Genomic DNA, 108,527 nt, shown 5'->3' with positions numbered 1-108,527 from the left:
CGGCGGGGCCGCGGGGATCGTCGGCCAAGTGGTTCAGCGCCACCGTGGCGCCGTTGCGCGCGAACATCTCCACCGTCGCGAGCCCGATGCCAGACGAGGCCCCGGTGACGAGGACGCGCCGTCCGGTCAGATCCGCCCCGATCATGTCCCCTCCATCCGGCCGATCCCGGCCATCGCGGCCTTGAGCGCCAGGAGCTTGCGGTCGCGCTCGCGGAACAGGTCTTCCGGAGGGCGCCCGCCCCAGTCGAAATAGCCCCTGCCGGCCATCACCCCGGTCCGGCCTTCGGCGCACAGACCGTCCAGCGTCTCGGAGCGCGTGCGCGGGGGCGGCGGCGCGTAGCTGGCGTTGGCCAGCGCACGCTGCGTCAGCTCCAGGCCGGTGAAGTCGGCCTTGGCGAGGTGGCCGAGGATCGGGATGCGCAACGAGAGCCCGTGGATGATCGCGTCGTCGATGTCCTTCGGCGAAGCGACCCCCGCGTCGAGGAGTTCGAAGACCTCGGCGCTGATCGCCTGCTGGATGCGGTTGGCGATGTAGCCGGGGATGAAGCGCTTGAGCACGATCGGAACCTGGCCCAGGCCCCGCACGAGATCGGCCATCGCGCTGACCACGGCCGGGTCTGTGCCGGGGCCGGGCACCACGTCGACGAGATCGACGATGTAGGGCGGCGTGTACCAGTGCAGGATCAGCGCCCGAGCTTGGCGCGCCTTCGGGATCAGCGGGAAGACGTCGAGATAGCTGGTGTTGCTGGCCAGGATCGTGTCGGCTGAGCAGAGCCGGTCGAGTTCGGTGAACAGGGCGCGCTTGGCCTCCGGGTTCTCGGTGATCGCCTCGATGACCAGCCCGGCGCCCGCCACCGCCGGCTCGAGCGCAGCCTCGACCCGGACCGCTCGGCTGAGCCTGTCGGCATCCCAGCCCTCCGGGGCGGCGCCCGCCTCCCGCAGGGTCGCGAGCGCCGATCCCATGAGCGCCGGTATGCGGGCGCGGGTCTCGGGCAACGTGTCGGTGATGCGGACCGCGTGCCCGTGGAGCGCCAGCACCAGGGCGATGCCGTGCCCCATCAGGCCTCCGCCGACGATTGCGATCTCGGTCATGGGGGGCCTTCTCTGCGGGATGTCGGTTCGAAGGACGGAGCGCTGCTCACATGATCGATGGCGCTGAAGGCTTGGCGGTCCAGGCCTGCCACGCGCCCTCCCTCCCCCGCAAAGGGGGGAGGGAGACGCGTTTGCGACGGCGCGTTCAGGGGCTTGGGCGCATGAGCTTCCATGCGGCCCTCACACCGTCGCGATCGGCGTCGTCGGTGAGCCGACCGCCCCGGGCAGGCGCAGGGGCGGCGCCGTCAGCAGGAAGCGGCTCCGGCCCCGCGCGCGCAGCCACTCGGCGAGCGGCGTCAGGTGCCACAGCTCGCCGAGATTGACCCCGAGCTTGAACAGGCAATGCTCGTGCAGCGGCAGCGTCGCGCAGCAGGCGGGGCCGGGCCCGGCCGGATAGGCCTCGACGGCGTAGTTGTCGGCGATCAGCGCGCAGAGGCCGGTGCGGGTGATCCAGTCGAGGAGCCGCGGGTCCCGCCCGTCGAGCCCGGCGCAGAGGTTGTGGACCAGCTTCGGATCGGGTGCGCCGCCCATGGCGATCAGCCGCTCGGCGAAGCCCGTGTGCAGGCAGACCATGTCGCCCGGCTCCACCACGACGCCGTCGGCCTCCAGGATCCGCGCGAGCTGCTCGTAGCCGACCTTCACCTTCGCGTCGCCGAGATGGGCGCGCAGATCGATCATCACGGCGCGGCCCTGCATGCCGGTCTCGGCCAGCCGCTCGATCCCGAGATGCTTCGCCCGGGAGGGCTGATCGGCGGCCGCGGCGGTCTCCGGCCCGACGATGTCCCGGCCGCCGCGGAAGCCGTTGTAGAAGGTCGGGCCCGTGCCCGTGCCGTCCGCGTCGAACAGCGACCCGACATGGGCGAGCGAATCCCACTGCGTCGAGTATTGCAGATGGATCAGCGCCCGGTCGTCGCAGATCACGTCGGTGGCGCCGTCGACCTCCTCGCAGACCGGGAAGTTCATGTTCGGCCGGCCGTTGGCCCGCCGGGTCGGGGTGATCTGCGGCGGGTGGCGGCGCGGGTTCAGGACGTTGCCGCCGGGCAGATCGAGCGGCAGGCTGAGGCAGAAGGTGAGGCCCTCGCGCACCTCGGCGACGCCCTGGAGCACCTTCTCGGGCGTCAGCAGGTTCAGGCGGCCGCGCTCGTCGTCGGGGCCGAAATCGCCCCAGGTCGAGCCCTCCGGCCGCCGCGTCCAGCGCAGGCTCATGGGGTGGGCACCCGGCCTGGCCGGGCGCCGCGGCCCGGACTGGTTCCGGGCCCGAAAGCGCGTGCGTTCCTCACCTGTCGTGCGCCTTTCTTCGAGGCCATCGAGCCCGCTTCAGCGGGTCCCGACGCGAGCCTATGCTGAGGCCGCCGGACCCGAAAGCCCGCGGCCCGAACGAAGCGCCGGAAACGTCACCCGCCCCGCGCCGCCCGCCCCTTGTGATCCGTCGAGCCCCGGCTACAGTCGGTCCCAAGCCCGCGAATAAAAAATTCGGGCGCTCAATTTGAGGAAACGCCGATGACCGAGACCGCGCGTGCCGTCGTCCGGCCCGCTCAGATCCGGCGCGTGCTGCCTGCTTTGCTGGCGGCGGGCTCGATGCTCGCTGGGCCGGCGCGGGCCGCCGAGCCGATCAAGATCGGCGTGATCGCCGAGGCGCAGTCGGTGGCCGGGGCCTCGATCCCGCAGGCGGTGCAGCTCGCCGCCGACGAGATCAACGCCAAGGGTGGGATCGACGGGCGTCAGATCCAGGTCGTCACCTACGACGACAAGTCCTCCGCCTCCGACGCGGTGCGCGCGTTCCAGCGGGCCGTGTCCGAGGACCAGGTCAATCTCGTCATCGCCAGCTACATCTCGGAGGTCGTGCTGGCCCTGATGCCCTGGGCGGCCCGGCTCAAGACGCCGATGATCACGCCCGGCGCGGCCTCGAACGAGATCAGCGTGAACGTCCACAAGGACTACGCGCGCAACAAGTACACCTTCCACGGCTACCTGACCTCGCACGCCTTGGCGCAGGCGGTCTGTGATTCCGCCAAGGATGTGCTGGTCGATAAGCTCAAGGCCAAGACCGCCGCGATCATGAGCGAGGACGCGGCCTGGACCCGCCCGCTCGACGCCGCCTACGAGGAATGCCTGCCGAGATCCGGATTGAAGGTGGTGGAGCATGTCCGCTTCTCGCCGGACACGGGCGACTTCACGCCGATCTACAACAAGATCGAGGCGGCCAAGCCCGACCTGATCGTCACCGGCATCGCCCATGTCGGCGTGCAGCCGACCGTGCAGTGGCAGAACCAGCAGGTGCCGATCGCCATGACGGGGATCAGCGGCCAGGCGACCTCCTCGACCTTCTGGGCCAACACCAACGGCGGCACGCAGGGCGTGCTGTTCGACAGCGTGGCGCTGCCGGGCGTGGCGCTCACCGAGAAGACGATTCCCTTCTCGGAGGCCTTCACCAAGCGCTTCGGCGGGGCGCCGTCCTACGCGGGCTTCATGGCGTATGACGCCGTCCACTACACCGCCGAGGCGATCAAGCGGGCGGGCTCCACGGAGGCCGACAAGCTCGTCGAGGCCCTGGAGCAGACCGACTATGTCGGCACGGTCGGGCACCTGAAGTTCTACGGCAAGGACCAGCCGTTCACCCACTCGATCCAGTACGGCCCGGGCCTGATGACCAGCGTGCTCGGCCAGTGGCAGAACGGCAAGCAGGTGTCGATCTGGCCGGCGGCGACGGCCAACGGGACTTTGGTCCTGCCGCCCGCCGTCAAGCCGGCGGTCCAGTAAGTCGGGCGGGGAGAGCGCTGTGATCGGCCTCCAGATCCTCGTCGACGGCTTCGCGATCTCGGCCCTCTACGCGCTCGGCGCGATGGGCTTCACCCTGATCTTCGGGGTCTCGGGCGTCCTTAATCTGACCCACGGCGCCCTGATGGTGATGGCCGCGGTGGCGGCCTGGGCGGCCTCGGCTCTGTTCGGGCTCGGCTCCTACGCGGGGGCGGCGATCGGCGTGCTGTGCGGGCTGGCCGGTGCCCTCGTCACCTACTTCGCGGTCGTGGCGCCGATCGAGCGGAGCAAGGCGATCCCGCGGGAAGAAAAAGAGATCTTCGTGCTGACCGGCACGCTGCTCTGGGGGATCATGATCCAGGAGCTGGTCGCCTACTTCTTCACCGACAATCCGAAGACCGTGCTGCCGCTCATCGAGGGCGTGGTCGAGATCGCGGGCGTCCGTACGCCGAAGAACGAGCTGTTCACCGCGCTGATCTGCTGGGTGGTGATCGGCCTGCTCTGGCTGTTCGTGAACCGGGCGCGGGCCGGCAAGGTCCTGCTCGCCGCCTCCATGAACCCGCGGGGCGTCACCCTGCTCGGCCACGACATGGGCAAGATCTACGTGGCGGTCTGGGCGATCTACGGTCTGCTCGCCGGCATCGCCGGAGTGTTGCTCGGAATGTTTCTGGGGGTGTCCTCGTATTCGGTCGGGCCGCTCACCGCGAGCGCCTTCTCGATCGTGGTGCTGGGGGGGCTGGGGAGCGTCACCGGCTCGCTGATCGCCGCCTACGTGGTCGGGTATCTTGAGACCGCCACCGCCTACCTGATCTCGCCCGCCTACCGGGTGATCCCGGCGCTGCTGTTGCTGGTGGCCGTGATGTACCTGCGCCCGCAGGGTCTGCTGGGGCGGCGGTGATGGTTTGTCTGGGATTTTCCGATCGAAGCAAGCCGATCCCGCGCGATCTCCACGGCATCCCCTCCCCCCTCTGCGGGGGAGGGTGGCCCCCGCGTCAGCGGGGGTCGGGAAAGGGGAACCCGGCTTCAGGAAACGGCGCGCCCTTCACGCGACACGGAGCTTTATTCTGCGCCGTCGCTCCCCTCTTGCGGGACTACGTCCCGGCCCGACCCCCTTCGGGGGCCACCCTCCCCCGCAGAGGGGGGAGGGATCAGCGCGGAGCCCTTGTATCCCGATGAAGCTCCTCACCACCCCCGGCTTCTGGATCGCGATCCTCGCCGTCGCGCTCGCCGCCACCCTCCCCTGGTATGTCTCCGGCTACATCCTCGGCCTCCTGACCATCGCCTATTATTTCGGCGTGTTCTCCATGGCCTGGGACCTGCTCTTCGGTTTCGCCGGCGAGGTGAATTTCGGCCCGACCTTCCTGATCGGGCTCGGGGCCTACGGGGCCGGCATCCTCAACAACCGCTACGAACTGCCGATCCCCTACTGCCTCGCGGTCGGGACGGTGCTCGCCGTGGTCGGCGGCCTCGCCCTGGCGCTGCCTGCGCTGAAGGTGCGCGGGCCGTATTTCGGATTGATCACCCTGGTGGCGGTGCTGCTCCTGCAGAACATGATCGTGGTGTTCTCCGATCTCACCGGCGGCGAGATCGGCCTGACCGTGCCCGACGTCATCTCGATCGACGCCGACACCAATTACTGGCTGGCGCTCGGCTTCATGGCGGTCTCGGGGCTCATCCTCACCGTCATCGCGCGCTCGCCCGTGGGCCTGATCCTCCAGGCCGCCGGTCAGGACCCGGTGGTGACCGGGGCGCTCGGCTTCAACGTCGCCAAGCACAAGCTCGCGGCCTTCGCGGTCAGCGCCGCCTTCTCGGGCCTCGCGGGCGGGCTGGTGGTCTTCTACATGGGCACCGCCTCGGTCGGCACGCTGATCAACACGTCGGTCGGCGTGCAGGTGATCATCGCGGCGGTGCTCGGCGGCCGGCGCACCATCGTGGGCGCGGCTGTGGGCGCCGTGTTCCTGATCGCGGCCGGCGAGCTGCTGCGCCCGCTCGGTGGCCTCTCGACCTTCGTGGTCTCGGCGGTGGCGCTGCTGGTGATCCTGTTCGTACCCTCGGGGCTGCTCGGCCTCGGATCGCTCCGGAGAGCTCGATGACCGTCGCCGTCGCGCCCCCGCTGGCCGTGTCCCCCGTCCTGGCCGAGCCCTGCCTCAGCGTGCGCGGCCTGACCAAGCGCTACGGCGGCCTCGTCGCCGTCAAGAATATCGACCTCGACCTGCGGCCCGGCGAGATCCTGGGCCTGATCGGCCCGAACGGCTCGGGCAAGTCCACCGTGATGAAGCTGATCATGGGGCTGGAGCGCCCGAGCGCCGGCTCGATCCGCCTCGACGGCGCCGAGATCGGCGGGATGCCGGCCCACCGGGTGGCGCGTTCCGGGATCGGCCTCGTGTTCCAGCATGCCCGGCCGCTCCAGCGGCAGACCGTGCTGGAGAATATCAGCCTCGCGCTCCTGCCCGACAGCCTGATCCGGCTGGCGGCCGACCCCCATGTGGCGCGCCGTGCCAAGGAGATTGCCGAGCGCGTCGGCCTTGGCGCGGTCATCGACCGGCGGCCCGGGACCCTGCCCTTCGCGGATCTGCGCCGGCTGGAGCTCGCCAAGGCCATCGCCCGCGACCCCCGGGTGGTGCTGGTCGACGAGCCCTTCGCCGGGCTGACCGGCGGCGAGGTCGCGGCCTTCTCCGAGCTGATCCGGGGCTTTCGCGACGAGGGCAAGGCCGTGCTCCTCGTCGACCACAACGTGAAGAGCGTCGCGGCCCTCGTGGACCGGGTGTTCGCCATGTATCTCGGCGAGCGCATCGCCGAGGGCTCGGCCGAATCCGTGATGGCCGACCCGACCGTGCGCCGGGTCTATCTCGGCGGCAGCATCGAGACGGCGGCCCGGCCGGAAGCGGCGTTCAAGCCGGATTCACTGCTGACCGTCGAGGGCGTCGACGTGCTCTACGGCAAGGCGCAGGCCCTGCGCTCCGCCTCGATCCACGTCCACGAGGGCGAATTCGTCTCGGTGGTCGGCCTGAACGGGGCCGGCAAGACCACGCTGTTCAACGCCATCTCGGGCCTCGTGCCGCATGGGGGCACGATCCGGTTCGGCGGCCAGGACCTCGCCCGGATGAAGCCCGCTGCCATCGCACGCGCCGGCATCGTCCAGGTGCCGGAGACCCGCGAACTGTTCGGCGACCTCAGCGTGCGCGAGAACCTCGATCTCGGCGGCCAGCATTTCCCGAAGGCCGAGAGCGCCAAGCAGCGCGACTGGCTCTACGAGCTGTTCCCGATCCTCAAGGCCCGCGAGGGCCAGACCGCCCGCACGCTCTCGGGCGGCGAGCAGCAGATGCTGACCATCGCCCGGGCGCTGATGATGCGCCCGCGCCTGCTGATCCTCGACGAGCCGACGCTGGGGCTCGCCCCGGTGATCCTGGAATTGCTCTCGAAGGCGCTGGAGAAGCTGCGTCAGACCACGCCGATCACGGTGCTGCTCGGCGAGCAGAACGTCACCTTCGCGCTTCCGCATGCCGACCGGGTCTACGTGCTGGAGCAGGCCCGGATCGTCTGGGAGGGCCCGCCGCAGCGTTTCGCCAGCGAGATGGGGGCGAAGTATCTGTGAGGGCTATTTCCCCTCCCCCTTGTGGGGAGGGGCCAGGGGTGGGGGTGGTGCAGAAGGCACCGGAACGACCCGTCCTGCGCCACCCCCACCTCCAACTCCTCCCCGCAAGGGGGAGGAGAGAAGCCCGCAGCGACGGATGTGAGCGGAGCGGACACCGTGGATTTCACCCTCTCGCAATCCCAGACGCACTGGCTGACCCGCGTCCGCGCCTTCATCGCCGATGTGATCCTGCCGGCCGCCGCCGCGGTGGCGGCGGAGCGTTCCGAGAGCCGCGAACCCTCCCCGACCATGGAGCGGCTGAAGGACAAGGCGCGGGCCGAGGGCCTGTGGAACCTGTTCCTGCCGCCCGCCCCCGAGCACGACACCGACGCGTATCGCGGCGCCGGTCTGACCAACCTCGATTACGCGCTCTGCGCCGAGGCGATGGGCCGGGTCGGGATCGCCTCGGAGGTGTTCAACTGCGCGGCGCCCGATACCGGCAACATGGAGGTGCTGCACCGCTACGGCAGCCCCGCCCAGAAGGACCGGTGGCTGAAGCCCCTGATGGCGGGGGAGATCCGCTCGGCCTTCCTGATGACCGAGCCGGAGGTCGCCTCCTCGGACGCCACCAACATCGCGACGTCGATCCGCCGCGATGGCGACCAGTACGTCGTCGACGGCCGCAAATGGTGGTCCACCGGCGTCGGCGATCCGCGCTGCAAGATCGCGATCCTGATGGGCAAGACCGACCCGGAGGCGCCCCGCCACCGCCAGCAATCGCAGATCCTGGTGCCCATGGACACGCCGGGCGTGCGCGTCGCGCGCCTGCTGCCGGTCTTCGGCTACGAGGACGCCCCCAAGGGCCATGGCGAGGTGGTGCTGGAGAACGTCCGGGTGCCGGCCGAGAACCTGATCCTCGGCGAGGGGCGCGGTTTCGAGATCGCGCAAGGGCGCCTGGGTCCGGGCCGGATCCACCATTGCATGCGCACCATCGGGGCGGCCGAGGTGGCGCTGGAGGCCATGGCCCGCCGGCTGGTCTCGCGGGTCGCCTTCGGCAAGCGGATCAGCGAGCAGTCGGTCTGGGAGCAGCGGGTCGCGGAGGCGCGGATCGACATCGAGATGACCCGCCTCCTCTGCCTGAAGGCCGCCGACATGATGGACAAGGTCGGCGCCAAGGGCGCCAAGCTCGAGATCGCCATGATCAAGGTCGCGGCGCCCCGGGTGGCGCTGAAGGTGATCGACGACGCGATCCAGGCCCATGGCGGGGCCGGCGTCTCGGAGGATTTCGGGCTCGCCAAGATGTACGCCCACATCCGCACCCTGCGGCTCGCCGACGGGCCCGACGAGGTCCACAACCGCTCGATCGCCCGGCTGGAATTCGGGCGCTACACCAATGCCCGGCCAGGAGCCCCGGAGGCGGAGCGGGCATGAGCGAGGCCGATGTCTTCTCCGGCGTGAAGGCGATCGAGCCGCGCCACCGGATCGACGAGGCGAAGCTCGCCGCCTGGATGGACGTGCATGTCCGCGGCTTTGCCGGCCCGCTCACCGTGCGGCAGTTCCGCGGCGGCCAGTCGAACCCGACCTACCGGCTCGACACGCCCGCCCAGGCCTATGTGCTGCGCCGGAAACCCTTCGGCCCGCTTCTGCCCTCCGCGCACGCCGTGGAGCGCGAGTTCCGTGTGATCGGCGCCCTCTACGGCGAGGGCTTTCCGGTGCCGCGCCCCTTCGCGCTGTGCGAGGACCCGGAGATCATCGGCGCGGCCTTCTACGTGATGGAGGCGGTCGACGGCGCCGTACACTGGGACGGTGCCCTGCCGGGCCTCGATCCCCACGCCCGCCACCGGCACTACGCCGGCATGATCGCCACGCTGGCGCGCCTCCACGCCATCGACCCGGAGGCGGCCGGGCTGTCCGATTACGGCCGGCCCGGCAACTACTTCGCCCGGCAGGTCGACCGCTGGACCCGCCAGTACCGCGCCGCCGAGGACGGGCGGCTGGAGGATGTCGAGCGGCTGATCGCGTGGCTGCCCAAGACGGTGCCCGAGCAGCAGGGCGCCTGTGTGGTCCACGGCGATTACCGGCTCGACAACCTGATCTTTTCCCGGGACGGCGGCGTCAGCGCGGTGCTCGACTGGGAATTGTCGACGCTCGGCGATCCGCTGGCCGATTTCAGCTACCTGCTGATGCAGTGGGAGCTGCCGGCAGACGGGCGCAGCGGGCTCGGCGGCCTCGACCTGCCGGCTCTGGGCATCCCCACCCGGGACGAGGCGTTGGCGCTCTACTGCCGGGCGGCGGATCGGACAAACCTGCCCGATCTCGACTGGTACTTCGCCTACAACCTGTTCCGGCTGGTCGGCATCCTGCAGGGCGTGGCGGCCCGCGCCAAGGCCGGCAACGCCGCCAGCGAACACGCCGCCGCGATGGCGGCGCGGGTGCCGAAGCTCGCTGCCGCGGCCTGGGGCTTCGCCGAGCGGGCGGGGGCGTGAGCGTGTCCCTGTTCGACCTGACCGGCAAGGTCGCCCTCATCACCGGCTCGTCCCGGGGCATCGGGCGGGCCATCGCCCTGCGGATGGCCGAGCATGGCGCCCGGGTGGTGATCTCGTCGCGCAAGCGCGAGGCTTGTGACGCGGTGGTCGCCGAGATCGAGGCCGCCCACGGCGCTGGCCGGGCGGTGGCGATCCCCGCCAGCATCTCGGTGAAGGCCGAGCTGGAACATCTCGTCGCCGAGACCGAGAAGCGGCTGGGTCCGGTGGACGTGCTGGTCGGCAACGCCGCCAGCAACCCCTATTACGGACCGCTTGCCGACATCACCGACGCGCAGTTCCGAAAGATCCTCGAGAACAACGTCCTGTCGAACCACTGGCTGATCCAGATGGTCGCCTCCGGCATGGTGGCGCGGCGGGACGGGGCGATCATCCTCGTCTCCTCGATCGGGGCACTGAAGGGCTCGCCGGTGATCGGCGGCTACAACGTCTCGAAGGCCGCCGATCTCCAGCTCGCGCGCAACTACGCGGTGGAATACGGCCCCGCCAATGTCCGGGTGAACTGCCTGTGCCCGGGGCTGATCCGCACCGATTTCGCCCGGGCCCTGTGGGAAGATCCTGCCATGCTGGCCGCCACCACCGACGCCGCGCCCCTGCGCCGGATCGGCGAGCCGGATGAGATCGCCGGTGCGGCCGTATTCCTGGCTTCTGCGGCCGGCCGGTTCGTCACCGGCCAGGCGCTCGTGATCGACGGCGGCGTGACCATCGCGCGATGAGCCCCGATCCCCGCATCCCCGCCGGTTGGCCGGCCCTGCCGTTTCACGATGCCGAGGCGCGGCTCACCGCCCCGGGGGCGCCCTTCGCGATCGCCACGGTGCCGATCCGGGGCGTGCCGACCCGGATCTGGGAGAAGGCTCCGCCGACGCTGGACGACCTGTTCCGGATCGCCCGGGGGCACGGTGACAAGACCTTCGTGGTCTACCGCGACGAGCGCGTGACCTTCACGGGCTTCGCCCGCGCCTCCACTGCCCTGGCGCAGGCGCTGGTGGCGTCCGGCGTGCGCAAGGGCGACCGGGTCGCCATCGCGATGCGCAACCTGCCCGAATGGCCGGTCGCCTATTTCGGTGCGCTGCTCGCGGGGGCGATCGCGACGCCGCTCAACGCGTGGTGGACCGGGCCCGAACTCGCCTACGGGCTGCAGCATTCCGGGGCGCGGGTGTTGATCGCCGACGGCGAGCGCTTCGCCCGGTTGGCGCCGCACCTGGCAGAGTGCCCAGCCTTGGAGCGGGTCTTCACAACCCGGATGGAGCCCGATCCTCGGGGGACGCCGCTCGCCGACATCCTCGGCCCGGTGGCGGACTGGGGCGCCCTCCCCGATCTTCACCTGCCGGACGTCGCCCTCGACCCGGAGGACGACGCGACCCTGTTCTACACTTCGGGCACCACGGGCAAGCCGAAAGGAGCCGTCGGCACCCACCGGGCGGCCGCCACGACCGTGATGGCCTATCCCTACTCGGCCTCGCGCAGCGCCCTCCGCCGGGGCGAGAGCCCGCCGAAGCCCGACCCAGCCGCGCCGCAGCGGGTGGCGCTGCTGGTCATCCCGCTGTTCCACGTCACCGGCTGCCACGCGAGCCTCGGGGCGGCGCTCTATGGCGGCCACCGGCTGGTGATGATGCATCGCTGGGACGCGCACGCGGCCCTCGACCTGATCGAGCAGGAGGGCTGCACCAGCGCGGGCGGCGTGCCGACCATCGCGTGGCAGCTCGCCACCACGGCCCGGGAGGCCGGGCGGACGCTGCCGAGCCTCGATGCCATCACGTATGGCGGCGCGCCCGCCGCCGGCGATCTCGTGCGGGTTCTGGGCGATGTCCTGCCGAAGGTTGTCCCCGGGACCGGCTGGGGCATGACCGAGACTTCCGCGACCTTCACCCACCACCAGGCCGAGGATTATTGGGCGCATCCCGATTCCTGCGGGCCGCCGCTCCCGGTCTGCGAGGTGCGGATCCGCGATCCCCTGGGACAGGACCTTCCGCCGGGCCGCGTCGGCGAACTCTGCGTGAAGGGGCCGAACATCGTCCGCGGCTACTGGAACGACCCGGAGGCCACCAGCGAGGTCCTGTCCGAGGGCTGGCTGCGCACCGGCGATCTCGCCCGGGTGGACGACGAGGGCTTCCTGACCATCGTCGACCGGATCAAGGACATGCTGATCCGCGGCGGCGAGAACATCTATTGCTGCGAGGTCGAGAACGTCCTCTACGAACATCCGGACGTGATCGACGCGGTCGTGCTGCCCGTGCCGCATCCGACACTGGGCGAGGAGCCCGGCGCCATCGTGGCGCTGGAACAGGGCGCCGAGACCAGCCCGGAGGCGATCCGCGCCTTCGCGGCGGAACGGCTGGCGGCCTTCAAGGTGCCGGTGCGGATCGTGATCTGGGACGGGCTCCTGCCCCGCAACCCCGCGGGGAAGATTTTACGCGCCGCGCTGCGGACGGTGTTCGCGTCGTCGCCCGGTCAGAACGGCTCGCCGTCGTCCGGCCGGTAGACGCGCAGCGTCCGGCCATCGGGGAACTGAACCGTCCGCCGACGCACCACAAGGTAGCCGGCGGCCGCGGCGCTGTGCAGGCTGTCGAGGCGCTCGTCGGCATAGCCGGGGCCGTAGCCCGGGCCATAGCCATAGGGCCGGTAGCGGGCATAGCCCTCCTGCGGCGGCACCAGGGCGACGGCCCGTGGGCCGACGATCACCCGGGGCGGTGCCGCGGCGACGCGTGCCCTGCGGACCGAGGCCGCGAGACGCTCGGGCGCCGCGCGCCGCGCCGCAATCCGGGCCGGCGCGCTTCGCGTGGCTGTGGTCCGGGCCGGCACATGGCGCGCGGCCGTCTTGCGCTTCGCGGGCGCGGGCCGGGCCTCTGCGGCGACGGCGGCGGGTGTCGATGCTGTCGGCGCCGCGGCCGGAGCGGGCGCCGCCGCCTTCCGGTCCGAGGCCGGCGCGTCGGCGGCGGGCTTGTGGGTCGGTGGGTCGGTCCAGGTCGTGCCCGCGGCGGGCTCGGCGGTGGCGGCGCCGACGCCGATCAGCAGGATGAGGGCGGCAAGGCTCGTGCGTGCACCCTGCGGCATGGTGCGCTCCTGGATTCGCGGCGCATCGGGCGGGCCCGCGGCGGTCGAACACTAGTCCGAACTGCGCAGAAAGGGAATTCCGGCGTACCGATTCTACGGGGACCGACGCGACCAGATCGACCCCTCTGACGCACCGATCCCGCAGCGCGGAACCCGGGGCGTCCCGCGTGGTTGCCCCGCCATGTCCACCCCCGCCGATGCGTCATCCGGATCCCCGCCCGGCCTGAGGGTGAGTGTCGATCTCAACCTGTGCCAGGCCTATGCCCAGTGCTGCTATGCGGCGCCGCAGCATTTCCGCATCGAGGGGCACGAGGCCCTGTTCTACGATCCGGCGCCCGCCGCGCAGCATCGGGACGATATCGAGCGGGCCCGCGTCGCCTGCCCGGTCCAGGCGATCCGCGTCGAGGATTCGGGGCGGGGCGCCTGATGGCGGCTTCCGAGCGTGCGGTCGTGGTCGGCGCCGGCCTCGCGGGCCTGCGCGGCGCCGAGGCCCTGCGGGAGGCGGGTTTTTCCGGATCTCTGACGATCGTCGGCGGCGAACCTCACCTCCCCTACGACCGTCCGCCCCTGTCCAAGCACGTCCTGGCCGGCGCGATCCCCGCGCATGCCACCACGCTGCCGCACGGCCTCGAGGCCGATGTGGACTGGCAGCTCGGCACCCCGGCCGCCGGCCTCGACCGGCGGGCTGGCACGGTGAGGCTGGCTGACGGACGCACCCTTCCCTACGACCGCCTGCTGATCGCCACCGGGACCCGCGCCCGCCCCTGGCCGAACCCGCATGAGGGGCGCCTGTCCGGCGTCTTCACCCTGCGTGGGCGGGACGACGCCGCCGCCCTGCGGCAGGCGCTGGAGGCCGGCCCCCGGCGCGTCCTGGTGATCGGCGGCGGCTTCATCGGCTGCGAGGTCGCGAGCCTGTGCCGGAGCCTCGGCCTGCCCGTGACCCTGGTGGAGCCGGGGCCGACCCTGCTGGCCCGGGTCCTCGGCAGCAGGATCGGGGCGTTCATCGGGGCGATCCACGAGGGACGCGGGGTCGATCTGCGCTGCGGCAGCGAGGTCGAGTGGCTGGAGGGCGAAGGCGGCCGGCTGGTCCGCGCACATTGCACCGACGGCAGCCGCATCGAGGCCGACGTCGCGGTCATCGCGCTGGGTGCCGTGCGCAACACCGAATGGCTCGACGGGGCCGGCCTGTCGGCGGATCCGGGCGGGGTCGATTGCGATGGCGCCGGCTACGTCCTCGATGCGGAGGGCCACGCCGACCCGCGGATCGCGGCGGCCGGCGATGTGGCGCGCTTCCCGCACCCGCTCTACGACGGACGCCGTGTCGCCCTGGAGCACTGGAGCCACGCCGTGGCGCAGGCCGTCCATGCCGGACGCCTGCTCGCTGGCGCGCCCCCCGACGCGGCCTACGGCGCCCTGCCGACCTTCTGGTCGACGCAAGGCAATCTCGTGGTGAAATCCGCCGGGTTGACCGAGGGCGCCGACGCGGTGGCGATCACGCAGGGCAATCCGGCGTCGGGCCGCTTCATCGCCCTCTACGGCCGGGCCGGGCGTTGTATCGCGGCGGTCTCGGTGGATTCCGCCCGGTGGCTGCCTGCCCATGCCGAGCTGGTCGCCACCGGTGCGCCCTTCCCGCCGGAGGGGGCCGCGACCGACCGGCCGAAGGGTGTCGAGCTCTTCGAGCCGGGCTTTTCCTGAGGTCACCCCCATGCCCGATTCCAGCCTCCTCGATCAGGTCAAGGACTTCGCCAACCGGCCGAATCCCTATCCGATCTACGCCAAGCTGCGGCAGAACCCGGTCTCGCGCCAGGATGACGGCACCGAGGCGGGCACCTGGGTGGCGTCGACCCACGGCACGATCGCGCGCCTGCTGCAGGACCCGCGGATCAGTTCCGAGACTCTCCCCCCGGCCGACCGGCCGCGCACCGGCAACCCGCTCACCGACCTGATCGTGAAGCCGCTCAAGGATTGGATGATGGACCGGCACCGGGTCTTCATCTTCCGCGATCCGCCGGACCACGACGCCCTGCGCTCGGCCGTGATGCACCAGTTCAGCCAGGAGCGCGTGCAGGCGATGCGCGCCCGCTCCGACAAGCTGGTGGCCGATCTGCTCGACGAGAAGCGCGACGCCCGGGAGATCGACGCGGTCGACGACCTCGCCTACCCGCTGCCCGTGACGGTGATCTGCGAGTTGTTCGGCGTGCCCCGGGAGGACGAGCCGAAATTCCACGGCTGGGCGACGCAGCTCGCCACCGCGCTGGAGCCCGACAGCCTGTTCGATCCCGAGATTCGCGCCAAGAACAGCCGGACCTTCGACGCGATCGGCGGCTACATGGGCGACCTGATCAAGGAGAAGCGTAGGCATCCGCAGGACGACATGCTTTCGGGGCTCGCCAACCACGCCACCCCGGCGGGGGTGAAGATGGGCGATTACGACCTGATCGCCACCTCGATCCTGATGCTGGTGGCCGGCCACGAGACCACCGTGAACCTGATCACCAACGGCCTGCTGACCCTGCTGCGCCATCCCGACGAGCTGGAGCGGCTGCGCCAGGACCCGATGCGGGCCCCGCGGCTGATCGAGGAATTGCTGCGGTACGAGCCGCCGGTGCAGTTCCGGACCCGCCGGACGCTCGCGGCGATCGACATCGCGGGGGTGACGATCCCCGAGGGCGCCGATCTCGTGCTGCTGCTCGCCGCCGGCAACCGGGACGAATCCGTGTTCCCGGACCCGGACCGGTTCGATCCGGACCGGACTGGCACCCGCCATCTCGGCTTCGGTGGCAGCCTGCATTACTGCGTCGGCGCACCGCTCGCCCGGTTCGAGGCCGAGGCGGCACTCACCGCCCTCGCCCGCCGGCTGAAGGCGCCGCGCCTGATCGCGGATCCGCCGCCTTACCGGCAGGGCGCCGCCTTGCGCGGTCCGGAGAACCTGCGGGTGGCGATCGACGGGATCGCGTGAGGGTCGCGCAGCCGGATCGGGCTCAGGCTTGGCTCAGACCGTGATCTCCACCGGCGTCCCGTCCGGCATGGCGACGATGGCCTCGTAGAAGCCGTCGCCGGTCCGGCGGGGCGGCGACACGAGGCATCCCCCCGCCGCACAGCGCTCGGCCAACGCGTCCACCGCTGCGATGCAGCCCAGCGAGACGGCCACGTGCCCCCAGCCGACGCGCTCCGGTGCCGCCGCGTCCTCGACCCAGGGGCCGGTCATCAGCTCGATATGGGCGCCCGGTCCGGGCAGCGTCACGAACCGCGACACGAAGCCCGCGCGGCGCCGGCTGTGGTACTCCGCGCCGACCTCCGCCCCGAAATAGACCCGCCAGAACGCGGCGGCCGCGTCGAGGTCCCGCGTCCACAAGGCCACATGGGCGAAGCGCATCGATCGATCTCTCAGGGGACGGGGCCTATCCGCCCCGTCCAGGGCCAGGCTGATTCGAAGCGTCTCCGGTCCGACTCGCGCTGTCCACCACTCCTGGGTTGAGGCCCCTCAGGCGGCCCTGACGGCGGCCAGGAAGGTCGAGACCTCCCGGCCGAGGCTCTCCGAGTAGCGCGCCAGTTCCTGGGCGGCGCTCAGCACCTGCCCGGAGGCCGCTCCGGTCTCGCCCGCGGCCTGGTGCACCTCGGCGATGTCTTCGCTCACCGCCTGAGTGCCCTGCGCGGCCTGCGAGACGTTCCGGACGATTTCGCTGGTCGCCGCGCCCTGCTCCTCCATGGCGGCGGCCACGCTCAGCGCGACCATGCGCATCTCGTCGATCGTGCCGCCGATCGCCCGCATGGAGTCGACCGCGTGCCGGGTCTCGCCCTGGATCGCGGCGATCTGGCTGGCGATCGTCTCGGTCGCCTTGGCGGTCTGGCTGGCCAGCGCCTTCACCTCGCCCGCCACCACGGCAAAACCCTTGCCGGCCTCGCCGGCCCGGGCCGCCTCGATGGTCGCGTTGAGGGCGAGCAGGTTGGTCTGGCCGGCGATTCCCGCGATCAGACCCATCACGGTGCTGATCTGTTCGGTCCCCTGAGCCAGGACCTGCATCAATTCGTTGGTCCGGGCGACGTCGGTGCTGGCCCGGTCGGCCATCAGCGAGGACTGGGCGACCCGGGCCGCAATCTCTTGGATCGAGGCCGACATCTCCTCGCTGGCGGCCGCCACGGTCTGGACGTTGCTCGACGTCTGCTCCGAGGCCGCGCTCACGCGCACCGACTGCTCGGTGGTGCGGGCGGCGGTGCGGGTCATCTCCCGGGCGGTGGCCTCCATCTCCACCGCGGCCGAGCCCAGGCCCTGCGTGAGCGCGCTCACCTGCGCGTCGAACCGGGCGGTGACCGCGTCCAGCACCTGCGCGCGGCGCATCTTGGCCTCGTTCTCCGCCACCGCGGCGGCGTCGGCCGCGCGCTTGGCGATCAGCGCGTCCTTGAACACCTGTACGGCGCGGGCCATCGCGCCCACCTCGTCGCCGCGCTGCTGGTCCGCGACCGGGGCGGCGAGATCGCCCTCCGCAAGGCCGCGCATGGCGGCGGTCAGGCGCAGGATCGGGCGCGACAGGCCGTTGCCGATGAGCAGGAGCACCACCACCACCGGCAGGGCGAGGCCGGCGGACCAGAGCGCGATCGTGGTCGCGCGGGCGCGCACGTCCGCGTAGACGTCGTCGCGGTAGAGGCCGGTGGCGACGATCCAGCCCCAGGGCTTGAACATCTGCACGCTCGCGACCTTCTCGACCGGCTCGGCCCCGCCGGGCCGCGGCTTCATGTAATTCACGATGCCCGACCCGTCGCGCGTGGCGGTCTCGATCATCTCGGCGAAGTAGCGCTTGCCGCCGGGGATGTCGGTCTGATCGAGCACCGGCTTGCCGACGTTCTTGGCGTTGAAGGCGTTGGCGATCAGTTTTCCGTCGGAGGAGAGGACGAAGAAGTAATCCTCCTTGCCGAAGCGCAGGGCGCTGATCGCCGTCAGCGCGGCCTGCTGGGCCGCCTCGGTGGGCATCTGGCCCGACTTCGCCAGCGCCTCGTAATGGACGACGAGGCTCTGGGCCACCTCGGAGAGACGGCGCGTCATCAGCTCACGGTCCTCAAGCGCCGAGGACCGGATGTCAAGGAAGCTCAGGGCGCTGAGCGCGCCCATGGCCACGACGACCAGGGCCATCACCGCCGCGAGCTTGTGGCGCAGCTTGAGGTTCGCGAGGCGCTGCCAGGGCGCGATGCGGCCGGCGGAATGCGGGTCTGTCTGCGTGGAGGTCATCCGGGCACCGAAACGAGGACGGCGATGGCCGTCGAAACGCCCGCATCGTATCGGACCAGGGCTGCCGATGCGCTGAGCCAGGCCAGGTTCGGTTAATCGAGTTAGTAAATAGCAAACATTCGTGCTGGATCGATGCGGCTCTGGAGGGTGAAGCGCCGCGACGATCGATCGATCAGGTTGCGCTCCACGTACTCCGGGTCATCCAGGTTCCTAATCCAAATCAAATACGCGACGTGTAGGCATCGTGTGCTTGTCGTCCGCCCGCGCTGCCTGCCATGTCCTGTGTCGTTCAGTACGGTGTTCAGTCCTCCACCCGGTAATCGATCGGCTTGAAGCTGCCGTTGTTCGATTGCAGGGCCGAGCAGGCGGTCAGCCCGATGATCAGGTCGGTCTCGGCCACGAACACGATTCGGTCTCCGGACCGGCTGAGCGGCGGCGCCACGGTCAGCGCTCCGGTCGCGCCGTCGATCGGCACGTTCATGAAGCAGTTGAACGCCACCGGGATTGCGTCCGGCGCGATGCCGTAGGGCGCGAGCGCCGCCGCGAGGTTGCCGAAGCAGCCGCGATGCGGGTCGGTGTCGCCGTAGATGATCCGGAAGGTGTCGGCCGAGCACGGGGTCAGCAGGAAGTCGTGCCGCCCCACCGTGTCCTCGACGATGCGCAGGAGCACGTTCGAGCGGTTCGAGTAGAGCGGGTCGCCGGTGGTGAGATAGATCCGGCTGGCATAGTCGAGAGTCCGCCCGGACGAGATCACCTCGCCCGTGTCGTGGCGGTTATAGGCCACGAGGTCGGCCACCTGCTCGCCGTTCGGATCGATCACCGTGAGGCGCTGGCCCCGGTCCAGGGTGAAGGCGACGCCCGAGCGCGGCGCGATCCGCTGCACCGCCGCCTGATCCATGCTGGCTCCGCTCACGCCGTGATCTCCCGCCCGTTCATCTTCGCGGCAAAGTGCTCGCCCGCGCCAAGCGCCCGGCTTACGCCCCGGTTCCCGGCAGGGACCGGTCCGGGGGCAGGGCCAGCGGATGCCAAGCCGTGTCGGGCTGTGCCGCATCGGGCTTCTGCTCCGGACGGGCCTGGAGCGGGCAGCGCCAGTCGGGCCCGACCACGCGGCCGCTGTACTGCCGGGCCTCCGAGGTCTCGCCGTGGCGCGCCAGCATCGGGTTCAGGCTTCCAGCCAGAGCTTCGTCGCGCTCCAGGATTGAGGCACGCAACTTCTCATAGCGGCCCTCCGCGCGCAGACGCTCGAACTGCGCGTGCAGGTTGAAGACCAGCACCGGCGACGAGAAGCGTCGCGCCGGGCGGCTCGCATTCGGGTGGAGACCGACCACGAAGAACGCCTCGCCGCCGAAGCTCAGGGAGAAATGCGGGTTGTCGGGATCATCCGCGACGCGGGCGTCGTGTGGCTGGCCGAGCCACGCATCCTTGTCGGTGAGCGATTGCGCCCGGGCCCAGAGGTTCCGCTCGAACTCCTCCTCGGAGAGTTCGCGGGGCCCCTCGAACACCACGGCGAAGCTCTGGAACAGGTCCGGGTTCAGCCGGTAGCGCGCCACGAAGGCGAGCAAGGCGGGATAGATCCGCATGTCGTCCCAGCCGGAGGCGATGTCCCGGGCCACCACGATCGTCATCCGGCCGCGCGACAGCGCCGACTTGGCGCCGACGCAGGGAAAGGGCGGGTTGCGGATGAAATCGCGAAAGGCCTCGGCACGGGGGTGCTCTCGGTCGTCGCGGGGAAATTGCATGCGGTCCGTGCCCGTGTTGTGCGCACGCCCGCCTCACGCGGAGGCAGCTTCAGTGCGGGACTCGGGCAACTCGGTCGTTCAGGTCGTGTTCCAACCTGCGACAGGTCGTCCACAGATTAGGATGAATCGGACGACGTTGCCGCAAGCATTAATCGCGGTCGGGAAAGTTCTTCGCCGGCTCGGCAAAATCGAACATACCTATGTTAAGCCAATGGACAACATATGTTGTTCCGTGCGGTGCTTCGGTGTGGTGCGCAGCCGGTCCGTCCCACTGGCGCGCCGTGTCGGAATGCGAGCCTTCAGCCGCGGCCTGAGATCCGCATCGCGCGGCGCTCCGCCGCCGCATCCCCAAACGCCGTGAACAGCGCCCGGTTGATCGGGTTGGTGGCGGGGTCGTGCTCGGCGTGCCATTGCACCCCGAGGGCGAAGCCCGCCGCGTCGCGGATCCGGATCGCCTCGATCGTCTCGTCTTCGGCCACGCCCTCGATCACCACCCGTGCGCCGGGCTCGAGGATGCCCTGCCCGTGCAGGGAGTTCACCCGGATCGTCTCGCGCTCCAACAACCGCGCGAAGGCGCCGCCGGGCGTCAGACTGACCTCGTGGCGGTCGGCGAAGACCACCTCCAGATCCGGGTGGATCTCGCCATTCTCCAGGCGCGGCATCCGGTGGTTGAGGCGGCCGGGGATGTTGCGGATCTCGGGATGCAGGCTGCCGCCGAAGGCGACGTTCATCTCCTGGAAGCCGCGGCAGATGCCGAACACCGGCACGCCGCGGGCCACGCAGGCCTCGATCAGCGGCAGCGCCACGGCATCGCGGGCCTCGTCGTAGGGCTCGTGCGCCGCGCAGGGCTCGGCCCCGAACCGGGTCGGGTGGACGTTGGCCCGGCCGCCCGTGAGCAGGATGCCGTCCACCGTGTCGAGGAGATCGCCGAGATCGGTCATCGCCGGGGCGGCGGCGAACATCAGCGGCAGGGCGCCCGCCACATTGGCCAGCGCGCGCATGTTGTTCTCGCCGACGATCTGCGCCGGGAACCGGTTGTCGATCAGACGCGCATTGCCGATGACGCCGATTACGGGTCTCGCCATCGTTCCGGCTGCTCCTCACTTCGTATCCAGCGGGCTATGGGCCGCGGCAGGCTCTACGGCTCAGGCAAGGCCGGCGCCAGTCCCGCGTTGCTGCCCGGAGTACTCCTTCGGGGCCCGTTATGCGTGTGCCTCAGAGCGTGCGATCAATCCGGCCCTGTGCGGCGACGAAGAGCGGCCGGATGGCAGACCGGATGCGGTTCATGAACCCGGGACCGAATGCACCGCGCGGCGCTTGATTGGGATCGACGTGAAACGATCGCTCCGCCACGTCGTAATTGTACTCGCTGACCGTGATCCACCCACGCTTCAGCGTGGAGAGGCCGGCCCGGCGCAGTTCGAGCATCGGGATTTCGAGTGCGGTCTGCTCCGGGTTCGGCGGCGTCCCCGAGAGGGCGAGGAGAACCAAGTGCGTGAGGTCCTGAGCCGGATCGGACACGGCAATGGCGAGGCAGACGGGACGGTCCTTCTCGGCATTGTCCCGGCCGGCCGCGTGCTGCCAGCGCCATAGGTACGGGTAGGTGATGACCGACCCCGAGGGAAAGGGGTAGACCACCCTCAGTCCTGCGGGTGCTCGGCCGATTGGCGATCCAGCTCGGCGACGATCAGAGACGAGAGATCGGGCGGGGTTTCGCCGGCGGCATAGGCCCGACGCGGATCGCCCTGTGTCGTGAGGCGTCGATACGTGTCGGCCGACAACACGACCAGGGACGGCCGGCCATGCTTGGTCAGGGTCAGGGGTGCTTGACGGGCCTCGTCATGGTAGCGCCCGAAGTGGCGGATGAACTCGGCAGTGGTGACGGAGCGGTCGGCCATGGTCTGAGCGTCCTGATTGATCTGAATTATACAGAAAATCGGCCGCGAAGTCATCCGCCGCGCTGCAACGCTCACGGAGGTTCAGAGGGCGCCTGCGCCCAAATCACAGGACTCCGAGCGTCCGCGCCTCCGCACAAAACACCTCCGCCACCTTCTCCGGCGCCTCCTCGTGGGCGAGGTGGCCGAGGCCGCGGATCAGCGCCACCCGGGCGTCGGGCAGGCGGTCGCGTACCCCGAAGGCGGTGTCGGGCCGGATCGCCCGGTCGTCGCCGCCGACGATCAGCAGGGTGCGGGTCTTCAGGTCCGGCAGGGCCCGGTGCAGGCTCTCGAGGTCCCAGTTCGCCATCATGCCCAGCGCCCCGCGGACATGGCCGGACCGGGCGAACAGCCGCCGGTAGAGCTCGACCCCCTGCGGATCGAGGCGCGAGCCGGTCCCCTCGATCAGCCGCTTGGCCGCCGAGCGGTCCGCCGTCCAGGCGAAGATCTTCGGGGTGAACGGATTGAGGAACAGCAGCCGCGCCATGCTGGGAAACAGCAGGCTTGCCGCCCCCGGCAGCGGCGCCAGGGCGCCGTTGAAGGCCGCGAGCAGCCGGGGCGCGATGGCGCCGTCGAGGCACATCCGCGCCAGCACGGCCGCACCCGCGGAATGGCCGGCCGCGATCACCGGCGGCCGGCCGAGCGCCGCCACCAGCCCCGCCACCGCCCGCGCCATCCCGGGCAGCGACAGGTCGGCATCGGGCAGCGGGTCCGTGAAGCCATGGCCCGGCAGGTCCGGGGCGATCACGTAGAAATCTTCGGCGAGCAGGGGCGCCAGACCGCGCCAGGAATGGGTGGCCGCCCCGGTCCCGTGCAGCAGCAGCAGGGTGGGCGCCTCGGGCCGGCCGAATTCCTGGACGTGCCAGCGCAGGCCCGCCGCCTCGACGAAGCGGCTGGCCGCCCGGTGCGGCCAGTCCCGGCCCTCGACCTCCCAGTCGGGACGATCCGCATCGAAGGGATTCAGCACGCTCACGTCTCCCGCACCGCATCAAACCGCGCCGCGCTCTGACAGCGGCGTGCGCTATCGTGCAGCCGCGGAAGTATTTCGTAAACCATTGAAATTGCATGCAGTCGCCGCATGCCACCGCTGACCGAAACGCGTTTGTTGCGCTGCGGTAGAGCGCGCATAGTCTGGTTACACAAGAACAAAAGACATCCCCCAACTGCGGAGCAGGCCATGATCCTCTTCACCTCCTCGACCCAGAACATCGCGGCCCCGGCCTCCGGCGGCTGGAACCTCCGCGCCATCGTGCGCGACATGCTGAACGCGTGGCTCGCCCACCACCAGCGCGTGGCCGATATCGGCGGCGCCGGTCACCTCTGAGATCACCGGCTGCGGCGCTCAGAGCGCCGCCCGCACCGCCGCGCTGAGCTGTCCGGCTTCGATGCGCGGCAATTTCAGATAGCGGGCGCCCATCGCGTCCGCGACCGCCCGGCTCTCCTCGCCGCGGCTTCCGGTATCGACCACGAGGGCCGGCAGATTGGCCGCCCGCAGGGCTCGGGCCGCCTGCAGCGCCTCCGCGCTGGCCCGGGCACGGCCGCCCTCCCCCGAGCGCGCGACATTGGCCCGCCCGTCGGTGAGCAGCACGATCGCCGGGCGGCTTCCGCCTCGGCGCACGCCCAGAGCCACCGCGACCGCCGCGTCGATGCCCGCGGCCAGCGGCGTTCCGCCCCCGCCGGGCAGCCCCGAGAGGCCGCGCTTGGCCCGGGTCAGCGAGCGGGTCGGCGGCAGGACCAGCTCTGCGCCGGTCCCGCGGAACGCCACCAGCGCCACCCGGTCGCGCCGCACATAGGCCTCCGCCAGCAGCAGTTCGACCGCGCCCTTGGCCTCGGCCAAGCGCTCCAGGGCGGCCGAGCCCGAGGCATCGACGCAGAACACCGTGGTGGTCTCGGTCCGCTGCCGCAGGATCCGGATCCGCAGGTCGTCGCGCCGGACCACGATGCGGCGCGTCTCCCCCCGCGCCTCGCCCTCGGCCCGGCGGACGGCCTGCCAGGGCGCCGCCGCCCGGAGGGTGCCGAGCAGATCGAGGCGCCCCCGCCGCGGATCGCCCCGCCGGCTGCCGACCGGCCTGCCGGTCCGGGACGCGGCCGCCTGACCGACCCGGCCCGCCTTCGCGGCGGCGAGCGGGTGTCGACCGGCCAGCAACTGATCGAGCAGGTTCGGCGGGATGGCGGCCCGCACCGCCTCCAGCACGACGTCGTCCGGCGTGTCCGCAGCGGCGGGTTCGACCGCATCGTCCGGCGGGGGCTCCGCGCGCGGCTCCTCCGGTGGCGCTTCGCTCTCCGGGGCCGGCTGCTCCGGGGCCGGCAGGCGCGTGGCGCGGGGCGCCAGGACGAGGCGCGCGGCCGTGACGATGTCCGACCGGCCGATCGGCCTGTCTCCCGCGAGCCTGCGCGCTACGCGCGCCGCCAGGATCGGGCCGCGCAGCGACGTCACGCCGAAGGCCTCGGCCAGCGCGCACAGGTCGCCGACCGGATCGGGGGCCTCGGGGCCGGGCTCCGGATCCGGGGGATCGGTCTGTAGGGCCGCAAGCCCGATCCCGCTCATGTCGATCCGGAAGGCGAGGCGGTCGGCCAGGGGCTCGGCGACGGTTTCGTCGCCCTCGCCCTCGTCGAGCAGGATCAGGCCGAACCGGGCGGGCCGGTCCGAGGCCGTCCCGGTGTCGAGGGCGGTCGCGAGGCGCGACGCCGTGCCGGGTGGCAGGCGCTCGGCCATCGGCACCACGACGATCCCGCCATCGGCCTCCGCCAGCAGACCGGCCCGTGCGACCGGGCGCCCCGCCGCCAGGGTCGCGGCGAGGTCGAGTCCGCCGAGCAGGGCATCGTCGCCGATCCCGGGCGGCAGGCGGCGCCAGGGTGTTCCGGCGGGGAGCGCGGCGCGCACGGCATCGAGCCAGCGCTCGCGGACCGGGCCGGGGGCCGCGCGCAGGATCGCGCCGCCGAAGGCGGCCGGGTCTGCGGCGAGCAGACGGGCGGCGCAGTGGGCATCGGCCCAAGGATCGGGCGCTGTCCTTCCCCCCTCTGCGGAGACGCGATGGTCACGCATTGGCTTGAGCAGGGTGTAGCAGGAGGCCTCCCCCGAGCCGGCTACGAAGGTCACAGGTGTCTATCGGACCGCAACGCAGGCGGCGGAGCGCCGCAGGCCCCCTCTCCCGTGCGGGAGAGGGTTGGGGTGAGGGATGAGAAGTCTCAGGATCGAGCACGCCATCGAAGGGTCGGTAGGCCGAGCCATTGTTTGAAAGTTCTCGTCCCTCACCCAGCTTTCTGCGAAAGCAGACCTCTCCCGCACGGGAGAAAGGACCCGCGCTCCGTCCTGAGACGACTCGGCTCAAGCCGCCCGATAGGTTCACGCGCGCTTCAAAGACGCGCCGCGCACCCATCACGAAAACACCTCTGCCAGCGCCCGCTCCACCCGGGCGGTAGACCCGGATTCATCGAGCGGGTTGCGCCGCAGCCTGTGGCGCAGGGCGGCCGGGGCGATGCGGCGGAGGTGATCGTCCGTGACCGTCTCGGCACCGTCGAGGGCGGCCAGCGCACGGGCGGTGCGCATCAGGGTCAGCTCGCCGCGCAATCCATCCGTCCCCAGCGCGAGGCAGAGCCGCGCCGTGCGCTCCAGGGCGGCATCCGGCACGGTCACGGACGGCAGGCGCTCCCGCGCCAGCAGAATTTTTTTCTGAATTTTCCGCTCCTCGCCTGCATGGGCCGTGCAGAACCCCGCCGGGTCGCGCTCGTAGGCGTCGCGGGCGCGCACCACCGAAACGCGGGTCGGGATGTCCTTCGGGGTCACGACCTCGCAGGCGAGCCCGAACCGGTCGAGGAGCTGCGGGCGCAACTCGCCCTCCTCCGGGTTGCCGGAGCCGACCAGCACGAACCGTGCCGGGTGACGCAGGGACAGGCCTTCGCGCTCGACGGTGTTGATGCCGGAGGCCGCCACGTCGAGCAGAAGATCGACGAGGTGATCCTCAAGGAGGTTCACCTCGTCGATGTAGAGGAACCCGCGGTTGGCCCGGGCGAGCAGCCCCGGCTCGAACGCCTTCACGCCGGCGCCGAGCGCCCGCTCCAGATCGAGGGTGCCGACCACCCGGTCCTCGGTGGCGCCGAGCGGCAGGTCCACGACGGGGACCGGTTTTTTTTCGGATTTCTTTCGTGCGCCCGGGCTGCCCACGCAGTGGGGGCAGGACTCCGCAGGGCTGTCGGGGTCACAATTATAGGGGCAGCCGACCACCGCCCGCATCGGCGGCAGCAGGGCGGCGAGCGCCCGGATCGCCGTGGACTTGCCGGTGCCGCGGTCGCCGAAGACCAGCACGCCGCCGATGGACGGATCGACCGCCGCAATCAGCAGCGCTTGGCGCATCTCGTCCTGGCCGACGATGGCCGAGAAGGGGAAGGTGGGCACGGGGGGACTCGATGCTGCGGGGGACATCCAACCCACCCCCCTCATCCTGGGGTGCTGCAGCGCAGCGGAGGCCTCGAAGGAGACCTCCAGCGATCGCGCGGCCGGCTGGAGGGCTCCTTCGAGGCCCGCTGGCGCGGGCACCTCAGGATGAGGGCGCGGGTGGGAGAAGGAAACCCCTACTCTGCCGCCTTCTGGCGCAGCCCGATCCGCCCCCAGATCGTGGAGAGCGCCTCGACCAGCAGGGCGATGTCGGCATCCGTGTGCAGCGGCGACGGGGTGATCCGCAGGCGCTCGGTGCCGCGGGCGACCGTCGGGTAGTTGATCGGCTGCACGTAGATGCCGAACTCGTCGAGCAGGGTGTCGGAGATCCCCTTGCACAGCACGGGATCGCAGACCATCACCGGCACGATGTGGCTGTCGTTCGGCATGGTCGGGATGTCGGCGGCCTCCAGCGCCTGCCGGACCTTCGCCACGCGCTCCTGATGCCGGGCGCGCTCGTCGCCGCTCGTCTTCAGGTGCCGGATCGACGCTGCCGCGCCCGCCGCCACCGCGGGGGGCAGCGAGGTGGTGAAGATGAAGCCCGAGGCGAAGCTGCGCACGAAGTCGCAGAGCTTCTCGGACGCCGTGATGTAGCCGCCATGGACCGCGAACGCCTTGCCGAGCGTGCCCTCGATCACGTCGAGCCGGTGGGCGACCCCGTCCCGCTCCGAGATGCCGCCGCCGCGCGCGCCGTAGAGGCCGACCGCGTGGACCTCGTCCAGATAGGTGAGCGCCCCGTGGGCCTCGGCCACGTCGCAGATCTCCGCGATGGGGGCGATATCGCCGTCCATCGAGTAGACCGACTCGAAGGCCACCAGCTTCGGCCGGGCCGGATCAACCAGGGCGAGCTTGCGGTTCAGATCCTCCGGGTCGTTGTGGCGGAAGATGTGGCGCTCGGCGCGGGAGAACCGGATGCCCTCGATCATCGAGGCGTGGTTCTCGGAATCGGAGAAGACCGCGCAGTTCGGCAGGCGCGACGCCAGGGTGCCCAGAGCCGCCCAGTTCGACACGTAGCCGGAGGTGAACAGCAGGGCCGCCTCCTTGCCGTGGAGATCGGCGAGTTCCTGCTCGAGGAGCACGTGGTAGTGGTTGGTGCCCGAGATGTTGCGGGTGCCGCCGGCGCCGGCGCCGCAGCGGTCGATCGCCTCGTGCATCGCCCCGGTGACGGAGGGGTGCTGGCCCATCCCGAGATAATCGTTGGAGCACCAGACCGTCACGGGCCGGGTGCCGCCGGTGTGGTGATGGGTGGCGTGCGGGAAGTTGCCGGCGTGGCGCTCGAGATCGGTGAAGACCCGGTAGCGGCCCTCGCGGTGGAGACCGGCGATCTCAGCCCCGAAGAACGTGTCGTAGTCCATGTCGCCTCTCCCCGAATTCCCGCTGCGGGTTGATCCCGCCTGTGGCACCGGATTTCGCACCAGACCAGTTCCAGATTGGTGGACGTGCGACGCCCGGCCGTGATCTCCGAGGGCGTCATTCCCTAGGTCGGAACGACGCTCCCTGTTCTTTGTCTCCGCATCATCCTGTTCCGAAAGCCGGAGGCCACCTTTCGGGATGATGCGCGGTGCTACACCCGGTCCCGCGGACGGACCGTCTCCTCCGACGCCCGCGTCGGCAGGCTCCAGCGCCACAGCTCCGCCGAGGGCAGCGGCAGCATCAGGAACCAGTGTTCCAGGGTGGCGAGCGCGGTGAGCGTCGCCAGCACGGTGAAGCCGATGAGTTCATGCTCCAGAAGGTCGGCGCCGAGCGCCGCGCGGCCGAGGAGCGCCGCCGCGATGGTCCCGAGGCTCACCGAGACCGGGAACAGCAGGTTCATCGGCTTTCGCGACAGGTAGCAGGCGAGGTAGCCGAGATGCTCCGGCAGGAACTCGGCGTGGAGGTTGCGCACGCCGAGGAACAGGTTGAGCCGCGCCGAGAGGTTCATCACCACGAGCGTGCCGTAGGTCCACAGGGCGAAGCGGTTGGGGCTGCCCCAGACCAGAGCCAGGATCGCGAGACCGCCGATCACGATGGCGAATTCGTGCCAGAGGCTGGTGGCGAGCGCTGCCAGGAACCGGTCGAACCCCCGCACGCCCGGCGCGCAGGCGACCGGCCGCGGGCCCGACAGGAAGCCCATATAGTAGCTCATCTCCTGCCAGCCCCAGATTGCCAGGGCCGCCGTGAAGGCCGTGTAGGCGCCCGTCGCGCTCGTATCCGCGGCGCTGGAGCGGATCGCCACCAGGGCTGCCGCGAGCAGCAGGGTCGCCCCGGCCATGCTCCACGGATGCGTCCGCCGCGGGGCGTGATCGAGTAGCAGGATCAGCCCGGTGGAGAACCACCAGAGCAGAACCGCGTAGAGCACCGGGGCGGCGTAGGTCCCCATTCTACCAGACCGGCTGGAGGCGGATATCGGCCGGCAGGGCGTTGGCCTTGACGGGCAGGAGATACAGCCGGACGAAGGTCGCGGCCGCGCGCAGCACCTGCACGCCGTGCTGCACCTTGCCGAAGAGCCCGCCCCGGGCCTTCGCGTCGGCGATCGCCCGGGAGCAGGCGAGCAGCCGGTCGAGACCCGCCTTGAACTTCGGATTGTCGAGGTCGAGTTCCAGCGGGAAGGTCTGGCGGGAGATCTCCGAGGTGATCCGGAAGACCTTGAAGTCGTAGTCGCTCGGATCGACGCCCAGAGCCTTGTGGAAGGCCGGCCGGTGATGGTCGCGCACATACATCGTGGCGAACACGGCGAGCAGGAAGAACCGGATCCAGTAGCGGTTGATGCCGCTGGTCAGCTTCGGATTCGCCCGCATCAGGAGCGCGAAGGCCTCGCCGTGGCGGAACTCGTCGTTGCACCACAGCTCGAACCACTTGAAGATCGGGTGGATGCGCCGCTCCGGATGCCGCTCCAGCTCGCGGAAGATCGTGATGTAGCGGGCGTAGCCGATCTTCTCCGATAGATAAGTCGCGTAGAAGATGAACTTCGGCCGGAAGAACGTGTATTTCTTGGACTTGGTGAGGAAGCCCAGATCCACGCCGATGCCGAAATCCTTGAGCGTGTCGTTGATGAAGCCGGCGTGGCGGGCCTCGTCCCGGCTCATGAAGCCGAACAGCTCCTTGATGTCCTTGTTCTTGGCGCGCTTGCGCATCTCGGCGTAGAGCACGCAGCCCGAGAACTCGGCGGTGATCGACGACACCAAGAAGTCCAAGAACTCCTTCCGCAGTTCGGGCTCCATCTGCGACAGGTCGCAGTCGAACTCCTCGTTGCGAGTGAAGTGGCGCTTGTTCGGGTCGGCGCGCAATTCGGCGATGAGCACGTCCCAGTCACGCCGCACCGGCTCGACGTTCGTGCGGTCGAGCTCGACGAAATCGGTCGTATAGAACCGGGGCGACAGGAAGGTCGTCTCCTGGGCCGCCTTGGTCGATTCGTTGACCGGCGACTTCGGGATCGGCTGGCCGGTGGGGGGCGCGACGGGAGCGTTCACAGCTTCCTCCTTTCGGAGAAGCTGACCTCGTAGAGTTCGGTCAGCTCGAGATGGGCGATGAGCTTGGTCCAGACCCGCTCCAGCGGGCCGGCCCGGGTGATGGTGGCGGTGCGGCGCACGCTGAGGCGCTCGCCGTAGGGCACCGCGGTCGGCGCATCATGGACTTGGACCTCGTCGCCGGGCTCGATCTCGAAGCCGGCATCGAGAGTCACATGCGCGTGCAGGCTCTCGGGGGTCTGCTCGATCTCGACCGTGCAGGGCACGGTGACGGTGCGGCTGCCGAACAGGCCCATCACCGGGTCTCCGTGGCGGGCGAGCCCGGCGCGCCCGGCGCGGGCATCAGCCGGGCGAAGGCCCCGGCATTGGTCGGCCCGAAGGCTTCGAGCGGCACCCGGCGGCCGGTGGCCTCGTCGGCGAGCGCCAAACGGCCGTCGTCGAAGCGGGTCAGGCTGAAGGGCTTTTCCGGCCCGAGGCCATCGCGCTGCCGGGCCTGGGCGAGGCCCCGCAACGTCCCGCGCAGGAAGCCGTCCTCGCCGGGGCGGATCCAGGCGAGGATCTTCTGGTCGGCGACGTTGCGCAGGGCGATCGAGCCGTCGACCTGATCCTCGGCGTGGAATTCGACCTGCGCCACCGGCTTGGCGGGCGGCAGGGCGACGAGGCCGACCCCCTCGCTGCGGCCGATCAGGACCGCCAGCATGGTGAAGCCCATCAGCGCCCCGGCGCCGATCATCAGCAGCGCCGGCGCCGGTCCCGCGGCAACCCGAACCGGTGATCGGCCGGCGTTCTCCGCCCGCTCGCCCATCGTCCCCTCCCTACTCGGCCGCGACGAGGCGGCCGGCATTTTCGTTCGCCTGACCCAGACGGGCCACCCGCACCGGCGGCGCAGCGCCGTCGGCATGGGCCGCCAGCGCCTGCGCCAGCAGGGCCGCCGCCCCATCGGCATCCGGCACGGAGCGCAGCATGGGCTCAGTCCGCGACAGATGCCAGGGCCGGGCGTGCGGCCAGAGCTGAAGGTAGGCGATCCGCAGGCCCGGCCGCAACCGCAGCGGGACGTCTCCGGTGCCATCCGTGAAGGCGCGCAACGCCGCAGTGTCGATCTGGGCGAACGGCAGGTTGTGGGTCACCTGCAGGGCGATGCCGGCCTGCAGCACGACCCGGCGATTGGTGATCGTGTAGAGCGTCGTCCGGTGGGTCAGCCACGCGAGCAGCCAGAGCAGGGCCATCCCGCCCGCGCCGATCACCAGGGTCGGCAGCACCACCTTCAGCGCCCCCGTGGCTGAGCCCGCCGCCAGGCCGAAGGCCAGGCCGGAGAGTCCGAACCACGCGATCACCAAGCGGGCGTGGAACACCCGCACCAGCAGACCCGTGGTGGTGGGCGCGCCCTGCCACAGGATCCGCTCACCCGCCGGCAGCGGGCCGGGCAGTCCCCGCAGGGTGCCCTCGGGAATGAAGTCGCCGCTCATATCAGGGGCTCCGCCCGGGCCGGCGTGGCGTAGAGCGTGCCGGCGCCGAAGTAGGACATGACCCGCTCCTCCTCCAGGAAGGTGACGCTGTCGGGGTCGCGGGTCTCGGGGATGTCGGCGAACTGGCTGGCGAGCAGCGCCTCGGTCTTCACCGTCTTGGTGAAGCCGCCGGCCCGGCAGAACGTCACCGGCATCAGGCGGCGGCCGCCCGTGGGCAGCTCGACCTCGTAGTAGCGCAGCAGCGACTCGCCGCGGTCGACCCAGACGTCGCAGACGACGCCCGCCACCGCGTTGTCGGTGCCGAACACGGTCATGCCGATCGGGTTCGGGCCGTCCTCGTGGACGACGAAGTTGGTCGCCACCCGCAGGGGCACGATCCGGATCTCGTTGTCCCAGGTCCGGTCGTGAACGTCGTGCCGGAGCACCCAGGAGCCGGGGCCGACGCCGGCCTGGAGCGAGGACTCGGTCCGCTCGTAGGGTGCGCCCGGCCAGGGCTCGACCTTGCGGGCCGGGATGCCGGTCTCGATGTCGCCGCTGCCATGCACCGCCTGGGGGGCGTAGGTGGTCTCGCCGCCGGGCAGGTGGAACGCCTTGGAGCGGGGGATCAGGAACGGATCGACCGACTTGCGGCGCCCGACCGCCTCGTTCTCCAGGGGGTAGCCCTCGCGCCGGTCCTCCCGGCGCAGCCAGAACACCAGGCCGGCGAAGAAGAGGAAGAACGCGTAGAGCACGACCTGGGCGACGTCGACGTAACCTGTAAGTGCGCCGGTTGGCATGGCTGACCTCCCCCGTGTCTCAGGCTGTCCGGCCGGCGAGAGTGCCGGTCATCCGATCGCGTGTCTGCGCACGCGCGTCCTCACGCACCAGCGGCCCGAGCGCGAGGAGCGCGGCGAACAGCAGGGCGATCTCGATGTGGTAGACGATGAGGTAGCCGATGGCGGGCTCGTTCATGCCCTCGCCGAGCACCCCCGACTGGGCGATGGCGCCGCCGACATCGCGCACGAGGCCGCTGGCCGCGATCGACAGGCCCGCCGCGGTCGCCTGCACGGCGCCCCAGGCGCCGAGCGCCAGTCCGGTATCCTCGGGGCCGGCCCGGTTCATCGAGGCGGTGAGCGTTCCGTGGGCGAACAGGCCGCCGCCGAGGCCGATCAGGCTGACGCCCGCGGCGAACAGGTCGGCCGAGGCCAAGGGCGCCGCGAACACCACCGCCGAGAAGGCCAGGATGCCGATCCCGACGCCCACTGCCGACACCCGGAACGGGTCGCCGCCCCGGCCGAGCCAGCGGGCCGCGATCAGCAGGCCGAGGCCGCCGCCTGCGGCCAGCAGCGCGGTGAGCGCCGTGGTCGCCCCCACGGAGAGGTGCAGGATCTGGCCGCCATAGGGTTCCAGCAGGATGTCCTGCATGGAGAAGCCCGCCGTGCCGAGGCCGATCGCCACGAGGCGGCGCCGGGCGGTGCCCTCCCCCGCATAGGCCCGCCAGGAGGCGCGGAAGTCGCGCTGCGGCGCGTCCCGGTTCCGGGTGGTGTCGCGGGGCTCCTGCTTCCACAGCGCGAAGCCGTTGAGGATGATGGTGACGAGCGCCGCGCCCTGGATCACCTGGATCAGGCGCACCGCGGAGAAATGCGCCAGGAACAGCCCGAACAGCACCGCGCTCGCCATCATGCCGAACAGGAGCGCGGCGCAGAGCAGCGCCACGACCTTCGGGCGGGCATGCGCGGGGGCGAGGTCGGTGGCGAGCGCAAGGCCCACCGTCTGGGTGGTGTGGAGGCCGGCGCCGACCAGCAGGAAGGCGAGCGCCGCCGCGAGGTCGCCGACCCAGAGCGGTCCGGTCGTGTCGCCCGACAGGATCAGAAGGGCGAAGGGCATGATCGCCAGCCCGCCGAACTGCAGCAGCGTGCCGAACCAGATATAGGGGACCCGCCGCCAGCCCAGGACCGAGCGGTGCGTGTCCGACCGGAAGCCGACCAGCGCCCGCAACGGGGCGAAGACCAGCGGCAGCGCCAGCATCATGGCGACGATCCAGGCCGGGACGCCGAGCTCGACGATCATCACCCGGTTCAGGGTGCCGATCAGCAGCACCGCCGCCATGCCGACCGTGACCTGGAACAGGGCTAGGCGCAGCAGCCGGCCCAGCGGCAGCTCGACCGTGGCGGCATCCGCGAACGGCAGGATCGCCGGACCGAGGCGCATCAGGGCCGCGGTGAGTTTTTGCGAGGCGCTGCTCATGGGCGCACCCCGGGCGCCGCGTGGCTCCCTCCCCCCTGTGCGGGGGTCGTAAGCGTACGCGTCAGCGCGATCGCGTTCGACAGGTAGAAGCCGCTGTTGATCCGGTGCGACCGCGCCCAGGCGAAGCCGTCGAGGGCGCGTTCCGAAGAAATCCGCCGCCGCAGCCCACGCTCGGTCACCGGCACGATGGCCGGCGAACGGTCGCCCCGCGGAAAGAACTGTCCGGCCGCGTGCATCACGGTCAGCAGCGCCGTACGCGGCGCCACGGTGAACAGAATCGAGCCGTCCGTGCGCGCGCCCAAAGCCGCCAGCGCCCGGGCGATGTCGGCGGCGCGGTAATGGATCAGCGAATCCATCGCCACCACGTGGTCGAACCGGCCGAGACCGGGATCGAGCATGTCGCCGACGCGGAACTCGATGCGCCCCGCGCCGGACATTTCCGGCAGGCGCTCCTGCGCCAGCCCGATCAGCGTGGGCGAGACGTCGATGGCCACCACCTCGGCGCCGCGCCGTGCCGCCTCGACGCTCAGCGCCCCGGTGCCGCAGCCGGCATCGAGCAGGCGCAGGCCGGTCATGTCGGCGGGCAGCCAGGCGAGCAGTGTCGCCCGCATGGCGTCGCGCCCGGCCCGCACCGTGGCGCGAATCCGGCTCACCGGGGCGTCCGAGGTCAGGCGCGACCACGCATCGACCGCGGTGCGGTCGAAATAGGTGGTCAGTTCACCCCGGCGGGCATCGTAGCTGGCGCTGGCCATCAGTCGAACCCCAAACTCAATCGAAACCGAGGAACTCGAACAGGTCGCGGTCCTTCATGGGGATCGCCTCGCAGGGTTCGCCCCCGGCCCAGAGGATCTCGGCGAGCCGCATGTACTCGGCGGTCACCGCGTCGAGTTCCGGGGAGGATTCCATCTCGAACAGGGTCGACTTCTTCAGCCGCGAGCGGCGGACGATATCGAGGTCGGGGAAGTGGGCGAGCCGCTTCAGGCCGACCGCGTCGTTGAACCGGTCGATCTCGTCGGTCTTGGCCGAGCGGTTGGCGATGACACCGCCGAGCCGCACCGGATAGTTCTTCGCCTTGGCGTGGATCGCCGCCACGATCCGGTTCATCGCGAAGATCGAGTCGAAGTCGTTGGCGGTGACGATCAGCGCCCGGTCGGCGTGCTGGAGCGGCGAGGCGAAGCCGCCGCAGACCACGTCGCCCAGCACGTCGAACACCACGACGTCGGTGTCTTCCAGGAGGTGGTGCTCCTTCAGGAGCTTCACGGTCTGGCCGACCACGTAGCCGCCGCAGCCGGTGCCGGCGGGCGGGCCGCCGGCCTCGACGCACATCACGCCGTTATAGCCCTCGACCACGAAATCCTCGACGCGCAGCTCCTCCGAGTGGAAGTTCACCGCCTCGAGCGCGTCGATCACCGTGGGGGCGAGGCGCTTGGTCAGCGTGAAGGTCGAGTCGTGCTTCGGATCGCAGCCGATCTGCAGCACCCGCTTGCCGAGCTTCGAGAACGCCACCGACAGGTTCGACGAGGTGGTCGACTTGCCGATCCCGCCCTTGCCGTAGACCGCGAACACCTTGGCGGTGTCGATCTTCAGGTCCGGATCGAGTTCGACCTGAACGCTCCCCTCTTCTTTCCGGGCGATGACGGGATTGCGGATCGCGATGTTCATGCGGCCACTCCTGTGGTGACGCCTTCCAGACGGTCTTCCAGTTCCTCCTCGGCCCGGTCGAGGGCGTCGCGCATCTCTGCATCGGGGGTCCAGAAGCCGCGGCGGTGCGCCTCGATCAGCCTTTGGGCGACCTTGGCGGAGGCGGTGGGGTTCAAGGCGGCCATGCGCTCGCGCATGTCCTTGTCGAGGACGTAGGTCTCGGTGATCCGCTGGTAGATCCAGGGCTGGACCGCGTTGGCGGTGGCCGACCAGCCGACCGTGTTGGTGAGGTGCGTCTCGATCTGGCGGACGCCCTCGTAGCCGTGGCCGAGCAGGCTTTCGTACCATTTCGGGTTGAGCATCCGGGTGCGCGTCTCAAGCGCCACCTGCTCCTCCAGGGAGCGGACGCGCCCCTCCCCGCGGGTCTGGTCGCTGATGTAGATCGGCACCGACTCGCCCTTGGCCCGGGCCACCGCCCGGCCCATGCCGCCGAGCCCGTCGAAGTAATGGTCGACGGAGGTGACGCCGACCTCGACCGAGTCGAGGTTCTGGTAGGCCATGTCGACGGAGGCGAGCACCGCCTGCATCAGGGCGCGCTGCGGCGCCGGGCGGCCGTTGCGGCCATACGCGAAGCTCTTGCGGCGCGAGAAGGTCTCGCAGAGTTCCGCGTCGTCGTCCCAATTGCCCGAATCGACCAGGTGGTTGACGTTGGCCCCGTAGGCGCCCTCGGCGTTGGAGAAGACGCGGAGCGCCGCGGTCTCCAGATCGCAGCCGTGCTCGGCCTGGATCGCCAGGGCGTGCTTGCGGACGTAGTTTTTCTCGAGGGGCTCGTCGGCAGTGGCGGCCAGGAAGGACGCTTCCGCCAGGAGCTTGGTCTGAAGCGGTAGCAGGTCCCGGAAGATGCCCGAGAGGGTGACCACCGCGTCGATGCGGGGGCGGCCGAGGGTTTCCAGCGGGATCAGCTCCGCGCCGCTCAAGCGGCCGTAGCCGTCGAAGCGGGGCTTCGCGCCGATCAGCGCCAGCGCCTGAGCGATCGGGCCGCCCTCGCTCTTGAGGTTGTCGGTGCCCCACAGGACCAGGGCGACGCTCTCCGGGCAGGGTTTTCCGTCCGCCGCGAAGCGTTCGAGGATGCGGGCCACCTGCCGGGCGCCGTCGGCCACCGCGAAGGCGGAGGGCAGGCGGTAGGGGTCGAACCCGTGGATGTTGCGGCCGGTCGGCAAGATCGCGGGGTTGCGCAGCAGGTCGCCGCCCGCCACCGGCGGCACGAAGCGTCCGTCCAGCGCCCGCAGCAGGGCCGGAACCTCGTGGTCGCGGGCCAGCAGCCGGTCGGTCTCGGCGAGGCTCGCGAACGCGGCCCGGGTCTCGGCATCCGCCGGCAGCCCGGAGGCCGCGATGACCGCCTCGATCCCTGCGCCGGAGACCAGCGCGGCGATCCCGGCCCGCTCCGGCACCAGGCCGTGCGAGGCCTCCGCCAAAGCAAGCAGCATGTCGATCCGCTCTTCCGCCGGCATGCCGTCGCCGACCACGTGCAGCCCGTGCGGGATCAGGGTCTGTTCCAGCTCCTGCACGGCCGACCAGAGGTCGCCGACCCGGGCGCCGAGGTCGCCGGTCCAGGCCGGCGTGGCGGCCACGAGATCGAGGGCCGCGCCCTGCTCCTGGATCAGGCCGGCCAGGGTGCCGCGCTCGGCCATCGCGGCGATGTCGAGGCCGCGCCAGCGCTCGATCGAGCTCTTGAGGTCGATCAACCCACGATAGAGCCCGGCCGCCGCGAGGCTCGGGGTCAGGTAGGACACCAGCGTCGCGGCCGAGCGGCGCTTGGCCAGCGTCCCCTCGGAGGGGTTGTTGGCGGCGTAGAGATAGACGTTGGGCAGGGCCCCGATCAGCCGCTCCGGCCAGCAGGCCTCGGACAGGCCGGTCTGCTTGCCGGGCATGAATTCGAGCGCCCCGTGCGTGCCGAAATGCAGCACCGCGTCGGCGGCAAAATCCTCGCGCAGGTAGCGGTAGAAGGCCGAGAACGCGTGGGTCGGCGCGAAGCCGCGCTCGAACAGGAGCCGCATCGGGTCGCCCTCGTAGCCGAAGGCGGGCTGGACCCCGACGAAGACGTTGCCGAACTGGGCGCCGAGCACGAACAGGTCGGCGCCGTTGGTCTGGTGGCGGCCGGGCGCCGGGCCCCACTGGGCCTCGATCTCGGCGAGGTAGGTCTCGCGGCGCAGGTGGTCCTCGGCCGGGATGCGGGCGTGGACGTTGGCCTGGGTGCCATAGCGCTTGGCATTGCCCTCCAGGATCGCCGTGCGCAGGGCATCGACGCTCTCGGGCACCGCCACGGCGTAGCCGTCGGCCGCCAGACCCTTCAGGGTGTTGAGCAGCGAGGCGTAGACCGACAGGAACGCGGCCGTGCCGGTGGCGCCGGCATTGGGCGGGAAGTTGAACAGCACCACGGCGAGCTTGCGCGCGGCCTTCGGGGTCCGGCGCAGCGACACCATTTGCGCGACCCGCTCGGCGAGGCGCGCGGCCCGCTCCGGGTGAACCCGCATGTCCCGGGCGTTGTCGCTGCCCGAGGCCGAGGAGCGGCCGCCGAACACCATCGGGGCGGTGGCGCCGTCGAGTTCGGGGATCGCGACCATCATGGTCGCCTCGACCGGCGACAGGCCGCGGTCGCCCGATTCCCACTGCTCCAGGGTCTGGAATTCCAGCGCCTGGGCGGCGAGGTAGGGCACGTCGAGCTGGGTCAGCATCGCCTCGGCGGCGGCGGCGTCGTTGTAGGCGGGGCCGCCGATCAGCGAGAAGCCGGTGAGCGAAACCAGCGCGTCGATGCCGGTACGCCCGTCCTTCATGAAGAAGGAATCCACGGCCGGGCGGTTGTCGAGGCCGCTGGCGAAGGCCGGCACCACGTCGAGGCCCTGGGCCTCCAGCGCCGCGATGACGCCGTCGTAATGGGCGGTGTTGCCGGCCAGCACGTAGCTGCGCATCACCAGCAGTCCGACGCGGCCCCTTGTGCCGGCTTGGCGCGGGAGGCGCGCCAGGTCGGCGCCGATCCGGCCCGGCAGGCGCGGATGGTAGAGGCCGGTCTCGGGATAATCGAGGGGCGCCGGCGCCGCCGGGCCCTCGCGCCACGCCGCCCGCTCGCCCGCCGCGTAGCGATGGACCAGGAAGCGCACCAGGGCGGAGACGTTCTCGTCCGAGCCGGCGAGCCAGTATTGCAGGGTCAGGAAATAGGCGCGCACGTCCTGGGCCGAGCCCGGGATGAAGCGCAGGATCTTCGGCAGCTTGCGCACCAGGGCCATCTGCCGGCCGGCATTGCCCTGCTGGCCCGGCTTGCCGCGCAGCTTCTTCAGGAAGTCGAGGGCGCTGCGCTTGTTGCCGCTCATGTCGAAGCGGCCGAGCTTCGTGGTCTTCACGACGTCGCCGGCCGAGAGGCAGCCGACCATCGCGTCGCAGGCGTCGCGCCGCGCCGCCAGTGCCGGTAGGATCGCCCGGACATGCTCGTCCATGAACAGCATGGCCGAGAGCACGATGTCGGCGCTGGCGATATCGGCCCGGCAATCGTCGAGGGCGGCGGGGTTGTTGTCCCACTCGGCCGCCGCGTGGAAGCCCAGGACCAGCCCCGGCATCTCGGTGCGGAGCCGCAGACGCGCCCGCTCGACCGCGCTCGCAAGGTGATTGTCGAGGGTGACGATCACGACGCGGATCGGCGGCCGGCGCTGAGACGCGCCTGCCTTGGCCGGGCCGGCACCGGGGCCGGCGGAGTGCGCTCTAGCGGCCATAATGCGCCTTGGCGTCGTAGAGGGTTTCAAGGGTGATGAGCGGCAATTGCCGCTCACGGGCGAATCGCTCCGTGTTGGTGCGCGCCTTGCCGCGCACGAAGAACGGGATCTTTTTCAGCTCTTTCTCGGCCTCGGGCGCCCAGGGGGCGACCGCCACCGAGACCGGATGGTCGAGATGGATCGGCGCCGGTGCAGCTTCAGGCGCAGGAGCGGCCTGGGGGGGCGGCGCGGCGACCGGCGTGCCGCCGAGATGCGAGGGGCCGACGCCGTCGTGGAATTCCGGATCCTCCCGGAACATGCCCAGCAGGTGCTCTTCCAGGCCCATCATCAGCGGGTGGACCAGGGTGTCGAACAGGACGTTGGCGCCCTCGAACCCCATCTGCGGGGCGTAGCGGGCCGGGAAGTCCTGGACATGGATCGGCGCGGAGATCACCGCGCAGGGGATGCCGAGCCGCTTGGCGACGTGGCGCTCCATCTGCGTGCCGAGCACCAGTTCGGGCGCGGCGGCGCGGATCGCCGCTTCGACATCGAGGTAATCGTCGGTGATCAGCGCCTCGAGACCGAGTTCGGCCGCCTCGGCGCGGACCTCCCGGGCGAATTCGCGGCTGTAGGTGCCGAGCCCGACGACCTTGAAGCCGAGTTCCCGGGCGGCGATCCGGGCGAGGCCGATCGCGTGCGTGGCGTCCCCGAACACGAAGACGCGCTTACCGGTCAGGTAGGTCGAATCGACCGAGCGGCTGTACCAGGGCAGGCGCGAGCCGGGGCCATCCAGAACCGGCGCCGGATCGAGGCCGGCCAGCGCCGCCACCTCCTCGACGAACCGGCGCGTGCCGCCGACGCCGATCGGCACGACTTGCGTGAACGGCTGCCCAAAACTCTTCTTCAGGTACTCCGCTGCGGAGCGCGCGGTCTCGGGATAGAGCACGACGTTGAAGTCGGCGTCCTTGAGCCGGCCGAGATCGGCGGGCGCGGCGCCGAGCGGCGCGACCACATTCACGTCGATCCCGAGCGAATCGAGCAGCCGGCGGATCTCGATCAGGTCGTCCCGGTGGCGGAACCCGAGCGCCGTGGGTCCCAAAATGTTGCAGAGCGGGCGCCGCCCGGGCTCGCGCGCGGCGCGCGCACCGGGAGCTCCGGCGAGCGCCCGGACCAGCCGATAGAAGGTCTCGGACGCGCCCCAGTTTTCCTTCTTCTGGTAGGCCGGCAGCTCCAGGGGAATCACCGGGATCGGCAGGTTCAGCGCCTTGGCGAGCCCGCCCGGATCGTCCTGGATCAGCTCGGCGGTGCAGGAGGCGCCGACGATCATCGCCTGCGGCTGGAACCGCGCATAGGCGGCGGCCACCGAGGTCTTGAACAGCTCGGCGGTGTCGCGGCCGAGATCCTGTGCCCGGAAGGTCGTGTAGGTGACGGGCGGGCGGGCATCGCGCCGCTCGATCATGGTGAACAGCAGGTCGGCGTAGGTGTCGCCCTGCGGCGCGTGCAGCACGTAGTGCAGGCCGGTCATCGCCGTGGCGATGCGCATCGCGCCGATATGGGGCGGGCCTTCGTAGGTCCAGAGGGTCAGCTGCATGGCGCTACACCTCCAGCAGGGCGCGGCGCCGGAGCGGGCGCGCGAACAATTCGGCGAGGTCGCCGGCCTGCTCGTAGCCCTGCACGGGCGTGAACAGCAGCTCGATCGACCACTTGGTCGACAGCCCCTCGGCCTCCAGCGGGTTGGCGAGGCCGAGACCACAGACCGTGAGGTCCGGCCGGGCCGCGCGGCAGCGGTCCATCTGGTCGTCGAGGCTCTGGCCTTCCGTCACCCGTGTGCCGGCGGGGAGCCACTCGATCTCGGCGGCCAGATGCCCCCGGTGCAGGTAGGGGGTCCCGACCTCCACGAGTTCCGCGCCGAGTTCCCGGGCCAGAAAGCGGGCGAGCGGCACTTCAAGCTGCGAATCGGGGAAGAAGAACACCCGCTTGCCGCCGAGTTCTCCGCGCAGCGGCGCCAGCGCGGTCTCGGCCCGGGCGCGGCCCGGCGCGGTCGCGGCCTCGAAGGTGTCGTCGGAGATTCCGAACGCCTCGGCGGCGGCCCGGAGCCACCCGGTGGTGCCCTCGGCGCCGAGCGGGAACGGCGCGGGAAGCCGGCGGGCGCCGCGCTCCTCGAGGGCGCGGGCGGTGTCGGCCAGGAACGGCTGGGCCAGCAGATAGCGGGTACCACGGCCGACCGCCGGCATCGCGCCGGCCCGGCGGGCGGGCAGGAACCGGACATCGGCGATGCCCATCGCGGCGAAGATCCGAAGGAACTGGTCCTCGACCACGTCGGCCAGGGCGCCGACCACGAGGAGCGACGGCGCGGCCGTGTCGCTCTCGCGAGGCAGATCCGGCACGAGGGCGGCGAGGCAGGCATCCTCACCCTGCGTAAACGTCGTCTCGATGCCGGAACCGGAATAGTTCAGCACCCGCACGGGGTTCAGGCGTCCCGACAGGCGCTGGGCGGCCCGGGACAGGTCGAGCTTGATCACCTCGGACGGGCAGGAGCCCACGAGGAACAGCAGCTTGATGTCCGGCCGGCGCTCGATCAGCCGGGTCACGACCCGGTCGAGTTCCTCGTTGGCGTCGGCGATGCCGGCGAGGTCGCGCTCGTTGATGATCGCGGTGGCGAATCGCGGCTCGGCGAAGATCATCACCCCGGCGGCCGACTGGATCAGGTGCGCGCAGGTGCGCGACCCGACCACGAGGAAGAACGCGTCCTGGATCTTCCGGTGCAGCCAGACGATGCCGGTGAGCCCGCAGAACACCGCGCGCTGGCCGTGCTCCTGATGCAGGTCGATGCCGCCGCAGGCGGTCGGGGGCGGGACCGGCGCGTTCACGACAGCGCCTCCGCGAGGTGCTTCGGCTGGCGGCCGGGATTGCCCTGCAGCCGGGCGGCCCGCAGCTTCAGCACGAACTGGCCGGCATTGATCACGTAGGTGGCGTAGGCGGCGAGCGCCAGAATCAGCAGCGCTTGCCCCCCGAGGGCGCCCGTGGCGAGCGCGGCGAGGTAGGCCGTGTGGAGCGCCAGCACCAGCATGCTGACCACGTCCTCCCAGAAGAAGGCCGGCGCGAACAGGAAGCGGCCGAACACGGCCTTCTCCCAGATCGAGCCGGTGATCATGATCGCGTAGAGCGCCAGGGTCTTCACCACGACCGAGATCTCGGCGGCCGCGATGGTCTCGCCGGTCGCCAGCGCGCGCAGCACCAGCACGAGGCTCGCCAGGAAGATCACGAATTGGAGGGGTGCCAGCACGCCCTGCACCAGGGTCCAGGGGGATGCGTCGCGCCGGTGCCGCTCGGCAGGCGTGTAGAGCGGTCGTGCCGGTCGGGCCTCGGGACCCATGCATCCGCTCCCCTGATCTCGGCGGTGCCTAGGGCTCCGTCGTTGTCAGAGGCTAGGGCGGGGCCCCCCAAAGTGTCAAGTGCGCTTGACGTTCGCCGAGCATGACATAGGCCGGCGACGTTTTTCTTGGTCTTAGATCATTGCCAAGTTCGTCAAGATGCGTATCGTTTGGACGCACGGCGACGCGCCGGTGACTTGGCCTATCGAGTTCCGCGCTAGACAAAGACGAAGAATAGACGGGCGAGTAACCCCGCACCCGAAGACGCGAGCGGAGCTGCCGGTTCCTCGAGCCGGGGCCGTTTCAGGGAGGGTGCCGATGGGACACTGGAGGCATTTCGGCGAGCGTTTGGAACTGGGACCGATCGCGGCCGGCTGCGGCACGGTCAGCGACGCTTCGCCGGTCTTCCGCGATAAGCCCCGCGTGCGGCCTGATTCGCCACGGTCGCGGCCGGATGCCCTCACCCGGGTGATCGAGGGCGAGATCCTCCCCCGGCTGATGCTGGCCCACCGGCCGAGCGCCGGCCGCCGCCCGCCGGCCGACCGGGCGGTGACGCCGCAGGAAATCGCCGCCTTCAGTGCCCTCCTCCTTGGTCCCGGCCCGGTGGATCTCGATGCCGAGATCGCGGTCCTGCGGGATGGCGGCCTGCCGCTGGCGCGTCTGCTCCTCGATCTGCTCGCCCCGGCGGCCCGGCATCTCGGCGCCCTGTGGGAGGAGGATGCCTGCGATTTCCTGGCCGTGACCGAGGGCCTCGGGCGGCTGCAGGCGATCAGCCGGCACCTCTGCCTGGAACTCGAGATCGAATCGGCTCCGATCGGCGGCCGCAGCGTGCTGCTCCTGCCCTGCCCCGGCGAGACACACCGATTCGGCCTGTCGATCGTCGCGAGCTTCTTCCGGGAGGCCGGCTGGTACGTGACCACGGCTGTGCCGGCGCCCGGCCTCGATCCCCTCGCGCTCCTGGCGAGCGACTGGTTCGAGGTGGTTGGCCTGTCGCTCTCCTCCGACGTGCTCCTGCCCGTCCTGGCGGCCACGGTGGCCGAGGTGCGGCGCGCCTCGCGGAACCCGGGGGTGCGCGTGCTGGTCGGGGGCCCCTATTTCACGCGCCACGGCGGTGAGGCCGGCCTCGTGGGGGCCGACGCCTGCGCGCTCGATGGGTGTTCGGCGCCTGCCGCCGCGGAAGCTTTGCTGGACAGGCAGGCATTGGCCTGTTGAAAGGGTTTTCATCCACTCCATCACATAACGGTGAACGTGACGCTTCAGCCGCACCTCATCTCCTCGGGATCACCCGCGGTGCTGGACCAGGTCGCCGGCCACCTCGACGGCGAGGCGGTCGGGCGCATCGTCGCGGCATCCTCCGATGTCTCGCTCGTGATCGACGCCGAGGGCGTGATTCGCGACGCGTCGATCGGGACTGATCTCGAGGCAGAGAATATCCCTGGCTGGCTGGGCCGGCGCTGGGTCGACACCGTGACGGTCGAGAGCCGGCCCAAGGTCGACGCCCTGCTGCGCGACGCCCGGCCCGACGGCATCACCCGCTGGCGCCAGATCAATCACCCCTCCCCCAGCGGCATCGACCTGCCGATCCGCTACGCCTCGATCCGCCCGGCCGAGGGCGGCCCGATCCTGGTGCTCGGGCGCGACATGCGGGCGGTGGCCGGCCTCCAGCGCCGCCTGATGGAGACCCAGCAGGCGCTGGAGCGGGATTACGAGCGTCTGCGCGCGGTCGAGACCCGCTACCGGCTCCTGTTCCAGATCTCCGGTGAGCCGGTGCTGGTGGTCGATGCCGGGACAAGGCGGGTCGCCGAGGCGAACCCGTCCGCCGCGCGGCTGCTCGGTCGCCCGGCCAAGCGCGTCGCCGGCCAGGACGTGGTCGAACTGTTCGATACCAGCAGCACGAGGGCCCTGGAGGCGCAGTTCGCCGCCCTGCGGGCGACCGGGCAGGCCGGGGAGATCCGGGCCGCCCTGCCGCACGGGCGCGGCGAGGTCTCGGTCTCGGTCTCGCTGTTCCGGGGTGAGGGCGGTGCCAGTGCCCTGATGCGGTTCGTGGCCGATCCGGCAGCCGCCGAGGCCGGCTCCGGTCAGGAGGTGCCGACCCAGGCGGTGATCGAGGCGATGCCCGAGGGCTTCGTGGTCACCGACCCGAGCCGGCGGATTCTGACCGCCAATGCCGCCTTCCTGGAGCTGACCCAGCTCGCCACCGAGGGGCAGGTTCGCGGGCGCACCGTGGATCATTGGCTCGGCCGCGACGAGACCGAGGCGCAGGCCCTGTTCGCGACCCTGGGCGATCACGGCGTGGTGCGGCGCTTCGCGACGGTCATCCGCGGCGCCTATGGCGGTCTGGAGGATGTGGAGGTCGCGGCCGTTTCGGTGGCGGGCGCCCGCCCCTGCCTGGGCTTCGCGATCCGCCCGGCCCCGCGCCGGATCCCCGAAGGGCGATTCGGCGGTGGGCGGGAGGTGCCGCGCTCGGTGGAGCAGATGGCCGAGCTGGTCGGCCGGGTCTCGATGAAGACGCTGGTGCGCGAGACCACGGACCTGATCGAGAAGCTCTGCATCGAGGCGGCCCTGCGCATCACCCGGGACAACCGGGCTTCGGCCGCGGAGATGCTGGGCCTCAGCCGGCAGGGCCTCTACGCCAAGATGCGCCGCTACGGCGTCGGGGATCTCGACGGGCCTGTCGAGGCGGACTGATCTGGGCCGACACGTTTTCGCGATGACGCGGCACTACGCCGGATCGGGCCGGAACACGGTTCGGAGCGTCCGCGGCCGTGCTCCGAGGCTGAGTCATTGCTGCCTAAGCGGGGATGAACCGCGTTCCCGGGGCGGATTGCGTGCCTCGGGTGCACACGCGCCGGTCCAATGTCGCAGCGTGTATTATCACCCTACGGATGTATTCACCCGACAAACGCCCCGCACATTTCGCCGTCAAATGTAAATCTGGCTTGACACTTTGGCGCGCCCCGGTAGCCTCCCGTCATGAGCGCTACGCCCGCCCCGAGCGCAGTCATCGAGCTGCTGAAGCCGCTGACGTGGTTCGCACCGATGTGGGCGTTCGCCTGCGGGGTGATCTCGTCCGGCCAGCCGGCCAGCGGCCAATGGCCGGTGATCGCCGCCGGGGTGCTGCTCGCCGGGCCTTTGGTCTGCGCGACCAGCCAGGCCACGAACGACTGGTTCGACCGCCATGTCGATGCGATCAACGAACCGAACCGGCCGATTCCCTCCGGTCGGATCCCGGGCCGCTGGGGGCTCTACCTCGCGGTGGCCTGGACCGGGCTGTCGCTGGTGGTGGCCGCCGCGCTCGGGCCCTGGATCCTCGGGGCCGCTCTGTTCGGGCTGGTGCTCGCCTGGATCTACTCGGCGCCGCCCGTCCGGCTCAAGCGCAACGGCTGGTGGGGCAACGCCGCGGTGGCGCTCTGCTATGAGGGGCTGCCCTGGTTCACCGGCGCCGCCGTGATGGCCGCCGCCCTGCCGGACCGGCGGGTTCTGCTGGTGGCACTCCTCTACGCAGCCGGCGCCCACGGCATCATGACGCTCAACGATTTCAAGTCGGTCGAGGGCGACCGGCGCATGGGCCTGCTGTCGCTGCCGGTGCAGATGGGCACCGAGCGGGCCGCCCGCTTCGCCTGCCTGGTCATGGCCCTGCCGCAGGTCGCCGTCATCGCGCTGCTCGTCGGCTGGGAGCGGTACTGGCATGCCGGCCTCGTGGCGGCGCTGCTCGCCGGCCAGCTCGCCCTGATGGTCCGGTTCCTCGACAATCCCCGGGAGCGGGCGATCTGGTACAACGGCACAGGTACCACCCTCTACGTCCTCGGCATGCTGGTCGCCGCCTTCGCGCTGCGCCCGCTGGTGGGAGGGGCGTGATGGGCACTTCGGATCGGATCGCGCCTGAGGCGACCCTCGGCTGGCCCCAGATCGTCCGCCTCGGCCTCGTCCAGACCGCGCTCGGCAGTGTCGTCGTGCTGATGACCGCCACGCTCAACCGGGTGATGGTGGTGGAACTGGCCCTGCCCGCCTTCGTGCCCGGTCTGCTGGTCGCCCTGCACTACGCCGTGCAGGTGCTGCGCCCGCGCTGGGGCTACGGTTCCGACCGCAGCGGCCGGCGCACCCATTGGATCGTCGGCGGCATGGCTGCCCTCTGCCTCGGCGGGTTCGGGGCCGCCTGCGGAACCGCGCTGGCCGCCGACCACCTCGCCCTGGGGCTGGCCCTCGCCGCCCTCTCGTTCCTGTGCGTCGGGATGGGGGTCGGCGCCGCCGGAACCTCGCTCCTCGTCCTGCTGTCGGGGGGCGTCGCGCCGGCCCGGCGGGGGGCGGCCGCCACCATCGTCTGGGTGATGATGATCGTCGGCTTCGCGCTCACGGCGCCGCTCGCCGGCCATTTCCTCGATCCGTTCTCCGGCCTGCGGCTTGTCGCCGTGTCGGGCACGGTCTCGCTCATCGCCTTCTGCATCGCCGCCCTGGCGGTCGCCGGTGTCGAGCGCCGCCTGCCGCTCCGTGCGCCGGAGCCCGCGGAGGCGCGCCGGCCGTTCTTCACCGTGCTCGCCCAGGTGCTGGCCGATCCGGTGGCCCGGACCTTCACGATCTTCGTCTTCGTCTCGATGCTGGCCTACAGCGCCCAGGAGTTGATCCTGGAGCCCTATGCCGGGCTCGTCTTCGCCATGAGCCCCGGCGCCACCACCAAGCTCGCCGGACTCCAGCATGGCGGCGTGCTCGCCGGGATGCTGCTGGTGGCGGGGGTGACGCTCGCCGCGCGTGGCACCCCCCTCGCCTCCTTGAGGCTCTGGATCGCGCTGGGTTGCGCCGGCTCGGCCGCCGCCCTGTTCGCCCTGGCGAGCGGCGCGGCTTCGGGGGCGGATTTCCCCCTGCGCGAGACGGTGTTCGCCCTCGGCGTCGGCAACGGCGCCTACGCGGTCGCCGCGATCGGCTCGATGATGGCGCTGGCCGGCCGCGGCGACGCGCGGGAGCGCGGCACCCGGATGGGCGTCTGGGGCGCCGCGCAGGGCGTCGCCTTCGGGGCCGGCGGTTTTCTCGGTGCGGTCTCGGTCGATGCGGTGCGGCTCGTCACGGCCGAGCCGGTCCAGGCCTACGCGGCGGTGTTCGCCGCGGAAGGATTGCTGTTCCTCGTCGCTGTCGTCCTGGCGGTGCGGCTCGAATCCACTCCGGCACCGGGCGCGGTTTCGCTCGATCCTGCCTTCAGCGCGCGGTGAGGCCATGGCACAGTTGGATGATGGCGGCCATCTTTCCCCTCCCCCCTCTGCAGGGGAGGGTACCCTGCGCAGCAGGGGGGGAGAGGGGCAGCGCGACGCTGCGGGTTTCAACTCGCGGAGTGACTTTTCCGGCACCGGCGCTCCCCTCCCCCGACCCGGCCTGACGGCCGGCCCACCCTCCCCCGCAGAGGGGGGAGGGAGAAGCGGCGGTGGTGACGCAGCCTACGACGTCGTCGTGGTCGGCGGCGGCCCGGCCGGAGCCACGGCGGCGACCGATCTCGCCCGGGCCGGCCACACGGTGCTGCTCCTCGACAAGCCCGGACGGATCAAGCCCTGCGGCGGCGCGATCCCGCCCCGGCTGATCCGCGACTTCGCGATCCCCGATTCGCTGCTCGTCGCGAAGATCCGCGCCGCCCGCATGGTGGCGCCGAGCGGCAAGGCCGTCGACATGCCGGTCGGCGAGGGCTTCGTCGGCATGGTCGACCGCGAGCAGTTCGATCCCTGGCTGCGCGCCCGCGCGGAACAGGCTGGCGCCGCGTTGCGCGAGGCCGCCTACGAGAAGATCACCCGGTCGGACGATGGGGCGACCCGCGTCCATTTCAGCACCGGCGCCGGCGAGTCCCTCGCCCGCCACACCGTCCGGGCGCGGCTCGTCATCGGGGCCGACGGGGCCTGCTCGCCGGTCGGCCGGGCCGAGGTTCCGGGGCACGCCAAGATGCGGCAGGTCTTCGCCTATCACGAGATCCTCCGGGTGCCGGAGGCCGGCGCCCCCGGGGCCGATTCTGTCGATGCCGCCCGCTGCGATGTCTACTATCAGGGCCGCCACTCGCCCGACTTCTACAGCTGGATCTTTCCGCACGGGGACAGGCTGAGCATCGGCACCGGCAGCGCCAAGAAGGGTTTTTCCCTGCGCTCCTCGATCCGGGCCCTGCGCGTGGCAACCAACCTCGATGGCGCCGAGACGATCCGCCGGGAGGGCGCGCCCCTGCCGCTCAAGCCCCTGAAGCGTTGGGACAACGGCCGTGACGTGCTGCTGGCGGGCGATGCCGCCGGCGTGGTCGCGCCCGCCTCCGGCGAGGGGATCTACTACGCCATGCTGGGCGGCCGGCTTTCGGCCGATGCCGCCGCCGCCTTCCTCAAGACCGGCGACGCCAAGGCCCTCGCGGGCGCGCGCAAGGCTTTCATGAAGCTGCACGGGCGCGTGTTCTGGATCCTCGGGATGATGCAGTGGGTCTGGTACCGCAGCGACGGCCTGCGCGAGCGCTTCGTCTCGATCTGCCGGGACAAGGATGTCCAGCAGCTCACCTGGGACAGCTACATGAACAAGGAGCTGGTCCGGGCCAAGCCCGCCGCCCATGCGCGGATCTTCTTCAAGGACCTCGCGCATCTGTTCCGCTGGGTCTCGCCATGACGGTTTTGGGACTCGACGCCAGCTGGGGGCCGGCTGCCGTCGCGGCCGTCGCCGCAATACTGGTGGCGCTCGCCGGCGGCCTCGCGACCCGGACGGATGCGTGGTACCGGCATCTCCAGGTCCCAGCCTGGAAGCCGCCGGACTGGGCCTTCGGGCCGGTCTGGACCGTGATCTTCCTGCTCACGACCATCGCCGCCGTGATGGTCTGGAACGCCGATCCCGACCCGGTCGCCCGGGGCGTGTTGCTCGCCGCCTACGCGGTGAACGGGCTGCTCAACATCGCCTGGAGCGTGCTGTTCTTCCGGTTCCGCCGGCCGGACTGGGCGCTCGCCGAGGTCGCGGCCCTGTGGCTGTCCATCGCCGTTCTGGTTCTGGTCACCGGCCGGATCTCGGTCGCGGCTGGGCTCATGAACCTGCCGTATCTCGCCTGGGTCAGCGTCGCCGCCTGCCTGAACCTGCGGATCGTGCGCCTCAACGCACCCTTCGGCCACGCTGCGTAATGGAGGCGTTGCTGGCCTCTTGGTTCGCGTCTGGCCGGATCATCGACGGCATCCTGCTGCTCGTCGGGGCCGAGGCGCTCCTCCTCGTGTGGCTCAGCCGCCGGGGTGGGCCGCCGCTGCCGGCGTTGCTGGCCAATCTCGCCTCCGGGGCCGCCCTGATGCTGGCCCTGCGGTCGGCCCTGGTGGGAGCCGGCTGGATCGTGGTCGCCGGGTGGATGCTCGCCGGGCTTGTGGCTCACCTCGCCGATCTCGGCCTGCGCTTCCGGGCGCCCACGGCACAACGCCGCAGTCCGGGTCACACGCCGGCCGAGGCCGGAACAACGCAGCAAACGGCCGCGTTCACGCGCGTCACCCGCTTGTAAGAACTCTAAAGTCCGCCCGGGAGAGGATGCCATGAAGCGCACGAATGCCCTCTCCCCCGGCTGGGCTTCCGCCCCGATCCTGGCGGGCCTGATCCTCGCGACGCCCGCTCTGGCGCAGGACGGGTCGTCCGACCCGGTCGAGCGCGGCAAGTACCTCGTCACCATGGGCGATTGCGCGGCCTGCCACACGGCGCCCGGCGGCAAGTATCTCGCCGGCAACTACGCGCTGAACATGCCCTTCGGCGTGCTCATGACGCCCAACCTGACCCCCGACAAGGATACTGGGCTCGGCAACTGGAGCTACGACGACTTCGAGAAGGCCTTCCGGCACGGCTACAGCAAGAATGTCGGCTACCTCTACCCGGCCTTCCCGTTCGGCTGGTTCACCAAGGTCACCGACGACGACACCAAGGCGATCTGGGCCTATCTGCAATCGGTCCCGGCGGTAAACGAGAAGCGCCAGGACAGCCAGATCCCGTTCCCGTTCAACGTCCGCACCGCTCTGGTGACGTGGCGGACGGCCTTCTTCACCGAGGAGCGCTTCAAGCCCGATCCGAATGCCAGCGCCGAGGTCAACCGCGGCGGCTATCTCGTCGAGGGGCTCGGCCACTGCGCGATGTGCCACAACGAGAACAAGCTCGTCGGCAATTCGAGCTTTGCGGGCCGGTTCGGCGGCGGCGTGATCGACGGCTGGTACGCCCCCAACATCACGCCGGACGGCCACCAGGGCATCGGCGCCTGGACCGACGAGCAGGTGGTGACCTACCTCAAGACCGGTACCGCCCCGGGCGACCGGCCGGGCGTCGCCGCCGGCCCGATGCGCCAGACCATCATGGAATCCCTCTCCAAGGTGAAGGAGGAGGATCTGAAGGCCATGGTGGCTTATCTGCGCACCGTGCCCGCCAAGCAGACCTACAAGCCCAAGGACCTCGCGGCGTTCGACACGGCCGGGGCTCCGGGCGCCTCGACCTATCTGACCTACTGCTCCTCCTGCCACCAGCCCGACGGCAAGGGCCTTCAGGGCGCGGTGCCGGCGCTGGCCGGCAACACCTCGGTGATGTCGGACGGCCCCGAGACGGTGCTGCGGGTGATCTATGGCGGCCTCGCCGCCCAGAGCGGCCTCGCCCCGATGGTGGCGATCGGCCAGCAGATGACCGATGTCGAGGTGCGGAACGTCACCGACTACATCCGCAATTCCTGGGGCAACAAGGCCCCGGTCGTGACCGGCGAGAAGGCCTCCGAGGCGCGCGCCGCCACCCGGACCATGCTGTCCGGCACGGCGCCCTGCGCGGAGATCGAGCAGGATCAGCTGAAGTCCGCCTTCGACCAGATCGGTGTGCAGAACACCCTCAAGGGCCTGAAGCAGCAGGACTTCGTGCCGACGCTGGTCCGACTGGTGCCGCAGATCAAGGGTGCCGCGGCGGGGGCCAACGACGATGACGTGGTCAACGCCCTGACGACGGCGTTCTGCAAGGTCGGGCGCGACGATCCGCAATATGCCAACCCGAGCTGGCCGGCGGTGATCGGCACCTTCGCCAACGTCGCCTACAGCCAGGTGAAGAACCCGGAGAAGCAGGCTGTGAACGTGCCGGCCGCCACCACGCCGCCGACCAGCAAGCCGTGAGGCCGAATTCGGCGCCGGTCAGATCTGTGTGACCTGGCCGATGCTGGCCACGGGCCTAACCGCGACCGGCAGGCTCTGCGTCATGACCAGGGCGAGTCGGACCGCGTCCCGGACGGCTTCGTGCTTCAGCATCGAGACCGGGGGGGCGCTGGGGTCGTCGGCGTTCATCAGGCTCGGCAACCCGCTCTCGCACATCCATCCCAGAAGGTTTTCAATCCGAGCCTCGACGGTCAGGTCCGCATCGACCTCGGCGTCGAGGAGACCACGGCGCTCGAGCTCGCCGTTGACCTGCTCCGCGAGCCGCAGGAAATGCTGGCCGATATCCTCCAGGGTCGTCGCCAACTGGAACGGGAGATACGGCGAGCCACAGAGCTCATCGACCATGCCGCTGTAGATCGGAAGCGCCGCCTCTCGATAGGTGCGAAGGAACAGCACGGTATGCGCGGGAGATGAGGGCATCGGTTCTGCCTTTTGCGTGCGGGGAATCGGTTATCAGGAGACCAGACCAGTTCTTTCAGCCGGCGTGTCGTTCAGGGTGGCCTGTGGAACGCCAGCCGCGAGCCGGGCCAAGCCGCGAAGGCCGCATCGGCCGCCTCCAGGGTGCGGGCTGTGATCCGGGCGTAGACCGGCACGAGGAGGGCACCGGCGTACAGCGTCGGCAAAGCCAGCGTTTCGACGTCCCAGCCGGTGTCGAGCAGCCGTCCGACGAGTGCGGGGTGGGTCTGGACGAGAAGGCCTTCGAGATCGAGCGCCTCGGCGACGCGGGCGACGGCGCCCATGAAGGCGTTCGAGAAGGCGTTCGCTGCGCCGTGCTCCCGCTTCCGGGGCAGGACCGATTGGCGCGTCCACTCGTAGATCCGGTGCCCCGTTGGGGCTTTCGCGCCCTGCATGAGCTCGGGATAGAGGTGGGACAGCAGGTGGGGCCGCGTCGTCGGCAGGAGGCGCGCATACGATACGATATGGCCTTCGTCCCTGCCGACGACGTGGATACTACCGGGACCGTCGAACTGATCGCGTTCCCGATTGTCCGGCCTGCGGCACGCCTCCCATCCCAGTGTCTCGACGAAATATGAATGACGAAATCTATAAATATGATCCAATACTGAAGGATAGTTCCGTTCGATATCCCCATGAACCATCGAGAACATCGTTTTTCTCCGTGTAGACACACGAATAATTTGCCTGGCAACTCGTTACTCGGATATGGGAAACATTACCGACCCCAACGCTACGTGAATTTAAGCGATTATTCTCCTTCTTATGGCCTCGGCGACACAATGTGTGCGGCCGACCGCGTGTAATTTGGTGCAGGCGTTGGCGAGGTGATGTTCAACAGTTCTTCTTGATATGGATAGAATAACAGAGATGTCCCAGGCTGTTTTTCCGGCAGCCGACCATTTCAGGCATTCCACTTCGCGGGCCGTCAGGTCACCCCGCGTCCGCGCATCCGGCTCGACCTGTGCGTGGCGATGCATGATCGCCTTCGCCGTGGAGGCAGCGTAGATCGCGATCATGTGCAGGGCGGCCTGCTCGTCCGTCGAGAGTTCGAGACGCGCGCCGCCGAAGCTGATGCAGGCCTCGCTGCCGTCGTGCTGATGGAAGGGGACGCAGAAGCCCTCGCGCAGCCCGAACACGCGTGCTTCGTCCATGACGACGCGGCCCTCGGTCTGGCCGGTGGCCGCCTCATGCCAGAAGAAGGGATCGATAACGCCCTTCAGGTGCCTCAGAACGGGATCGACGTGGATGAAGCCTCGGGCTTGGTAACGCTGCTCCCACTCGCGAGGCCAACCTGAGAGCACAGTGCAATCCGGAAGGATTTGCCTCTGTGATCGTGGTAGAAACCCAACTACGAATGCGTCGTATCCGAATGTCGTTTTATGAAAACTGAGCTCTTTTTGGATATCACCCAAGTATTGTGATTGGCGTATCTTGTCGAGAATGTCGAACGTGGTTTGACGAAGGCTCGTCATTGGCGCATGATTTCATAGTTTGAATCGCAAGTATGTCTGATTTGATACATATCGGGCAGATTGATGGCATTCATAAAAATGTAGGGGAGATATTTCCAAAAAAATCAAATTCTTTAGACGGAGAATCGATATGTATACGGATCGATTGACCTTAAGTTTACTTCAGAAGATCGCGGCGGCGAACGGGACTGATATCGATGCTTTCCTCGGGCCCCGTCGAAGGCCGGATTGGGACGGCACTGCGCAGCGCCGCGGCATCTATGAGCGCGTCGCGATGCTGCTTCGCGTCGTCCGGGCCTATCGGGCTCTTCCGGGCTTCGAGAGTCGCCGTCGCGCCCTCTGGATGATGGAGGCGATGGCAGCGCGTGCGAAGGGTATGCATGGCGAAAGCCCGTAATTGCGGGCAGCGGCCACTGCCCTTCACCGCGGAGGGCGCTCCGTCCAGCGGCTGCAGCGGCCCCGGGAGCAGAAAGCGCTTTCCCCGAAGTGTTCCTGGAACGGACACGATCGCGCTTCGTTTGAGCGTGACTCCCTCAGGACCCCAACCCGGAGTGCCCGTGTCCAGTCTGATTCGCATCCTTCTCGCCATCTTCATCCCGCCGGTTGCGGTCCTCGTCACCAACGGCTTCGGGCTGCAATTCCTACTGAATATCGTGCTCTGGATCCTCGGCTGGCTTCCGGGCACCATCCACGCCCTGTGGTTGATGAATCGCGACCGGCCGCTGCTCTGAAACGACAAGGGCCGAGGCAGCGGTGCTTAGGCTGGCGGCGTACGGCGCAGAGCGCTTGGCCTCGTCGATCTGAGGCGAATCGCGATCGAACTGTTCGTAGACGTAACACCGTCGCGGCGGACATCGCGGATGTCCGGCCCGGGAGCACCTGATGCCGACCGAACGCGTCACGATCCGAACGCGCGACGGCGATTGCCGATCGCACATCGTCACGCCGGACGGCGTAGGCCCGTGGCCGGCGGTGATCCTCTACATGGATGCCGGCGGCATCCGCCCGGCGATGCGCGACATGGCCGAGCAACTCGCCGCGGCCGGCAGCGTCGTCCTGCTGCCGGATCTCTTCTACCGCTACGGTCCGTACGGCCCGTTCGTGCCCAAGGAGGTGTTCAAGGGCGACTTCCGCGCCATCCTCGGCCCGTTGATGGCAACGACCGGGAACGACAAGGCCGCAGCGGATACGGAGGCCTTCCTCGCCTACCTCGACACGCGCAGCGACATCACGGGCCGCGGGATCGGTGCGGTCGGCTTCTGCATGGGAGGCGGCATGGCGCTGGCTTCGGCCGGAACCTACCCCGACCGGTTCGCGGCCGTCGCGAGCTTTCACGGCGGCAATCTCGCGACCGACGCGCCGACGAGCCCTCACCTGTTCGCGCCGAAGCTGAAGGCGGAGATCTACATCGGCGCGGCGGAGAACGACGGCAGCTACCCGCCCGCGATGGCCGAGCGCCTGGAAAAGGCGCTGACGGAGGCCGGCGTTCGATTCACCGCCGAGACGTATCCCGCAGCGCATGGCTGGATGATGCCGGACTTCCCGGTCTACGACCCCGCCGCGGCCGAGCGGGGTTGGGGCGCGCTGCGCGAGCTGTTCCGCCGGACCCTGCGCGCCGGCCCGTGACGGTGAGTTCCGGTGAGGCCGGATTCGCCTCGCCGCAGGTCGTCCTCCGTGGCGCTTCGATCAGGGCTTGGCCTTGTCGGCCTCGCCCTTCCTGAGAACCGGCTTGGCCTCGACCTTACCCGCTACCTTGGCTTCAACCTTGGCGGTCTTGACCGCGTGCGCCTTGGCGATCGGCTTCGGGGCAACCTTCTCGGCGGCGTGAGCGAGCTTGACCGGCTCAGGCATCAAAGTGGCGTCGACCGCCGGGGTCGGCGGAGTGACCGAGGCCGGGTCGTCCTTGGCGAACAGCTTGCCGAATACCTTCTGGTAGCTGCTCGGATCGCCGTCCGCGTCCGCCACGGTGATCCGGGCGGGCTTCTCGGGGAGCGCTGCGGTCGTCTCGACCTTGGCTTCGGGATCGGCGCGGTTCGCCATGAGTGTCGTGGCGGCGGGCCTCTGCAGCGGCTCCTTGCCGGGGGGGCGCCCCGCCTTGGCGGCCTTGAGGGGGGCCGCCGGCTCGGCGCCGGCCAGCATCACCGGCTGGCCCTTCGGGCTGACCTCGATCTCCTGCGGCCCGGCCGCCAGGGTCTCGGGCCGGCTCACGTCGCCGAGATTGTGCCGCCCGTATTCCTTGGCGTCGTACGGCAACACCGTCTCGGTGCCGCCGAGGCTCGCGAAGGCGCTGGTATTGGCCGGCGGCCGGAAGACCGGGTTCTGTCCGCCATCCTGGTAGACGACCCGCACCGCCGGCGTGCCCTTGGAGACCAGTTCGGCCACCGCGCGCGCGTCGCGCTCTCTCTTGTCCGCCACCTGCGGATCGACCTTCGGCTTGCACGAACCGGCAGCTGCGTCGGCGCCGCCGAACACGTATTTGGTCCCGCACTGACCGATCTTCGGCTCCTCGCGCAGGGCCTCGAAATAATCCGAGCCCTCCTTGAGGTTCTGCCAGAACCCGATGTTCGGGTCGTTGCGGAACTTGGCCATGTTCTCGGCGGTCATCCGGAACGGGTAGGACTGGAACTGGAAGCTGCGCTGACCGCCGATGAACGCCTCGCGGGCGATGGCGTAGATCTCCGCGATGGTGGCGTCGGTCATGGCGAAGCAGCCCGCCGACGAGCAGGTGCCGTGCACCATCAGATACTTGCCGGTCCGGTTGTTGGCCCGGTCGACGGCATTCGGGAAGCCGGTATCGAACGAGAGATAGTACGAGGAATTCGGGTTCATCAGGCCCGGGGTGATCGTATAGAACCCCTCCGGCGCCTGCCGGTCGCCCTCACGGGTCTTGGGGCCGAGCTGGCCGGACCAGCGGCAGATCGGGTAGATCTTCAGGAGGGCGTAGCGGCCGTCGCTGCCCTTCTTCCAGACCTCCATCTCCGCTTCCTTCTTGAAGGTGCGGATCAGGACAGGGTCGGATTGCTGCATCCCCTTGGACTGCATCAGCGCGACGGTCTGTGGGGCGATCGGCGCGATGCTGCGCGCACTCGGGCCATTGATGCCGGACCCGTCCTGGCAGGCAGCGAGGGACAGGGCCAGCAGGGAAGCGGCCGCCAACATCCGCGCAGTCGCGAGACGCGCCGTCATGGGGAACCTCAATCGTCCTACGTGCGCCCGCGGACCTTTTCGGCAACCGTCGAGCGCCACTCCCCAACCCAATAGGCTCGTTAAGCTTGCGCCTTTCTTACCGCAAGGACGCTGGCGCAACACTGCACCGCTCTCTGGCAGGGCATCAGACCGATCCGCGGATCGCCGCGGCTCCGGCGGACCGTGGCCGGCTGCCGCGGCGGAGCCACAGGATCAGGAGCAGGGGCATCGCCGCCAGGGCGGCCCCGGCGAGCGGCAAGGCCGGGAGTCCGAACCCGGCATCGATCACGCCGCTCCCCACGGCCGCCCCAATGGCGTTGCCGAGGTTGAAGGCGCCGATATTCATGGCCGAGGCGAGATTCGGAGCCGCGCCGGCCTTCTCCATCACCCGCATCTGGAGCGGCGGGACGATGGCGAAGCTCGCCACGCCCCACAGCACCATCAGGATTGCAACCGACGCTGGGCTGCGCATCAGCCCGGCGAACAGCACGAGGATGGCGATATGGGCCGCCAGCGCGGCCAGGATCGTCCCGTCGATGGAGCGGTCGGCGAGGCGCCCGCCGAGCCAGTTGCCCGCAGCGAGGCCGATCCCGTTGAGGACCAGCATCGCTGTCACGAGGGATGTCGTGGCCCCGGTCTCTGTATGCAGGATCGGCACGATGTAGGTGAACAGCGTGAACATCGCGCTGAAGCCGATCGTGGTGAGGGCGAGGGCGGCGAGCACCGGCCCGCGGCCGAGCACGCGCAGCTCGGCCCGCAGGTCGGCGCCGGGCTCCGCCCTCAGCTCCGGCAGTGCGAGGCGCAGCGCCAGCATGGACGCGGCGCCGACGCCCGCGATGCCCCAGAATGCCAAGCGCCAGCCGAATTCCACCCCGATCCAGGCGGCAAGGGGCACGCCGCCGATCAGCGCGACGGTGAGCCCCGAGAACATGGCGGCCACCGCGGCGGCCCGACGCTCGGGCGGCACGATCCCGGCGGCCACGACGGCTCCGACCCCGAAGAACGCGCCGTGATTCAGGGACGTCACCAGCCGGGCGACGACCACCATGGCATGGCTGTCGGCGAGCGCCGCCATCAGGTTGCCGAGGGTGAAGATCGCCATCAGCCCGACCAGCAGACGCCGCCGGGGCATGCGGGCGGTGGCGAGCGTCACCAGCGGCGCGCCGACCTGGAGCCCGAGCGCGTAGGCGCTGACCACGAGGCCCATGGCGGGGATCGAGACGCCGAGATCCCCGGCCATGAGGGGCAGCATCCCCATCGGGGTGAACTCGGTGACGCCGATGCCGAAGGCGCCGATGGCGAGCGCCAGAAGGGGTGGGTTGAGCGCCACGAATCCGGTCTCCGGTTGTTCCGGAGATGCAGGTGGCCGATTCGGCTTCGGGGCAGTAGCCCGCTGTGCGGATCAGGATCTGTGCGCGCACGGCACGAATGTCGTCGGTGGGGGATTTCAAGGACTGCGAAAACGCAGACCGAGCCGACTTGGGCTGCGCACCATGAGGTCTATCCGAGAGATCGCGGCCGCGAAGAGGATCCTGAGACGAGAGCCTTGACGGAGGGCTTCGCGCGAGACCAGATGTTGCACTCACTGCAACGCACTGTCCGATGATCCTCAGCTTCCACGACAGGTACACGGAGGCGGTTTTCGCAGGACGCTGTCCGAAGGGTTTCCCCGCCGATCTGTTCAGGCGGCACGGAGCAAGCTGATCCTGCTCGATGCCGCGGCGTCCTTGGACGATCTCAAGCGGCCGCCGGGAAACAAGCTTCACGCCTTGAGCCAGGATCGGGCCGGGCAGCACGCCATCGCTGTCAACAAGCAGTTCCGGATCTGCTTCATCTGGACAGAAGGCGGGCCGAGGCGCGTGGAAGTCACGGATTATCACTGAGGAGACACCTCGGATGTCAAATACCATCGAGACCATCGCGGATCTCCACTGGGCCTTCGATGCCGCGGACGCCTTCGACAGTGTCCCGCCGGTTCATCCCGGGGACATCCTGCGCGTCGAGTTCATGGAGCCGTTCGACCTCTCGGCCGGCGCGGTCGCGCGCGCCATTGGCCTGCCGCGCTCGCGGATCGAGCGGATCGTGAAGCGGGAAATCGGGATCAGTACCGATACGGCGCTGCGGTTGGCGCGGCTGTTCCGGACTTCGCATCAGTTCTGGCTCAACCTGCAGAGCCAGTTCGAGAGTGCGACGCTCCTGCCCCGGATCGGCGATGAACTCGCACGTATCACGCCTATGCCGGAGGCCGCCTGATCGATCCGGGCCGGAAGCCCTCCGGGATTGCCGCGCATGCCACACGACAAGGTCGACCGCGCCGGGGAGATGGCGGTGTTCCTGGCGGTGGTGGAGGCCGGCAGCCTGTCCAAGGCAGCGCGCCGGCTCGGGCTGACGCCATGGGCGGTCAGCCGGATCATCGTCCGGATCGAGGGACGGCTCGGCGTTCAGCTCCTCGTGCGGACCACCCGGAATCTGCGCCTTACCGCCGAGGGCGAGACTTACGGGCGGGCCGCGCGCCGCATCCTGGCAGATCTCGACGAGACTGAAGCTACGCTCGCCGACCGCGGCTGCCCGCGCGGATGGGTCCGGGTCAGCGCCGCCACCGCGCATGGGCGCCTCGTGATCGTGCCGCTGCTGGCGGACTTCGTCGCGCGCATCCCGGTATCACGGTCGAGATCGACCTCAGCGACCAACTCGCCGACGTTCTGGGCGGCCGGGCCGACGTGGCGATCCGGTTCGGGCCGTTGGCCGACACTCCGCTCACCGCCCGTCGGCTCGGCGAGACCGGCCGGACCGTGGTGGCATCGCCCGACTACCTCGCCCGGGCCGGAACGCCGTGCCGGCCGGCGATCTGGCGCGGCACAACGGCCTGGATTTCAGCTTCCGCCGGGCCGAGCCGGGCTGGCCATTCCGGGAGGACGGGCGGGATTTCGTCCAGCCGGTGACCGGTACGGTCGCGGCCAACAACGGCGAGACCCTGGTGCAGCTCGCTCTGCGGGGCGTCGGCATCACGCGAGTCGGCAACTTCCACATCGCGGACGACCTCGCCACCGGCCGGTTGGTCGCACAGCTGGAGCCGTTCAATCCGCGGGACCGTGAGGCGATCCACGCGGTGTTCGTGGGCGGCCCCGCCATGCCGGCCCGCGTGCGGGTGCTGGTGGATTTCCTGGTCGAGCGGATGCGCGGGGGCAGCGCAGGGCCGTGACGGGTTTGCGGCCCCCTTCAGGGATAGCTGTTGTCTCGGACGCGAAGGGGTGGCGGCCGGACCGCATTCAGAGCGGGCGCTTGTAGCCCAGATGCGACGGCTCGAAGCCGAGCCGTTCATAGAACCGGTGCGCGTCCACCCGCCTCTTATCCGTCGTCAACTGGACCAGCGTGCAGTCGCGGGCGCGACACGTGTCGATCGCCCAGGCCAACAGGGCTTCGCCGAGCCGTTCGCCGCGTCGTTCGCGGGCGATGCGGACGCCCTCGATCAGTCCCCGCTTCGATCCGTTGCGGGAGAGGCCCGCGATGAACGTGAGTTGCAGGGTTCCGACGATGTGCCCGTCGATCTCCGCGATGCATAGCAGCTGATGCGGGTCGGCATCGATCTCGGCGAACGCATCGCGGTAGCGGTGCGATGCCGTCTCCCACGGCGCCTCGCGGGCCGATCCGAGTTCGTCGTCGGCCAGCAATGCGACGATCGCGGGGAGGTCCGACAGGACGGCCCGGCGGAATTTCAGGTCGGAACGGATCATCGTCCATCGGCCTCCGTATCGTCGGCGCGATCATCGCCCCGTCGCGCCTCACATGGATGGCCGCCGCAGTCGCTCAGCCGAACAGCGCCGGCTGACGTCCCGCCTCCGCGCGGATGATCTCCACGAGCGCCGCATCGTCCGCGGGGTCGGCCAGGCGCAGGCCGACCGGCTCCGAGGGGGTCTGCACGGTGAGCCAGCGGAGCGTCGGCCGCAGGTCCACGGCCTCGACGATCTCCATCCGCGGATGCCCGGTCTCGAGCTGCAGGAAGGTCAGGTGGTTGCGGCTCGCCCGCTGACCCAGGAGGTCGTCGATCGCCTCGACCACGGCCCGGGGCGTGTGCAGGTGGCTCATCATCCAGAGCCGGTTATCCGTGCCCGGCGTGTCCAGCGCCGTCCGGACCCGGCGCACGCCCTCGGCGAGGAAGGCGTAGTCCGCCGCGTTCGCCGCCGGGTCGTGGTGGTTGAACACGCATTCAAGCCCGTGCCGCTCCCGGTAGAGCCGGTGGCGCCCGCGCCAGATGTCGGGGCCGCGCCGCTCCGCCTCCGGAATGCTCTCCAGCTGGTCCCGGTCGAGGAGGGCGGAGAAATCGTCCGTGAGGCAGTCCCGGGCCATGCCGGGCATCGAGAAGATCCAGTCGAGCGGGCCCGACCACTGGCGCAGGTCCAGGGTCTTGAGCACGTGCGCCATCTGGCAGTTGCAGCCCAGCGAGATGTGGTTGTGCGGGCCCGGCTCCCGCGCGTCGCGCCGGCCGAGCAGCCGCCCGATCGCACCGAACAGGCCCCCCGTCGCCCCGGGTTCGCTCACAGGGCTCGGCCGATCGCCAGGAACTTTTCCGCGCGCCGGTCGCGGATCTCGTCGGGTGCGAGGCCGTCGAACTGGGCGAGCGATTCGGCGATTGCGTCGCCCGCCACGCGGATCGCCCCCTCCCGGTCGCGATGCGCCCCGCCGGTGGCCTCCGGGATGATGCCGTCGATGACGCCGAGCCGCAGCAGGTCCTGGGCGGTGATCTTCATCGCGGTGGCGGCGTCCGAGGCGCGGCCCTGGTCGCGCCACAGGATCGAGGCGGCGCCCTCGGGCGAGATCACCCCGTAGATCGCGTGTTCCAGCATCAACACCCGGTTGGCGGTGGCGAGCGCGATCGCGCCACCCGAGCCGCCCTCCCCGATCACCACGGCGACGTTGGGCACGCCCAGCGCGAGGCAGGCTTCGGTGGAGCGGGCGATGGCCTCGGCCTGCCCGCGCTCCTCCGCCTCGATGCCCGGATAGGCGCCGGCGGTGTCGACGAAGGCGATCACCGGCAGGCCGAACCGATCGGCGGTCTCCATCAGGCGGACCGCCTTGCGGTAGCCCTCGGGCCGGGCCATGCCGAAGTTGTGCCGGAGCCGCGCCTCCGTGGTGGCGCCCTTCTCCTGACCGAGGACCAGGACGGGGCGGCCGCGGAACCGGCCGAAACCGCCGAGAATCGCCTCGTCCTCGCCGAAGCTGCGGTCGCCGGCGAGCGGGGTGAACTCGCTGATGAGCCCGCCGCAATAATCGACGAAATGCGGGCGCTGCGGGTGGCGGGCCACCTGGGTCTTCTGCCAGGGCGTCAGAGCCGCGTAGATCTCGGCGAGCGCCTGGCCGGCCTTGGCCTCCAGCCGGCCGACTTCCTCGGCGATCGAGACCGCGCCGTCGCGCGCGCTCACGGCGCGCAGTTCCTCGAGCTTGGCCTCCAGCTCGGCCACGGGCTTCTCGAAGTCGAGGTAGGTGCGCGTCACCGCCATCGTGTCACAGGTCTTCCCGGGATCCGCCGCAGCGAGGCGGCGGGCGCGAGGTGTTGGCGATGGCGGGGGTGGTGTCAACCGGCCTGTGGCCCGAGCCTGGTCCGACTCAGCCGTGCGACAGGTCCTCGCGGGCGATCCGGTAGCAATGCTCCAGATAGCCGCGCTGGTGTGCGCCCATCAGGTCGGTGACCACGGACCACAGCCAGCCGGGGGCGTCGGGGCCCGGGCCGGGGGCGCGCACCGTATCGATCCAGGTCCGGCGGGTGGCCTCGTCCATCTGCCGGCCGTGCGACCGGCCGAGGATCGCGGCGAGGTGCCCGGCGACGCGGACCGCTTCCTGCCGGGAGAACTGCTCGGCGTCGATCTTGAGATCCTGCGGCATCAGCTCACGGACCGTGACGGGTTTGCCCAGGACATGGCCCGACACCATCCGGTCGCCGAGCTGCGGCGACAGCGCCCGGGCGCCCGCCACCACGCGCGCCGCGTGGTCGGCCGGCATGGCGGCATCGCGGGCGGCCGGGGCGAGGTAAGGGACCGCTTCCTTCACGTCGAGGAGCGCGCGGTGCGGGTGCGCGCCGCCGCGAATTTCCACGAGGCCGGCATAGCGCAGGCGGCCGAGCGAGCTGCAGCCCTTGATCCAGTAGGCGGCGTCGAGCAACCGGATCTCGGCCTCCGTCGCGCCGCCGCCGAGCGTCAGGACGAGCCGGTGCACCGCCGGATCGTGGATGAGCGCCGTGAGGGAATCCCGCTCGTCGGGCTCGAGGTCGAAGAACCGGCGCCCCCGCGGCAGGCGGTCGGTCCTGCCCTTCAGGCGTTCGCGGGACAGGTGGCGCCAGCGCCGGCCGAGCGCCCGGCGCTTCGTGGTGGCGACGATCTCGGATTCGGCGAGGTCGCGCTCGGCGCCCTCGGGGTCGGCGGTCCCCTCGGCGTAGCCGATGGCCATGGCGTCCATCATCCGGGCGGTGACGATGCCGGGGAGCGTCGCGTTCAGCGCCGCGGTGACCAGGGAGAGCGCCAGCCGCACGAGGTCGAAGGCCGGGTTCGCCACCACGGTCTGATCGAGGTCACGGATCGCGATGCCGATCCGCCCGTCGGCATCGGCCACCGCGCCGAGATTGCCGAGATGCGCGTCGCCGCAGATCCAGATCGGCGGCCCCTCGGGCAGGGTGCCGGCCGGCATCCGGGCGATCAGGTCGTAGAAGCGCGCCGTGGTGCCGCGGACATAGGCGTGCGGCGAGGAGGCGATCTTGCACAGGCGGCGCTGCTCCAGCACGCTCGCGTCACGGCCGGGCCGCGCCGGCACCTGCATGTCCATCCGGTCGTCCGCTCCGCAACAGGCCGGCCGGGCGCGGGGCCCGGCACGGGGATCCGATGATACGGCCATCCTAGGGTTTTCATCCCTAAGCGGGGGTAAGCGTTTTGACGCGGCGGGCGTTTTCCACCGCGCCGATCCTTGGGGCACTGTGGTTGGCACCTGCCGCCCGACGTGCGTCCCTCCGATCCCGATCCCGTGACCCACGGTACACGACAAGCGTCGGCCGACAGGATCGGCGAGCGCGACCGGGCCCCTCGCTCGCACGGGAGCGGGGACCCACGCCTCGTTCGGGGACAATGGCGGCCCTGTCGCGGACCGTGCGCGGTACAATCCTGCGCAGCCCTGAGCGCGTGCCCGGAAACGCTGTCTTGTGCCGAACCGGTATCCGTGTCGGCGGAGGGCGCTCAGGCCGCCTGGAGCTCCACCCGGTTCCGCCCCGCCGCCTTGGCCCGGTAGAGGGCGAGATCGGCCCGCCGGAGCATGTCACCGGGATCGGCGTCGTCCGCATGCCGCACGGCGACGCCGATCGAGACCGTCACGCCGATGGAGCGGGTCGCCCGCTGCACCGGGAAGGGCACGGCCTCGACCCGCTCGCGGATGCGCTCCGCGATCGCCTGCGCCTCGGCGAGGCCGGATTCCGGCAGGATCACAACCACTTCCTCGCCGCCGTAGCGCGCCACGATGTCGACCGGCCGCGTGTGCTGGCGGACCCGGTCGGCGAAGCCGCGCAGCACCTCGTCCCCGGCCTCGTGGCCGTAGCCGTCGTTGATCCGCTTGAAGTGGTCGATGTCGAGGATGAGGGCGGCCAGCGCCGCCCGCCGGGGGCCCGGCTCCGAAAACACCGCGCCGAGATGGTTGTCGAGGTAGCGCCGGTTGTGCAGCCCGGTCAGCGCATCGGTCACGGCCATCTGCAGCGACGCCTGCATCGCGCCCCGGAGCGCGTCGGTGAAGCGCCTGCGCTTCACCTGGGTGCGGGCGCGGGCCATCAGCTCGTTGCGGTCGACCGGGCGCATCAGGAAGTCGTGCACGCCGAAATCGAGGCCGCGCACCACCCGGGCGCGATCATGCTCCTCCGCCAGCATGATCAGCGGCATGGCGCGGGTCCGGTCCAGCGACCGGAGCTGGCTGCACAGGCGCAGGCCGTCGAATCCGTCGAGGTCGAGGCTGACCAACGCGAGGTCGAACCCCCCTTCGGCGGCCAGCACCAGCGCCGCCTGCGGATCGGGCTCGATCGTCACCGTATGGTGCTGGCGCAGGGCGCCGGCGAGGCGCTCGGCCGAGCCGGGCCGATCCTCGATCAGCAGGATCCGGGCATCGAGTCCGGTCTCGGCGGCGGCGAGCGCCAGGGGATCGCCGATCCCGAATTCAGCGGATGCCAGCGCCCGCTGGCGCAGCTCGTCGGTCACCGCCTTGAGGCGGACGAGGCTGCGCACCCGGGTGAACAGGGCGGTGTCGTCCACGGGCTTCGTCAGGAAATCGTCGGCGCCCGCGTCGAGGCCGCGCAGGCGGTCCGAGGGCTGATCGAGGGCCGTGACCATCACCACCGGGATATGGGCGGTGACCGGATTGCTCTTGAGGTGACGGCAAACCTCGAACCCGTCCATGCCGGGCATCATCACGTCGAGCAGGACGAGGTCGCACAGGCCCTTCTCGCAGATCGCGATGGCGTCCGGGCCGTTCATGGCGACGATTGTGTCGAAATATTCCAGGCCGAGCTTCGTCTCCAGAAGCTTCACGTTCGGGAACAGGTCGTCGACGATCAGGACGCGGGCCGACATGGTTCCTCGCTGACGCGTGGCAGGGCGGCCCGGGACGGGCGGGTCGGGAGACGGCCGCGCATCGAGACAGACGGTTGAGGTTGCCCCCCGCTCGGTCGGGGGGCAACCTCAACGGTGCGCCCCGTCCGGGGTCACCGCGGCTCAAGATACGCGCGAACCGTTGCCAAAAACTTCGCGACCGAGATGGGCTTGGACAGGTACGCCTCGCATCCGCCCTCGCGGATCCGCTCCTCGTCGCCCTTCATGGCGAAGGCCGTGATGGCGATGACCGGGATGGACTTGAGATCGTCGTCCTCCTTGAGCCACTTGGTGACTTCGAGGCCCGAGACCTCCGGGAGCTGGATGTCCATCAGGATCAGGTCGGGGTGATGGGCGCGCGCCAGCTCGATCGCCTCGATGCCGTGGGCGGTCTTGAGCGTCGCGTAGCCGTTCGCCTCCAGGAGGTCGTTGAACAGCTTCATGTTCAACTCGTTGTCCTCGACGATCAGCACCGTCTTCTTCATGATCCGTTGTCCCGGTGCTCGCCGATCATGATTAGCGGGCGGTGAAGCCCCTCCATCACCTTTGTAGCGTTCACATGTTGATGAATGGCAAACCTCTTCAAGGGGATGAAGCTGCCGAGCAGCTCGCCCTCGACGTTCTGCTGTGGATCACGGGGGAGGAGGACCGCCTCCTGCCGTTCCTGGCGGCGACGGGACTCGGCCTCGATACGCTGCGCGAAAGCGTCCGGGAGCCGGCCTTTCTGGTGGGCGTCCTCGACCACGTGATGGGCGACGAGAACGTGCTCCTCGCCTGTGCACAGGCGCTCGAGGTGAAGCCCGAACGCATCGCCGCGGCGTGGCAGCGGCTGTCGCCAAGGCCGGATGACGAATGGGCGTGAGGCGGACGTCGCGCTCCTCGCCCTTGCGGGGAGGAGTTTGGGGATCGCAGATCTGGCGTGGGGGTGGCGCTTGTTTCTCGAACCTTTGGCGTCCGGCAGTGAAGCGTGAATCCGGTCGCCCGCAGAGGGGGGAGGGAGAGCCGCGCGTCTGCCTTTGATCGTTCCTCAGGGCGTGCAGCCCTTCCCCGCGTCCTTGTCGCCCTTCCCTGCGGCGGCGTCGATATCGAGGGTGGTCATGTCGCCCAGGATGGCGAAGTCGCCGTAATCGAGCTTGAGCGCGCCGCTCACGCCGTTCTCGTAGAGGTCGAAGCCGAGGGTGTAGATCGGCGTGCGCTCGCCGGCGCCCTCCGTGTAGTAGCTCAGGCGCACCGGCCAGTGCGGCATGCTGGCGATCGCCCCCTGGCGCAGAGGTTTGTCCCGGGTGGAGCCCGAGGCCGGCGCCGGACCCGTCCCCGTGTGGCCGATTACCGCGAAGGTGTCGTAGATCTTCTTCCCGTCGTCGGACCCGTCGAAGACCTTGACCGACAGGGTCGACTGGCCCGCCCGCGCGGCCTCGATCAGGCGGCGCATGTGCTCGCTCGGGAACAGGACCGGCCCCTCGACGGTGAAGGGCTTGGCGCCGCCCTTCAGCTTCACCGTGACGGCGTTGCCTTGGTCGGTGGCGGTCCCGTCCACCGGGGCGGCGGGCTGATTGTTGGTCAGCGTCGTCGTCTTGAACCGGAACTCCCGACCTTGCCCGCCCTCGAAGGTGGTGCTGCGCATGTCGGACAGGCGTGCGCCGGTCTCGCCAGAGGACAGTTCCGTCACCTGCCGGGTCAGCATCGTGTAGCCGCGGCAGGAATCCCCCCGGAAGTCGATGACGATGCGCCCGCGGGCACTCTCCACCGAGCGGCTGTTGCCGCCTTCGTCGAGCGTGAGGTCGTAGACGGCCCGGTGATTGGCGAGCACGATCCCGGGAGCCGGGACCGGAGGCTGCGGCGAAGCCTGAGCCGGCGCCCCGGGCTCGGGGGCAGGCGGCTCGGAGACGACGGGGGCCGCCTGCGCGCTCCAGGCGGAGACGAGAAGGCCGGCCGTCAGCAGGCGATGGAGGCGCAGGCGCATGGGTGACCTCGGTTCAGAGCCTGTCGCAAAACGCCCGGGCACCGGGCGTTCTCCCTCTGATCGCGACAGCGCAGCGGGAGTTTCGTGAGAGGCTCTCAGTCCGCGGCAGATAGCAGGCTCCGCGAATCGGGCAATCCCAGGGCTACCGGTAGCCCTCGGCCTGGAGGGTGAACAATTCGGCGTAGCGGCCGCCCCGGGCCATCAGGACGGCGTGGCTCCCCTCCTCCAGCACCCGGCCGCCCTCCAGCACCAGGATGCGGTCGGCCATGCGGACGGTGGAGAAGCGGTGCGAGATCAGCACGGCGGCGCGCCCCGCCGAGAGCTCCCGGAACCGCGCGAAGACGTCGTGCTCCGCCTGAGCATCGAGGGCGGCGGTCGGCTCGTCGAGGATCAGGATCTCGGCCGCGCGCATGTACGCCCGGGACAGGGCGATCTTCTGCCACTCGCCCCCCGAGAGGTCGAGGCCGCCCGCGAAGCGCTTGCCGAGCGGCTGGGCGTAGCGCTCCGGCAGGCGCTCGATCACCGGGGCGGCGAGGCCCCGGGCCGCCGCGTCCGCGATGCGATCGGCGTCGGCGGCGGCCTCGATGCGGCCGACCGCGACGTTCTCGCCGGCGGTGAGATCGAAGCGAACGAAGTCCTGGAAGATCGCCCCGATCCGCGCCCGCAGCTCGTCGAGGTCGTAGGCGGGCAGCGGGATCCCGTCGAGGAGCACGCGGCCCTCGTGCGGGTCGTACAGCCGGGTCATCAGCTTGACGATGGTGGTCTTGCCGGCACCGTTGCCGCCGACCAGCGCCACCGTCTCGCCGGCCCGCACCGCGAAGGACAGGCCGCGCAGCGCCCAGGTCTGCGTGCCGGGATAGCGGTAGCCGACATTCTCGAAGACCAGCCCGTCCCGGATCGGGCTCGGCACCGGAGCCGGATCGGCAGACGTGCGGATCTGCGGCCGGATCTCGAAAAAGGCGTAGAAATCATCGAGATACTGGGCTTGGCTCGTGATCTGGGTGAAGCCGAGGAGCATCTCCTTGATGCCGCTGTGCAGGCGCTGGAAGGCACCCGCCAGGAAGGCGAGGTCGCCCACCGAGAACGATCCCGCCACGGTCCGCCAGACGATCACCGCGTAGGCGACGTAATAGGCGAGCGTCCCCAGGCTCGCGAAGGCGAAGCCCCAGCGGGCACGGGCCTTGGCGAGGCTCCGGTTCTCGGCGAGCAGCCGCCCGGCCACCTCGGCATAGAGGTCCGTGACGTAGCGGGAGAGGCCGAACAGCTTGACCTCCTTGGCGGTCTCGACGCTGGCGCCCACGTAGCGCAGGTAATCGAGGCGGCGCCGTTCCGGGCTGCGGAACCACGCGAGGCGGTAGCCGGCCTTGGTGAAGTGCCACTCGTTGAGTACGGCCGGCACCAGGGCGGCGGCGATCAGGACCATCAGCCACGGCGTGAAGGCCGCCACGCCCACCGCCAGGGAGGCCAGGGTCACCACCGACTGGAACTGCCCGAGCACCGTTCCGATCAGGCCGGTGCGGCCGCTGACTTGCCGGCGCGCCCGCTCCAGCCGGTCCTGCTGGGCGCTGTCCTCAAACTGCGCGAGGTCGAGCGCCGCGGCATGGGCCATCAGCCGCAGGGAGGCCGCGTTGGCGTAGAGGTCGCCGATCAGGGTCTCGGTCAGGTTGGTGAGGCGGCCGGTCAGGTCCGAGGCCAGGGCGAGCCCGAACTCGGCCGCCACCAGACCGGCAAGCCGCGCCCGTGCCGGATCGGCGAGCCAATCGGCGATTCCGCCAATCGGCGCCGGCCGGGCGTGCTCGGCCACGATCCCGTCGAGGATCAGCTTGGCAATGTACAGGGACAGGACCGGCAGGCAGGCCGCCACGAGACGCAGGGCAAGGCTTGCGGCCAGCATCCGCGGGCTCGCTGCGGCGATCTCCCGGACCAGGGTCGGCAGATGGCGCAGGGCGCCGAGACGCGAGCCCGGGTTGGCCGCCCGATCCGTCATCGGGGTGTAATCCAGCGCGGAAGAGCGCCGGCTGGTTGGCCGATACGCGACAAAAGCATAAACTGTAGCATTATAGTGGCTTAGACCTCGTCGAGTGATGCGTGCTCAGCGGACCTGCGATCCTCAGAATTTCACTTCTCCTCATCATCGCCGGCCTGCTCGCCGCGGTGGTGCAGTTCCTGTTGCCGAGCCCGGGGCCCGCGCCGGTATCGCCGCCCGCGCGCGCACCCGCTCAAGTGGTCGAGTCACCGACGATCGTCCAGCCGGCACCGCCGACGCCCGCCCCGGTCCCGGCGGCCGGGCCTGATCGGCGGCCGGGCGCTCCCGCGCAGACCGCGACCCCGCCCCAGGCCGCCGTGGCGCCCGCTGCCCCCGGCCAGATGCCGTCCGACGCCCTCGCCTTCCCGTCCGATCCGGTCGCGCCAGCTCAGCCGCAGGGGCAGGAGGCGGCCGGGCAGGCCGAGGTCGAGAAGGCCGAGGACAGCGCCGGCCCCCGGGCCCTGGCGGTGGTCGATCTGAACACCGCGTCGATCGCCGATCTCAACCGTCTCCGGGGCGGCGGTGCCATCGGCCGGGCGATCGTCACCAAGCGCCCGTACGCGTCGGTGGATCAGCTGCTGTCGAAGCGGGTGCTCAGCCGGGGGGTGTACGAGCGGATCAAGGATCAGGTCACGGTGCGGTAGGCGGCCGAGGATCCACCGTATCAAAGCTTCGGCGCTCCGCCACACCGCCTTGCAGCGACCATGGACTGACCATGGGCATATCCCGGATGTTTCAGGGGTATATGCGTGCCGCTCTACGTCAAGGACCCGCAGGTCGATGCCCTGGCGACGCAACTTATGACGTTGCTGGGCACGAGCAAGACGGACGCTGTCCGCCGCGCACTCCAGAACGAGATCGTGCGCCAAACCAGCCAACGGGATCTGGTTGGGTGGACGTCGGATTTCGTCCGTGCGCTCCATCTACGAGCCGGACCAAATCCGAAGCCAGTCGACAAGGCGTTCATCGACAGCCTCTACGCGCGCGGATGAGGCCGCTCCCAATGTTCGTGGACGTCTCGGCCCTCACAGCCATTCTGATCGACGAGCCTGAGGCCCACAGTCTTGTGGCCCGTCTGCAGCAGGCACGCCGCCGTATGACCTCACCCTGGCCGTGTGGGAGACCGCTGTGGCAGTGGCGCGCCACCTCGACCTCACGGTCCCGGATGCCCGCGACGCCGTGCGCGCCAATCTCGACCACGCCGGCATTCGGATCCTGGCCGTTCCGTCTGAAGCGGCCGACGGGGCCCTCGACGCCTACGATCGTTTCGGCAAGGGCCGACATCCCGCGGGCCTCACCTTTTCGGCGACTGTTTCGCCTACGCGTGTGCCCGGGCCTACCAAGTCCCTCTGCTCTACAAAAGCAACGATTTCCCCCTCACCGATATCGAGGCTGGGTGAGGCCTGGGCTTCGATCGCGCAAACGAGCAGGCCGAGGGCTGAGAACCCTCAGAGCGTCGTCCCAAAAATCTCCGCGACCTGCGGGATGTCCTTGTCGCCGCGGCCCGACATGTTGAGCACCATCAGGTGATCGGCCGGGCGCTGCGGGGCGATGTCCAGCACCTTGGACAGGGCGTGGGCCGGTTCCAGGGCCGGGATGATCCCCTCCAGCATCGAGCAAAGCTTGAACGCCTCCAGGGTCTCGGAATCGGTGGCCGAGAGGTATTTCACCCGGCCCATCTCGTGGAGCCACGCGTGCTCGGGGCCGATGCCCGGATAGTCGAGGCCCGCCGAGATCGAGTGCGCGTCGGCGATCTGGCCGTCGCCATCCATCAGCAGGTAGGTGCGGTTGCCGTGCAGCACGCCCGGCTTGCCGCCGGTGAGCGAGGCCGCGTGCAGGCCCGACTGGACGCCATGGCCCGCCGCCTCGACGCCGAAGATCTCGACCTCGCGGTCGTCGAGGAACGGGTGGAACAGGCCCATCGCGTTCGAGCCGCCTCCGATGCAGGCGATCAGCGAATCCGGGAGCCGGCCCTCCTGGGCGATCATCTGCTCGCGGGTCTCCCGGCCGATCACCGACTGGAAGTCGCGCACCATCGCGGGGTACGGGTGCGGGCCCGCCACCGTGCCGATGCAGTAGAACGTGTCGGCGACGTTGGTGACCCAGTCGCGCAGGGCCTCGTTCATCGCGTCCTTGAGGGTCTTGGTTCCGGATTCGACCGGGATCACCTCGGCGCCGAGCATCTTCATGCGGAAGACGTTGGGCGCCTGCCGGGCGACATCGACCGCGCCCATGTAGACGATGCACTTGAGGCCGAAGCGCGCGCAGAGCGTCGCGGTGGCGACGCCGTGCTGGCCGGCGCCAGTCTCGGCGATGATCCGCGGCTTGCCCATCCGGCGGGCCAGCAGGATCTGGCCCAGCACGTTGTTCACCTTGTGCGAGCCGGTATGGTTCAGCTCCTCGCGCTTGAAATAGACCTTGGCGCCCTGCCCCGCCGGCGCCTTGGCGCGCAGATGCTCGGTGAGGCGCTCGGCGTAGTAGAGCGGGCTCGGCCGGCCGATGTAATGGGTGCCGTAGCTCGCCATGTCGGCCGCGAAGGCGGGATCCTGCTTGGCCGCCTCGTAGGCCGCCTCCAGCTCGAGGATCAGCGGCATCAGCGTCTCGGCGACGAAGCGGCCGCCGAAGATGCCGAAGCGGCCGCGCTCGTCGGGGCCGGTGCGGAAGGAGTTGGGCTCGGGGGCGATGGTCACGGGACGGATCCTGCGCGCGAGGGTCGATCTGTTGCCGGGTGCCTAGACCCATGTCGCCGCCGCCGCAATGCGGCCTGCTGTGCGCGACGGTTGCGGACCCGGATCGGTTGTCACAGGATGGCGTCGATGCCCTTCCGGCTGGCCAGGGCCAGCAGCTTCAGTGACGGGCCGCCGGGTTTCTTCTCGCCCCGCTCCCATTTGCTGACCAGAGACGGGGTCACGTTGAGGGCCCGTGCGAAGATCGCTTGGCTCATCTGAGCGGTCTCGCGGATGGCGCGGATCGCCGCCGGCTCCAGGGGCGCGACGGGCGTCAGGCACGACAGGTCGAAGCGGCGCAGGGTCGCTTTGTCGATCGCTCCGCCCGCATGCAGGTCCTGAGCGATCAGATGGGCCGACCGGAGCGCATCACTACGGTAGGTTTTCTTCGTGCTCTCCATCGTCGATCCGCCTCCAACTTTGCGCCGCCGCGACACGCATTAAGGCCTCATCGCTGAGGCTGATCAGGGTCGCCGCGAGGTCGCGGTAGACCTGCGTTTCCGCCTTGGTCAGGTTCGCTTTGGTGTTCTTGGCAAACAGATGCAGGAAGATCGCAGTCTCCCCGCGTCTGTACGCGATGATGCTTCGGAAGCCGCCGGAGTGCCCCTGCCCGTCGCGGGGGATGCGCTGCTTGATCAGCGCCAGGCCGAGTTGCGCATCGATCAGGTCTCGTTCGGCGCGGCTGATAGCCTCAATCAGGTTACCGTCAGTCACATTCAGCTTCGCAGCGCGTTTCGCGAAGTCGCGCGGCAGGAAGATGCGCATGCCGATTCCTCACGGAACCGATCCTGATCAAGAATGCGCGCGTACTCTGCTCCTGGCAGCTTGCCCCTGGATCGGCGATCCCGGGATGGGGGCATCTGGCTTGGCCGCTGCCACCCTGTCGGCGCAAAGTATGGTCCCTAGTGCTAGGATGCAAGCGCCGCAGCCGGACGTGGCTGTCAGTGTGCTCGGAAGGCCGCGTTCGCGGCCGCCAGACCGTTTCCCGCACTATGCAAGGCACCAGCGCATGATGAGCCGGCTCGGGTAACCGCATGGTGCGCGCCGGCGAACCCGTGCATGTGCCGCATCCGGCAGGAGGTCAGCATGGCTCTTCGCGACTCGCTTCGTCCCCTCCTCGGGGCAGTCCTCGGGCTCGGCCTCGCGGGAGCGCTCCTGCTGCCGCGCCTGCCGGCCCTGGCCGAGGAGGCGCCCCGGCGGCTGCCGGAGTCCGCGATCCAGGCCACTGAGGCACCGGGCTCACACGTCGCAGTGTTCGCAGGCGGCTGCTTCTGGGGCGTGCAGGGGCTGTTCCAGCATGTCCGCGGCGTGACGCGCGCGGTCTCGGGCTATGCCGGCGGCATCCGCGCCGACGCCGATTACCGGACGGTGAGCGGTGGTGGGACCGGCCATGCCGAGGCGGTGGCGGTCACTTACGATCCCGCGGTGATCCGCTACGACGAACTGCTGCGGATCTTCTTCTCGGTGGCGCTCGACCCGACGCAGGTGGACCGCCAGGGTCCCGATAGCGGGCGGCAGTACCGGTCGGCCGTGTTCCCGCAGGATGCCGGGCAGGCCCGAATCGCCAAGGCCTACATCGCTCAGCTCGATGCGGCGAAGTCCTATGCGCGCCCGGTGGCCACCCGGATCGAGCCCGGGGCGGCGTTCTATCCGGCGGAGGGCTACCACCAGGACTTCATGGCCCTGCACCCCGGGCACCCGTACATCGCCGCCAACGACGCGCCGAAGCTGGAGGCGTTGCGGGCCCTGTTCCCGGAGCGGACGGCGACGGAGCCGGTACTGGTCAACCGTCCGCCGGCGTGAGCGACGGCGCGTCCTATTCGTCCGGCGGCCGCGGCCGTCCGAAATCCGGCGCCGCAGTCTCCTGGCCCTGGGCCACGATGCTGCGCCGGATCGCCCGGGTGCGGGTGAACATCGCGTGCAGCGCCTCGCCGTCGCCCCAGCGCACCGCCTTGGCGAGCGCCGAGAGGTCCTCGTTGAACCGCCCGAGCATCTCCAGAACCGCCTCGCGGTTGTTGAGGAAGATGTCGCGCCACATGGTCGGGTCCGAGGCGGCGATGCGGGTGAAGTCGCGGAACCCGCTCGCCGAGAACTTGATCACCTCGGATTGCGTCGCCTCCTCCAGCTCCGCCGCGGTACCCACGATGTTGTAGGCGATCAGGTGCGGCAGATGGCTGGTGATGGCCAGCACATGGTCGTGGTGCTCGGCGCTCATCGTCTCGACATTGGCACCCATCCCGGCCCACAGGGCGTGGACGGCCTCGATCGCCGCCGGGTCGGTGCCCTCGGGCGGGGTCAGGATGCACCAGCGGCCCTGGAACAGGGTGGCGAAGCCCGCATCCGGCCCCGAGAACTCGGTTCCGGCGATCGGGTGGCCGGGGACCAGGGCGACGCCGTGGGGCAGATGCGGCTGAATCGCCGCCACCACGGCGCCCTTCACCGAGCCGACATCCGACACGATCGCGCCGGGCTTGAGATGTGGCGCCAACTCGGCCGCCGCCGCGCCGATGGCGCCGACCGGTACGCACAGGATCACGAGGTCGGTCTCGGCCGCACCCTCCGCCGGGTCGCCGGTGACGACATCGGCGATGCCGAGTTCTCGGACCCGTGCGCGCACGGCCGGATCGCGGTCCAAAGCCACGATCGTGCGGGCGAGACCGTAGCGCCGCGCCGCCCGGGCGATCGAGGAGCCGATCAGGCCCAGGCCGACGATGGCGAGGCGGCCGAGAGGGGGCTCGGCCGTGGAGGTCTCAGGCATGCGCGCCCCGCACGAAGTCGCCGAGCGCCGCCAGGAAGGCCGTGTTCGCCTCCGCGCTCGCCACCGTCACCCGCAGGGCGTTCGGCAGCCCGTAGGCGGTGACGCGCCGGGTGATCAGCCCACGTTCGGTCAGGAACGCGTCCGCATCCGCGGCCGAGCGGCCCGGTTCGTCGGGGAAGTGGATCAGCACGAAATTCGCCACGCTCGGCGTGACCGTGAGGCCGAGCGCCCGGGCGCCCTCCGTGAGCTTGGGCAGCCACTCGGCGTTGTGGGCGGCGGCAGAGGCCATATGCGCCTCGTCCGCGATGGCGGCCGAGCCGGCGGCGATGGCCAGCCCCGAGAGGTTGAACGGACCCCGGATCCGGTTGACCGCGTCCACGACATGGGCCGGCGCCACCATCCAGCCGATCCGCACCGCGGCCAGCCCGTGGATCTTCGAGAAGGTCCGGGTCATCACGACGTTCTCGGATTCCAGCGCGAGTTCGAGCCCGGCCGAGTAGTCATTCGCCCGCACGTACTCGGCATAGGCGCCGTCGATCACCAGCAGCACCTGCGGCGGCAGACTGGCGTGCAGGCGGCGGATCTCGTCGAACGGCAGGTAGGTGCCGGTCGGGTTGCTGGGATTCGTGACGTAGACGATCCGGGTCCGCTCCGTGACCCGGGCCAGGATCGCGTCGACATCGGTGGTGAAGTCGCGCTCGGGCGCCACCACGGGCTCGGCGCCCGAGGCCAGGATGGCGATCCGGTAGACCAGGAATCCGTGCTCCGAGTAGATCCCCTCGGTCCCCGGCCCGCCATACGCGTAGGCCAGAAGCGAGAGCAATTCATCCGATCCCGAGCCGCAGACGATCCGCTCGGGATCGAGTCCGTAGCGCCTGGCGATCGCGGAGCGCAGGGCCGTGGCGCGCCCGTCCGGATAGGTCTCCAGCTTGGCGGTCGCCGCGTGGAGCGCGGCCAGCGCCGCGGGGCTCGGGCCGAGCGGCGTCTCGTTGGACGAGAGCTTGTAGACCGTGCCGCCGCCGGGCCGCCCGCTCTTGCCGGGCACGTAGGTGTCGATCGCCAGGACTCCGGGGCGCGGTTCCGGGCGAGCGGATTGGGGGGCGGACATTGCGGTGCGACTCGGGATGCGCGGTGCGGATGGCGGTTCGCGCCCGTCTACAACATTTCCTTTGCCGGTGAACCCAGGCCGTTTCTCGGTCGCGATCGCAGGACGTCGATGGGAAACGCCCAGGCCTGGGCTCCATCCCCGTACGACCGCGCCGCCCTACCTGTCTCGATCTCAACCCGATCGCGAAGGACGGAAGCCATGCCCCTCACACGCTACCTGGACGGCGGCGCCCACATCCTGCCCGCCGACGGCACCCTGATTCGCTTCGCCATGACCGACGGCGCGCGGGTGATCGGCATCGATGTGCCGATCCCGGTGCTGCGTCAGCAGTTCGGCGCGGGTGCCGATGGGGCGCCCCTCGACCTGTTCGCCCGCAATCAGGCGGCAATCGAGGCGGCCGCCAGCCGCGCCTACGACCGGACCGACACGCCCAACGACCTGCTGGATATGGGGCCGGAGGATTTCGACACGGGGCCAGCGCAAGCCAAGCTCTGACGGCGATAGTCCCTCCGCGCCCGCCGCGGCAAAACCGGCGACGCGCAAATGCCGCGGGGCACGCGCCACGTTTCGGCCTGTTGAACCCGGAGACAGGGCGCAACGGGCGTGCCGCGCCCGGCATATGCGTGGATGGATCGAGAATGCCCGGTGACCTGATCCCCTGCAGCCTGTTCCTGATCGGGATCCTCACCTCGGTCGCTGCGGATTTCCGCCTCCGGCGCGTGGACGCGGCGCCCTGGGCCAACGGCTGTATCACCGTGGCCGGCGCAGCCCTGGTCTTCGCCGCCTGCGCGGCGGCGATCCGCTGAGGAACCCTCGGCCATCGGATCGACTTCACCCGTGGGTTCGACGGCTGGGTGAGGGCCGGCGGCGGGATGAGGTCTTCATGGTTTCGCTACAGGCTCTGGCCGGTTGTGCCCTCGTGCTGGCCGGGATCCTGATCGAGAGCGCGGCGAGCCGGCACTGGTGGGCCGGGGTCGGCGCCGACCGTCTCGACGCCAGGGCCGCCCTTGCGGTCGCGCTGCCGGCCCTGGGGCTCGCGCTGATGGCGGCCCCGATCGCCTGAGCCGGAGGCAGCGCCCGCGGGCCCGCACGTGCTCGACCACACTGCGACGCTTGGCTTCCCGATCGAGACCTTCGCCATCAGAGGACGGAGGGGAAGATGAGCCAGTTTTTCGACATCGTCCGGGACGGCGGGTCTGCATGGTCGAGCCCGCCTGGATGAGGGCCCGGCAGACCCTGACATCGGCCATGGCCGACCGGTCGGTCGAGGGCCGTTGGACGGCGGGTGTCTCCGACTGGCGCGGCGGTCGGTAAAGCCGCACCGGCGGGGCGCGTTGACGCTGGCCGCCCCGCGCATTACCTCCGGAGCCTCGCTGGCCGCATCGGGCGAGGGCGGCGCGTCAGGCGAAACCGTGCTCTCCCGGTCCGGACCCGCTCAGAGACACGGTCGTCAAGACCCGCCATGGACACCCAACCGGACACGGCCCTGCGGCCGGACCCGATCGACGAGCCGACCCAGCGCGCCTCCGAGCGCTCGCAGGCGCTCGACCCGAAGAGCCCGGTCGCGTGCTTCGGTACGGACCGGCCACTCCTCACCGATGCGGGGGTCGAACTCGCGCCGTTCCAGATCGCCTACCAGACCGCCGGCACGCTCAACGCCGCGCGTTCGAACGCGGTGCTGATCTGCCACGCGCTCACGGGCGATCAGTATTTCGCCCACACCCATCCGGTGACCGGCAAGGGCGGCTGGTGGGAGACGCTGGTCGGCCCCGGCAAGCCGATCGACACGGATCGCTACTTCGTGGTCTGCTCGAACGTCATCGGCTCCTGCATGGGCTCCACCGGCCCGGCTTCGATCGACCCGGCGACGGGCCGTCCCTACGGGCTGAACTTCCCGCTGGTGACGATCCGCGACATGGTCCGCGCGCAACAGATGTTGTTGGAGCATCTCGGCGTGCAGGACCTGTTCCTGTGCATCGGCGGCTCGATGGGTGGGATGCAGGTGCTGCAATGGGCGGCCCTCTATCCCGATCGCGTCTTCGCCGCGATGCCGATCGCCACCGGCCCCCGCCATTCGGCGCAGAACATCGCGTTCCACGAGGTCGGCCGGCAGGCGATCATGGCCGACCCGGCCTGGGCCGACGGGCGCTATCTCGAAGCCGGCACCCGGCCCGCCAAGGGGCTCGGCGTCGCCCGGATGGGCGCGCACATCACCTATCTCTCCGAGCCGGCCCTGCACCGGAAGTTCGGCCGCCGCTTCCAGGGCGGCTCGGCGCCGACCTTCTCGTTCAACGCCGATTTCCAGATCGAGAGCTACCTGCGCCACCAGGGCCTGAGCTTCGTCGAGCGGTTCGACGCCAATGCCTATCTCTACCTCACCCGGGCGATGGATTATTTCGACCTCGCCGAAGACCATGGCGGCGTGCTGGCCAACGCGTTCCGGGGCACGAAGACCCGCTTCTGCGTGATCTCCTTCACCTCGGACTGGCTGTTCCCGACCCGGGAATCCCGTGCGATCGTCCATGCGCTCAACGCCGCGGCGGCGCCGGTCGCCTTCGTGGAGGTCGAGAGCGACAAGGGCCACGACGCCTTCCTGCTCGACGAGCCGGCGATGTTCTCGGCCGCCCGCGGCTTCATCGACGCCGCCGCCCGGGCGCGCGGCCTGTGACCGGGTCCGGCAGGATGATGTTCGGCAAGCTGCCGCTGGGCAAGGCTCGTCACGGCGCCCCCTGGGAGAGCGCGGATGCCCTCCCCCACGCGGCCGAGAACAACGGCGCGCGGGTCGATCACCTCGTGGTGCTCGGCCTCGTCCCGGCGGGCGCCCGGGTCCTCGACATCGGCTGCGGCGACGGCTCGTTGCTGGCGCTCCTGCGCGACCGCCGGGGCATCGACGGGCGCGGGATCGAGCTGACCCGGGAGGGGGTGAATGCCTGCCTCGCCCGAGGCCTCTCGGTGATCCAGGGCGACGCCGACACCGACCTCGCCAACTATCCCGACGGCGCCTTCGACGTGGTGGTCCTGTCCCAGACCATCCAGGCGACCCGCAACCCGCGGGTGGTGCTGGAGCACCTGCTGCGGATCGGGCGGCAGGTGATCATCTCGTTCCCGAATTTCGGGCATTGGCGGGTCCGGTCGGAACTCGCCCTGCGCGGGCGCATGCCGGTCACCGAGATCATGCCCGACGCGTGGTGGGAGACCCCCAACATCCACCATTGCACGATCCGCGATTTCGTCGGGCTCTGCCGGCTGATCGGCGCCCGGATCGAGCACGCAACCGCGCTCAACGCCCGCGGCCGGCCGATGCGGTTCTCGATGCCCTGGTGGGTGTGGAACCTGTTCGGCGCGCAAGGCGTGTTCCTGCTCCGCCGCGACGTCGCCGAGGGCGGGCGCTAGGGCGCGGCTCGGGGAAGCGGCCGGCCTACCCGCCCGGCCAGCGCAGCGCGGCCCGCAGGCCCCCGAACTCCGAGCGCCCGAAATCGAGCTGCGCCCCTGCGGCCTCGGCCACGTCTCGGGCGATGGCGATGCCGAAGCCGGTCCCTGGCCGGGTCTCGTCCCAGCGCTGACCACGGCCGATCCCCGCGATCGCCGCCGCGCTCATGCCGGGGCCGTCATCGTCCACGGCGAGGCTCGGGCCCCCGGGTCCGGTCTCCCCGGTGATCCGCACGCGGCGATGGGCCCATTTCCGCCCGTTGTCGAGGAGGTTGCCCAGCACCTCCATCAGCTCCCCCTCCTCCCCCGGATAGGCGAGAGCCTCCGGAACCGACACCGCCCAGTCGAGGGAATCCCCCTCCGGCAGCCGGCGCATCGTCGCGACGAGCCGCTCCGCCACCGGGGCCACCCGGCAGGAGCGCCGCCGCAGGTCGCCGGCGGCGGCGATCCGCGCCCGGGCGAGCGCCCGTTCGACCTGCCCGCCCATCGCCCGCGCCTGCTCGGCGATCTCGGCCGAGAGGGCCGGATCCGCGGGGCCGGTCCGGCGCGCCAGGGCGTCGAGCACGGCAAGCGGCGTCTTGAGGCCGTGGGCCATGTCGGCGGCCGCGTCCCGGGCGCGGATCAGAGCCCGCTCCTGCGCGTCGAGCAGCCGGTTGAGGTCGGCGACCAGCGGCCGGACCTCGTCGGGGAAATGCTCCGGCAGCCGTGTCCGCGTCCCGGCATGGACCGCCAGGAGATCCGATTGCAGCAGCCGGAACGGTGCCAGCGCCCGGCGCACGAACAGCGCCATCGCCAGCGTCAGCACGACGAACAGGGCGACGAGCGCCGGGACGAGCAGGCGCAGGAAGGTCGTCCGGCTCGCCGCGAGGTTGCGCCGATCCTCGGCCACGATCACCCGCAGATCGGTCTCGGCGCCGCTCGGCCCGATCGTGAGGGGCTGGATCACCGCGATGAGCCGGCCGCCGTCCGGCCCGGTCGCGTCGACGGTGCCGGCCGCGTTCGCCTTGCCCAATTCCAGGCTCTTGTCCCAGAGCGAGCGCGACCGCAGGACGTGGGATCCCGCCTCCACCTGCCAGTACAGGCCGCCATAGGGCGTGGCGAAGCGTGGGTCCGGGGGCTCCCGGGAGAGCGTCGGGTTGCCGTCCGGGGCGAGGGTGACCCGGCCGGCGATCAGCTTGGCGGTCCGGTCGAGGCCGTCGGCGGTGCGCGCGTCGAGCACCCGGTCGAGGATCACAGTCAGCCCGATCCCGGCGAGCAGGAGCGCCAGGGCGATCAAGGCCGCCGCCGCGAGGCCGAGCCGGAGGCGGAGCGAATCCCGGCTCATGGGCCGTCCGCGGCCGGGACACTGTAGCCCTGGCCGCGCCGGGTCTCGATCACCCCCGGCCCGAGCTTGCGGCGCAGGCGGGTGAGCAGCGCCTCCAGGGCATTCGCCTCGCGCTCGGTGCCGACCCCGTGGAGGTGGTCGAGCAACTCGCCTGCCGGCACCACCTGCCCCGGCCGGTGCAGCAGGAACGCCAGGAGCCGGTATTCCAGGGCGGTCAACTCGGTCGGGCGGCCATCGACGCTGACCGCCCGGGTCCGGGTGTCGAGCTCTACGGCGCCCGCGCGCAGGATCGGCGAGGCATGGCCGGCGGTGCGCCGGAGGATCGCCCTGAGTCGCGCCACCAGTTCTTCCATGCGGAACGGCTTGACGAGATAGTCGTCGGCCCCGGCATCGATGCCCTCGACGCGCTCGCGCCAGCCGTCCCGGGCGGTGAGGATCAGCACTGGCAGCGCGACGTCGGCGGCGCGCAGCCGCCGCAGCACCCCGAGCCCATCCAGGCGCGGCAGGCCGAGATCGAGCACCATTGCGTCGTAGGCCTCGGTCTCGCCGCGGAACCACGCGGCCTCCCCGTCCGCCACCACGTCGGCGACGTAGCCGGCCCGCTCCAGGCCCTGGCGGATATCGGCGGCGATGCGGGGCTCGTCCTCGACGATCAGGACGCGCACGGATGACCCTGTTCCTCAATCATCGTCGTCGTCGTCCAGGATCTTGGCCGAGCCGGCATCGACCTTGACGGTCCGGCGCTTCCCGTCGGCGCCGAGGATGCGCAGCTTGTAGCGCCAACGCCCGTCGTCGCGCTTCAGATCGACCGACACGACATCGCCCGGCACCGCTTCGCGGGCGGCGTGCAGGATCTCGTCGAGGGGGCGGATCTCGCCCTTCTCCAGGGCCTGGCGGGCGCGGTCGGCGTCCTCGGACGCGGATGCGGGTGCGCCGGCGAGGACGGCGAACAGGCAGAGCAAGGCGGCGCGGCGGGCATTCATGCGGGGACGCGGTAGCGCGCTTTGCCTGACGGGAGGCTGACAGGCGCCGTCAGGATCGCGGGGCTGGGCTTCGGCACAAGGGGGCCATACCCCGTCCGGAGACCTGAAACCATGTCGCTGATCCTCGGTGCCCTCCTCGCCTGCGCGGCCGGTCTTGCCGGCACCCTCCTCTGCCCGGACGACAAAGCCGGCCGGTCGCGCCTGCCGCTGCTGGCGGTGCTCCTGGCCGGCGGCCTCGCAGGGCATACACCTGCCCGGGCCGGCGAGGTCCTTCAGGGCCCCGCCCAGGTGATCGACGGCGGCACCCTCCGTGTCGGCGCGCGTCAGGTCAGCCTGGCCGGCATCGTCGCGCCGGATGCCGACCAGACCTGCTCGGACGCGCAAGACCGGACCTATGCCTGCGGCCGGGACGCCGCCCGGGCGCTCACCGACCGTATCGGCGAGGCGGTGGTCGCCTGCGAGCCGCGGGGCGGTGGGGAGACGCTCGTGGCGCTGTGCCGGATCGGCGATGAGGATCTCGGCGCCTGGATGGTGGCCCACGGTCTCGCCGTGCCCGAGCGCGACGCCGCGCCCGCCTATGCGGCGGCCGCCGACCGGGCCTGGGGGCGGCGCCTTGGCCTGTGGTCAGGGGTGTTCCAGGACCCGACCGAGCGTCGCCGCCGGCACGCCGCAGCGGGGCTGCACATCGCCGGCTAAGGTCATCGAGGCTCGCAGATCCGGGACGATCGGGGTTTCGAAAGGGCGAGCCCTTTCGCGGGTGCAGGGCGGAGCCTTGCTGGGTTCGGGCGGAGCCCGACCTCGGGGCCCTGCCCCGACGCCCCGCCAAAGGGCATGGCCCTTTGGGATCCATGACTTCAGAGCGCCCGCGCGAGGAACGCTCCCGGGTGCGGCCCGGCAAGCCCGTCTCACCCAGGAACCGCGGAGGTCCCGCGGCACCACCCGCTGATCCGGTCGGTTACTGCGAGCGCCGGCTGAACGAGACCGCGTAGGCCTGCACCCGGGCGTCGATCAGCGGATCGTCCGAGACCTCGATGCCATCAGTGAGGTTGTTCGGCATGAACAACAGCGCCTTCTCGGCCTCGGCGCTGTTCGGCACCGCCTGCGAGACCGTCAGTGTGCCGAGATCGACCGTCTTGCGGTCGTCCGGCCAGGGCTTGGAGGCGTCGTTGGTCGGGTCGCCGGCGTCAGCCAGCTGGGCCAGGACACGGAACTTCGCCGGCTCCTTGGCGATCCGGGGCCTGATCTCCGCCATCAAAAAATTCGGATCGCGCTTGGCCGCCTCCTCCGGCGGCAGGATCTCCTCGCCCTGCACCGGCTCGATGCGGAAGCGGAACGGCTGGCGCTTGCCGTCCTTGTCCACGAAGATGAAGGCGTTGACGCCGTTATAGGTCTGCCGGGCGAAGCTCGATGGCGTCTTGGCGGTTTTGCCTGACGTAGCGGCGGCCGGGTGGGTCGCGGCGAAACGCTCCAGCGCGGTCGGATGAGCCGCCTTCGGCCCGCTCTCGGCGACCGCTCTCAGGAGGTCGCGGAAGTCTTCTCCGGTGGCGACCGGGAAGTACTTCAAGGAGTTGGTGACGACGTCCATGTCCGAGCCGTCGCTGAGCTTGAACTTGAGCGACAGGCCGTGCGGATTGGCGTCGGCTGCGCCGTCCGGGATGGTCGGCACGCCGGTGGAGTCGGAGAAGCGGAACGTCACCGGTACCGTCGGCCCCTGGAACAGGGACGCCTTGCTGATTGTCGCGGCCTGCGCCGACGGGGTGAAGCTGCCCTCGGCGACCACGCCCTTGGCGTGGTTGGCCCGCGCGCCCGGATGCTTGCCGAACAGCGTGTTCATCGCATCGACCGTTTGCTCGGCCGTGGAGGCGTCCTGAGCCAGGGCCGGTGCAGCGGTCGCGAGCGCGGTGCTCAGCAGGAGGGCGAAACCCAATCTCGAATGCAGCATGAGGATCCTCTCGGCAGCGATGGCCCGCCCGGGCCCGGTCAACAGGGACCGGACCATCTTCTAGGGAGCCACGCGCTGGAGGCACAACCAAAAGCTATGCCGCTGCGGCGTGCGGGTTACGTCCTGGCGGCACTCATCCGTTCGCAGAGGCGTCGACGCTACCGCGCCCCGCGATGCAGGTCGCCGTCGATCAGGAGCGCGCTGCGGCTGTCGAGCCGGGAGCGGTAAACCTGCAGGTTCTCCATCACCCGCTGCACGTAATTGCGGGTCTCGGTGAAGGGGATGCGCTCCACCCAGTCGATCACGTCGACGCCCGGCTTGCGCGGGTCGCCATAGGCGTCGATCCACTTCTTCACGTTGCCGCCGCCCGCATTGTAGGACGCGAAGGCCAGCACGTAGGAGCCGCGCCAATCCTCCATCAGCTCGCCGAGATGGGCCTGACCCAGCTTGGCGCAATAGGCGGGGTCGCTGGTCAGGCGATCGACGTCGAACGATGCGGCGACCCGGCGGGCGGTGCGCTGGGCGGTGGCCGGCATCATCTGCATCAGGCCCCGGGCGCCGACGCCCGATTGGGCCCGGGGATCGAACTGGCTCTCCTGCCGGGCGATCGCGTAGACCATGGCCCGCTCCACCTGCGGCACCGCCGTGTAGGTCTCGTAGGCCGGGATCCCGATCGTCGGGTAGGCGTGGGCGTCGAGCGGCAGGCCGCGTTGGACCGCGAGCTTGCCGATCGCCACCAGGGCGCGCGGATCCTTCATGTCGGTGGCGAGGTCGCCGAGCGCCTGGATCTCGCGCGGGTCGGAGAGTTCCCGCGCGGCGTCGATGTAGAGCGGGAGGGCGAGATCCTTGATGCCGGCCTCGCCCAGCATCCGGAGGGCTCGGATGTAGAGCCGCCCCTCGAAGGCCTGCCGCTCAGGCCCTTCGAGATCCGCGGGCGCCCGCAGGGGCAGGCTGGTCTGGCCCAGCTGCGCCCGCGCGACCTGCCCGTAATAGGCGATCGGCTGCAGGGCAGCACGCTCGTAGTCGCGCCTCGCCTCGTCCGACCGGCCGAGCGCCTCGGCCGTGCGCCCCTGCCAGTAGGCGGCCCGCGCCACCGAGATCGGGCTTTCCGCGATGGTGGCCATCCGGGCGAAGTGCTGTGCGGCGGCGGCTGGATCGCTGGTGAAGCGCAGCGCGATCCAGCCGGCGTGGAACTCGGCCTCAATCCGCTTCTCCGGCGAGCGTGCCGCTGAGGCGCTCGCGACCCTGTAGGCCGTCTTCGCGTCGCCGAGGTCGAGGAGCTTGCGCGCCACGATCCGGCGCTCGACCCACCACTCGTCGCCGTCGACCAGCACGTCCGGGTTGGTCGGGGCTGCGGCCAGCACGGCGGCGGCCTCCTCGGGCTTGTCGGCCCGGCGGAGATATTGCGCCCGGGAGAAGATGTAGGAGGCATCCCCGCGCAGCGACGGCGGCACCGCGGCGAGCGCCGATGCGGCCCCGGACGACTTGTCCTCCACGGCCCGCCGGGCGCGCACGAGGCTGGCATAGCCGCCGCCGGCGTAACCGGCCGCTCGGCCGGCGCTCTCCCAATCGTCCTTCAGGAGCGCCCGCTCCATCCGGAAGCGGTGATCGACCCGGGTGAGCGCTTCCGGGAAGGCATCGAGCACCTTGGCCTCGAGGCTGCGCCCGAAACTCTCGGCGCGCCAGAGGTCGCGGACCATCTCGGCCGCATCCGCCTCGTAGCCGTCGGCGCGGAGCGCCAGCGCCAGGGCGAACTTGCCCGGCGCGCTTGCCGGCTTCGCCGTGGCGAAGAAGGCGCGGACCGTCGTGGGGGGTTTCCGCTCGGAGAGCAGCGCCTCCTCGGCCCGCCGGCGCAGCAGGGGGCCGGCCGGCCAATCCGGATTGGCCCGGGCGAACGCGATCGTGCGGTTGAACCCGATGCCCGCGCCCGCCCGGATCGCCACCCATTCGAGCAGCGCCTTCGCGGCCGGATCGGTGAAGCCGTCGCGCATCCGGTCTCCGTCGGCGACCCGGCCCTTGCGGTAGAGGTCGATGGCGCCGCGCAGCAGCGTCGGATCGGTGTCGCCGGAGATTTTTGGACGCGCGGGGTCAGGCACTTCGGGGACCGGGGCCGCCGGGGCGACGGCCGCGTCGGGCATCGGGAAGGCCACCGGGGCGTCCGGGTCGGCCGACGCGTAGGCCGAGGCTGCGGCCGGCAGCGGCCGGGCGGGTTCCTCGCCCTTCTCGTCGCCGGAGGCGTGGATCGGATCGAGCTTCAGGGCGTCGGCCGCGACGGGGTCGGCGGCCTTCCCGGCTTCCGCACCGCGAATCTGCGCAGCCGAGAGGGCAGCGTCGCTGGCGGGGGGCGTCGGCTGCGTCGCGGGGGCGTCCGGGACCGCCAGCGCCACGCCGACGGTGGCGATGAGCGCGGCCACAGCCAGGGACGTGCGCTTCGGGGCCAGAGTCGCGGCGGCGGATCGGATCACGATGTCCCCCTGCTGATCACCGGGGCGGGAAAGAGTGAGGATCGAACGGCGACCATAAAGATCGCGTTAACCGTCGCGACGATCTGTTTGCGCGCCGTGGCCCGACCGCCTATGTCTGCCCGTCCGCGCCCGTACGGTGCGGACAACGCGCGGCGCCGAGACCGCCGAGAAGATCCCCGTTGGGACCCTTTGGGACGCCTGAGATGACCGAGATGACCGGGAGCCGCCTGCGGGGCTCGCTCACCGCGCTGGTGACGCCCTTCCGCGACGGGGCCTTCGACGAGGCCGCCTTCCGCAAATTCGTGCGCTGGCAGATCGAGCAGGGCAGCCACGGTCTCGTGCCCACCGGCACCACCGGCGAGAGCCCGACCCTGACCCATGCCGAGCACGACCGGGTGGTCGAATCCTGCATCGACGAAGCGGGCGGGCGCGTGCCCGTGGTTGCGGGCGCAGGCTCCAACTCCACAGCGGAAGCCGTCGCGCGGGCACGGCACGCCGAGCGCGCCGGGGCCGACGCCGTCCTGGTGGTGACGCCGTACTACAACAAGCCGACGCAAGAGGGCCTCTATGCCCACTTCAAGGCCGTCAACGATGCGGTCGGTATTCCGATCATCATCTACAATATCCCGCCGCGCTCCGTCGTCGACATGAGCGTCGAGACGATGGCCCGGCTCTTCGAGCTGAAGAACATCGCCGGCGTGAAGGACGCGACCGCAAAGATCGACCGCGTCAGCCAGCAGCGTCAGGCCATGGGGCCGAACTTCCTCCAGCTTTCAGGCGAAGATGCGACGGCGCTCGGCTACAACGCCCAGGGCGGCCACGGCTGCATCTCGGTGGTGGCGAATGTCGCCCCCCGGCTCTGCGCCGACCTGCAGGAGGCGACGCTTTCGGGGGATTACGCCAAGGCGCTGACCATCCAGGACCGGCTGTTCCCGCTGCAGACCGGCCTGTTCGCCGAGGCCAACCCGGCGCCGGCGAAGTACGCGCTGGCCCGGCTCGGCCACATGACCGAGGAGCTGCGCCTGCCCCTGGTGCCGGTTACGGAGCCCACGAAGCGCATCGTGGACGCCGCCCTGCGGCATGCCGGCCTGCTCGAAGGCTGATCCGCAAGGCTTAAGAGAGTCACACAACAATGGCCCCGAAACCGGAGCCCGGCCGGCGCATCGTCGCCGACAACCGTGCCGCGCGTTACCATTATACGATCGAGGACACCCTCGAGGCCGGCATCGCCCTGACCGGCACCGAGGTGAAATCCTTGCGCGGCGGCAAGGCCACGATCGGCGAATCCTATGCCGGCCCCTCCGGCAACGACCTGATGCTGTTCAACGCCTATATCCCGGAATACCTGGAGGCGAACCGCTTCAACCACGAACCCAAGCGCCCGCGTCGCCTGCTGCTGCATCGCCGCCAGATCAACAAGCTGATCGGCGCGACCCAGCGCCAGGGCTACACAGTGGTGCCGCTGAAGATCTACTTCAACGACCAGGGGCGGGCGAAGGTCGAGCTGGGGCTCGGCAAGGGCAAGCAGGCGCACGACAAGCGCGAGGCTGCCAAGGAGCGGGATTGGCAGCGCGACCGGGCGCGGCTGCTGCGGGATCGGGGGTAGCCAACGGACAGTTCTTCTGCCCGCCCCGAGATCAGGATAGGCTTACGGTCTCCGAGCGGAGCGACCCATGCCATCCAACCACAATGCCCTGCCCGCCGACCTCCCCGTCCCCGAGGATGACGGCGCGGCCGATCACCTGCGCGGGATGCGGCTGCCCGACGTGGCACTGACCGCCACGGATGGGCGCACGATCTCCCTGGCCAAGCTCTCCGGCCGCACCATCGCCTACGCCTATCCCCGAACCGGCGAGCCGGGACGGCCGGGCCTGACGCCCGATTGGGACGCGATCCCCGGTGCCCGGGGCTGCACGCCACAGGCCTGCGACTTTCGCGATCACCATGATGAACTGAAAGCCCGCGGCGTCGCCCAGATCTACGGCCTGTCGACCCAGACCAGCGCCTACCAGCGGGAGGCCGCTGAGCGGCTGCGCCTGCCGTTCTCGATGCTCTCCGATCCGCACCGCGCCTTCGCGATGGCGGCGCGTCTGCCGGTCTTCGAGGTCGGCGGTCAGGTGCTGCTGCGCCGTCTCACCCTGGTGATCGACGACGGCGTGGTCACGCGCCTGTTCTACCCGGTCTTCCCGCCGGACCAGAGCGCCCGGCAGGTTCTCGATTGGTTCGGCGGAACAGGCGCCTGAAGCGCTATTCCTCCTCGGAATCCGGCTGGCGGATGCCGTAGCGGTTCTCCAGGCTCGGGCTCGGACGTCCCTCGCCGCGGTAGCGGCTCGACGAGTCGCCCGCGGTCCGCGCCGGCCGCTCGCTCGGCTCGCGTCCGATCCGCCCCGCGAGGCTCGCCAGATCGACGAACTCGTCGGCCTGCCGCCGCAACTCGTCGGAGATCATCGACGGCTGGGTCTGGATCGTGGAGATCACCGTCACCTTGACGCCGCGCCGTTGCATCGCCTCGACCAGCGAGCGGAAATCGCCGTCACCGGAGAACAGGATCATGTGATCGATATGGGCGCTGAGCTCGAGGGCGTCGATCGCCAGCTCGATGTCCATATTGCCCTTGTACTTCCGCCGCCCCATGGAATCCGTAAATTCCTTCACCGGCTTGGTCACGACGCGGTAGCCGTTATAGTCCAGCCAGTCGATCAGCGGTCGAATGGAGGAATATTCTTGATCCTCGATCATCGCAGTATAATAGAACGCGCGAAGAAGATTTTCTCGTGACTGAAATTCCTTGAGCAGTTTTTTATAGTCAATGTCGAAGCCGAGGGCCTTAGTGGTCGCATAGAGATTGGCACCGTCGATAAAGACTGCGCTGCGCTGATTTGCTGTCATGAACAGTTCAGTTCCTGAAACATTTGGGTGACGGGAAATCATATTTAGAAACGGTCATGCTCCGACCGCGACCTTGGGCCGGGGATGTATTGGCGCGATCGACCGTCGCTATGCTCTGCAATCCGGGGCGAAAAGCGCGGTCGTTATCCGGTAACCGTCGCCCAGGCAATTCGACCATTCGTCTCAAATGCGTCCGTGTCAAGCTTAACGGCGGCCTTGTTGCGGTAAACATCGGCGATAATGGGCAGTACAGTCGCGGCGATCCATCTTTGTCAGATGGCCGACCGTTTTCGCAAGACTTACTGACGTTGAGAACGCCAACTTGAGATGTGCAACCCAGCGGGTGGGCCTAACCGTTCACTCGCTCCACGCTGTTCACGGCGCGCTTGCCGCGTAGTTCTGCGATGATTGCATTCAGGTGCTGGAGATCCCAGACCGACAGATCGATGGTGATGTCGGTAAAGTCCTGGGTGCGCCGCTTCATTGAAATGTTATCGATGTTTCCGTCATGATCGGCGATCACCTGAGCGATCTGCGCGAACACCCCCGGCTCGTTGATCGACTTGAGCGCCAGCCGGGCGGGGAAGCGCTCACCGCCGAGCGCCTCGGTGTCCCAACGGACGTCGAGCCAGCGCTCCGGCTCGTTGTCGAAAGCGGCGAGCGCCGCGGACTGAATCGGATAGACGGTGACGCCGACCTCGGGGGTCAGGATGCCGACGATCCGGTCCCCCGGGACGGCGCCGCCATTCGGCGCGAACGTCACCGGCAGATCGCCGGCAAGGCCGCGGATCGGGATCGCGTCGCTGCGCCCCTCGGCCTCGCCGTCCTTGCCGTCGGCGCCCGGGAAGGTCAGCCGCATCGTCTGATCGGCGGAGCGCACCAGGCGGCCGGCACCGCCGGTCGGCCCCGGTGCGGCGGCCGGACGGCGCTCGTCGCGGTGGTCCGGATAGACGGCCCGGACCACGTCGCCCGAGAACATCTCGCCGCGCCCGACAGCGGCGAACACGTCCTCGGTGGTGGCGCGGGCGAGCCGTGGCAGGGCGCCGCGCAGCTTGTCCTCCGAGAAGGTCTTGGCGGCGCGCTCGAAGGCCCGATCCAGGATCTGACGGCCGAGACCGGCATATTGCCGGCGCACCGCAGCCCGGGTCGCCCGCCGGATCGCCGCCCGGGCCTTGCCGGTCACCACCAGGGATTCCCAGGCGGCCGGGGGCGAGGCGCCGTCCGAGCGCATGATCTCGACCTCGTCGCCGTTGGCGAGTTCGTGCAGCAGCGGCGCCATCCGGCCGTTGATCTTGGCCCCGACCGCGGTGTTGCCGACATCGGTGTGGACCGCGTACGCGAAATCGATCGGCGTCGCGCCCCGCGGAAGGGCGATCAGACGGCCCTTGGGGGTGAAGCAGAACACTTGGTCCTGGAACAGCTCCAGCTTGGTGTGCTCTAGGAACTCCTCCGGGCTGTCGCCCTCGGCGAGCAGCTCGATGGTCCGGCGCAGCCACTGGTAGGCGCCGCTCTCGGCCGCCAGCTTCGGGTGGACGCTGCCTTCACCCTCGCGGCGCACCGTTTCCTTCCCGAATTCCTGGCCGAGTTCCTTGTAATGGGCATGCGCGGCGATGCCGTACTCGGCGATGTCGTCCATGGCGCGGGTGCGAATCTGCAACTCGACGCGCTGGCTCTTCGGCCCGATCACCGTGGTGTGGATCGAACGGTAATCGTTCTGCTTCGGGGTCGAGATGTAGTCCTTGTACCGCCCCGGGACCATCGGCCAGCTGGTGTGGACGATGCCGAGCGCCGCGTAGCACGCCTGCACCGTATCGACGACGACCCGGAAGCCGAAGATGTCGGAGAGCTGCTCGAAGGCGACCGACTTGCGCTCCATCTTCGACCAGATCGAGAACGGCCGCTTCTGCCGGCCGTTGACCTCTGCGGTGATGCCCTGTGCGCCGAGCTTCTCGGTTAGCACCTGCGCGATGGTCTCGACCACGCTCTCGGATTTGGCGGTGAGCCGGGCGAGCCGCTGCGTGATGGTGGCGTAGACCTCCGGCTCGATGTTGCGGAAGGCCAGATCTTCCAACTCCTCGCGCAGCTCCTGCATGCCCATGCGGCCGGCGAGCGGCGCGTAGATGTCCAGCGTCTCCTGCGCGATGCGATGGCGCTTGTCCTCCCGCATGTGCTGGAGGGTGCGCATGTTGTGGAGGCGGTCGGCGAGCTTGACCAGCAGAACGCGCACGTCCGCGGCGACCGCCAGCAGCAGCTTGCGGAAGTTCTCGCCCTGGGCGGCCTGCTTGGAGACGAGATCGAGCCGCTTGAGCTTGGTCAGGCCGTCGACCAGCGCGCCGATCTCCGGCCCGAACAGGCGGCGGATCTCTTCGAGCGTCGCCTCGGTGTCCTCCACGGTGTCGTGCAGGACCGCGGCCACGATGGTGGCGTCGTCGAGGTGGAGATCCGTGAGGATCGCGGCGACTTCGAGCGGGTGGGCGAAGAACGGGTCGCCCGAGGCGCGCTTCTGCGTGCCGTGCGCCTGCATGGCGTACACGTAGGCGCGGTTCAGCAGCGCTTCGTCGGCGGTCGGGTTGTAGCGCTTGACCCGCTCGACGAGCTCGTACTGGCGCATCATCCGCCGGGACGGGGCGGGCTCCTGGGAGGTACGCGGGGTCGGGATCACGCGCGATTGTTCCGCAACCGCCGTCTCGGCGCCAGCCCCCTGTGGCGGGGACGTGCCGTTCGTCGCCGGGGCGGCCTCGGAACGAGAGAACCCGGCGTCTCCGCCGGGCTCGGTCGTGGTCAGGTCGTGCGCGTCCAGGCCCACGTCTCCCGGCTCACTCGCCCTCGTCGTCGGTCTCGACCGGCGGGGCGAGGTTCTCGAGGCCGCGCAGCAGATCTTCCTCGCTCATGCGGTCGAATTGGGGAGCCGCATCGTCGCTGGAGGATTGCGGCGCCACCGCGGCGGCGGCCGGCGAGCTCGACAGCAGCGGCACGGTCTCGGCCTCCGGCTCGTCCACCTCGACGTATTTCTGCATCGAGTGGATCAGCTGCTCCTTGAGATCATCGGCCGTGATGGTCTCGTCGCCGATCTCGCGCAGGGCCACGACGGGGTTCTTGTCGCGGTCGCGGTCGATGGTCAGCGGGGCGCCGGCGGCCAGGAGGCGGGCGCGGTGGCTCGCCAGCAGAACGAGCTCGAACCGGTTCTCGACCTTCTCGATGCAATCTTCGACGGTGACGCGCGCCATGCGGGGCGGCTCCTTGGGCTTGAGCGACGGGTGATGTCGGGTATGGGCGCACCGTACACCGGATGCCGTTCTGCAACAAGCACAGCGGCTTGCGCAGGGCGCACGCCCGCCCGCGGGGCCACGGCATGGTGCGGCGCATTGTTGACACCTGCGGCAACGGGTGCGAGTCCGCCCGCCATTCCAGAGGTTCAGCCGACACGGGCGGCGCTCGCGCGCCGCGGAGCGATCAAGACCGATATGCGCGCACTCATCTTCCCCGGCCAGGGCAGCCAGGCGGTCGGCATGGCGCGGGACCTCGCGGCGGCCTTCCCGCAGGCGAAGGCCGTGCTCGACGAGGTCGATGCCGCCTTGGGCCAGAACCTGTCGCGCCTGATGTTCGAGGGTCCGGCCGAGGAATTGACCCTCACGACCAACGCCCAGCCGGCCCTGATGGCGGCGAGCCTCGCGGTGCTGCGGGTGCTGGAGGCCGAGCGCGGCCTGGACCTGACCCGCGACGTCGCGTGCGTGGCCGGCCATTCGCTGGGCGAATACGCGGCTCTGGCGGCCGCCGGCAGCCTGACGATCGCCGATGCCGCGAAACTCCTGCGGCTGCGCGGCGCGGCCATGCAGGAGGCGGTGGCGCCCGGTGTCGGAGCGATGGCGGCTTTGATCGGAACCGATCTCGAAGCAACTCGCGCTCTGGCCGAAGCGGCCGCCCGGGAAGCCGGCGGTGGCGCGGTCTGCGACGTGGCCAACGACAATGGCGGCGGACAGGTGGTTCTGTCGGGTGATCGGGCGGCGGTGGAGCGGGCCATCGGCCTCGCCGCCGGCCGCGGGATCAAGCGCGCCGTGCTGCTCAACGTCTCGGCCCCGTTCCATTGCCGGCTGATGGCCCCCGCCGCCGAGGCCATGGCCAGGGCGCTCGCCGCCGTGACGCTGAACGCCCCGCGGGTCACCCTCTATGCCAACGTGACGGCCGCGCCGGTCGCCGAGCCGGAGGCGATCCGCAAGGCCCTGGTGCAGCAGGTCACTGGCACGGTGCGCTGGCGCGAGAGCATCGCCGCCATGGCGGAAGCGGGCGTCGACGAATTCTATGAGCTGGGCGCCGGCAAGGTGCTCACCGGCCTCGTCAAGCGCATCGCCCCGCAAGCCACGGCCACCGCGATCGGCACGCCCACAGACGTCGCGGCCTTCGCGCTGTAACGGGTTTCCAAAGGGCCGAGCCCTTTGGCGGGGTGTCGGGGCGGAGCCCCGATATCGGGCTTTGCCCGGACCCAGCAGGGCTTGGCCCTGCACTTGGCCCTGCACCCGCAAAAGGCCACGGCCTTTCGAAACCGGACACCTATAGAGGAGCCCTGCATGTTCGATCTCACCGGCCGCAAGGCCCTCGTCACGGGGGCCACCGGCGGCCTCGGGCAGGCGATCGCCCGGTCGCTGCACGCGCAGGGCGCGCATGTCGCGCTCTCGGGCACCCGGCAGGCGGCCCTGGAGGCGCTGGCGGCCGAACTCGGCGAGCGCGCGAGCCCGGTGGTCGCCGACCTCGCCGACAAGGAGTCGGTCGAGGGCCTCGTCCCGGCCGCCGAGGCCGCGATCGGCCCCCTCGACATCCTCGTGAACAATGCCGGCATCACCCGGGACAACCTGTTCATGCGGATGAAGGACGAGGAGTGGGAGCAGGTGCTCGCCGTCAACCTCACCGCCGCCTTCCGCCTGTCGCGGGCGGCCGTGAAGGGCATGATGCGCCGCCGCTTCGGACGGATCGTCAATATCGGCTCGGTGGTGGGCTCGACCGGCAATCCCGGCCAGGGCAACTACGCCGCCGCCAAGGCCGGGCTCGTGGGCCTGACCAAGGCGCTCGCCGCCGAGGTCGCCTCGCGCGGGATCACGGTCAACTGCATCGCCCCCGGCTTCATCACCTCGCCGATGACCGATGCGCTGAACGAGAAGCAGCGCGAGGGCATCCTGACCCGGGTGCCGGCCGGGCGACTCGGCGAGGGCGCCGAGGTGGCGGCGGCCTGCCTCTATCTCGCCTCCGCGGAAGCCGGCTACGTCACCGGCCACACGCTGCACGTGAACGGCGGTATGGCGATGTACTAAGACCTTTATACTGGTCCTGGCCGCCTCCAAACCAAGGCGAATCAAGTGCTCCGGCACGCAAACGCCACACCGGTGAAGGGTTTCTGAACGGCCCCTCGCCAGGGCGGGAGCCCTGTGCTACCAACCCCCCGCAGCCGCGCAGGGGGTTGACGGTTCAGCGGGTTTTCAGTCCAAGGGCCTCCCGGTGGGGGCATCTCGGTGCACCTTGCCGGTTCACCGTCAGAAGCACGCGCAATCGGACACTGGCCGCTCAACAAGCCCGCAGGGGCGCGACGCGGCCAAGCACCACCCCGAGAAGACTGACAGACCTAAAAGGACGAGGACGGAAGACCGATGAGCGATATCGCTGAGCGCGTGAAGAAGATCGTGGTCGAGCATCTGGGCGTCGAGCCCGAGAAGGTGGTCGAGAGCGCCAACTTCATCGACGACCTCGGTGCCGACAGCCTCGACACGGTCGAGCTGGTGATGGCCTTCGAGGAAGAGTTCAACGTCGAGATCCCGGACGATGCGGCCGAGACCATCCAGACGGTCGGCGACGCCGTGAAGTTCCTGGAGAAGAACTCCGCCGCCTAAGGGCTGCTCACGAAACTCCCGGGCACCGGGAGTTCTCCCTCTGATCGCGACAGCGCAGCGGGCATTTCGTGAGAGACTCTCGGGCGCCGGGATTTTTCGGTTCACGCGGCGCGGGTGAGGCGAAACAGCCCCCGCGCCGTCATGCGTTTCAAGGCGCGCAGGCGTGATGCGTCCCATTGGGACCGAATCCGCCTCCGGCAGTTATAGACGATGCGCTCCGGCGGCGGCCCGGATGCGCCTCAAGACGGGACGAGTGCGATGCGGCGGGTGGTGGTCACGGGTCTGGGGATGGTCACGCCGCTGGGCAGCGGGGTGGCGCACACCTGGAGCCGGCTGATCGCGGGCGACAGCGGCGCCGGCCCGATCCGCGGCTTCGAATCCGCCGACCTGCCCTGCCGGATCGCCGCGCAGGTTCCGTTCGGCGACGGCACCGACGGCACCTTCAACCCCGACGCGGTGATGGAGCCCAAGGAGCAGCGCAAGGTCGATCCGTTCATCGTCTTCGCGATGGCGGCGGCCGACGAGGCGCTGAAGGATGCTGGCTGGGCGCCCAAGAGCCATGAGGACCAGTGCGCCACCGGCGTGCTGATCGGCTCCGGCATCGGCGGCATCGGCGGCATCTACGACGCCTCCGTGACCCTGCACGAGAAGGGCCCGCGCCGGATCTCGCCGTTCTTCATCCCGGGCCGGATCATCAATCTCGCCTCCGGCCAGGTCTCGATCGCCCACGGCCTCAAGGGCCCGAACAATGCCGTGGTGACGGCCTGCTCGACGGGCGCCCACGCCATCGGCGACGCGAGCCGCCTGATCGGGCTGGGCGATGCCGACGTGATGGTGGCGGGCGGCGCCGAATCGCCGGTGAACCGCCTCTCGATCGCGGGCTTCTCCGCCTGCCGGGCGCTGACCACGGGCTTCAACGACACGCCCGAGAAGGCCTCCCGCCCCTACGACCGCGACCGCGACGGCTTCCTCATGGGCGAGGGCGCCGGCATCGTGGTGCTGGAGGAGTACGAGCACGCCAAGGCCCGCGGCGCGCGGATCTACGCCGAGGTCGTGGGCTACGGCCTGTCGGGCGACGCCTACCACATCACCTCCCCGTCCCCGGACGGCGACGGCGCCTTCCGCTGCATGAGCGCGGCGGTGAAGCGGGCCGGGATCTCCCCCGCCGAGATCGGCTACATCAACGCCCACGGCACCTCGACGCCCATGGGCGACGAGTTGGAGCTGAAGGCCGTGGAGCGCCTCCTGGGCGATGCCGCCGCCAACGCCACCATGTCGTCCACCAAGAGCTCGGTCGGCCACCTTCTGGGCGCCGCCGGCTCGGTCGAGGCGATCTTCTCGATCCTCGTCCTGCGCGACGGCGTGATCCCGCCGACCCTCAACCTCGACAACCCCTCGGTGCAGACCAAGATCGATCTGGTGCCGTTCGAGGCGAAGCGGAAGCAGGTGGATGTGGTGCTGTCGAATTCTTTCGGATTCGGTGGGACCAATGCGTCGCTGGTGATGCGGCGGGTCGCCTGAAAAAGCTTCCTGCAGAAGTCTAAAACTTAAAGGGCTCGATACAGCACCGGACTATTGTCTTCATGGTCCTTCATGGATGGTGGGAGAGGCCCGTGCACATTAGCTCTGTCCTTATCTATGCCTGCTTGCAGAGGCCCTCAGATCGCGTCACTACATGGGCGAGGTTTTTGAGAGAAGACGTGGGGCGCGTGGGATAGCGTTCTCCCACGCGCCTTCTCAACCTGGGGGCCTGTGAAGCAGCCACGAAAGTGTACTTTGGAACGCCCTGCTATATCTCAGTTTTACATAATATAAAGTGACATGTTGTTTGAATAGCAGGATGAGGTGATTCTTCGTTGAAGATAAGGGCAGTATTTGTCTGTTCTTTACCATCCCCGCCGCTCCGCCTCCCCCGGCACCCGCCCCTGAGGCGTGAGCGTGTGCACCACCTCCGGCAGCGCCTGGGCGAGTTGCGACAGCAGCGTTTCGCGGTCCAGCCCGGTCTGGCTCTGGAGGGTGTCCACCATGTCGGAGCCGAGCGCCCGGGCGAGCTGGTCGGGGGCCACCGGGCGGTTGGTGCCGTGGCCGATCCAGGACTCCATCACGTCGCCGAGGCCCCCCTGGCGGAACCGATCCACCAGCCCGTCCAGACCGCCGGTACCTCGTGACCGCAGTCGCACTCATCAAAAGGTTCGGTGTTCCAGGGCCACGCCCGCTTGCAAAGCCGAGACCGGCACGTATCCTCGCGCCATGGTGCTGGCCCGCGCATATCAGTTCCGCCAGGACGACCCGCGATCGGACCTTCGGGATCTGGATCGCGTCGCGCTGACGGCTGCCGTGGTCAGCGACGACGGGGACGCGCTGCCACCCGGGACGGAGGGCACCATCGTCAGCGTCTACCGCGACGGAGAGGCCTACGTCGTGGAGTTTCCCACGCCGCGCGGTGCCCTGGCCACGGTTCGGCCCAACGATCTGAAGCTCATCGAACGCGCGCCGATGTGACGACGGACGTCGCCGCCGTCGTCTGGACCGTCGAACGGCCCAAGATCGTCGGCTATCTGCTCAATGCCGCGCACACGGACGGCGCCTCCAAGGCGAAGTATCTTCTCGCGCTCGGCTATAAGGTCGAGACACCGGAGCAACTGGCCGACGATCTGGTGAGCCACGCCGTCGCCCATTGGCCGGGGCGCCGGGTGCTGCCCGCAATCGGGCGAGCGCGGTTGATCTTCGAAGGCCCTGTGCAGGCACCGGACGGCCGCTGCGCATCGCTGCGCAGCGTCTGGGAGGAGACCGCGCCCGGGCAGATGCGCTTTCTCACCGCCTATCCGTGGAAGCCCTGAGGGCTACCACCCCCGCCGCTCCGCCTCCCCCGGCACCCGCCCCTGCGGCGTGAGCGTGTGCACCACCTCCGGCAGCGCCTGGGCGAGTTGCGACAGCAGCGTCTCGCGGTCCAGCCCGGTCTGGCTCTGGAGGGTGTCCACCGTGTCGGAGCCGAGCGCCCGGGCGAGCTGGTCCGGGGCCACCGGGCGGTTGGTGCCGTGGCCGATCCAGGACTCCATCACGTCGCCGAGGCCCCCCTGGCGGAACCGGTCCACCAGCCCGTCGAGGCCGCCGAGATCCCCCTGCCCCGCCGGAGCGGCGCGGCTCGGGGCCGGTGCGCCGCCGGGGCCGTCGAGCATGCCGGACAAATCCGAAAAATCGCCGGGCGGCAGGGACGGGTCGGCGTCGCGCTCCGGGCCGCTGTCGCGGCGGCCGCCATACTGGTCCCAGCCGCCGATATCGCCGCTGTCGTCGGGCCGGCGTCCGCCGGCATCGGCGGGGTGCTGGCCGGGATCGCGTCCGTAGGGTCCGGCGCCGCCGGAGCGGTCGGCCTCGGGGCCGGGCTCACCCTGGCGCCCGCCCCCAAAGATGTCGCCGAAGCCGCCGCTCGCGCCCTTGGCCAGCAGCAGCATCAGCAGAGCCTTCACCAGGGGCGACATCCCGCCGGCGCCGCCCTTCTGGCCGCCGAACACCTGTCCGAGCACGCCGCCGATCGCCGATTCGAGCAGTCCCATGTGCCCCTCCCCCGGAGCCCGCTGCGGGCCCGGGCGAACAACCGCTCAGGGGCGGGGTCGGTTGCCTGGCGCGGGCCGCATCGGAGGGATTCGAAGTCTGTCGGGCAACGCCGCCGCTCGGACTCGCGCGGCTCGTCGGCCGCCTCGATGGCCGACGATGGGCACACATCGATGTCTGCGAGGCGGGACGGGCCCCCTCTCCCGTGCGGGAGAGAATTGGGGTGCGGGAGGAGAACGGTCAGGATCGGGCGCAACATCGATGCGTGTGCCGATCGCGCATCGTTCGGACGGACCTGATCCCTCACCCTGTCCCTCTCCCGCTCGGGAGAGGGGACCCGCGCCTTAGCCCGCGGTCGCGTCGCCGCCCGCCGCATGTGAACACGCAAACCTCAATGGCGGAGGTGCGGAGAAGGGCGGACGTGCTCTCGTTAGCGGGTCGGGCTGGTCAGGGACGCCTGCGCGGTGCCGTGGGCGGTGGTGGCGTCGGCGGGCTCGGACAGCGGCATCGTCGCGGCGGCGAGCGCCAGGGCGGTCAGGAACAGGCCGGTGGCGGCGGCGCCCGCCCGGGGGCGCGGCAGACGGAGGGCGGCGCGGCGCGGACGGCGATCGGTCATCGACATGGTGGCCTCGTCGAAAGGGTGGGCCCCGGGCCCGTATGACCATGCAACGCCGGTCGGGGGCGGACCGGTTCCCGAGGCTTTCAGCGCCGAGCGACGAGGCGGCGTCCGAGCGCCCCGAGGGCGCATCCGGCGCAGTAGGGCGGCAGGATCAGGGCGGCGCCCTCCAGCCAAAGCCCCGGCAGACCGGGCACGAGGGCGGCCAGCGCCGCCGCCGCCATCAGGCCCGCGGCCACGAACAGGCCGAGCGGCACGGCGGTGCGGTCCGGCCAGCCCGCGAGCGCCCCGACCACGAGGCCGAGCGCCCCCGCCCCGGCGAGTCCGGGCCAGAATCCGGCAAGCAGCAACATCACGGCCGGTGGGCCTCCCAATGAGCGCGGCACGCGTCGGGGCGCGTCCCGGCCGGCGGGCACGCGGCGGAGCGACGGGGCCTCACGGCAGCAGCGCGAAGGTGACGGGGCCGGCGGGCGTATCCGGCCCGGCGCTCACCTGATCCGGCCGGGCGCCGGCCTGAAGCAGATACTCGACCACGGCCTGGGCGCGCAGCCGGGGCAGGTCCGGCGGCGGCTCGTCGGCGGTCGCCTCGGGCTTTTTGGGACTCGGCTTGGAATTCGGCTTGGGACTTGGCTTGCCGCTTTTGGCGGCCTCCTTGATCGCGTCCTTGCCGGATCCCTTGGCATCGGGCTTGGCCTGCGCCCCGGCATCGTGCGCTTTGGCGTCGTGCTTGGCCTCCGGCTTCGGATCCGCCTTCGCGTCCGCCTTGCCGGGGACCTCCGCCTTGGCCGCGCTGGCGACGCGGGTCGGCTCGGCTTCGGGCGGCGCGGCCGGAGGGGCGCCCTCCCCCGGGCCCGCGGCCGGTGTCGGCGCGGCCTTCGCCGGATCGGCGGGGCCCGAGACGGTCATGCGCACGCTGGGACAGGCCTTGGCCAGGGCCGCCAGGGCGTCGAGGGTCGGATAGAAGGTCGGGCCCGGCGCGGCGCTGCCCGCCGGGAAGCGCAGATCCGCCCCGGTGGTGGCGGCGGCGAAATCGGCGCGGCAGGTCGCCGGGTCGCGCCGCTCCGCCGGCTGCCGGGCCGAGACCGTGGCCTTCCCGGTCCAGCCCGGGGGCAGCGCCTCGGCGAGCCGGTCGGGCGCGCGGGCCGCGACCTCGCGGTAGAGGCTCTCGCCGGTCAGGGTCAGCGTCCGGTCCGAGACGCTGGCCTCCCCGGCGGCGAGGCTCACCACCAGCGGCGCCGCGGCGGCCAGCGCCGCCCCGAGATTCGGTGGCGCGCCGTCGGCGAGGCGCGTGCGGTCGAGGATCGGCTCGCGGAACAGGCGCGGCCGCAGGACATCGAGCACCCGATCCCGGGTGGCGGCATCCGGGACATGCCCGGTGAGCGTCACCGCCTCCGGCGTCCGGCGGATCGCCACCCGGTAGGGCGAGAGCGGCCGCGCCGTCAGGGTGACCCGCCCGGCCGAGACGCCGGCGGGGCGGGCATCGCGCATCAGCGCCTCGGCGTCGGGGATCGCCTGCGCGTCCATGGCGTCGCCGCTGACCGAGATCGCGCCGTCCGTGAAGGTGACGCGGCCGGTCTGGATCAGCGCGGCGAGCCGGAACATGAAGCCGATCAGGGTTTTCGAATCGATCGCCGGGTCGAGCCCCCGGGCGGTCACCAGCCGGTCGTCCACGGCCGCGCCGGGGGTCTCCTGAGCCACCTCCTGGGCGGCGCGCCGGGCGGCCTCGCGATCGGCCGTGGAGGGGATGAAGCCGTCGAGCGCGATCCCGCCCGTGGCCTTCTCGACCGTGAAGCGATACTGCGCCACCCGCGGCGGCAGGATCTCGACGCGGCCGATGCTGAACCCCGCCGGCGGTTCCGACAGGGCGGCCCGCAGCGCCTCGTAGGCCGGCACGTCGAGGGCTTCGCCCGAGAGGCTGAGCACGGTGTCGCTGAGCGCGGCCCGTCCGCCCGCCGCCAACCCGGAGAGCCGCGCCGCCAGGAAGGCCGCCGCGCTCGGAAAATCCGGCGGCGCCCCCCGGGCGGCCCGGGCGGTATCGTCGAGGCTGGTGCCGGGGCCGAGCATCCCGGTGACCCGCGCCTCCAGCGCCCGCCGCCCGACCTCCACCGGGCGGCTGCCCTCCAGGGCGACCCGGTCCGGGCCCAGGCGGATCGCCGCCCACTGGAACGGTGCGGCGGTCTCGACCAAGCCGACGCCCGAGACGATGCGCCGGGGCCCGTCCAGGACGGCGAGGCGGAACAGGGTGGCGGCGCGGGCGCCCGCGTCCGGCGCCTCGCCGGCCGCCACGAGGTCGCGGCCCTCGACGGCGAGCCGCAGCCAGGGCTCGCCCGTGTCGGTGGCCGTATTGGCCGCCACGGCTGCCCCCTCGGCTTCGAGCCGCTCGGCGATGCGCGGGCCGGCATAGAGCGTCGCGCTCGCCCAGATCAGCGCGAGCGCCGGCAGGCCGGCGAGCCAGCCGGTGCGGCGCAAGCCTCGGGCGAAAGGATGGGGCACGGGCACGCAGGGGAGTTGATCGGATCCTGGGCCGAAACGACACCGCCTTTCCGGCAGCATGAAGGCTGCGCCGCGGCAGCAGGTCGCCGGAACGGCCCGGGCCGGGTCCGGTTGGCTCTGGCATCCGCTGCGCGGAGCCCACCCTGGAGACTGCCTTGCGCGTCCTGCTCGCCGCTGCTCTGCTGAGTTCGATCGCCGCCCCGGCTTCGGCGCAGAGCCTGTCGGCCACCGCGACGGCGCCTGCCGCGGCCTCCCTGGAGCCGGTCACCGCCATCTCCAATCCGGGGCAGCTCAGCCTCGGCGGTGGGTCCACGACCGGACCGTTCCCGACCCTCTCGGCCCAGACCGGCGGTCTGCTGAACGCCGGTCAGCTCAGCTTCGGCGGTGGCGGAGGCGGCGGTGGCTCGATCGGGGCGCCCGGCAGCGCGGCGTCCGGTGCCGGCCGGCTCGGCACCTCCTCCGGCACCGGAAGCACGGGGGGCGCCGGAGTCACCGGGTCGACGCTCGGCTCGGGTCGAACCGGCAGCACGGCCGGGGCCATCGGAACACTGGGCGGTTTCGGCACCACGCTGGGCTCGACATCGAACGCGGCCCTCGGCTCGCTTTCGGGAAGCGCCCTCTCGACGACCTTCGGGACGGCCAGCCTGGGGAGCAACGCGGCGTTCACGACGAATGCGACCGGCCTGACAACAGGTCTGACGACGGGCTTCAACACCGGCACGGGCGTGGGGCGGACGTCCGGTCTGGGGACATCCGCGTTCGGCACGTCGACCTTCGGTACATCCGCCACCGGGACCGGCAGCCCATCACGCACCACGACGAGCCTGGGCACCGACGCCACGACCGCATCGAACTTCGCTTCGGCCGGAACCGCCAACGCCGCCGACGCGGCCACCCTCGGCACCACGACCTCCGGGCTCGCGGCCTTCACGACCGGAGGCGGTACGGGGGCCGTCACGGGTCTCGTCCCAGGTGCGGTCTCGACCGGGACAACGGGGGGAGCGGCTTCGGGCGGCGCCGGGATCGCGGCCGCGCCATCCGTGGTGGCGGCTCGGGATCTCGACCGCGTTCAAACGGCGCCGGCCGGCGGAGGGGCGTCCGGCGGTGCCGGTATCGGCGGTGCGGCTGCCGCGCCCGGCCGGCTCAACGATCCCTGCGGGGGCGCCCTCGCGGCGGCCTGCCTCGGCGGTGACGGCGCATTCTGAGCGGCGTGTTCCGGAACCGCAATTCCAGCGCCGCCGTTCTGTCCGCACCGGCGTCTCGGCCGGGACAGGAGACGGAGATGAGCGTCATTCTGAGCCGCGCTTCGTGGGCGGCCGTTCTCGTTCTGGGTCTGTCGAGCGCAGCGCTCGCGCGCGAGGCGGGCTCTCAGCCGCGTGGGGCCGGGAAGGCTCCGATCCATCAGGGGCTGGGTTTCAACCAGCCGACGTTCCGAGCCGATATGCGCACGGTCAAGGACCAGCCCTACACCTGGCCGGTGAGCAACCGGTACCGGCCGGTCTCGCAGCCGTATTACGGCCGGGCCTTTTGAGGATATCCCGAACGGCACCGGCGCGAATGCGCCGGTCGCTGCCGTCCCTGACGGTGACCGCGCTGCGTGTGCGGTGCCGACGTGTCGTCGTACGCCTGTCCCTTGGCATCCTGCCCCTCGCCTCCTTGTCCATCGCCGTGTTGGCGCCCGCCCAGGCGGGCGAGTTCGCCCAAGGGCTCCCGGCGCCAGGCATGGCCCTGACGCTGCCCGAGCCCGGCATGGCGAACAGCACGGTCGCGGAGCCGTCCGTGACCCCGGCCCCGCCCCAGATCGACCCTGACGCGGGCAGGCGCCGGCCCCGGATGCTCGGAACCGGGTTTCCGTCCATCGGCGGGCAGCTTCCGAACCAGCGCACCGGCGCCCGGCACGAGCACGTCGTGCGCGACATCTGCATCGGCTGTTGAGCCGCCGATTCCGCGCGGCGGCCGGTAATCCTACTGCAGCGCGCGCGACTGGCTGTTGGCGCGGATCCAGCCCGGCGAAAGGATGTCGCCCGCCTCTGTGATGATCCAGGGCTGCGCATCCTCTGCCTCGATCGCCTGCACGGCGACGGCCAGCGCTTCGCGCAGGGTCGCGAACGGACGGCCCCTCGCCGATCGGCCGGGGGCACGTTTCGGCCAGACGGTCAGCTCTGCGCGCTTGTCGAGATCGGCGGGCGTCATACCATCGCTCCGGCTTCTTCGCAGTTCGACCCCTGGGTAGCGCCTTGATGTGACGGGGCTCTGGCGGAGGTGTTGCTGATTCGTATCGTCCCGATCACAGCACCGCGAACGCCAATGCCGGGGCAGTCGACGCCACGCGCGGCCCCAGGCGAGAAATTATATCTTCTCACGTCTCAACATAAATTTGAGCCTGCAGGGGAGGAAGTTTATTTCATTTGCGCTGAATGCATGGCGATCCGGACGATCGATTGGACGCCACGCCTGATGCGGCGCGTTCATCCTTGCACGACAGTGCCAACGTAGCTGTATGTTGCAATGCACGATGAACATGCCGCAGCGCACAAAAGTGTGGTTCTATGCGGCGTCGGTCGCTCTTCGCGATCCGACCTGCGATCGAAACGGAGACGCACCATGCGCACGATCTTCATCCTCGCGTCGGCGGCGCTCATCTCGGCCGCCACCTTCGCCGGCTCGGCCTCGGCCGAGGAAAACCTTCATCTGACCCCGCCGCTCTATCGCGATCAGGCTGTGATCGCTCAACAGGGCCGCCGTCTCGCGCATCTGACGACCACGCCGCAGCTGGTGCCCGCGACGGGTGATCTTCGGATCGCTTCGACGACCAGACGGACCCTGGTCCAGGCGTCCGCCGAGGCGAGCCGCTGAGCTGAGCATCGAATCCGGGGGCGATCAACCGGATCGCCCCCAAATCCGAAGTCGCCGCAGTCGGGCATGTCCGACCCCGGGACTCAGACGATGTGCAACGCCCGGGCGGCCTCCGCTGCCGGGACGCCGCGCTGGATGAGTCGGCGGGTCCGTTCGCGCTGGTCCGATCCGGCGTTCAGAACGGATGTCAGCGTCCGGTACCCTTCGAGACACAGATCCAGCCAAGCATAGTGAACCGCCGTCGTCAGGCGTACGGCCAGTTCGGCTTGCCGGATGCTCAGACGCAGACTTTCATCGGCCAGCCGGCCAATCTCCCGCTCGATCATCTCCGTCCCTGCCCAGATGTGGCCAGCGGCGTATCGAGCCGCCGGTTCAAGCCCTTGATGCGCTCACACTGCAGTCGCTCCGAAACCTGTTCCGTCGTCTGTCGGGTCATGTCTCCGCCGTACTGGAGCATCGCGTGGATGCACGCGGCGCTCTGGTGGAACGCATCCGGGACGAGGTCGCCGGTTCCGTTGCGCCATGAACCGTGTCGTTGGTGCGACGCACCACTTCAATGAAGCTTGCGAACGCCCTGGGCGGCTTTGCCAAACGACGCTCGGCGAAGTCGCGCCTGTGCGGCGGGAGCTCGAAGCGGGGACCGTCGGCCATGCTCGGGCTCCTCAGGTCCGCCCGGCCGCAGCCGTCGTAAGCCGGGTGTGTCGGATAACCATCGTCGGGCGTGCCCGCTCAAGATCCCAGGCTCAGATCTCAGTCTCACGCCGGAACACGGCGTCCGCGCCGGTACCCTTCTGAGACAGGCCGACATCCGGTTCCGCATCGGTTATCGGCAGCGGCTTGTTCGAGATGTCCTGCTCGAGATCCATGCGTCCGTCCGTGGCCGATTCGATCGGGTCGGGGGCGCGTTCCGGGATCGGAATGTCGCGGGCGTTCGTCATCGGGTGCCTCTCCCCGGATAACGCGATGGCAGCCTCTCGGGTCCATGCCATCTCGCCTCGCGACAGGATCGAGACTGCGGCGCTATATAAGCGCAAACGAGCGAGGAGAATGGTGTGTTCACCGTCAAGGGGATCGACCCGTCCGGGCGTATCATGACGTTCGCCTGCGGGACCGACGAGCAGGCCATGGAGAAGACCTGGGAGCTGACCCGACGGGGTTTTCGCGAGATCACGGTCGCCGACCCGAAGGGCAAGGAGATGTCGGCGGCCGCTTTCGAGCGATCCCTGAACATTGATTGGGACTAGAGCCGTGCCCGATCGCGTTGCAATCGTGCGCGGCTCTAAGCCTTTGTCTTGACGCGCTCTCTTGCGCCGAACCGGCGTCCACTTCGGCGGAGAGCGCTCTAAGAGGTCTCGATGCGCGCTGCCGCGACGGGGCCGCCTGTGCGGCGCGCCTCAGTGCAACTCATAGCAGTTCGTGACGACGCGGGGGTTGCGCGTCACATCGTACAGGATCGAGCACTGGACGAGATAGGCCCTGTCCCGCTTGCGAAACAGGATCAGGGATGAGCGATTGTCGAAGGTCCCCGTGTAGCCGGCAATCTCCCAACCCTCCCCGTTGAGCCGCTCGATGCTGAGAGGCTGATCGGCGGCGGAGCCTGGCGCCATCCAGCCGAGCCAGGCGGCGATGCTCAGGGCGTGTCGCATCCAGGTCCGTCGCCTGGAATTGCAGCGGGGGCTTCTCGATCGTCCCGCGACGGCGCCGTTCGCAATCCCGGTCAACTCCGGCGGGGCGCCCGTCACAGGCCTGGGACCGCGTCGATATCGGGCGCTGGTTCCCCGCGCGGGGGCTCCGGATCGTCGGCCGGGGCCGGCGGAAGCCGCGGGGGCGGCATGTCGCCGGTGTTCGGTGGCATCGGCAAACCCTGCGGCAGGTCCGGCATTTCCTCCGCGTCGGGCGCTCTCGGATCCGACATGGTGCATTCCCTCCCTTTCGCCGCGATCCCGCCGGCGGCAGCCGAGGGAGAACGATCCATCGGCGCGAAGGTGCCGCCCGGCTACGCGGGCGGCCGAGGGACGCCGCGTCAGACCGGCTCCAGCGCGTACCGCGAATCCGGCGTGGTCGGACGGGCCGGCGCAGAGATTTCGGTCGCCGCGCCGATCTCCTCCAGCCGACGCCAGACCGCTTGGCAGACGAGGATCTCGTTGCTTGCATTGATGCTCAGCACGAAGCGATCCGGAACGATCTCCGCCTCCGGGAGGGCGATGCGGATACCGCCGACCGACCGATCGTAGACGATGCAGGGCAGGCTGCTGTGCTCGTCGACCGAGATGCTGCCGGTCTCGTTCAGGATCGTACGCGGAGCACTGCGCCGTTCGAACATCGCTGCCTCATAGAAGGTCATGCAGCAAGGATCGTCGATGCGCCTTCAGGTCGGGTTCCGTTAAAAGATCAAATTGTCGGTTTCTGCAGTTCCAATCATCGACTCACTGGTTTGTGAGACGGACGTATCGGGTCCAGCGATATTGACGGCGGATAGACCGAGAGTCGGATCGCGCACGATCGCCGAAGAACACATCCGGTCCGTCGAGACGGCGGACCCCGAAGCGGCTTTCGCCCCCGTGGCTGCCGGCTCTCGACAAAATCTTGCGATCGACCAAAGCCCCAGGCGTCGATCCGATGCCCGCTTCGGCGAAGGCCGCTCTACTCGGTGATCACCTCGACGAGGGTCGTCAGGAAGCCGAGGGCGACAGCGCCAATCCCGCCCATGAACGCGACGTCCCAGCCGGCGAACTCCTTCGATCGAGGCGCGCGGAGGAAGGCGAACAGCGTCACGGCGGCGCCGCACACGACGAGGGCGAGGGCGAGATAAATCGGGCGCGACATGCGGTTTCCTCCTCCGCCGGTCCCTCGGCCCTTCAGGGCTCTTGTTCGGATGAGCGAGACCAGCGTGATCCGTTTCTATTCATCCGCCGACAAATGATGGCAGACGGGCGCGCGGTGAACAAGGATATAATGAGTTCTGCATTGCAGAACGTCACGCTGGCAAATGCGAGATCTGATTTTCCGGCAGATCGCAAAGTCTAGCGGGTGAAGGGCTGTCCTGCGGGACCTGCCCCACGGCCCCGTATCGCCGAACAGCCGCCACATGCGGCAGGGGGCGCATCAGGGCACCCCACGCAATTTTCGATGACGAAGACCCCCCTCCTCGAACGCGATGGCGCGGCGGGTGTTTTGTCAGCAGTGTTCAGTCGAGGAAAACCCGAACGCCGTCGGTATTGAGGATGTCGCGCTGATCGGCGCACCAGCGGTCGGCGCCGACCGTGGCGATCTCATCCGCAGCGCGTTGGCCTTCGGCCGCGATGGCGGTTTCGGCCCGACGGCGGCCCAGGGCCGCCTCGAGGGCACGGCGGGCCGTCCGCGACAGACCGTCCGAGATCGCGTCATCCACAGTATAGAGCGCCCGGCAATGCAGTACGATGCCGGCCTGGGCACCCACGATCCGCACCAACCCGTCGATCGTCTCGGTGCGCTTGGACAAAGCCGTGTCCGGCGCGTCCTCGGCCAGCGCGAACCCGCCGGGCAGCGGTGCGGCGGCGAGCAGAACCGCGAGCAGGGTGCGTCTCATCGTCGGCCAATCCCTGGCGGTACGGAGGGGCCGCGGCATGCCCGGCCGAGGCTGTCTGCACGGATCGGCGTGGAGCGATTCGGCCGCGCAATTCTGGACCGGGCGATTACTTCCGCGCGGCCATCAGATCATGGGCGAGCACCGTCAGCTTGCCGATCAGGCTGCTGATATCGCCGCTCTTGCACGACCATTGGGTTCCGATCGCTTCACCATCGGCCGAGACGGAGACGATCGCCAAAGAGCGCATCCGGCCTTCGCGGGCGAGCGCCAGATGATCCTGCAGCACGGCGATGATCGACGCGGTGTCCTCGTCAGCCACGGCCGGGGCGATATGCGCCGGGAAGGGCACGACCGAACTCTGCTTCGTCTGCTCTCGCTTCATCTCGCCCATCCCTTGGTTGTCGTCTCGGGATCCGACGTGCGCAGACGCTATGTGCAGAGTAAGGCAGCTTGTCCGTGTCGGGCAATGTCCTGGACATGTGTGGCGCCACAGCAACGATGGCGCGGGTCACCGGCATCGCCCCGGGATCAGCCTTGTTGGCGGCCGAACGCCCGGGACCCCGTCGCCGAGCCGCGGCAAGGGCTCGTGCAGGGGTCCCTGGGACGCGATCCGATCTCAGGCCGCCTTGCGACCCTTGCGCTCGCGCTCGGCCATGGCGCCGGGCTGGCCGAGGCCGATCGCCTTGGCGAGGGCGGAGCGCTGCTCGGCGTAAGCCGGGGCGACCATCGGGTAATCGGCCGGCAGGCCGTAGCGGTCGCGGTAGGCCCGCGGGTCCAGCCCGTGGCTGGTCAGGTGGCGCTTGAGCGTCTTGTAGGTCTTGCCGTCGATGAAGCTGACGATC

116 protein-coding genes and 3 pseudogenes (1 of these 119 running past the window's edge) are annotated in these 108,527 nt (G+C 70.2%); 50 read left to right on the top strand and 69 right to left on the bottom strand.

Annotated features, from left to right (window positions below; all coding sequences use genetic code 11):
* The 3 genes from MKK84_RS30390 to MKK84_RS30380 form a co-directional block, all read right to left on the bottom strand.
* Nucleotides 1–145, bottom strand: partial view of an SDR family NAD(P)-dependent oxidoreductase gene (locus MKK84_RS30390; RefSeq protein ID WP_243925946.1) — the beginning only. It extends 614 nt beyond the left edge of the window; 145 of the gene's 759 nt are visible here — the first part of the coding sequence; its start codon is at nt 143–145; its stop codon lies beyond the left edge, outside the window.
* The gene (locus MKK84_RS30385; protein ID WP_243925944.1) at nt 142–1,092 is read right to left on the bottom strand and encodes a 3-hydroxyacyl-CoA dehydrogenase family protein; all 951 of its coding nucleotides are present in this window, start codon (nt 1,090–1,092) and stop codon (nt 142–144) included. Before MKK84_RS30385 ends, MKK84_RS30390 begins: the two co-directional genes overlap by 4 nt.
* 180 nt (nt 1,093–1,272) lie before the next feature.
* Entirely contained in the window at nt 1,273–2,298 is a 1,026-nt protein-coding gene (locus MKK84_RS30380) for a cyclase family protein (protein ID WP_243925942.1), read from the bottom strand.
* 294 nt (nt 2,299–2,592) lie between these two features.
* Here MKK84_RS30380 and MKK84_RS30375 point away from each other — a divergent pair, with 294 nt between their 5' ends.
* From MKK84_RS30375 to MKK84_RS30340, 8 genes are all read left to right on the top strand, one after another.
* Nucleotides 2,593–3,852, top strand: a complete 1,260-nt coding sequence (locus tag MKK84_RS30375) for an ABC transporter substrate-binding protein (RefSeq protein WP_243925939.1) — start codon at nt 2,593–2,595, stop codon at nt 3,850–3,852.
* A gap of 19 nt (nt 3,853–3,871) precedes the next feature.
* Nucleotides 3,872–4,747 carry a branched-chain amino acid ABC transporter permease gene (locus MKK84_RS30370; protein ID WP_243925937.1) on the top strand — a complete coding sequence of 292 codons (876 nt, stop codon included), beginning with the start codon at nt 3,872–3,874 and terminating at the stop codon, nt 4,745–4,747.
* 274 nt (nt 4,748–5,021) lie between these two features.
* On the top strand, nt 5,022–5,942 hold the full coding sequence (locus tag MKK84_RS30365; RefSeq protein ID WP_243925935.1) for a branched-chain amino acid ABC transporter permease: 921 nt from the start codon (nt 5,022–5,024) through the stop codon (nt 5,940–5,942).
* A complete protein-coding gene (locus tag MKK84_RS30360; RefSeq protein WP_243925934.1) occupies nt 5,939–7,444 on the top strand; it encodes an ATP-binding cassette domain-containing protein in 1,506 nt (501 codons plus the stop codon). Before MKK84_RS30365 ends, MKK84_RS30360 begins: the two co-directional genes overlap by 4 nt.
* Before the next feature lie 156 nt (nt 7,445–7,600).
* Complete coding sequence (locus MKK84_RS30355; RefSeq protein WP_243925932.1) at nt 7,601–8,854, top strand: acyl-CoA dehydrogenase family protein; 1,254 nt, start codon at nt 7,601–7,603, stop codon at nt 8,852–8,854.
* Complete coding sequence (locus MKK84_RS30350; RefSeq protein WP_243925930.1) at nt 8,851–9,909, top strand: phosphotransferase family protein; 1,059 nt, start codon at nt 8,851–8,853, stop codon at nt 9,907–9,909. Before MKK84_RS30355 ends, MKK84_RS30350 begins: the two co-directional genes overlap by 4 nt.
* A gap of 2 nt (nt 9,910–9,911) precedes the next feature.
* Nucleotides 9,912–10,682 carry an SDR family NAD(P)-dependent oxidoreductase gene (locus MKK84_RS30345; RefSeq protein ID WP_243926016.1) on the top strand — a complete coding sequence of 257 codons (771 nt, stop codon included), beginning with the start codon at nt 9,912–9,914 and terminating at the stop codon, nt 10,680–10,682.
* Nucleotides 10,679–12,448, top strand: coding sequence for a class I adenylate-forming enzyme family protein (locus MKK84_RS30340; protein WP_243925929.1), 1,770 nt, complete (start codon nt 10,679–10,681; stop codon nt 12,446–12,448). Before MKK84_RS30345 ends, MKK84_RS30340 begins: the two co-directional genes overlap by 4 nt.
* Here the strand turns inward: MKK84_RS30340 and MKK84_RS30335 are convergent.
* On the bottom strand, nt 12,418–13,020 hold the full coding sequence (locus MKK84_RS30335) for a hypothetical protein (protein ID WP_243925927.1): 603 nt from the start codon (nt 13,018–13,020) through the stop codon (nt 12,418–12,420). The genes MKK84_RS30340 and MKK84_RS30335 overlap by 31 nt on opposite strands.
* A 181-nt stretch (nt 13,021–13,201) precedes the next feature.
* Here MKK84_RS30335 and MKK84_RS30330 point away from each other — a divergent pair, with 181 nt between their 5' ends.
* Genes MKK84_RS30330 through MKK84_RS30320 form a run of 3 tightly spaced genes read left to right on the top strand, consistent with a single transcriptional unit; the run spans nt 13,202 to nt 15,979 of the window.
* The gene (locus MKK84_RS30330; RefSeq protein ID WP_243925925.1) at nt 13,202–13,447 is read left to right on the top strand and encodes a ferredoxin; all 246 of its coding nucleotides are present in this window, start codon (nt 13,202–13,204) and stop codon (nt 13,445–13,447) included.
* Nucleotides 13,447–14,715, top strand: a complete 1,269-nt coding sequence (locus tag MKK84_RS30325) for an NAD(P)/FAD-dependent oxidoreductase (RefSeq protein WP_243925923.1) — start codon at nt 13,447–13,449, stop codon at nt 14,713–14,715. The genes MKK84_RS30330 and MKK84_RS30325 overlap by 1 nt, the downstream gene beginning before the upstream one ends.
* 10 nt (nt 14,716–14,725) lie before the next feature.
* A complete protein-coding gene (locus MKK84_RS30320; RefSeq protein ID WP_243925921.1) occupies nt 14,726–15,979 on the top strand; it encodes a cytochrome P450 in 1,254 nt (417 codons plus the stop codon).
* 33 nt (nt 15,980–16,012) lie between these two features.
* On the opposite strand, the gene MKK84_RS30315 is transcribed toward MKK84_RS30320, so the two are convergent.
* The 8 genes from MKK84_RS30315 to bchO form a co-directional block, all read right to left on the bottom strand.
* Nucleotides 16,013–16,396 carry a VOC family protein gene (locus tag MKK84_RS30315; RefSeq protein WP_243925919.1) on the bottom strand — a complete coding sequence of 128 codons (384 nt, stop codon included), beginning with the start codon at nt 16,394–16,396 and terminating at the stop codon, nt 16,013–16,015.
* Nucleotides 16,397–16,504: 108 nt separating this feature from the next.
* Nucleotides 16,505–18,244, bottom strand: coding sequence for a methyl-accepting chemotaxis protein (locus MKK84_RS30310; protein ID WP_243925917.1), 1,740 nt, complete (start codon nt 18,242–18,244; stop codon nt 16,505–16,507).
* Between the two features lie 301 nt (nt 18,245–18,545).
* On the bottom strand, nt 18,546–19,142 hold the full coding sequence (locus tag MKK84_RS30305; RefSeq protein WP_243926014.1) for a DUF1989 domain-containing protein: 597 nt from the start codon (nt 19,140–19,142) through the stop codon (nt 18,546–18,548).
* A 76-nt stretch (nt 19,143–19,218) separates the two neighbouring features.
* A complete protein-coding gene (gene gntA / locus MKK84_RS30300; RefSeq protein ID WP_243925915.1) occupies nt 19,219–19,983 on the bottom strand; it encodes a guanitoxin biosynthesis heme-dependent pre-guanitoxin N-hydroxylase GntA in 765 nt (254 codons plus the stop codon).
* Between the two features lie 299 nt (nt 19,984–20,282).
* Nucleotides 20,283–21,068 carry a gamma-glutamyl-gamma-aminobutyrate hydrolase family protein gene (locus MKK84_RS30295; protein ID WP_243925913.1) on the bottom strand — a complete coding sequence of 262 codons (786 nt, stop codon included), beginning with the start codon at nt 21,066–21,068 and terminating at the stop codon, nt 20,283–20,285.
* A gap of 130 nt (nt 21,069–21,198) precedes the next feature.
* On the bottom strand, nt 21,199–21,621 hold the full coding sequence (locus MKK84_RS30290) for a hypothetical protein (protein ID WP_243925911.1): 423 nt from the start codon (nt 21,619–21,621) through the stop codon (nt 21,199–21,201).
* A 2-nt stretch (nt 21,622–21,623) separates the two neighbouring features.
* Nucleotides 21,624–21,881 carry a type II toxin-antitoxin system prevent-host-death family antitoxin gene (locus MKK84_RS30285; protein WP_243925909.1) on the bottom strand — a complete coding sequence of 86 codons (258 nt, stop codon included), beginning with the start codon at nt 21,879–21,881 and terminating at the stop codon, nt 21,624–21,626.
* Nucleotides 21,882–21,984: 103 nt separating this feature from the next.
* Nucleotides 21,985–22,884 carry an alpha/beta fold hydrolase BchO gene (gene bchO / locus MKK84_RS30280; RefSeq protein ID WP_243925907.1) on the bottom strand — a complete coding sequence of 300 codons (900 nt, stop codon included), beginning with the start codon at nt 22,882–22,884 and terminating at the stop codon, nt 21,985–21,987.
* A 210-nt stretch (nt 22,885–23,094) separates the two neighbouring features.
* On the opposite strand from bchO, the gene MKK84_RS30275 reads away from it, so the two are divergent.
* A complete protein-coding gene (locus MKK84_RS30275) occupies nt 23,095–23,241 on the top strand; it encodes a hypothetical protein (protein ID WP_202130569.1) in 147 nt (48 codons plus the stop codon).
* A gap of 18 nt (nt 23,242–23,259) precedes the next feature.
* Here the strand turns inward: MKK84_RS30275 and MKK84_RS30270 are convergent, their stop codons facing one another.
* The 16 genes from MKK84_RS30270 to bchF form a co-directional block, all read right to left on the bottom strand.
* Complete coding sequence (locus MKK84_RS30270) at nt 23,260–24,963, bottom strand: magnesium chelatase subunit D (protein WP_243926012.1); 1,704 nt, start codon at nt 24,961–24,963, stop codon at nt 23,260–23,262.
* A gap of 333 nt (nt 24,964–25,296) precedes the next feature.
* On the bottom strand, nt 25,297–26,313 hold the full coding sequence (gene bchI, locus MKK84_RS30265; protein ID WP_243925906.1) for a magnesium chelatase ATPase subunit I: 1,017 nt from the start codon (nt 26,311–26,313) through the stop codon (nt 25,297–25,299).
* A 176-nt stretch (nt 26,314–26,489) separates the two neighbouring features.
* Nucleotides 26,490–27,707 carry a 5-aminolevulinate synthase gene (gene hemA, locus MKK84_RS30260; protein WP_243925904.1) on the bottom strand — a complete coding sequence of 406 codons (1,218 nt, stop codon included), beginning with the start codon at nt 27,705–27,707 and terminating at the stop codon, nt 26,490–26,492.
* Nucleotides 27,708–27,916: 209 nt separating this feature from the next.
* Nucleotides 27,917–28,711, bottom strand: a complete 795-nt coding sequence (gene puhE / locus MKK84_RS30255) for a putative photosynthetic complex assembly protein PuhE (protein WP_243925902.1) — start codon at nt 28,709–28,711, stop codon at nt 27,917–27,919.
* A 1-nt stretch (nt 28,712) separates the two neighbouring features.
* Complete coding sequence (gene acsF, locus MKK84_RS30250; protein WP_243925901.1) at nt 28,713–29,801, bottom strand: magnesium-protoporphyrin IX monomethyl ester (oxidative) cyclase; 1,089 nt, start codon at nt 29,799–29,801, stop codon at nt 28,713–28,715.
* Nucleotides 29,798–30,094, bottom strand: a complete 297-nt coding sequence (locus MKK84_RS30245; RefSeq protein ID WP_243925899.1) for a hypothetical protein — start codon at nt 30,092–30,094, stop codon at nt 29,798–29,800. Before MKK84_RS30245 ends, acsF begins: the two co-directional genes overlap by 4 nt.
* Nucleotides 30,094–30,603 (bottom strand): photosynthetic complex assembly protein PuhC, encoded by a 510-nt coding sequence (gene puhC, locus MKK84_RS30240; RefSeq protein WP_243925897.1) that lies wholly within the window; start codon nt 30,601–30,603, stop codon nt 30,094–30,096. Before puhC ends, MKK84_RS30245 begins: the two co-directional genes overlap by 1 nt.
* 10 nt (nt 30,604–30,613) lie before the next feature.
* Nucleotides 30,614–31,264, bottom strand: coding sequence for a photosynthetic complex putative assembly protein PuhB (gene puhB, locus MKK84_RS30235; RefSeq protein ID WP_243925896.1), 651 nt, complete (start codon nt 31,262–31,264; stop codon nt 30,614–30,616).
* On the bottom strand, nt 31,261–32,040 hold the full coding sequence (puhA, locus tag MKK84_RS30230) for a photosynthetic reaction center subunit H (protein WP_243925894.1): 780 nt from the start codon (nt 32,038–32,040) through the stop codon (nt 31,261–31,263). Before puhA ends, puhB begins: the two co-directional genes overlap by 4 nt.
* 19 nt (nt 32,041–32,059) lie before the next feature.
* On the bottom strand, nt 32,060–33,490 hold the full coding sequence (locus tag MKK84_RS30225; protein ID WP_243925892.1) for a BCD family MFS transporter: 1,431 nt from the start codon (nt 33,488–33,490) through the stop codon (nt 32,060–32,062).
* Nucleotides 33,487–34,242, bottom strand: coding sequence for a magnesium protoporphyrin IX methyltransferase (gene bchM / locus MKK84_RS30220; protein WP_243925890.1), 756 nt, complete (start codon nt 34,240–34,242; stop codon nt 33,487–33,489). The genes MKK84_RS30225 and bchM overlap by 4 nt, the downstream gene beginning before the upstream one ends.
* Before the next feature lie 16 nt (nt 34,243–34,258).
* On the bottom strand, nt 34,259–35,152 hold the full coding sequence (gene bchL / locus MKK84_RS30215) for a ferredoxin:protochlorophyllide reductase (ATP-dependent) iron-sulfur ATP-binding protein (protein ID WP_243925888.1): 894 nt from the start codon (nt 35,150–35,152) through the stop codon (nt 34,259–34,261).
* Nucleotides 35,149–38,895 carry a magnesium chelatase subunit H gene (locus MKK84_RS30210; protein WP_243925886.1) on the bottom strand — a complete coding sequence of 1,249 codons (3,747 nt, stop codon included), beginning with the start codon at nt 38,893–38,895 and terminating at the stop codon, nt 35,149–35,151. The genes bchL and MKK84_RS30210 overlap by 4 nt, the downstream gene beginning before the upstream one ends.
* Complete coding sequence (gene bchB, locus MKK84_RS30205) at nt 38,885–40,465, bottom strand: ferredoxin:protochlorophyllide reductase (ATP-dependent) subunit B (RefSeq protein WP_243925884.1); 1,581 nt, start codon at nt 40,463–40,465, stop codon at nt 38,885–38,887. The genes MKK84_RS30210 and bchB overlap by 11 nt, the downstream gene beginning before the upstream one ends.
* Nucleotides 40,466–40,469: 4 nt before the next feature.
* On the bottom strand, nt 40,470–41,744 hold the full coding sequence (locus tag MKK84_RS30200) for a ferredoxin:protochlorophyllide reductase (ATP-dependent) subunit N (protein ID WP_243925882.1): 1,275 nt from the start codon (nt 41,742–41,744) through the stop codon (nt 40,470–40,472).
* Nucleotides 41,741–42,250, bottom strand: coding sequence for a 2-vinyl bacteriochlorophyllide hydratase (gene bchF, locus MKK84_RS30195; RefSeq protein WP_243925881.1), 510 nt, complete (start codon nt 42,248–42,250; stop codon nt 41,741–41,743). The genes MKK84_RS30200 and bchF overlap by 4 nt, the downstream gene beginning before the upstream one ends.
* A 316-nt stretch (nt 42,251–42,566) precedes the next feature.
* On the opposite strand from bchF, the gene MKK84_RS30190 reads away from it, so the two are divergent.
* From MKK84_RS30190 to MKK84_RS30155, 8 genes are all read left to right on the top strand, one after another.
* Nucleotides 42,567–43,460 carry a B12-binding domain-containing protein gene (locus MKK84_RS30190; RefSeq protein WP_243925879.1) on the top strand — a complete coding sequence of 298 codons (894 nt, stop codon included), beginning with the start codon at nt 42,567–42,569 and terminating at the stop codon, nt 43,458–43,460.
* A gap of 30 nt (nt 43,461–43,490) precedes the next feature.
* Nucleotides 43,491–44,936: a transcriptional regulator PpsR gene (gene ppsR / locus MKK84_RS30185; protein WP_409566564.1), complete on the top strand. Its 1,446-nt coding sequence runs from the start codon at nt 43,491–43,493 to the stop codon at nt 44,934–44,936.
* A 285-nt stretch (nt 44,937–45,221) separates the two neighbouring features.
* Entirely contained in the window at nt 45,222–46,106 is an 885-nt protein-coding gene (chlG, locus tag MKK84_RS30180) for a chlorophyll synthase ChlG (RefSeq protein WP_243925876.1), read from the top strand.
* Complete coding sequence (locus MKK84_RS30175) at nt 46,106–47,449, top strand: BCD family MFS transporter (RefSeq protein WP_243925874.1); 1,344 nt, start codon at nt 46,106–46,108, stop codon at nt 47,447–47,449. Before chlG ends, MKK84_RS30175 begins: the two co-directional genes overlap by 1 nt.
* Nucleotides 47,450–47,684: 235 nt before the next feature.
* A complete protein-coding gene (locus tag MKK84_RS30170) occupies nt 47,685–48,860 on the top strand; it encodes a geranylgeranyl diphosphate reductase (protein WP_243925872.1) in 1,176 nt (391 codons plus the stop codon).
* Nucleotides 48,857–49,360, top strand: coding sequence for a TspO/MBR family protein (locus MKK84_RS30165; RefSeq protein ID WP_243925870.1), 504 nt, complete (start codon nt 48,857–48,859; stop codon nt 49,358–49,360). The genes MKK84_RS30170 and MKK84_RS30165 overlap by 4 nt, the downstream gene beginning before the upstream one ends.
* Nucleotides 49,360–49,722, top strand: a complete 363-nt coding sequence (locus MKK84_RS30160; RefSeq protein WP_243925869.1) for a hypothetical protein — start codon at nt 49,360–49,362, stop codon at nt 49,720–49,722. The genes MKK84_RS30165 and MKK84_RS30160 overlap by 1 nt, the downstream gene beginning before the upstream one ends.
* Nucleotides 49,723–49,753: 31 nt before the next feature.
* Entirely contained in the window at nt 49,754–51,346 is a 1,593-nt protein-coding gene (locus MKK84_RS30155) for a cytochrome c (protein WP_243925867.1), read from the top strand.
* A gap of 18 nt (nt 51,347–51,364) precedes the next feature.
* Here MKK84_RS30155 and MKK84_RS30150 read toward each other — a convergent pair whose 3' ends face one another.
* From MKK84_RS30150 to MKK84_RS30140, 3 genes are all read right to left on the bottom strand, one after another.
* Nucleotides 51,365–51,805, bottom strand: coding sequence for a hypothetical protein (locus tag MKK84_RS30150; protein WP_243925865.1), 441 nt, complete (start codon nt 51,803–51,805; stop codon nt 51,365–51,367).
* A 71-nt stretch (nt 51,806–51,876) separates the two neighbouring features.
* The gene (locus tag MKK84_RS30145; RefSeq protein WP_243926010.1) at nt 51,877–52,485 is read right to left on the bottom strand and encodes an acyl-homoserine-lactone synthase; all 609 of its coding nucleotides are present in this window, start codon (nt 52,483–52,485) and stop codon (nt 51,877–51,879) included.
* A gap of 99 nt (nt 52,486–52,584) precedes the next feature.
* Nucleotides 52,585–53,316, bottom strand: coding sequence for a helix-turn-helix transcriptional regulator (locus MKK84_RS30140; protein ID WP_243925863.1), 732 nt, complete (start codon nt 53,314–53,316; stop codon nt 52,585–52,587).
* A gap of 130 nt (nt 53,317–53,446) precedes the next feature.
* Here MKK84_RS30140 and MKK84_RS30135 point away from each other — a divergent pair, with 130 nt between their 5' ends.
* The 3 genes from MKK84_RS30135 to MKK84_RS30125 all read left to right on the top strand — a co-directional run bounded on the left by MKK84_RS30135 (nt 53,447) and on the right by MKK84_RS30125 (nt 54,942).
* On the top strand, nt 53,447–53,713 hold the full coding sequence (locus MKK84_RS30135) for a hypothetical protein (protein WP_243925861.1): 267 nt from the start codon (nt 53,447–53,449) through the stop codon (nt 53,711–53,713).
* A gap of 160 nt (nt 53,714–53,873) precedes the next feature.
* On the top strand, nt 53,874–54,047 hold the full coding sequence (locus tag MKK84_RS30130) for a YqaE/Pmp3 family membrane protein (protein WP_243925859.1): 174 nt from the start codon (nt 53,874–53,876) through the stop codon (nt 54,045–54,047).
* 151 nt (nt 54,048–54,198) lie between these two features.
* A complete protein-coding gene (locus MKK84_RS30125) occupies nt 54,199–54,942 on the top strand; it encodes a dienelactone hydrolase family protein (protein ID WP_243925857.1) in 744 nt (247 codons plus the stop codon).
* 60 nt (nt 54,943–55,002) lie between these two features.
* Here the strand turns inward: MKK84_RS30125 and MKK84_RS30120 are convergent, their stop codons facing one another.
* Both MKK84_RS30120 and MKK84_RS30115 read right to left on the bottom strand, forming a co-directional pair.
* On the bottom strand, nt 55,003–56,502 hold the full coding sequence (locus MKK84_RS30120) for a murein L,D-transpeptidase family protein (protein WP_243925855.1): 1,500 nt from the start codon (nt 56,500–56,502) through the stop codon (nt 55,003–55,005).
* Between the two features lie 145 nt (nt 56,503–56,647).
* A complete protein-coding gene (locus tag MKK84_RS30115) occupies nt 56,648–57,832 on the bottom strand; it encodes an MFS transporter (protein ID WP_243925853.1) in 1,185 nt (394 codons plus the stop codon).
* 272 nt (nt 57,833–58,104) lie between these two features.
* Between MKK84_RS30115 and MKK84_RS30110 the strand changes: the two are divergent.
* From MKK84_RS30110 to MKK84_RS30100, 3 genes and pseudogenes are all read left to right on the top strand, one after another.
* Nucleotides 58,105–58,385, top strand: a pseudogene (locus tag MKK84_RS30110) (type II toxin-antitoxin system RelE/ParE family toxin).
* A gap of 13 nt (nt 58,386–58,398) precedes the next feature.
* Nucleotides 58,399–58,755 carry a HigA family addiction module antitoxin gene (locus MKK84_RS30105; RefSeq protein ID WP_279599784.1) on the top strand — a complete coding sequence of 119 codons (357 nt, stop codon included), beginning with the start codon at nt 58,399–58,401 and terminating at the stop codon, nt 58,753–58,755.
* Nucleotides 58,756–58,791: 36 nt separating this feature from the next.
* Nucleotides 58,792–59,704: pseudogene (locus MKK84_RS30100) on the top strand (LysR family transcriptional regulator).
* A gap of 67 nt (nt 59,705–59,771) precedes the next feature.
* On the opposite strand, the gene MKK84_RS30095 reads toward MKK84_RS30100, so the two are convergent.
* The 6 genes from MKK84_RS30095 to MKK84_RS30070 all read right to left on the bottom strand — a co-directional run bounded on the left by MKK84_RS30095 (nt 59,772) and on the right by MKK84_RS30070 (nt 65,596).
* Entirely contained in the window at nt 59,772–60,236 is a 465-nt protein-coding gene (locus MKK84_RS30095) for a GNAT family N-acetyltransferase (protein ID WP_243925851.1), read from the bottom strand.
* 73 nt (nt 60,237–60,309) lie between these two features.
* A complete protein-coding gene (locus MKK84_RS30090) occupies nt 60,310–61,041 on the bottom strand; it encodes a DUF1796 family putative cysteine peptidase (protein WP_243925850.1) in 732 nt (243 codons plus the stop codon).
* A complete protein-coding gene (locus MKK84_RS30085) occupies nt 61,038–62,000 on the bottom strand; it encodes an acetyl-CoA carboxylase carboxyltransferase subunit alpha (protein ID WP_243925848.1) in 963 nt (320 codons plus the stop codon). The genes MKK84_RS30090 and MKK84_RS30085 overlap by 4 nt, the downstream gene beginning before the upstream one ends.
* A 106-nt stretch (nt 62,001–62,106) precedes the next feature.
* A complete protein-coding gene (locus tag MKK84_RS30080) occupies nt 62,107–63,315 on the bottom strand; it encodes a DUF2252 family protein (RefSeq protein WP_243925847.1) in 1,209 nt (402 codons plus the stop codon).
* Between the two features lie 404 nt (nt 63,316–63,719).
* Nucleotides 63,720–65,093 (bottom strand): PleD family two-component system response regulator, encoded by a 1,374-nt coding sequence (locus MKK84_RS30075; protein WP_243925845.1) that lies wholly within the window; start codon nt 65,091–65,093, stop codon nt 63,720–63,722.
* 131 nt (nt 65,094–65,224) lie between these two features.
* The gene (locus MKK84_RS30070) at nt 65,225–65,596 is read right to left on the bottom strand and encodes a response regulator (RefSeq protein WP_007560977.1); all 372 of its coding nucleotides are present in this window, start codon (nt 65,594–65,596) and stop codon (nt 65,225–65,227) included.
* An 80-nt stretch (nt 65,597–65,676) separates the two neighbouring features.
* Between MKK84_RS30070 and MKK84_RS30065 the strand changes: the two genes are divergently transcribed.
* Entirely contained in the window at nt 65,677–65,973 is a 297-nt protein-coding gene (locus tag MKK84_RS30065) for a DUF3572 domain-containing protein (RefSeq protein ID WP_243925843.1), read from the top strand.
* A gap of 165 nt (nt 65,974–66,138) precedes the next feature.
* Here MKK84_RS30065 and MKK84_RS30060 read toward each other — a convergent pair whose 3' ends face one another.
* Together MKK84_RS30060 and MKK84_RS30055 are read right to left on the bottom strand one after the other, a co-directional pair.
* The gene (locus MKK84_RS30060) at nt 66,139–67,074 is read right to left on the bottom strand and encodes a cell envelope integrity EipB family protein (RefSeq protein WP_243925841.1); all 936 of its coding nucleotides are present in this window, start codon (nt 67,072–67,074) and stop codon (nt 66,139–66,141) included.
* Nucleotides 67,075–67,216: 142 nt separating this feature from the next.
* Nucleotides 67,217–69,061 carry an ABC transporter ATP-binding protein gene (locus tag MKK84_RS30055; protein WP_243925839.1) on the bottom strand — a complete coding sequence of 615 codons (1,845 nt, stop codon included), beginning with the start codon at nt 69,059–69,061 and terminating at the stop codon, nt 67,217–67,219.
* 101 nt (nt 69,062–69,162) lie between these two features.
* Here MKK84_RS30055 and MKK84_RS30050 point away from each other — a divergent pair, with 101 nt between their 5' ends.
* Together MKK84_RS30050 and MKK84_RS30045 are read left to right on the top strand one after the other, a co-directional pair.
* Entirely contained in the window at nt 69,163–69,744 is a 582-nt protein-coding gene (locus MKK84_RS30050; protein ID WP_243925838.1) for a helix-hairpin-helix domain-containing protein, read from the top strand.
* Nucleotides 69,745–69,849: 105 nt separating this feature from the next.
* Complete coding sequence (locus MKK84_RS30045; protein ID WP_243925836.1) at nt 69,850–70,092, top strand: type II toxin-antitoxin system VapB family antitoxin; 243 nt, start codon at nt 69,850–69,852, stop codon at nt 70,090–70,092.
* A 456-nt stretch (nt 70,093–70,548) separates the two neighbouring features.
* Here the strand turns inward: MKK84_RS30045 and trpB are convergent, their stop codons facing one another.
* From trpB to MKK84_RS30025, 3 genes are all read right to left on the bottom strand, one after another.
* On the bottom strand, nt 70,549–71,790 hold the full coding sequence (trpB, locus tag MKK84_RS30035) for a tryptophan synthase subunit beta (protein WP_243925834.1): 1,242 nt from the start codon (nt 71,788–71,790) through the stop codon (nt 70,549–70,551).
* A 110-nt stretch (nt 71,791–71,900) separates the two neighbouring features.
* Nucleotides 71,901–72,227, bottom strand: a complete 327-nt coding sequence (locus MKK84_RS30030; RefSeq protein WP_243925832.1) for a helix-turn-helix domain-containing protein — start codon at nt 72,225–72,227, stop codon at nt 71,901–71,903.
* Complete coding sequence (locus MKK84_RS30025) at nt 72,199–72,591, bottom strand: type II toxin-antitoxin system RelE/ParE family toxin (RefSeq protein ID WP_243925830.1); 393 nt, start codon at nt 72,589–72,591, stop codon at nt 72,199–72,201. Before MKK84_RS30025 ends, MKK84_RS30030 begins: the two co-directional genes overlap by 29 nt.
* Before the next feature lie 321 nt (nt 72,592–72,912).
* Here MKK84_RS30025 and msrA point away from each other — a divergent pair, with 321 nt between their 5' ends.
* Nucleotides 72,913–73,629: a peptide-methionine (S)-S-oxide reductase MsrA gene (gene msrA / locus MKK84_RS30020; protein ID WP_243925828.1), complete on the top strand. Its 717-nt coding sequence runs from the start codon at nt 72,913–72,915 to the stop codon at nt 73,627–73,629.
* A gap of 13 nt (nt 73,630–73,642) precedes the next feature.
* Here msrA and MKK84_RS30015 read toward each other — a convergent pair whose 3' ends face one another.
* A complete protein-coding gene (locus MKK84_RS30015; protein WP_243925826.1) occupies nt 73,643–74,584 on the bottom strand; it encodes a prephenate/arogenate dehydrogenase family protein in 942 nt (313 codons plus the stop codon).
* Complete coding sequence (locus MKK84_RS30010) at nt 74,577–75,692, bottom strand: pyridoxal phosphate-dependent aminotransferase (protein WP_243925824.1); 1,116 nt, start codon at nt 75,690–75,692, stop codon at nt 74,577–74,579. Before MKK84_RS30010 ends, MKK84_RS30015 begins: the two co-directional genes overlap by 8 nt.
* 198 nt (nt 75,693–75,890) lie before the next feature.
* On the opposite strand from MKK84_RS30010, the gene MKK84_RS30005 reads away from it, so the two are divergent.
* The 5 genes from MKK84_RS30005 (at nt 75,891) to metW (ending at nt 79,085) form a co-directional block, all read left to right on the top strand.
* Complete coding sequence (locus MKK84_RS30005; RefSeq protein WP_243925822.1) at nt 75,891–76,187, top strand: hypothetical protein; 297 nt, start codon at nt 75,891–75,893, stop codon at nt 76,185–76,187.
* A gap of 143 nt (nt 76,188–76,330) precedes the next feature.
* On the top strand, nt 76,331–76,498 hold the full coding sequence (locus MKK84_RS30000) for a hypothetical protein (RefSeq protein WP_243925820.1): 168 nt from the start codon (nt 76,331–76,333) through the stop codon (nt 76,496–76,498).
* 77 nt (nt 76,499–76,575) lie between these two features.
* Nucleotides 76,576–76,755 carry a hypothetical protein gene (locus MKK84_RS29995; RefSeq protein ID WP_243925818.1) on the top strand — a complete coding sequence of 60 codons (180 nt, stop codon included), beginning with the start codon at nt 76,576–76,578 and terminating at the stop codon, nt 76,753–76,755.
* Between the two features lie 399 nt (nt 76,756–77,154).
* Nucleotides 77,155–78,360, top strand: a complete 1,206-nt coding sequence (locus MKK84_RS29990; RefSeq protein WP_243925816.1) for a homoserine O-acetyltransferase — start codon at nt 77,155–77,157, stop codon at nt 78,358–78,360.
* 14 nt (nt 78,361–78,374) lie between these two features.
* On the top strand, nt 78,375–79,085 hold the full coding sequence (metW, locus tag MKK84_RS29985) for a methionine biosynthesis protein MetW (protein WP_243925814.1): 711 nt from the start codon (nt 78,375–78,377) through the stop codon (nt 79,083–79,085).
* A gap of 25 nt (nt 79,086–79,110) precedes the next feature.
* On the opposite strand, the gene MKK84_RS29980 is transcribed toward metW, so the two are convergent.
* The 3 genes from MKK84_RS29980 to MKK84_RS29970 are packed head-to-tail and all read right to left on the bottom strand — an operon-like array spanning nt 79,111 to nt 81,428.
* On the bottom strand, nt 79,111–80,445 hold the full coding sequence (locus MKK84_RS29980; protein ID WP_243925813.1) for a sensor histidine kinase: 1,335 nt from the start codon (nt 80,443–80,445) through the stop codon (nt 79,111–79,113).
* Nucleotides 80,442–81,110: a response regulator transcription factor gene (locus tag MKK84_RS29975; protein WP_243925811.1), complete on the bottom strand. Its 669-nt coding sequence runs from the start codon at nt 81,108–81,110 to the stop codon at nt 80,442–80,444. The genes MKK84_RS29980 and MKK84_RS29975 overlap by 4 nt, the downstream gene beginning before the upstream one ends.
* A 15-nt stretch (nt 81,111–81,125) precedes the next feature.
* Complete coding sequence (locus MKK84_RS29970; RefSeq protein ID WP_243925809.1) at nt 81,126–81,428, bottom strand: PepSY domain-containing protein; 303 nt, start codon at nt 81,426–81,428, stop codon at nt 81,126–81,128.
* Nucleotides 81,429–81,539: 111 nt separating this feature from the next.
* On the opposite strand from MKK84_RS29970, the gene MKK84_RS29965 reads away from it, so the two are divergent.
* Nucleotides 81,540–82,124: a thermonuclease family protein gene (locus tag MKK84_RS29965; RefSeq protein WP_243925807.1), complete on the top strand. Its 585-nt coding sequence runs from the start codon at nt 81,540–81,542 to the stop codon at nt 82,122–82,124.
* Nucleotides 82,125–82,383: 259 nt separating this feature from the next.
* On the opposite strand, the gene MKK84_RS29960 is transcribed toward MKK84_RS29965, so the two are convergent.
* Complete coding sequence (locus MKK84_RS29960; RefSeq protein WP_243925805.1) at nt 82,384–83,370, bottom strand: catalase family peroxidase; 987 nt, start codon at nt 83,368–83,370, stop codon at nt 82,384–82,386.
* Between the two features lie 158 nt (nt 83,371–83,528).
* Complete coding sequence (locus tag MKK84_RS29955) at nt 83,529–85,835, bottom strand: lytic transglycosylase domain-containing protein (protein ID WP_243925803.1); 2,307 nt, start codon at nt 85,833–85,835, stop codon at nt 83,529–83,531.
* Between the two features lie 203 nt (nt 85,836–86,038).
* On the opposite strand from MKK84_RS29955, the gene dapA reads away from it, so the two are divergent.
* The 3 genes from dapA (at nt 86,039) to MKK84_RS29940 (ending at nt 88,078) form a co-directional block, all read left to right on the top strand.
* On the top strand, nt 86,039–86,938 hold the full coding sequence (dapA, locus tag MKK84_RS29950; RefSeq protein WP_243925801.1) for a 4-hydroxy-tetrahydrodipicolinate synthase: 900 nt from the start codon (nt 86,039–86,041) through the stop codon (nt 86,936–86,938).
* Nucleotides 86,939–86,967: 29 nt separating this feature from the next.
* Nucleotides 86,968–87,441, top strand: coding sequence for an SsrA-binding protein SmpB (smpB, locus tag MKK84_RS29945; RefSeq protein ID WP_243925799.1), 474 nt, complete (start codon nt 86,968–86,970; stop codon nt 87,439–87,441).
* A 67-nt stretch (nt 87,442–87,508) separates the two neighbouring features.
* Nucleotides 87,509–88,078 carry a peroxiredoxin gene (locus MKK84_RS29940; RefSeq protein ID WP_243925797.1) on the top strand — a complete coding sequence of 190 codons (570 nt, stop codon included), beginning with the start codon at nt 87,509–87,511 and terminating at the stop codon, nt 88,076–88,078.
* 4 nt (nt 88,079–88,082) lie between these two features.
* On the opposite strand, the gene MKK84_RS29935 is transcribed toward MKK84_RS29940, so the two are convergent.
* From MKK84_RS29935 to rpoZ, 3 genes are all read right to left on the bottom strand, one after another.
* Nucleotides 88,083–88,724 carry an NYN domain-containing protein gene (locus tag MKK84_RS29935; protein WP_243926006.1) on the bottom strand — a complete coding sequence of 214 codons (642 nt, stop codon included), beginning with the start codon at nt 88,722–88,724 and terminating at the stop codon, nt 88,083–88,085.
* Nucleotides 88,725–89,073: 349 nt separating this feature from the next.
* On the bottom strand, nt 89,074–91,338 hold the full coding sequence (locus MKK84_RS29930; protein ID WP_243926004.1) for a RelA/SpoT family protein: 2,265 nt from the start codon (nt 91,336–91,338) through the stop codon (nt 89,074–89,076).
* A gap of 202 nt (nt 91,339–91,540) precedes the next feature.
* Nucleotides 91,541–91,951, bottom strand: a complete 411-nt coding sequence (rpoZ, locus tag MKK84_RS29925; protein WP_243925795.1) for a DNA-directed RNA polymerase subunit omega — start codon at nt 91,949–91,951, stop codon at nt 91,541–91,543.
* A 237-nt stretch (nt 91,952–92,188) separates the two neighbouring features.
* Here rpoZ and fabD point away from each other — a divergent pair, with 237 nt between their 5' ends.
* The 4 genes from fabD (at nt 92,189) to fabF (ending at nt 96,121) form a co-directional block, all read left to right on the top strand.
* Nucleotides 92,189–93,133, top strand: coding sequence for an ACP S-malonyltransferase (fabD, locus tag MKK84_RS29920; protein WP_243925793.1), 945 nt, complete (start codon nt 92,189–92,191; stop codon nt 93,131–93,133).
* A gap of 156 nt (nt 93,134–93,289) precedes the next feature.
* The gene (fabG, locus tag MKK84_RS29915) at nt 93,290–94,027 is read left to right on the top strand and encodes a 3-oxoacyl-[acyl-carrier-protein] reductase (RefSeq protein ID WP_243925792.1); all 738 of its coding nucleotides are present in this window, start codon (nt 93,290–93,292) and stop codon (nt 94,025–94,027) included.
* Between the two features lie 333 nt (nt 94,028–94,360).
* Entirely contained in the window at nt 94,361–94,600 is a 240-nt protein-coding gene (locus MKK84_RS29910; RefSeq protein WP_007559070.1) for an acyl carrier protein, read from the top strand.
* A 258-nt stretch (nt 94,601–94,858) separates the two neighbouring features.
* Nucleotides 94,859–96,121 (top strand): beta-ketoacyl-ACP synthase II, encoded by a 1,263-nt coding sequence (gene fabF, locus MKK84_RS29905; RefSeq protein ID WP_243925790.1) that lies wholly within the window; start codon nt 94,859–94,861, stop codon nt 96,119–96,121.
* 365 nt (nt 96,122–96,486) lie between these two features.
* Here fabF and MKK84_RS29900 read toward each other — a convergent pair.
* Nucleotides 96,487–96,756, bottom strand: a pseudogene (locus MKK84_RS29900) (YidB family protein); the annotation flags it as partial.
* A 94-nt stretch (nt 96,757–96,850) separates the two neighbouring features.
* Here MKK84_RS29900 and MKK84_RS29895 point away from each other — a divergent pair.
* Both MKK84_RS29895 and MKK84_RS29890 read left to right on the top strand, forming a co-directional pair.
* The gene (locus tag MKK84_RS29895; RefSeq protein ID WP_243925788.1) at nt 96,851–97,102 is read left to right on the top strand and encodes a DUF4926 domain-containing protein; all 252 of its coding nucleotides are present in this window, start codon (nt 96,851–96,853) and stop codon (nt 97,100–97,102) included.
* Nucleotides 97,099–97,440 (top strand): DUF6883 domain-containing protein, encoded by a 342-nt coding sequence (locus MKK84_RS29890; protein ID WP_243925786.1) that lies wholly within the window; start codon nt 97,099–97,101, stop codon nt 97,438–97,440. The genes MKK84_RS29895 and MKK84_RS29890 overlap by 4 nt, the downstream gene beginning before the upstream one ends.
* Nucleotides 97,441–97,443: 3 nt before the next feature.
* Here the strand turns inward: MKK84_RS29890 and MKK84_RS29885 are convergent, their stop codons facing one another.
* The 4 genes from MKK84_RS29885 to MKK84_RS29870 form a co-directional block, all read right to left on the bottom strand.
* On the bottom strand, nt 97,444–98,154 hold the full coding sequence (locus MKK84_RS29885) for a YidB family protein (protein WP_243925784.1): 711 nt from the start codon (nt 98,152–98,154) through the stop codon (nt 97,444–97,446).
* A gap of 428 nt (nt 98,155–98,582) precedes the next feature.
* Nucleotides 98,583–98,774, bottom strand: coding sequence for a hypothetical protein (locus MKK84_RS29880; protein ID WP_243925782.1), 192 nt, complete (start codon nt 98,772–98,774; stop codon nt 98,583–98,585).
* Nucleotides 98,775–98,854: 80 nt separating this feature from the next.
* Complete coding sequence (locus MKK84_RS29875; protein WP_279599786.1) at nt 98,855–99,121, bottom strand: hypothetical protein; 267 nt, start codon at nt 99,119–99,121, stop codon at nt 98,855–98,857.
* 82 nt (nt 99,122–99,203) lie between these two features.
* Nucleotides 99,204–101,237, bottom strand: a complete 2,034-nt coding sequence (locus tag MKK84_RS29870) for a hypothetical protein (RefSeq protein ID WP_243925778.1) — start codon at nt 101,235–101,237, stop codon at nt 99,204–99,206.
* A gap of 179 nt (nt 101,238–101,416) precedes the next feature.
* On the opposite strand from MKK84_RS29870, the gene MKK84_RS29865 reads away from it, so the two are divergent.
* The 3 genes from MKK84_RS29865 to MKK84_RS29855 all read left to right on the top strand — a co-directional run bounded on the left by MKK84_RS29865 (nt 101,417) and on the right by MKK84_RS29855 (nt 103,196).
* On the top strand, nt 101,417–102,466 hold the full coding sequence (locus MKK84_RS29865; RefSeq protein ID WP_243925776.1) for a hypothetical protein: 1,050 nt from the start codon (nt 101,417–101,419) through the stop codon (nt 102,464–102,466).
* A 77-nt stretch (nt 102,467–102,543) separates the two neighbouring features.
* On the top strand, nt 102,544–102,792 hold the full coding sequence (locus MKK84_RS29860) for a hypothetical protein (protein WP_243925774.1): 249 nt from the start codon (nt 102,544–102,546) through the stop codon (nt 102,790–102,792).
* A 26-nt stretch (nt 102,793–102,818) separates the two neighbouring features.
* The gene (locus MKK84_RS29855) at nt 102,819–103,196 is read left to right on the top strand and encodes a hypothetical protein (RefSeq protein ID WP_243925772.1); all 378 of its coding nucleotides are present in this window, start codon (nt 102,819–102,821) and stop codon (nt 103,194–103,196) included.
* Nucleotides 103,197–103,226: 30 nt separating this feature from the next.
* Here MKK84_RS29855 and MKK84_RS29850 read toward each other — a convergent pair whose 3' ends face one another.
* Nucleotides 103,227–103,454, bottom strand: coding sequence for a hypothetical protein (locus tag MKK84_RS29850; protein WP_243925770.1), 228 nt, complete (start codon nt 103,452–103,454; stop codon nt 103,227–103,229).
* Between the two features lie 411 nt (nt 103,455–103,865).
* On the opposite strand from MKK84_RS29850, the gene MKK84_RS29845 reads away from it, so the two are divergent.
* On the top strand, nt 103,866–104,117 hold the full coding sequence (locus tag MKK84_RS29845; protein ID WP_243925768.1) for a hypothetical protein: 252 nt from the start codon (nt 103,866–103,868) through the stop codon (nt 104,115–104,117).
* An 83-nt stretch (nt 104,118–104,200) separates the two neighbouring features.
* Here MKK84_RS29845 and MKK84_RS29840 read toward each other — a convergent pair whose 3' ends face one another.
* Both MKK84_RS29840 and MKK84_RS29835 read right to left on the bottom strand, forming a co-directional pair.
* Nucleotides 104,201–104,443, bottom strand: coding sequence for a hypothetical protein (locus MKK84_RS29840; protein WP_243925766.1), 243 nt, complete (start codon nt 104,441–104,443; stop codon nt 104,201–104,203).
* 417 nt (nt 104,444–104,860) lie between these two features.
* Nucleotides 104,861–105,055, bottom strand: a complete 195-nt coding sequence (locus MKK84_RS29835; RefSeq protein WP_243925764.1) for a hypothetical protein — start codon at nt 105,053–105,055, stop codon at nt 104,861–104,863.
* A gap of 114 nt (nt 105,056–105,169) precedes the next feature.
* Here MKK84_RS29835 and MKK84_RS29830 point away from each other — a divergent pair, with 114 nt between their 5' ends.
* The gene (locus tag MKK84_RS29830) at nt 105,170–105,361 is read left to right on the top strand and encodes a hypothetical protein (RefSeq protein WP_243925762.1); all 192 of its coding nucleotides are present in this window, start codon (nt 105,170–105,172) and stop codon (nt 105,359–105,361) included.
* Between the two features lie 150 nt (nt 105,362–105,511).
* Here the strand turns inward: MKK84_RS29830 and MKK84_RS29825 are convergent, their stop codons facing one another.
* From MKK84_RS29825 to MKK84_RS29795, 7 genes are all read right to left on the bottom strand, one after another.
* The gene (locus tag MKK84_RS29825; protein WP_243925761.1) at nt 105,512–105,763 is read right to left on the bottom strand and encodes a hypothetical protein; all 252 of its coding nucleotides are present in this window, start codon (nt 105,761–105,763) and stop codon (nt 105,512–105,514) included.
* Nucleotides 105,764–105,855: 92 nt separating this feature from the next.
* Nucleotides 105,856–106,032 carry a hypothetical protein gene (locus MKK84_RS29820; RefSeq protein ID WP_243925759.1) on the bottom strand — a complete coding sequence of 59 codons (177 nt, stop codon included), beginning with the start codon at nt 106,030–106,032 and terminating at the stop codon, nt 105,856–105,858.
* A 108-nt stretch (nt 106,033–106,140) separates the two neighbouring features.
* Nucleotides 106,141–106,461: a PilZ domain-containing protein gene (locus MKK84_RS29815; protein WP_243925758.1), complete on the bottom strand. Its 321-nt coding sequence runs from the start codon at nt 106,459–106,461 to the stop codon at nt 106,141–106,143.
* Between the two features lie 299 nt (nt 106,462–106,760).
* Complete coding sequence (locus MKK84_RS29810) at nt 106,761–106,943, bottom strand: hypothetical protein (RefSeq protein ID WP_243925756.1); 183 nt, start codon at nt 106,941–106,943, stop codon at nt 106,761–106,763.
* Nucleotides 106,944–107,304: 361 nt separating this feature from the next.
* Nucleotides 107,305–107,685 carry a hypothetical protein gene (locus MKK84_RS29805; protein ID WP_243925754.1) on the bottom strand — a complete coding sequence of 127 codons (381 nt, stop codon included), beginning with the start codon at nt 107,683–107,685 and terminating at the stop codon, nt 107,305–107,307.
* Between the two features lie 106 nt (nt 107,686–107,791).
* Nucleotides 107,792–108,067: a hypothetical protein gene (locus MKK84_RS29800; protein WP_243926002.1), complete on the bottom strand. Its 276-nt coding sequence runs from the start codon at nt 108,065–108,067 to the stop codon at nt 107,792–107,794.
* A gap of 234 nt (nt 108,068–108,301) precedes the next feature.
* On the bottom strand, nt 108,302–108,527 hold a 226-nt coding region (locus MKK84_RS29795), incomplete at its 5' end, for a MucR family transcriptional regulator (RefSeq protein ID WP_243925752.1).

Origin of the sequence: Methylobacterium sp. E-065 (assembly GCF_022829605.1) — a bacterium.
Classification (GTDB): domain Bacteria; phylum Pseudomonadota; class Alphaproteobacteria; order Rhizobiales; family Beijerinckiaceae; genus Methylobacterium.
The sequence above is the reverse complement of the archived record's forward strand: the minus strand, read 5'-3'. Positions and strand labels throughout refer to the sequence as shown.

Bases quoted from the DNA above. Each gene is read 5' to 3' on its own strand.
- MKK84_RS29820 (WP_243925759.1), bottom strand. From the start codon at position 106,032: ATGTCGGATCCGAGAGCGCCCGACGCGGAGGAAATGCCGGACCTGCCG.
- MKK84_RS29825 (WP_243925761.1), bottom strand. From the start codon at position 105,763: ATGCGACACGCCCTGAGCATCGCCGCCTGGCTCGGCTGGATGGCGCCA.
- MKK84_RS30175 (WP_243925874.1), top strand. From the start codon at position 46,106: ATGGGCACTTCGGATCGGATCGCGCCTGAGGCGACCCTCGGCTGGCCC.
- MKK84_RS30095 (WP_243925851.1), bottom strand. From the start codon at position 60,236: ATGATCCGTTCCGACCTGAAATTCCGCCGGGCCGTCCTGTCGGACCTC.
- bchF (WP_243925881.1), bottom strand. From the start codon at position 42,250: ATGGGTCCCGAGGCCCGACCGGCACGACCGCTCTACACGCCTGCCGAG.
- MKK84_RS30070 (WP_007560977.1), bottom strand. From the start codon at position 65,596: ATGAAGAAGACGGTGCTGATCGTCGAGGACAACGAGTTGAACATGAAG.
- MKK84_RS30000 (WP_243925820.1), top strand. From the start codon at position 76,331: ATGCCCGGTGACCTGATCCCCTGCAGCCTGTTCCTGATCGGGATCCTC.
- MKK84_RS29910 (WP_007559070.1), top strand. From the start codon at position 94,361: ATGAGCGATATCGCTGAGCGCGTGAAGAAGATCGTGGTCGAGCATCTG.
- MKK84_RS30015 (WP_243925826.1), bottom strand. From the start codon at position 74,584: ATGCCTGAGACCTCCACGGCCGAGCCCCCTCTCGGCCGCCTCGCCATC.
- MKK84_RS30285 (WP_243925909.1), bottom strand. From the start codon at position 21,881: ATGGCCGACCGCTCCGTCACCACTGCCGAGTTCATCCGCCACTTCGGG.
- fabD (WP_243925793.1), top strand. From the start codon at position 92,189: ATGCGCGCACTCATCTTCCCCGGCCAGGGCAGCCAGGCGGTCGGCATG.
- MKK84_RS30225 (WP_243925892.1), bottom strand. From the start codon at position 33,490: ATGAGCAGCGCCTCGCAAAAACTCACCGCGGCCCTGATGCGCCTCGGT.
- MKK84_RS29930 (WP_243926004.1), bottom strand. From the start codon at position 91,338: ATGATGCGCCAGTACGAGCTCGTCGAGCGGGTCAAGCGCTACAACCCG.
- MKK84_RS30245 (WP_243925899.1), bottom strand. From the start codon at position 30,094: ATGGGCCTGTTCGGCAGCCGCACCGTCACCGTGCCCTGCACGGTCGAG.
- MKK84_RS29960 (WP_243925805.1), bottom strand. From the start codon at position 83,370: ATGCTGCATTCGAGATTGGGTTTCGCCCTCCTGCTGAGCACCGCGCTC.
- MKK84_RS30105 (WP_279599784.1), top strand. From the start codon at position 58,399: ATGTCAAATACCATCGAGACCATCGCGGATCTCCACTGGGCCTTCGAT.
- MKK84_RS29990 (WP_243925816.1), top strand. From the start codon at position 77,155: ATGGACACCCAACCGGACACGGCCCTGCGGCCGGACCCGATCGACGAG.
- MKK84_RS29855 (WP_243925772.1), top strand. From the start codon at position 102,819: ATGCGCCGGTCGCTGCCGTCCCTGACGGTGACCGCGCTGCGTGTGCGG.
- hemA (WP_243925904.1), bottom strand. From the start codon at position 27,707: ATGGACTACGACACGTTCTTCGGGGCTGAGATCGCCGGTCTCCACCGC.
- bchM (WP_243925890.1), bottom strand. From the start codon at position 34,242: ATGGCCAGCGCCAGCTACGATGCCCGCCGGGGTGAACTGACCACCTAT.
- MKK84_RS30155 (WP_243925867.1), top strand. From the start codon at position 49,754: ATGAAGCGCACGAATGCCCTCTCCCCCGGCTGGGCTTCCGCCCCGATC.
- MKK84_RS30335 (WP_243925927.1), bottom strand. From the start codon at position 13,020: ATGCCGCAGGGTGCACGCACGAGCCTTGCCGCCCTCATCCTGCTGATC.
- MKK84_RS30160 (WP_243925869.1), top strand. From the start codon at position 49,360: ATGGAGGCGTTGCTGGCCTCTTGGTTCGCGTCTGGCCGGATCATCGAC.
- dapA (WP_243925801.1), top strand. From the start codon at position 86,039: ATGACCGAGATGACCGGGAGCCGCCTGCGGGGCTCGCTCACCGCGCTG.
- MKK84_RS30055 (WP_243925839.1), bottom strand. From the start codon at position 69,061: ATGACGGATCGGGCGGCCAACCCGGGCTCGCGTCTCGGCGCCCTGCGC.
- puhA (WP_243925894.1), bottom strand. From the start codon at position 32,040: ATGCCAACCGGCGCACTTACAGGTTACGTCGACGTCGCCCAGGTCGTG.
- MKK84_RS30165 (WP_243925870.1), top strand. From the start codon at position 48,857: ATGACGGTTTTGGGACTCGACGCCAGCTGGGGGCCGGCTGCCGTCGCG.
- MKK84_RS29815 (WP_243925758.1), bottom strand. From the start codon at position 106,461: ATGACCTTCTATGAGGCAGCGATGTTCGAACGGCGCAGTGCTCCGCGT.
- MKK84_RS30270 (WP_243926012.1), bottom strand. From the start codon at position 24,963: ATGCGTGACCATCGCGTCTCCGCAGAGGGGGGAAGGACAGCGCCCGAT.
- MKK84_RS30085 (WP_243925848.1), bottom strand. From the start codon at position 62,000: ATGGCGGTGACGCGCACCTACCTCGACTTCGAGAAGCCCGTGGCCGAG.
- MKK84_RS30385 (WP_243925944.1), bottom strand. From the start codon at position 1,092: ATGACCGAGATCGCAATCGTCGGCGGAGGCCTGATGGGGCACGGCATC.
- puhB (WP_243925896.1), bottom strand. From the start codon at position 31,264: ATGAGCGGCGACTTCATTCCCGAGGGCACCCTGCGGGGACTGCCCGGC.
- rpoZ (WP_243925795.1), bottom strand. From the start codon at position 91,951: ATGGCGCGCGTCACCGTCGAAGATTGCATCGAGAAGGTCGAGAACCGG.
- MKK84_RS30135 (WP_243925861.1), top strand. From the start codon at position 53,447: ATGTATACGGATCGATTGACCTTAAGTTTACTTCAGAAGATCGCGGCG.
- MKK84_RS29845 (WP_243925768.1), top strand. From the start codon at position 103,866: ATGCGCACGATCTTCATCCTCGCGTCGGCGGCGCTCATCTCGGCCGCC.
- metW (WP_243925814.1), top strand. From the start codon at position 78,375: ATGATGTTCGGCAAGCTGCCGCTGGGCAAGGCTCGTCACGGCGCCCCC.
- puhC (WP_243925897.1), bottom strand. From the start codon at position 30,603: ATGGGCGAGCGGGCGGAGAACGCCGGCCGATCACCGGTTCGGGTTGCC.
- MKK84_RS30340 (WP_243925929.1), top strand. From the start codon at position 10,679: ATGAGCCCCGATCCCCGCATCCCCGCCGGTTGGCCGGCCCTGCCGTTT.
- MKK84_RS30150 (WP_243925865.1), bottom strand. From the start codon at position 51,805: ATGCCCTCATCTCCCGCGCATACCGTGCTGTTCCTTCGCACCTATCGA.
- MKK84_RS30010 (WP_243925824.1), bottom strand. From the start codon at position 75,692: ATGTCCGCCCCCCAATCCGCTCGCCCGGAACCGCGCCCCGGAGTCCTG.
- MKK84_RS29935 (WP_243926006.1), bottom strand. From the start codon at position 88,724: ATGACAGCAAATCAGCGCAGCGCAGTCTTTATCGACGGTGCCAATCTC.
- MKK84_RS30075 (WP_243925845.1), bottom strand. From the start codon at position 65,093: ATGTCGGCCCGCGTCCTGATCGTCGACGACCTGTTCCCGAACGTGAAG.
- MKK84_RS29835 (WP_243925764.1), bottom strand. From the start codon at position 105,055: ATGACGAACGCCCGCGACATTCCGATCCCGGAACGCGCCCCCGACCCG.
- MKK84_RS30140 (WP_243925863.1), bottom strand. From the start codon at position 53,316: ATGACGAGCCTTCGTCAAACCACGTTCGACATTCTCGACAAGATACGC.
- bchL (WP_243925888.1), bottom strand. From the start codon at position 35,152: ATGAACATCGCGATCCGCAATCCCGTCATCGCCCGGAAAGAAGAGGGG.
- MKK84_RS30060 (WP_243925841.1), bottom strand. From the start codon at position 67,074: ATGCGCCTGCGCCTCCATCGCCTGCTGACGGCCGGCCTTCTCGTCTCC.
- MKK84_RS29880 (WP_243925782.1), bottom strand. From the start codon at position 98,774: ATGTCGATGACCGATCGCCGTCCGCGCCGCGCCGCCCTCCGTCTGCCG.
- fabG (WP_243925792.1), top strand. From the start codon at position 93,290: ATGTTCGATCTCACCGGCCGCAAGGCCCTCGTCACGGGGGCCACCGGC.
- MKK84_RS30315 (WP_243925919.1), bottom strand. From the start codon at position 16,396: ATGCGCTTCGCCCATGTGGCCTTGTGGACGCGGGACCTCGACGCGGCC.
- MKK84_RS29850 (WP_243925770.1), bottom strand. From the start codon at position 103,454: ATGACGCCCGCCGATCTCGACAAGCGCGCAGAGCTGACCGTCTGGCCG.
- MKK84_RS30025 (WP_243925830.1), bottom strand. From the start codon at position 72,591: ATGCGCATCTTCCTGCCGCGCGACTTCGCGAAACGCGCTGCGAAGCTG.
- MKK84_RS29895 (WP_243925788.1), top strand. From the start codon at position 96,851: ATGGTGCTGGCCCGCGCATATCAGTTCCGCCAGGACGACCCGCGATCG.
- MKK84_RS29810 (WP_243925756.1), bottom strand. From the start codon at position 106,943: ATGTCGCGCCCGATTTATCTCGCCCTCGCCCTCGTCGTGTGCGGCGCC.
- MKK84_RS29805 (WP_243925754.1), bottom strand. From the start codon at position 107,685: ATGAGACGCACCCTGCTCGCGGTTCTGCTCGCCGCCGCACCGCTGCCC.
- MKK84_RS29800 (WP_243926002.1), bottom strand. From the start codon at position 108,067: ATGAAGCGAGAGCAGACGAAGCAGAGTTCGGTCGTGCCCTTCCCGGCG.
- MKK84_RS29995 (WP_243925818.1), top strand. From the start codon at position 76,576: ATGGTTTCGCTACAGGCTCTGGCCGGTTGTGCCCTCGTGCTGGCCGGG.
- puhE (WP_243925902.1), bottom strand. From the start codon at position 28,711: ATGGGGACCTACGCCGCCCCGGTGCTCTACGCGGTTCTGCTCTGGTGG.
- MKK84_RS30350 (WP_243925930.1), top strand. From the start codon at position 8,851: ATGAGCGAGGCCGATGTCTTCTCCGGCGTGAAGGCGATCGAGCCGCGC.
- MKK84_RS30145 (WP_243926010.1), bottom strand. From the start codon at position 52,485: ATGGTTCATGGGGATATCGAACGGAACTATCCTTCAGTATTGGATCAT.
- MKK84_RS30330 (WP_243925925.1), top strand. From the start codon at position 13,202: ATGTCCACCCCCGCCGATGCGTCATCCGGATCCCCGCCCGGCCTGAGG.
- MKK84_RS30030 (WP_243925832.1), bottom strand. From the start codon at position 72,227: ATGGAGAGCACGAAGAAAACCTACCGTAGTGATGCGCTCCGGTCGGCC.
- MKK84_RS30065 (WP_243925843.1), top strand. From the start codon at position 65,677: ATGAATGGCAAACCTCTTCAAGGGGATGAAGCTGCCGAGCAGCTCGCC.
- MKK84_RS30275 (WP_202130569.1), top strand. From the start codon at position 23,095: ATGATCCTCTTCACCTCCTCGACCCAGAACATCGCGGCCCCGGCCTCC.
- MKK84_RS29965 (WP_243925807.1), top strand. From the start codon at position 81,540: ATGTCGCTGATCCTCGGTGCCCTCCTCGCCTGCGCGGCCGGTCTTGCC.
- fabF (WP_243925790.1), top strand. From the start codon at position 94,859: ATGCGGCGGGTGGTGGTCACGGGTCTGGGGATGGTCACGCCGCTGGGC.
- MKK84_RS29875 (WP_279599786.1), bottom strand. From the start codon at position 99,121: ATGTTGCTGCTTGCCGGATTCTGGCCCGGACTCGCCGGGGCGGGGGCG.
- MKK84_RS29840 (WP_243925766.1), bottom strand. From the start codon at position 104,443: ATGATCGAGCGGGAGATTGGCCGGCTGGCCGATGAAAGTCTGCGTCTG.
- MKK84_RS29970 (WP_243925809.1), bottom strand. From the start codon at position 81,428: ATGAATGCCCGCCGCGCCGCCTTGCTCTGCCTGTTCGCCGTCCTCGCC.
- gntA (WP_243925915.1), bottom strand. From the start codon at position 19,983: ATGCAATTTCCCCGCGACGACCGAGAGCACCCCCGTGCCGAGGCCTTT.
- MKK84_RS30320 (WP_243925921.1), top strand. From the start codon at position 14,726: ATGCCCGATTCCAGCCTCCTCGATCAGGTCAAGGACTTCGCCAACCGG.
- MKK84_RS30125 (WP_243925857.1), top strand. From the start codon at position 54,199: ATGCCGACCGAACGCGTCACGATCCGAACGCGCGACGGCGATTGCCGA.
- MKK84_RS29980 (WP_243925813.1), bottom strand. From the start codon at position 80,445: ATGAGCCGGGATTCGCTCCGCCTCCGGCTCGGCCTCGCGGCGGCGGCC.
- MKK84_RS30295 (WP_243925913.1), bottom strand. From the start codon at position 21,068: ATGGCGAGACCCGTAATCGGCGTCATCGGCAATGCGCGTCTGATCGAC.
- MKK84_RS29860 (WP_243925774.1), top strand. From the start codon at position 102,544: ATGAGCGTCATTCTGAGCCGCGCTTCGTGGGCGGCCGTTCTCGTTCTG.
- msrA (WP_243925828.1), top strand. From the start codon at position 72,913: ATGGCTCTTCGCGACTCGCTTCGTCCCCTCCTCGGGGCAGTCCTCGGG.
- MKK84_RS30190 (WP_243925879.1), top strand. From the start codon at position 42,567: ATGGGACACTGGAGGCATTTCGGCGAGCGTTTGGAACTGGGACCGATC.
- MKK84_RS30005 (WP_243925822.1), top strand. From the start codon at position 75,891: ATGCCCCTCACACGCTACCTGGACGGCGGCGCCCACATCCTGCCCGCC.
- MKK84_RS30210 (WP_243925886.1), bottom strand. From the start codon at position 38,895: ATGGCCGCTAGAGCGCACTCCGCCGGCCCCGGTGCCGGCCCGGCCAAG.
- MKK84_RS30310 (WP_243925917.1), bottom strand. From the start codon at position 18,244: ATGACCTCCACGCAGACAGACCCGCATTCCGCCGGCCGCATCGCGCCC.
- MKK84_RS30380 (WP_243925942.1), bottom strand. From the start codon at position 2,298: ATGAGCCTGCGCTGGACGCGGCGGCCGGAGGGCTCGACCTGGGGCGAT.
- MKK84_RS30360 (WP_243925934.1), top strand. From the start codon at position 5,939: ATGACCGTCGCCGTCGCGCCCCCGCTGGCCGTGTCCCCCGTCCTGGCC.
- MKK84_RS30080 (WP_243925847.1), bottom strand. From the start codon at position 63,315: ATGGACATGCAGGTGCCGGCGCGGCCCGGCCGTGACGCGAGCGTGCTG.
- MKK84_RS30325 (WP_243925923.1), top strand. From the start codon at position 13,447: ATGGCGGCTTCCGAGCGTGCGGTCGTGGTCGGCGCCGGCCTCGCGGGC.
- MKK84_RS30365 (WP_243925935.1), top strand. From the start codon at position 5,022: ATGAAGCTCCTCACCACCCCCGGCTTCTGGATCGCGATCCTCGCCGTC.
- bchB (WP_243925884.1), bottom strand. From the start codon at position 40,465: ATGCAGCTGACCCTCTGGACCTACGAAGGCCCGCCCCATATCGGCGCG.
- MKK84_RS30305 (WP_243926014.1), bottom strand. From the start codon at position 19,142: ATGGATCAGGCGGCGGTGCAGCGGATCGCGCCGCGCTCGGGCGTCGCC.
- chlG (WP_243925876.1), top strand. From the start codon at position 45,222: ATGAGCGCTACGCCCGCCCCGAGCGCAGTCATCGAGCTGCTGAAGCCG.
- MKK84_RS30120 (WP_243925855.1), bottom strand. From the start codon at position 56,502: ATGACGGCGCGTCTCGCGACTGCGCGGATGTTGGCGGCCGCTTCCCTG.
- MKK84_RS29940 (WP_243925797.1), top strand. From the start codon at position 87,509: ATGCCATCCAACCACAATGCCCTGCCCGCCGACCTCCCCGTCCCCGAG.
- MKK84_RS30375 (WP_243925939.1), top strand. From the start codon at position 2,593: ATGACCGAGACCGCGCGTGCCGTCGTCCGGCCCGCTCAGATCCGGCGC.
- smpB (WP_243925799.1), top strand. From the start codon at position 86,968: ATGGCCCCGAAACCGGAGCCCGGCCGGCGCATCGTCGCCGACAACCGT.
- MKK84_RS29885 (WP_243925784.1), bottom strand. From the start codon at position 98,154: ATGGGACTGCTCGAATCGGCGATCGGCGGCGTGCTCGGACAGGTGTTC.